The organism is Paraburkholderia diazotrophica (genome assembly GCF_900108945.1).
GTDB lineage: Bacteria > Pseudomonadota > Gammaproteobacteria > Burkholderiales > Burkholderiaceae > Paraburkholderia > Paraburkholderia diazotrophica.
In genome coordinates this window covers 1-115,343 of record NZ_FNYE01000019.1, presented here as the reverse complement: position 1 = coordinate 115,343, position 115,343 = coordinate 1, and the positions used below count along the sequence as shown (strand labels likewise).

Annotated in this window: 104 protein-coding genes and 2 pseudogenes; 59 read left to right on the top strand and 47 right to left on the bottom strand. The window is 61.2% G+C overall.

Annotated features, from left to right (window positions below):
- Positions 1-35: 35 nt before the first annotated feature.
- Positions 36-638 (bottom strand): phosphatase PAP2 family protein, encoded by a 603-nt coding sequence (locus BMW76_RS23135; protein WP_090869340.1) that lies wholly within the window; start codon positions 636-638, stop codon positions 36-38.
- Between the two features lie 280 nt (positions 639-918).
- On the opposite strand from BMW76_RS23135, the gene BMW76_RS23130 reads away from it, so the two are divergent.
- Complete coding sequence (locus BMW76_RS23130) at positions 919-1,926, top strand: AraC family transcriptional regulator (RefSeq protein ID WP_090869336.1); 1,008 nt, start codon at positions 919-921, stop codon at positions 1,924-1,926.
- Here BMW76_RS23130 and BMW76_RS23125 read toward each other — a convergent pair.
- Complete coding sequence (locus BMW76_RS23125) at positions 1,881-2,417, bottom strand: hypothetical protein (RefSeq protein ID WP_090869334.1); 537 nt, start codon at positions 2,415-2,417, stop codon at positions 1,881-1,883. The genes BMW76_RS23130 and BMW76_RS23125 overlap by 46 nt on opposite strands.
- A gap of 465 nt (positions 2,418-2,882) precedes the next feature.
- On the opposite strand from BMW76_RS23125, the gene BMW76_RS23120 reads away from it, so the two are divergent.
- Positions 2,883-3,584, top strand: coding sequence for an SDR family NAD(P)-dependent oxidoreductase (locus BMW76_RS23120; protein ID WP_090869401.1), 702 nt, complete (start codon positions 2,883-2,885; stop codon positions 3,582-3,584).
- Positions 3,585-3,609: 25 nt separating this feature from the next.
- On the opposite strand, the gene BMW76_RS40450 is transcribed toward BMW76_RS23120, so the two are convergent.
- Positions 3,610-4,128 (bottom strand): hypothetical protein, encoded by a 519-nt coding sequence (locus tag BMW76_RS40450; protein ID WP_143062300.1) that lies wholly within the window; start codon positions 4,126-4,128, stop codon positions 3,610-3,612.
- A gap of 241 nt (positions 4,129-4,369) precedes the next feature.
- On the opposite strand from BMW76_RS40450, the gene BMW76_RS23115 reads away from it, so the two are divergent.
- On the top strand, positions 4,370-5,080 hold the full coding sequence (locus BMW76_RS23115) for a lysophospholipid acyltransferase family protein (protein ID WP_090869332.1): 711 nt from the start codon (positions 4,370-4,372) through the stop codon (positions 5,078-5,080).
- A 71-nt stretch (positions 5,081-5,151) separates the two neighbouring features.
- Here BMW76_RS23115 and BMW76_RS23110 read toward each other — a convergent pair whose 3' ends face one another.
- From BMW76_RS23110 to treF, 3 genes are all read right to left on the bottom strand, one after another.
- Positions 5,152-5,637, bottom strand: coding sequence for a hypothetical protein (locus tag BMW76_RS23110; protein ID WP_090869330.1), 486 nt, complete (start codon positions 5,635-5,637; stop codon positions 5,152-5,154).
- A 201-nt stretch (positions 5,638-5,838) separates the two neighbouring features.
- Entirely contained in the window at positions 5,839-6,078 is a 240-nt protein-coding gene (locus BMW76_RS23105) for a hypothetical protein (RefSeq protein WP_090869328.1), read from the bottom strand.
- A gap of 221 nt (positions 6,079-6,299) precedes the next feature.
- Positions 6,300-8,135 carry an alpha,alpha-trehalase TreF gene (gene treF / locus BMW76_RS23100; RefSeq protein WP_245763334.1) on the bottom strand — a complete coding sequence of 612 codons (1,836 nt, stop codon included), beginning with the start codon at positions 8,133-8,135 and terminating at the stop codon, positions 6,300-6,302.
- 601 nt (positions 8,136-8,736) lie between these two features.
- Here treF and BMW76_RS23095 point away from each other — a divergent pair.
- Positions 8,737-8,931, top strand: a complete 195-nt coding sequence (locus tag BMW76_RS23095) for a hypothetical protein (protein ID WP_090869324.1) — start codon at positions 8,737-8,739, stop codon at positions 8,929-8,931.
- Positions 8,932-9,475: 544 nt separating this feature from the next.
- Entirely contained in the window at positions 9,476-9,904 is a 429-nt protein-coding gene (locus BMW76_RS41930; protein WP_090869322.1) for a rubredoxin, read from the top strand.
- A gap of 7 nt (positions 9,905-9,911) precedes the next feature.
- On the opposite strand, the gene BMW76_RS23085 is transcribed toward BMW76_RS41930, so the two are convergent.
- Positions 9,912-10,277 (bottom strand): hypothetical protein, encoded by a 366-nt coding sequence (locus tag BMW76_RS23085; protein ID WP_090869320.1) that lies wholly within the window; start codon positions 10,275-10,277, stop codon positions 9,912-9,914.
- Positions 10,278-10,424: 147 nt separating this feature from the next.
- On the opposite strand from BMW76_RS23085, the gene BMW76_RS23080 reads away from it, so the two are divergent.
- On the top strand, positions 10,425-10,853 hold the full coding sequence (locus BMW76_RS23080; protein WP_090869318.1) for a BspC domain-containing protein: 429 nt from the start codon (positions 10,425-10,427) through the stop codon (positions 10,851-10,853).
- Between the two features lie 11 nt (positions 10,854-10,864).
- Here BMW76_RS23080 and BMW76_RS23075 read toward each other — a convergent pair whose 3' ends face one another.
- Complete coding sequence (locus BMW76_RS23075) at positions 10,865-11,170, bottom strand: hypothetical protein (RefSeq protein ID WP_090869316.1); 306 nt, start codon at positions 11,168-11,170, stop codon at positions 10,865-10,867.
- A 131-nt stretch (positions 11,171-11,301) separates the two neighbouring features.
- On the opposite strand from BMW76_RS23075, the gene BMW76_RS23070 reads away from it, so the two are divergent.
- Positions 11,302-11,727 carry a MarR family winged helix-turn-helix transcriptional regulator gene (locus BMW76_RS23070; protein ID WP_090869313.1) on the top strand — a complete coding sequence of 142 codons (426 nt, stop codon included), beginning with the start codon at positions 11,302-11,304 and terminating at the stop codon, positions 11,725-11,727.
- A gap of 85 nt (positions 11,728-11,812) precedes the next feature.
- Here BMW76_RS23070 and BMW76_RS23065 read toward each other — a convergent pair whose 3' ends face one another.
- Both BMW76_RS23065 and BMW76_RS23060 read right to left on the bottom strand, forming a co-directional pair.
- The gene (locus BMW76_RS23065; RefSeq protein ID WP_090869311.1) at positions 11,813-12,730 is read right to left on the bottom strand and encodes a LysR family transcriptional regulator; all 918 of its coding nucleotides are present in this window, start codon (positions 12,728-12,730) and stop codon (positions 11,813-11,815) included.
- 4 nt (positions 12,731-12,734) lie between these two features.
- On the bottom strand, positions 12,735-13,649 hold the full coding sequence (locus BMW76_RS23060) for a LysR family transcriptional regulator (RefSeq protein ID WP_090869309.1): 915 nt from the start codon (positions 13,647-13,649) through the stop codon (positions 12,735-12,737).
- 392 nt (positions 13,650-14,041) lie between these two features.
- Here BMW76_RS23060 and BMW76_RS23055 point away from each other — a divergent pair, with 392 nt between their 5' ends.
- Both BMW76_RS23055 and BMW76_RS23050 read left to right on the top strand, forming a co-directional pair.
- A complete protein-coding gene (locus BMW76_RS23055) occupies positions 14,042-15,142 on the top strand; it encodes an NAD(P)H-dependent flavin oxidoreductase (RefSeq protein ID WP_090869307.1) in 1,101 nt (366 codons plus the stop codon).
- A 19-nt stretch (positions 15,143-15,161) separates the two neighbouring features.
- Positions 15,162-15,824, top strand: coding sequence for an MOSC domain-containing protein (locus BMW76_RS23050; protein WP_090869399.1), 663 nt, complete (start codon positions 15,162-15,164; stop codon positions 15,822-15,824).
- Between the two features lie 89 nt (positions 15,825-15,913).
- On the opposite strand, the gene BMW76_RS23045 is transcribed toward BMW76_RS23050, so the two are convergent.
- A complete protein-coding gene (locus BMW76_RS23045) occupies positions 15,914-16,150 on the bottom strand; it encodes a tautomerase family protein (protein WP_090869305.1) in 237 nt (78 codons plus the stop codon).
- Between the two features lie 58 nt (positions 16,151-16,208).
- The gene (locus BMW76_RS23040) at positions 16,209-16,919 is read right to left on the bottom strand and encodes an SDR family NAD(P)-dependent oxidoreductase (protein WP_090869303.1); all 711 of its coding nucleotides are present in this window, start codon (positions 16,917-16,919) and stop codon (positions 16,209-16,211) included.
- A gap of 501 nt (positions 16,920-17,420) precedes the next feature.
- On the opposite strand from BMW76_RS23040, the gene BMW76_RS23035 reads away from it, so the two are divergent.
- The 4 genes from BMW76_RS23035 (at position 17,421) to BMW76_RS23020 (ending at position 21,037) form a co-directional block, all read left to right on the top strand.
- Positions 17,421-17,735 carry a DUF485 domain-containing protein gene (locus BMW76_RS23035; RefSeq protein ID WP_090869301.1) on the top strand — a complete coding sequence of 105 codons (315 nt, stop codon included), beginning with the start codon at positions 17,421-17,423 and terminating at the stop codon, positions 17,733-17,735.
- Complete coding sequence (locus BMW76_RS23030) at positions 17,732-19,405, top strand: cation acetate symporter (RefSeq protein ID WP_090869299.1); 1,674 nt, start codon at positions 17,732-17,734, stop codon at positions 19,403-19,405. Before BMW76_RS23035 ends, BMW76_RS23030 begins: the two co-directional genes overlap by 4 nt.
- A gap of 94 nt (positions 19,406-19,499) precedes the next feature.
- Positions 19,500-20,036: a cytochrome b gene (locus BMW76_RS23025; protein ID WP_407669010.1), complete on the top strand. Its 537-nt coding sequence runs from the start codon at positions 19,500-19,502 to the stop codon at positions 20,034-20,036.
- Between the two features lie 5 nt (positions 20,037-20,041).
- A complete protein-coding gene (locus BMW76_RS23020; RefSeq protein ID WP_090869295.1) occupies positions 20,042-21,037 on the top strand; it encodes an NAD(P)H-dependent flavin oxidoreductase in 996 nt (331 codons plus the stop codon).
- A gap of 117 nt (positions 21,038-21,154) precedes the next feature.
- On the opposite strand, the gene BMW76_RS23015 is transcribed toward BMW76_RS23020, so the two are convergent.
- Positions 21,155-22,120 (bottom strand): LysR family transcriptional regulator, encoded by a 966-nt coding sequence (locus BMW76_RS23015; protein WP_090869293.1) that lies wholly within the window; start codon positions 22,118-22,120, stop codon positions 21,155-21,157.
- A 132-nt stretch (positions 22,121-22,252) separates the two neighbouring features.
- The gene (locus BMW76_RS23010) at positions 22,253-23,110 is read right to left on the bottom strand and encodes a helix-turn-helix domain-containing protein (RefSeq protein WP_090869291.1); all 858 of its coding nucleotides are present in this window, start codon (positions 23,108-23,110) and stop codon (positions 22,253-22,255) included.
- Positions 23,111-23,390: 280 nt separating this feature from the next.
- Between BMW76_RS23010 and BMW76_RS23005 the strand changes: the two genes are divergently transcribed.
- The 5 genes from BMW76_RS23005 (at position 23,391) to BMW76_RS22985 (ending at position 28,320) form a co-directional block, all read left to right on the top strand.
- On the top strand, positions 23,391-24,356 hold the full coding sequence (locus tag BMW76_RS23005; RefSeq protein WP_245763333.1) for a transporter: 966 nt from the start codon (positions 23,391-23,393) through the stop codon (positions 24,354-24,356).
- Positions 24,357-24,403: 47 nt separating this feature from the next.
- Positions 24,404-26,137 carry an FAD-dependent oxidoreductase gene (locus BMW76_RS23000; RefSeq protein ID WP_090869288.1) on the top strand — a complete coding sequence of 578 codons (1,734 nt, stop codon included), beginning with the start codon at positions 24,404-24,406 and terminating at the stop codon, positions 26,135-26,137.
- Between the two features lie 11 nt (positions 26,138-26,148).
- Positions 26,149-26,544, top strand: coding sequence for a c-type cytochrome (locus tag BMW76_RS22995; RefSeq protein WP_090869395.1), 396 nt, complete (start codon positions 26,149-26,151; stop codon positions 26,542-26,544).
- 19 nt (positions 26,545-26,563) lie between these two features.
- Entirely contained in the window at positions 26,564-26,995 is a 432-nt protein-coding gene (locus tag BMW76_RS22990) for a nuclear transport factor 2 family protein (protein ID WP_090869287.1), read from the top strand.
- 185 nt (positions 26,996-27,180) lie between these two features.
- Positions 27,181-28,320 carry an acyltransferase family protein gene (locus BMW76_RS22985; protein WP_245763332.1) on the top strand — a complete coding sequence of 380 codons (1,140 nt, stop codon included), beginning with the start codon at positions 27,181-27,183 and terminating at the stop codon, positions 28,318-28,320.
- Positions 28,321-28,331: 11 nt separating this feature from the next.
- Here BMW76_RS22985 and BMW76_RS22980 read toward each other — a convergent pair whose 3' ends face one another.
- The gene (locus BMW76_RS22980) at positions 28,332-30,248 is read right to left on the bottom strand and encodes an SMP-30/gluconolactonase/LRE family protein (protein ID WP_090869283.1); all 1,917 of its coding nucleotides are present in this window, start codon (positions 30,246-30,248) and stop codon (positions 28,332-28,334) included.
- 322 nt (positions 30,249-30,570) lie between these two features.
- Positions 30,571-31,730 (bottom strand): annotated as a pseudogene (locus tag BMW76_RS22975) (porin).
- 623 nt (positions 31,731-32,353) lie between these two features.
- Between BMW76_RS22975 and BMW76_RS22970 the strand changes: the two are divergent.
- Together BMW76_RS22970 and BMW76_RS22965 are read left to right on the top strand one after the other, a co-directional pair.
- Positions 32,354-33,046, top strand: coding sequence for a phosphatase PAP2 family protein (locus BMW76_RS22970; protein ID WP_090869281.1), 693 nt, complete (start codon positions 32,354-32,356; stop codon positions 33,044-33,046).
- Positions 33,047-34,395: 1,349 nt separating this feature from the next.
- Positions 34,396-35,958, top strand: coding sequence for a hypothetical protein (locus tag BMW76_RS22965; RefSeq protein ID WP_090869279.1), 1,563 nt, complete (start codon positions 34,396-34,398; stop codon positions 35,956-35,958).
- Positions 35,959-36,022: 64 nt separating this feature from the next.
- On the opposite strand, the gene BMW76_RS22960 is transcribed toward BMW76_RS22965, so the two are convergent.
- Positions 36,023-36,958, bottom strand: a complete 936-nt coding sequence (locus BMW76_RS22960; protein WP_245763338.1) for an ATP-grasp fold amidoligase family protein — start codon at positions 36,956-36,958, stop codon at positions 36,023-36,025.
- A 61-nt stretch (positions 36,959-37,019) separates the two neighbouring features.
- The gene (locus tag BMW76_RS22955) at positions 37,020-37,952 is read right to left on the bottom strand and encodes a helix-turn-helix domain-containing protein (protein WP_090869275.1); all 933 of its coding nucleotides are present in this window, start codon (positions 37,950-37,952) and stop codon (positions 37,020-37,022) included.
- Positions 37,953-39,023: 1,071 nt separating this feature from the next.
- Here BMW76_RS22955 and BMW76_RS22950 point away from each other — a divergent pair.
- From BMW76_RS22950 to BMW76_RS22925, 6 genes are all read left to right on the top strand, one after another.
- Positions 39,024-41,375 carry a polysaccharide biosynthesis tyrosine autokinase gene (locus tag BMW76_RS22950; protein WP_177200465.1) on the top strand — a complete coding sequence of 784 codons (2,352 nt, stop codon included), beginning with the start codon at positions 39,024-39,026 and terminating at the stop codon, positions 41,373-41,375.
- A gap of 66 nt (positions 41,376-41,441) precedes the next feature.
- Positions 41,442-42,557 (top strand): glycosyltransferase family 4 protein, encoded by a 1,116-nt coding sequence (locus BMW76_RS22945; RefSeq protein ID WP_090869273.1) that lies wholly within the window; start codon positions 41,442-41,444, stop codon positions 42,555-42,557.
- Between the two features lie 26 nt (positions 42,558-42,583).
- Entirely contained in the window at positions 42,584-44,026 is a 1,443-nt protein-coding gene (locus tag BMW76_RS22940) for a hypothetical protein (protein WP_090869271.1), read from the top strand.
- A gap of 93 nt (positions 44,027-44,119) precedes the next feature.
- Entirely contained in the window at positions 44,120-45,136 is a 1,017-nt protein-coding gene (locus tag BMW76_RS22935; RefSeq protein ID WP_090869269.1) for a glycosyltransferase family 2 protein, read from the top strand.
- 40 nt (positions 45,137-45,176) lie between these two features.
- The gene (locus tag BMW76_RS22930; RefSeq protein ID WP_090869266.1) at positions 45,177-46,493 is read left to right on the top strand and encodes a lipopolysaccharide biosynthesis protein; all 1,317 of its coding nucleotides are present in this window, start codon (positions 45,177-45,179) and stop codon (positions 46,491-46,493) included.
- A 118-nt stretch (positions 46,494-46,611) separates the two neighbouring features.
- Entirely contained in the window at positions 46,612-47,796 is a 1,185-nt protein-coding gene (locus BMW76_RS22925) for a glycosyltransferase family 4 protein (protein WP_090869264.1), read from the top strand.
- Positions 47,797-47,824: 28 nt separating this feature from the next.
- Here BMW76_RS22925 and BMW76_RS22920 read toward each other — a convergent pair whose 3' ends face one another.
- Together BMW76_RS22920 and BMW76_RS22915 are read right to left on the bottom strand one after the other, a co-directional pair.
- The gene (locus tag BMW76_RS22920) at positions 47,825-48,472 is read right to left on the bottom strand and encodes a phosphatase PAP2 family protein (RefSeq protein WP_090869262.1); all 648 of its coding nucleotides are present in this window, start codon (positions 48,470-48,472) and stop codon (positions 47,825-47,827) included.
- 10 nt (positions 48,473-48,482) lie between these two features.
- Positions 48,483-49,793, bottom strand: a complete 1,311-nt coding sequence (locus tag BMW76_RS22915) for an O-antigen ligase family protein (RefSeq protein WP_090869260.1) — start codon at positions 49,791-49,793, stop codon at positions 48,483-48,485.
- A 748-nt stretch (positions 49,794-50,541) separates the two neighbouring features.
- On the opposite strand from BMW76_RS22915, the gene BMW76_RS22910 reads away from it, so the two are divergent.
- The 5 genes from BMW76_RS22910 to BMW76_RS22890 all read left to right on the top strand — a co-directional run bounded on the left by BMW76_RS22910 (position 50,542) and on the right by BMW76_RS22890 (position 56,350).
- Positions 50,542-52,047 (top strand): mannose-1-phosphate guanylyltransferase/mannose-6-phosphate isomerase, encoded by a 1,506-nt coding sequence (locus tag BMW76_RS22910; protein WP_090869391.1) that lies wholly within the window; start codon positions 50,542-50,544, stop codon positions 52,045-52,047.
- 41 nt (positions 52,048-52,088) lie between these two features.
- Entirely contained in the window at positions 52,089-53,465 is a 1,377-nt protein-coding gene (locus tag BMW76_RS22905) for an undecaprenyl-phosphate glucose phosphotransferase (protein WP_090869258.1), read from the top strand.
- Between the two features lie 113 nt (positions 53,466-53,578).
- Positions 53,579-54,604, top strand: a complete 1,026-nt coding sequence (locus tag BMW76_RS22900; RefSeq protein ID WP_090869389.1) for a sugar-transfer associated ATP-grasp domain-containing protein — start codon at positions 53,579-53,581, stop codon at positions 54,602-54,604.
- Positions 54,605-54,630: 26 nt separating this feature from the next.
- The gene (locus BMW76_RS22895; protein WP_322789287.1) at positions 54,631-55,065 is read left to right on the top strand and encodes a hypothetical protein; all 435 of its coding nucleotides are present in this window, start codon (positions 54,631-54,633) and stop codon (positions 55,063-55,065) included.
- A gap of 121 nt (positions 55,066-55,186) precedes the next feature.
- Positions 55,187-56,350 carry a hypothetical protein gene (locus BMW76_RS22890; RefSeq protein ID WP_177200463.1) on the top strand — a complete coding sequence of 388 codons (1,164 nt, stop codon included), beginning with the start codon at positions 55,187-55,189 and terminating at the stop codon, positions 56,348-56,350.
- Positions 56,351-56,375: 25 nt separating this feature from the next.
- Here the strand turns inward: BMW76_RS22890 and BMW76_RS22885 are convergent, their stop codons facing one another.
- Positions 56,376-57,557, bottom strand: a complete 1,182-nt coding sequence (locus BMW76_RS22885) for a glycosyltransferase family 9 protein (protein ID WP_090869257.1) — start codon at positions 57,555-57,557, stop codon at positions 56,376-56,378.
- 572 nt (positions 57,558-58,129) lie between these two features.
- Between BMW76_RS22885 and hpnI the strand changes: the two genes are divergently transcribed.
- From hpnI to BMW76_RS22870, 3 genes are all read left to right on the top strand, one after another.
- A complete protein-coding gene (hpnI, locus tag BMW76_RS22880) occupies positions 58,130-59,320 on the top strand; it encodes a bacteriohopanetetrol glucosamine biosynthesis glycosyltransferase HpnI (RefSeq protein WP_090869255.1) in 1,191 nt (396 codons plus the stop codon).
- A gap of 32 nt (positions 59,321-59,352) precedes the next feature.
- A complete protein-coding gene (locus BMW76_RS22875) occupies positions 59,353-60,321 on the top strand; it encodes a lysylphosphatidylglycerol synthase domain-containing protein (protein ID WP_090869253.1) in 969 nt (322 codons plus the stop codon).
- Positions 60,322-60,534: 213 nt separating this feature from the next.
- Positions 60,535-63,153: a DNA-binding protein gene (locus tag BMW76_RS22870; protein WP_090869252.1), complete on the top strand. Its 2,619-nt coding sequence runs from the start codon at positions 60,535-60,537 to the stop codon at positions 63,151-63,153.
- Here BMW76_RS22870 and BMW76_RS22865 read toward each other — a convergent pair.
- Entirely contained in the window at positions 63,131-64,090 is a 960-nt protein-coding gene (locus BMW76_RS22865; protein ID WP_245763330.1) for a LysR family transcriptional regulator, read from the bottom strand. The genes BMW76_RS22870 and BMW76_RS22865 overlap by 23 nt on opposite strands.
- 304 nt (positions 64,091-64,394) lie before the next feature.
- On the opposite strand from BMW76_RS22865, the gene BMW76_RS22855 reads away from it, so the two are divergent.
- Together BMW76_RS22855 and BMW76_RS22850 are read left to right on the top strand one after the other, a co-directional pair.
- Positions 64,395-65,516 (top strand): NADH:flavin oxidoreductase/NADH oxidase, encoded by a 1,122-nt coding sequence (locus BMW76_RS22855; RefSeq protein WP_090869246.1) that lies wholly within the window; start codon positions 64,395-64,397, stop codon positions 65,514-65,516.
- A gap of 110 nt (positions 65,517-65,626) precedes the next feature.
- Entirely contained in the window at positions 65,627-67,003 is a 1,377-nt protein-coding gene (locus tag BMW76_RS22850) for an MFS transporter (protein ID WP_090869244.1), read from the top strand.
- A gap of 48 nt (positions 67,004-67,051) precedes the next feature.
- On the opposite strand, the pseudogene BMW76_RS22845 reads toward BMW76_RS22850, so the two are convergent.
- Positions 67,052-68,005, bottom strand: a pseudogene (locus tag BMW76_RS22845) (hypothetical protein); the annotation flags it as partial.
- A 704-nt stretch (positions 68,006-68,709) separates the two neighbouring features.
- On the opposite strand from BMW76_RS22845, the gene BMW76_RS22835 reads away from it, so the two are divergent.
- Positions 68,710-69,342 carry a hypothetical protein gene (locus BMW76_RS22835; protein ID WP_090869238.1) on the top strand — a complete coding sequence of 211 codons (633 nt, stop codon included), beginning with the start codon at positions 68,710-68,712 and terminating at the stop codon, positions 69,340-69,342.
- A gap of 211 nt (positions 69,343-69,553) precedes the next feature.
- Here the strand turns inward: BMW76_RS22835 and BMW76_RS22830 are convergent, their stop codons facing one another.
- Entirely contained in the window at positions 69,554-69,811 is a 258-nt protein-coding gene (locus BMW76_RS22830; protein ID WP_090869236.1) for a hypothetical protein, read from the bottom strand.
- A 331-nt stretch (positions 69,812-70,142) separates the two neighbouring features.
- Here BMW76_RS22830 and BMW76_RS22825 point away from each other — a divergent pair, with 331 nt between their 5' ends.
- The 8 genes from BMW76_RS22825 (at position 70,143) to BMW76_RS22790 (ending at position 78,213) form a co-directional block, all read left to right on the top strand.
- Positions 70,143-70,823 (top strand): MarC family protein, encoded by a 681-nt coding sequence (locus BMW76_RS22825; protein WP_090869234.1) that lies wholly within the window; start codon positions 70,143-70,145, stop codon positions 70,821-70,823.
- A gap of 120 nt (positions 70,824-70,943) precedes the next feature.
- Positions 70,944-71,297, top strand: a complete 354-nt coding sequence (locus tag BMW76_RS22820) for a hypothetical protein (protein ID WP_245763337.1) — start codon at positions 70,944-70,946, stop codon at positions 71,295-71,297.
- A 448-nt stretch (positions 71,298-71,745) separates the two neighbouring features.
- Positions 71,746-72,849, top strand: a complete 1,104-nt coding sequence (locus tag BMW76_RS22815; protein ID WP_090869232.1) for an AI-2E family transporter — start codon at positions 71,746-71,748, stop codon at positions 72,847-72,849.
- A gap of 25 nt (positions 72,850-72,874) precedes the next feature.
- Positions 72,875-74,446 carry an efflux transporter outer membrane subunit gene (locus BMW76_RS22810; protein WP_090869230.1) on the top strand — a complete coding sequence of 524 codons (1,572 nt, stop codon included), beginning with the start codon at positions 72,875-72,877 and terminating at the stop codon, positions 74,444-74,446.
- Positions 74,443-75,582 (top strand): HlyD family secretion protein, encoded by a 1,140-nt coding sequence (locus tag BMW76_RS22805; RefSeq protein ID WP_090869228.1) that lies wholly within the window; start codon positions 74,443-74,445, stop codon positions 75,580-75,582. Before BMW76_RS22810 ends, BMW76_RS22805 begins: the two co-directional genes overlap by 4 nt.
- Before the next feature lie 8 nt (positions 75,583-75,590).
- Positions 75,591-76,604 (top strand): DUF2955 domain-containing protein, encoded by a 1,014-nt coding sequence (locus BMW76_RS22800; RefSeq protein WP_090869226.1) that lies wholly within the window; start codon positions 75,591-75,593, stop codon positions 76,602-76,604.
- A gap of 104 nt (positions 76,605-76,708) precedes the next feature.
- The gene (locus tag BMW76_RS22795; RefSeq protein ID WP_090869224.1) at positions 76,709-77,089 is read left to right on the top strand and encodes a potassium channel family protein; all 381 of its coding nucleotides are present in this window, start codon (positions 76,709-76,711) and stop codon (positions 77,087-77,089) included.
- A gap of 179 nt (positions 77,090-77,268) precedes the next feature.
- Positions 77,269-78,213, top strand: a complete 945-nt coding sequence (locus BMW76_RS22790; protein WP_090869222.1) for a hypothetical protein — start codon at positions 77,269-77,271, stop codon at positions 78,211-78,213.
- 53 nt (positions 78,214-78,266) lie between these two features.
- Here the strand turns inward: BMW76_RS22790 and BMW76_RS22785 are convergent, their stop codons facing one another.
- A complete protein-coding gene (locus BMW76_RS22785) occupies positions 78,267-80,006 on the bottom strand; it encodes a SulP family inorganic anion transporter (RefSeq protein ID WP_090869220.1) in 1,740 nt (579 codons plus the stop codon).
- Positions 80,007-80,357: 351 nt separating this feature from the next.
- Between BMW76_RS22785 and BMW76_RS22780 the strand changes: the two genes are divergently transcribed.
- Both BMW76_RS22780 and BMW76_RS22775 read left to right on the top strand, forming a co-directional pair.
- A complete protein-coding gene (locus BMW76_RS22780) occupies positions 80,358-80,945 on the top strand; it encodes a hypothetical protein (protein ID WP_090869218.1) in 588 nt (195 codons plus the stop codon).
- A gap of 129 nt (positions 80,946-81,074) precedes the next feature.
- Entirely contained in the window at positions 81,075-81,452 is a 378-nt protein-coding gene (locus tag BMW76_RS22775) for a hypothetical protein (protein ID WP_177200462.1), read from the top strand.
- Between the two features lie 158 nt (positions 81,453-81,610).
- On the opposite strand, the gene pstS is transcribed toward BMW76_RS22775, so the two are convergent.
- The 5 genes from pstS to BMW76_RS22750 form a co-directional block, all read right to left on the bottom strand.
- Positions 81,611-82,648 carry a phosphate ABC transporter substrate-binding protein PstS gene (gene pstS, locus BMW76_RS22770; protein WP_090869216.1) on the bottom strand — a complete coding sequence of 346 codons (1,038 nt, stop codon included), beginning with the start codon at positions 82,646-82,648 and terminating at the stop codon, positions 81,611-81,613.
- Positions 82,649-82,710: 62 nt separating this feature from the next.
- Positions 82,711-83,403 carry a CBS domain-containing protein gene (locus BMW76_RS22765; RefSeq protein ID WP_090869215.1) on the bottom strand — a complete coding sequence of 231 codons (693 nt, stop codon included), beginning with the start codon at positions 83,401-83,403 and terminating at the stop codon, positions 82,711-82,713.
- A 352-nt stretch (positions 83,404-83,755) separates the two neighbouring features.
- Positions 83,756-84,019: a DUF4148 domain-containing protein gene (locus BMW76_RS22760; RefSeq protein ID WP_090869213.1), complete on the bottom strand. Its 264-nt coding sequence runs from the start codon at positions 84,017-84,019 to the stop codon at positions 83,756-83,758.
- 163 nt (positions 84,020-84,182) lie between these two features.
- Positions 84,183-84,848 carry a response regulator gene (locus BMW76_RS22755; RefSeq protein ID WP_090869211.1) on the bottom strand — a complete coding sequence of 222 codons (666 nt, stop codon included), beginning with the start codon at positions 84,846-84,848 and terminating at the stop codon, positions 84,183-84,185.
- On the bottom strand, positions 84,829-86,499 hold the full coding sequence (locus BMW76_RS22750; protein WP_090869209.1) for an MASE1 domain-containing protein: 1,671 nt from the start codon (positions 86,497-86,499) through the stop codon (positions 84,829-84,831). The genes BMW76_RS22755 and BMW76_RS22750 overlap by 20 nt, the downstream gene beginning before the upstream one ends.
- Before the next feature lie 513 nt (positions 86,500-87,012).
- Between BMW76_RS22750 and BMW76_RS22745 the strand changes: the two genes are divergently transcribed.
- The 5 genes from BMW76_RS22745 to BMW76_RS22725 all read left to right on the top strand — a co-directional run bounded on the left by BMW76_RS22745 (position 87,013) and on the right by BMW76_RS22725 (position 91,444).
- A complete protein-coding gene (locus tag BMW76_RS22745) occupies positions 87,013-88,248 on the top strand; it encodes a Crp/Fnr family transcriptional regulator (protein WP_090869207.1) in 1,236 nt (411 codons plus the stop codon).
- A gap of 77 nt (positions 88,249-88,325) precedes the next feature.
- Positions 88,326-89,090 (top strand): flagellar motor protein, encoded by a 765-nt coding sequence (locus BMW76_RS22740; RefSeq protein WP_090869205.1) that lies wholly within the window; start codon positions 88,326-88,328, stop codon positions 89,088-89,090.
- A 61-nt stretch (positions 89,091-89,151) separates the two neighbouring features.
- Complete coding sequence (locus BMW76_RS22735) at positions 89,152-89,856, top strand: OmpA/MotB family protein (protein ID WP_090869203.1); 705 nt, start codon at positions 89,152-89,154, stop codon at positions 89,854-89,856.
- Positions 89,857-89,935: 79 nt separating this feature from the next.
- A complete protein-coding gene (locus BMW76_RS41925; RefSeq protein WP_245763329.1) occupies positions 89,936-90,334 on the top strand; it encodes a hypothetical protein in 399 nt (132 codons plus the stop codon).
- A 441-nt stretch (positions 90,335-90,775) separates the two neighbouring features.
- The gene (locus BMW76_RS22725; RefSeq protein ID WP_090869201.1) at positions 90,776-91,444 is read left to right on the top strand and encodes a VOC family protein; all 669 of its coding nucleotides are present in this window, start codon (positions 90,776-90,778) and stop codon (positions 91,442-91,444) included.
- 106 nt (positions 91,445-91,550) lie between these two features.
- Here the strand turns inward: BMW76_RS22725 and BMW76_RS22720 are convergent, their stop codons facing one another.
- From BMW76_RS22720 to BMW76_RS22700, 5 genes are all read right to left on the bottom strand, one after another.
- A complete protein-coding gene (locus BMW76_RS22720) occupies positions 91,551-92,579 on the bottom strand; it encodes an alpha/beta hydrolase (RefSeq protein WP_090869199.1) in 1,029 nt (342 codons plus the stop codon).
- A 40-nt stretch (positions 92,580-92,619) separates the two neighbouring features.
- Complete coding sequence (locus BMW76_RS22715; protein ID WP_090869197.1) at positions 92,620-93,045, bottom strand: organic hydroperoxide resistance protein; 426 nt, start codon at positions 93,043-93,045, stop codon at positions 92,620-92,622.
- Between the two features lie 181 nt (positions 93,046-93,226).
- Positions 93,227-93,793, bottom strand: coding sequence for a TetR/AcrR family transcriptional regulator (locus BMW76_RS22710; RefSeq protein ID WP_090869195.1), 567 nt, complete (start codon positions 93,791-93,793; stop codon positions 93,227-93,229).
- Positions 93,794-93,825: 32 nt separating this feature from the next.
- Positions 93,826-94,476 (bottom strand): dihydrofolate reductase family protein, encoded by a 651-nt coding sequence (locus BMW76_RS22705; protein ID WP_090869193.1) that lies wholly within the window; start codon positions 94,474-94,476, stop codon positions 93,826-93,828.
- A gap of 104 nt (positions 94,477-94,580) precedes the next feature.
- Positions 94,581-94,889 (bottom strand): DUF4148 domain-containing protein, encoded by a 309-nt coding sequence (locus BMW76_RS22700; protein WP_090869191.1) that lies wholly within the window; start codon positions 94,887-94,889, stop codon positions 94,581-94,583.
- 436 nt (positions 94,890-95,325) lie between these two features.
- On the opposite strand from BMW76_RS22700, the gene BMW76_RS22695 reads away from it, so the two are divergent.
- The 5 genes from BMW76_RS22695 (at position 95,326) to BMW76_RS22680 (ending at position 99,851) form a co-directional block, all read left to right on the top strand.
- Positions 95,326-96,996 carry a trypsin-like peptidase domain-containing protein gene (locus tag BMW76_RS22695; RefSeq protein WP_090869189.1) on the top strand — a complete coding sequence of 557 codons (1,671 nt, stop codon included), beginning with the start codon at positions 95,326-95,328 and terminating at the stop codon, positions 96,994-96,996.
- An 8-nt stretch (positions 96,997-97,004) separates the two neighbouring features.
- Positions 97,005-97,148, top strand: a complete 144-nt coding sequence (locus tag BMW76_RS41245) for a hypothetical protein (RefSeq protein ID WP_177200461.1) — start codon at positions 97,005-97,007, stop codon at positions 97,146-97,148.
- A 15-nt stretch (positions 97,149-97,163) separates the two neighbouring features.
- A complete protein-coding gene (locus BMW76_RS22690) occupies positions 97,164-97,394 on the top strand; it encodes a hypothetical protein (protein WP_090869187.1) in 231 nt (76 codons plus the stop codon).
- A gap of 153 nt (positions 97,395-97,547) precedes the next feature.
- Entirely contained in the window at positions 97,548-97,961 is a 414-nt protein-coding gene (locus BMW76_RS22685; protein ID WP_090869378.1) for a hypothetical protein, read from the top strand.
- 237 nt (positions 97,962-98,198) lie between these two features.
- A complete protein-coding gene (locus BMW76_RS22680; protein ID WP_090869185.1) occupies positions 98,199-99,851 on the top strand; it encodes an FAD-dependent oxidoreductase in 1,653 nt (550 codons plus the stop codon).
- Positions 99,852-99,978: 127 nt separating this feature from the next.
- Here BMW76_RS22680 and BMW76_RS22675 read toward each other — a convergent pair whose 3' ends face one another.
- The 9 genes from BMW76_RS22675 to BMW76_RS22635 all read right to left on the bottom strand — a co-directional run bounded on the left by BMW76_RS22675 (position 99,979) and on the right by BMW76_RS22635 (position 108,124).
- Positions 99,979-100,449, bottom strand: a complete 471-nt coding sequence (locus BMW76_RS22675) for a ribonuclease (protein ID WP_090869183.1) — start codon at positions 100,447-100,449, stop codon at positions 99,979-99,981.
- A gap of 340 nt (positions 100,450-100,789) precedes the next feature.
- Positions 100,790-101,134: a DUF971 domain-containing protein gene (locus BMW76_RS22670; protein WP_090869181.1), complete on the bottom strand. Its 345-nt coding sequence runs from the start codon at positions 101,132-101,134 to the stop codon at positions 100,790-100,792.
- Entirely contained in the window at positions 101,131-102,126 is a 996-nt protein-coding gene (locus BMW76_RS22665) for a HEAT repeat domain-containing protein (protein ID WP_090869179.1), read from the bottom strand. The genes BMW76_RS22670 and BMW76_RS22665 overlap by 4 nt, the downstream gene beginning before the upstream one ends.
- Before the next feature lie 29 nt (positions 102,127-102,155).
- Positions 102,156-102,947 (bottom strand): ABC transporter ATP-binding protein, encoded by a 792-nt coding sequence (locus tag BMW76_RS22660; protein WP_090869177.1) that lies wholly within the window; start codon positions 102,945-102,947, stop codon positions 102,156-102,158.
- Positions 102,944-103,789 carry an ABC transporter permease gene (locus BMW76_RS22655; RefSeq protein WP_090869176.1) on the bottom strand — a complete coding sequence of 282 codons (846 nt, stop codon included), beginning with the start codon at positions 103,787-103,789 and terminating at the stop codon, positions 102,944-102,946. The genes BMW76_RS22660 and BMW76_RS22655 overlap by 4 nt, the downstream gene beginning before the upstream one ends.
- A gap of 36 nt (positions 103,790-103,825) precedes the next feature.
- Positions 103,826-105,253: an ABC transporter substrate-binding protein gene (locus tag BMW76_RS22650; RefSeq protein ID WP_090869174.1), complete on the bottom strand. Its 1,428-nt coding sequence runs from the start codon at positions 105,251-105,253 to the stop codon at positions 103,826-103,828.
- Between the two features lie 56 nt (positions 105,254-105,309).
- On the bottom strand, positions 105,310-105,555 hold the full coding sequence (locus BMW76_RS22645; protein WP_090869172.1) for a 4Fe-4S dicluster domain-containing protein: 246 nt from the start codon (positions 105,553-105,555) through the stop codon (positions 105,310-105,312).
- Positions 105,556-105,569: 14 nt separating this feature from the next.
- The gene (locus tag BMW76_RS22640; protein ID WP_090869170.1) at positions 105,570-107,336 is read right to left on the bottom strand and encodes a fumarate reductase/succinate dehydrogenase flavoprotein subunit; all 1,767 of its coding nucleotides are present in this window, start codon (positions 107,334-107,336) and stop codon (positions 105,570-105,572) included.
- The gene (locus BMW76_RS22635; RefSeq protein WP_090869168.1) at positions 107,336-108,124 is read right to left on the bottom strand and encodes a GntR family transcriptional regulator; all 789 of its coding nucleotides are present in this window, start codon (positions 108,122-108,124) and stop codon (positions 107,336-107,338) included. The genes BMW76_RS22640 and BMW76_RS22635 overlap by 1 nt, the downstream gene beginning before the upstream one ends.
- A gap of 271 nt (positions 108,125-108,395) precedes the next feature.
- On the opposite strand from BMW76_RS22635, the gene BMW76_RS22630 reads away from it, so the two are divergent.
- Positions 108,396-109,241: a fumarylacetoacetate hydrolase family protein gene (locus BMW76_RS22630; RefSeq protein WP_090869167.1), complete on the top strand. Its 846-nt coding sequence runs from the start codon at positions 108,396-108,398 to the stop codon at positions 109,239-109,241.
- Between the two features lie 13 nt (positions 109,242-109,254).
- Positions 109,255-110,163 (top strand): SDR family NAD(P)-dependent oxidoreductase, encoded by a 909-nt coding sequence (locus tag BMW76_RS22625; RefSeq protein WP_090869165.1) that lies wholly within the window; start codon positions 109,255-109,257, stop codon positions 110,161-110,163.
- A 99-nt stretch (positions 110,164-110,262) separates the two neighbouring features.
- Here the strand turns inward: BMW76_RS22625 and prpF are convergent, their stop codons facing one another.
- The 3 genes from prpF to prpC form a co-directional block, all read right to left on the bottom strand.
- Entirely contained in the window at positions 110,263-111,447 is a 1,185-nt protein-coding gene (gene prpF, locus BMW76_RS22620; protein ID WP_090869163.1) for a 2-methylaconitate cis-trans isomerase PrpF, read from the bottom strand.
- Between the two features lie 68 nt (positions 111,448-111,515).
- Positions 111,516-114,113, bottom strand: coding sequence for a Fe/S-dependent 2-methylisocitrate dehydratase AcnD (acnD, locus tag BMW76_RS22615; protein ID WP_090869161.1), 2,598 nt, complete (start codon positions 114,111-114,113; stop codon positions 111,516-111,518).
- Positions 114,114-114,316: 203 nt separating this feature from the next.
- Positions 114,317-115,343, bottom strand: a 1,027-nt coding sequence (gene prpC, locus BMW76_RS22610) for a bifunctional 2-methylcitrate synthase/citrate synthase (RefSeq protein ID WP_143062298.1), incomplete at its 5' end; no start/stop codon positions are given.

Below are 115,343 nucleotides of genomic sequence, written 5' to 3'. Positions count from 1 at the left end.
GGTTTTCTGGCACGCGCTCGGACTTACTTTAACGACTACCGCGAAATCCACCCACGCCCGATCGGCCATGCAAGCAGCTTGCGATAGAGCGCGATCAGCACGCCCATCACCGCTTCACCGGCTGACGACCAAAGCGGCGTCACAACGACGAACGCTGCGCATGCAATCACGACTGCGCCCGCCATATCGAATGGAAAGTGCACGCCGATGAACACGCGCGCGCACGCAACGGCGAGCCCGGCCACGAGCATCAGCGCGCCGTACCATCGAATACGAGCCAGCAGCAGAGTCAGTGCAACGCTGGCGAACACTGTGCCGTGATCGCTGGGAAACGACGAATCGGCGACATGTTCGACGGACGTATGGCCGAGCCCGATCATGAAGGGGCGTGGATGCATCCAGTAAAGCCCGATGATCTGATTGCACCCGAGCGCAAGCAGCGCGACGCAGCATGCGCGCACGGCCGCCGCGCGCTGGTGCTGTCCGCCGGACAGCCAAAGCACGCCGAGCGTGAGCGGAACGAGGTAGATAGCGTAATCGGCGATCGCAATCGCGATGTCGATTTGCCAGCGCGGCGTCGAGGCCGTCGCGTCGATCATCAGAAAGAGCGCCTGATTGAACGCTTCGAGTGTATTCATGCTGCAATCGTGTCGATGAACAGAGCTGCCCCACAAGGACCCAACAAGGAAGGCAGAAGAAAGGAAGGCAGAAGACCGGCCCGATCGTACTGGCCGAACCTTATGTCACGCTTAGCCGCTCGAATAGCGCTCCGACGTGCAGCCCACCAACCGCCCAACGCATTCATGGCGCCTCGCGCCACCTTCATCAGGCGAACGGAGTATTCTTTCGGTGCGCTTGCAAAAGACGGCGTTATCACCGTCTTTTTAGCTACATGCGGAAATCGAATGGCGGTGCTTCATGGATGCGGTCTCTGACGTGTTGCGCGTCGTGCGTCTGTCCGGCGCAGTCTATCTGCACGCTGAACTGACGGCGCCGTGGTGTCTGTTCGGCCACCCCGATCAGAAGTTGTGCACCGCCTGGTTGCCCAGAGCGGATCGCGTGGTCTCCTATCATCTGATCACGGAAGGGACTTGCTGGGCGCATCTTCCCGACTGCGCCGATCCCGCCATCTGCGTGAGCGCGGGCGAACTGCTCGTCGTGCCGCAAGGCGAGGCGCACATCATGGGGAGCGCGCCCGATCTCTCGCCCGTGCCGGCGGGACCGCTGCTCGAATCGCAGCTCGGTACCACGCCGGGCGAACTGCTGAATCTCTCGCATGGCGGCGGCGGCGCGCCGACGCGCCTCCTGTGCGGCTTTCTCGCTTGCGATGATGCGCTGAGCAATCCCGTGCTGGGCTCTCTGCCGCGCCTCTTCAAGGTCGACGTGCGCAACGATCCGCAGTCGTCGTGGCTCGAAGCATCGCTGCGCTTCGCCGCGTCCGAGGCTGCGCAATCGCGCGCGGGCAGCGCGATCGTTCTCGCGCGGCTGTCGGAGCTGCTATTCGTATGGGCCGTGCGACGCTGCATCGACGACTTGCCCGCGGAACGCAAGAACTGGCTCGCGGGCGTGAAGGACCGTTTCGTCGGCCGCGCGCTGTCGATGCTGCACGCGCAACCGTCATACGACTGGACCGTCGACGAGCTTGCGCGAAAAGTTGGTCTGTCGCGCTCCGCGTTTTCACATCGTTTCAGCGATCTGCTCGGACAGCCGCCGATGCAATATCTCGCACGTTGGCGCCTGATCGTCGCGGCGCAGGAGCTGTCGTACAGCAGCAAGGCGATTGCGGCGATCGCCGAGCAGGTCGGCTACGAATCGGAATCGGCATTCCATCGCGCGTTCAGGCGCGAGTTCGGCATGCCGCCCGCCGCGTGGCGAAAGCGTCATAGCCATGTCGACGGCGCTGAGGTCATCGCCGAAAGCCAGTAACGTTGCCAATCGATCGGCGTTCGTACAGTGCGCATTGGGCTCACGGTCGGCGCAACGCGCGAAGGCTCGCGCAACGTAAAACCGCGCGGATCGATGCGCGTGGCGCGGACGGCGACGGCGCGCCGCATCGCTCGCATCCGCATCGAAGGCGAGGGATGCAAACGGCTTCCGATGTCATGCATCAACCGGCGCATCGCGGCGTGCCATGCGAGCGGATCGAGTATCCGGCTGCCGCGCAGCGACTTCAATAGCGACAGCGCGGTGCCGAGTTCCCGCATATGTCTGCCGTGATCGTCGTTCAGCTGACGCAGCGCCGTATAGCAGGCATCCCAGCCGACGTGCGAATGCACATGCAGCAGCGCGAGCAGTAACACGGGCGGCAGCAGTGCGAGGCCGCCTTGCATCAACGCATCGCGTTGCAGTTGCTGCACGAGTTGCTCGTAGGGGTCTTCGCTGACGCAATGTCGGCGCGGGTCCGGCAGATGATGCATGACAGGGTCTCCTCTTTCGCAAGGGTCGCGGTTTTCGTGGCCGATGGCCGGCGACGCATCGCATCCGGTCACGGCGACGGAAAAGGCAGGACACCCTGATTTCAGAAGACCTTGCTGCCCGACGTTAAGAAACGCGCTTGCTGCAACAGATGATTCATGGTGCTCGATGCCGTCTTGTGAGTGACTATGAGGCAATATGTGGAATTGGCCATTGCCCTTGCGTCGCGCCTCTTTGTCCGATCGTCCTGTTTTCGTGAGCGCATCGCGCGGACATTGCGTGCCGTACTGCCGCGCTGTCGTGTGCCGCGCGCGATGACGCAATCGCCTTTAGTCATTCTTAACGTGCGCTTTCGTTTCGATTGCTCTAAAACTGGTCTGTGGACGCGGCGTCTGCATCGACTAAAAAAGAGTGGTCATATGAATGCTCAAGGCTGAGGCGGACCACGATTTGGGAGCGTGTACTTCATGAACAGTCTCGATGGAACCATCGTCGCCGTGACGGGCGCCTTCGGCAGCCTGGGTCTCGCCACGGCGCAATTGCTGGCGCAGCGCGGCGCGAAAGTCGCGCTCGTCGGACGCGGGGCGGCGCCCACGGACTTGCCCGCGCCGCTCGCGCAAGCCTGCATCGCGAGCGCTGTCGATCTCGCGGAACCAGAAGCCGCCCAACGTGCGATCGATTCGATCGCAAGCCGGCTCGGCGGCCTGAACGCGCTCGTCAACGTGGCAGGCGGCTTCAGTTGGGAGACGCTCACCGATGGCGGCGCGCAAACCTGGCAGCGAATGTTCGACGTGAACGTGAAGACGACGCTGAACGCATCGAAGGCGGCGCTCGCGCATCTGACTGCGGCGACGGGCGGACGCATCGTCAACATCGGCGCAATGGCCGCGTTGAAGGCGGGAATGGGGATGGGTGCCTACGCGGCGTCGAAGGCTGCCGTGATGCGTTTGACGGAAGCGCTTGCCGAAGAACTCAAGGACAAGGGCGCGACCGTCAACGCGATCTTGCCGAGCATCATCGATACGCCGCAGAACCGCGCCGACATGCCCGACGCCGATTTCACGCGTTGGGTGACGCCAGAGCAGATCGCGGCGGTGATCGCGTTCCTGCTGTCGAAAGAGGCGCAGTGCATCACAGGAGCGCTGATTCCTGTCGCCGGACGTGTTTGAACCAAAGGCACGGCTTTCAGGCGGTTCATCGATCCCTCTTCGGAGGGGCGTTTTTACCGCCGCATACTTTTGCGCAACGCTTGTACTGCTTGCGCAACTCGGCGATCTTCGCCACGACGCTCGCCAGAATGCCGAGCGCACCGATTGTTTCGACCAACGCGGAAAGCATGAACGTCTCCTTTGCACGGGCGATGGGTGCCGGCAACGTGAGACTGGAGCGTAAGGCCGCTGCGGGCCGCTCACAATCTGGAAGTTCCGGACCCAGACTTCGCCGCTGCCGAAGCATCGCATTCGCGCGAGGGGGCATGCGCAAAAGGATGCGTCGATGAAGAGGAGGACGATTCACGCGACGCATGATTTGAATGTCGACACGCGCGGCAGATTTCGTCTGAACGTTGGCTTGCCCACATTGCAGCGCGCATTCGTCGGCGATACTTTGCTCGCGCACGGGGGAAGTTTGCGCATCACGACAAGTCGAAAGAGGCAGAGCGTTGTGGCGTCTGCAAGCCACTAGCGCCACGCGGCGCGAACCTTTGCCGAACATCTGGCCTTCCGGCGCCGCCCGGCGACCGCGGCCTCAAAAAATAAAGACTGAACGCCGGCTCTCGCCGGCGTTTTCTTCGTCGCGTGCGGTGTGGCGCGGTAGCGGATCAAAGGACAACACAGCGGATCGCCCGACGTCGATCGCCTGCGCATTGCAGCATTGCTTCGTGCGGATAGCGCATCGCCGGTAGTATCTGGGTTTTGGCTTGCGCCTTCGCTCCTATCTATCGATGCCACATAACATGCGTGCTGTGCTCAACAAATGGCTTTTCATCGTCTACCTGCTGGGTAGCGGAACGATCTGGTCCACGGTGATGCTGCTGCTCTATCCGTTTGTCGGCCGCTCGGGCCGCTATGCGCTCGCGGCGTCGTGGTGCCGCGCGCTGGTGCGCGTGATGCGCGTGTTGCCGGGCATTCGCTGCTCGATAGAAGGCCTCGAGCATCTGCCGAAAGAACCATCGATCATCCTCTGCCGGCACGAGTCGACATGGGAGACGCTCGCGTTTCTCGGACTCTTTCCACGCCGGATCAGCTTCGTGTTCAAGCAGGATCTTTTGCGCATCCCTTTCTTCGGCTGGGTGCTGAAGGGACTCGACATGGTGAGTCTCGACCGCGGCTCGCCCCGGCAGGCGCACGTCGCCGTCACGCGTGAAGCTGCGGAGCGCCTTTCGAAAGGCGATATCGTCGTGATTTTTCCGGAAGGCACGCGCGTGCCGCATGATGCGCCCGTCAGGCTGACATCGGGCGGCGTGCGCCTCGCGTGCGCCACGGGCGCGATGATCGTGCCCGTAGTGCACAACGCGGGCAAGGTGTGGCCCGCGAAAGGCTGGCCGACGGGGGCGGGGCATATCCGCGTCGTCGTCGGTCCTACGCTGTCGCCTGCCGAGCGGTCGCCGCAGGAACTGATCCACGACGTCCACGACTGGATGCAGTCGGAGTTGAAGAAGCTCTAGCGCGGGCCGTTCGCATCGTGCGGCGCGATGGCCGGGTCGCTTGATCGCGCGCCGCGTGACGCGCTATGCGCTTATGCCGTCACGGTGGCAGCCAGGTTGCCGTGTGCGATTTGCTGCTCGATGCGCATCAGTCCTTCGATCATCCGCGCTTCGGCCTTCGCGATGTCATCCAGCGACGCATCGGCGAGTTGCCGCTCGAAGATACCGAGCGCGATGGTCAGCCACGCGTAGTTGTCACCCTCGATGATCCACTTGCCGTGCCTCTTCTCGATTGCGTCGATGTCCGTCATTGCGATCTGCGCTTCGGCGATATCGTCGAGCGCTTCAGGAAGATGACCGATGCGGCCGAGTTCTTCGGCGACGAGCAGTTGCCGTCCGAGCGTCGTGTACAGCTCGCGCGAGCCATGACCTCGGCGGAACGCGTCGAGACTCGCGTACGCCTGCAGCAGCATCGCGCGCGTGATGGGCTCGTGTGCGGCGCGGCTGAACGTCAGCGCGCGCAGCAGCGGCGACATGGCGGGACGGGTCTGTTTGCGGCTACGCGATTTGTGCGACATGGTGGTGTACCTCTTCTCTTCGATTCCGGCGAGTGCGGACAGCTCGTGAACGCGCGGAAAAAGATGCCGCCGATGCACTGGCGGCACGTACAGGGGAAAGAAATCAATGACTGTCTGTGTACGGATAATGAGCCGCGACAATTAAGACAGAATTAAATGGCGAGTGTCGTGCCGATCACCGCACGCGGCTTTCATCGAAAGTTACCGGTATTGCGCGTGCGGTGCCTGACGCTGCGCCGCCTGTTCTTCGGCATGCTTCTTCGCAATGTGATGCCCGACGACACAGCCGCCGACCGCGCCGATGACGGCGTGATGCCCCGCGTAGTGTCCCGCGACGCCACCGACCACGGCCCCTTTGATGCAACCCGCCGCGTGCGCCGTCCCGCTGACGGCGACAAGAAGTGTTGCGGCGGCAACCGCGGCCTTACCGAATGCTGTCATGCTATACCCCGTTTCAGTTGTTCGATCCGATGTTGCGCCGGCGCGGTTGAATTCAATAGCATTCACGAGTCGATTCGCGCCGATAGCGTCAGCGCAGTGTACGCGGCGGCCCAGGCCGAAGGTGCAACGCGGATGCGAGTTTCGTAACAAGCAGTTAGAGGGAATTGAAGGGCGTGGCGCGCTTCAATTCCAGCGTCGGCTGCCTCGTGACAGTGCACGGTTCACGGGGCCGGCGCCGCGCGCAGCCGGTGCGTGGTCTTCGGCGCAGCGGCCGCCGCCGATGCCGCTTCCGATACGCCGCGCGGACCCGAAGGCACATCGGCGGGACGCGTGGCGGGGCCCGCCGCGTTCGGATACATCGCCATCAGCGTGCGCAGCACGCCGTTCGTCCAGCCGAATCCGTCTTGCAACGGATACTCGCCGCCGCCTGCCGACGTCGTGCCCGCATTCGCATCGACGTCGTACTTTTCGACCAGCTTGCCTGTGTGCTGGTAGTACGCGACGTTGCTGCGTATCCAGCGCGTCGCGATCAGCTGCGCGAGGTCCGCGTGGCCATAGCGACGCAAGCCCGTCACCGCGAGATATTGCAAAGGCGCCCAGCCGTTCGGCTCGTCCCATTGCTGTCCCGACTGGACTGTCGTCGTTGCAATGCCACCGGGACGCAACAGGCGCGCGCGGACTGTCGCAGCCACCGACGCCGCTTGCGCTTTCGTCGCGATGCCGGAATACAGCGGATAGACTGTCGCCGCGCTGAGCCGGTGCGTCAGCTGATGCTTGACGAAGTCGTAGTCGCCAAATGCGTTCAGCTGCGAATCCCACGCGACGCGGCGAATCGCTTCGGCGCGCACGGCCGCGCGCTGCTCCATGTTTTCCGCGTGCGACGCGTCGCCCTGCACGCGATACGCCTTCGCCAGCGTGCGTTCGAGATCGACGAGCAGAGAGTTCAGATCGACGGGAATCAGCGACGTGACCTCGACTGTCGCGAGCGACTTGCCGTCGGCGAACCAGCGCGAGCTGAAATCCCAGCCTGTTTCGCCGCCCGCGCGCAAGTTGCGCCACAGGTCTTCTGCGTTGCGCTGAGGCGTCGCTTGCGCGGTGACGACGTCTTCCCGATACGATTCGTCGCGCGGCGTGCCGCGTTCGTCCCAATAGCGGTTGAGCAATGTGCCATCGGGCAGACGCACGAGATGACGATACGCGCTGCCGGGCGCGATCCGGTTCTGGCCGTCCATCCAGTAAGCGTATTCCTTGCGCAGCGCGGGCAGATAGTGCAGATAGACCCGATCGCCTTCGCGTTCGGCCGCGAGGCGCACCATCTGCGCGAAGAACGGCGGTTGTGAGCGGCTGAGGTAGTACGTGCGGTTGCCGTTTGGAATGTGGCCATAGCGGTCGATCAGCGTTGCGAAGTTGTCGAGTTCGTCTTTCAGCAGATCTTCGCGGCCGCTCTGCCGAAGACCGAGCATGATGAAGTACGAGTCCCAATAGTAGATTTCGTCGAAGCGGTCGCCGGGGACGATGTACGGATGCGGAAGCGGCAGCAACGACGACCACGCGCCCGCGTTCGAATCGGGGTCTCGCCGAAGCACGGACCACAGCGTGTCGATATGCGCGGTGACGCCCTGGTTCGGATCGGACACATAGTTTTTTGTTTCGCGCGCGGGCAGCGTGAAGCGCTCGTCGACGAAGTACTTGAGATCGAAATGCGCGTCTGGTTTCTGACCGGCATAATCCGCGACGATCTCGTTCGGCGGCACGTTGGGCACCATATCGGCGAATGTCTTGCTGTCCGGATAGAGATGCGCGAGTTCGACATCGCGGTACAGGTCGCCGTACAAATCCGAAGGCGGAACGGGCACGACGGGCGATGCGTTCTGGGTGCCCCGGTTCGATACCGACGCTGCAGACGATGCGCCCGCCGATGCGCTTGCGGGTAAGCCCTGCGCGTCGGCGGGTTGCGCGCCGAACGCGAGCACCGCGCCGGCGCACACGGCGATACAAACGGTGCGGGCGGCGTCGAAGGCTGTGGAAGGCATGCGGCGGGCTTGGGGTTGCGGCATCGGAAGGGGCGCTCCTGGTAGTGAAGACCGTTCGAAGAGAAAGGAGTCGCGCAAGCAAGGTATGTTCCCCGGCGACGGATGTCCGCGTATTCGCTAAAGAAAGCGCACGAAAGCCGGCGCATCAACCAAGCGTTTAGACGGAAACCCCCGATGACTGTTCAACTGCAAAGCTGGATCAAAAGACGGATGACCGCGCCCGAGACGCGCCGTTTCGCGCGCACGTTGACGGGCTGAACATGCAGGCGGCCATCATCCTGCATTCGCGCCGGGTGTCGAGCTTGTGATGAACCTGATCGTCAAGGATGTGGACGGACTCACGCAAGTGCTGATGCCGTCCGGCAAAGGCGGCTCGAAGTGATGAATCATGTGCGCGCCGTACATGCGCATGCGTGGTCTGGCGCACGTCCCGCTTCGCGAGAACTAACACCCCCGCGATCCAGCGACTATCCTTTTACGAGGCTCGCGAATTGCGTTCGTTATGTCGAGCTGACGTGTGTCGAACAGGGTTTCGACGTTAGCAAACGACTTTGCCGGGCCTGCGTGAGCTTGCGGGCTCGCGTCAATCGATTGAAGCTGCAACGAACGGACAAGGAGTTGAAAAATGAAGACCCTTGCGTTTGCTCTTGCACTTGCTGGTTTCGCTGGGCTGACTGCGCCCGTGGCCTCTTACGCCAGGATCGACCAGAATGCCGACTACTATCGCGCCGAAGATCGCGTGCGGAATACATCGGGCGATCCGAAAGACGCTGCGCGGCAGGCGGAGCATGGCCAGGCGTCGGGGACTTCGGGCCAGTAGAGTTTTCGCGGTGGTTTCTGTTTGCGGCAACTCGATCCCGATCCCGATCGCGCTTGCCGCAACGAGATTTCTGTTTCGCGAAGGCGTTCTTGCATGTTGATGGCTGATTCCATCAGTCTCCGCAGCATAGCCACACACGCCCACAACTCGCTGGCCGAAAGAATCTATTAACCATGAGGAAGGAATGTCGGTCCGGCGTGTAAGCGATAATCAGGCGTCTCTCACATCAGTCAAGCGTCACGCATGCCGTACCCCGACCAACGCAACTCGACGGGGAAAAGAATCCAGCCAGGATTCGATCGAACGAATGAGCGTTTACAATCCGGGCTCGCGTTTTCATCGAAAACGCAGTTCCAGATCTGCCCCTCAATCATTCGTTCAATCTCATGTCGACACCCAATCCCGCCAATAGCCGCCGTTCGCTGACTCTGCTCCAATTGCTCTCGCTCGTAGGCATCTCGGCCGTGCTGTGCAGCGCGCTGCTGCGTCACTTCTACTAGACGGCGGTTGGCAAGACCCGCCGTTCGCCTGTCGTTCACTTCGCATGTACAAGAAAGCCACTGCTGTAGAAATCCAGTTCTCGCCCGACCGGCTCAACGATGGCGCCGGCGATCCTTTCTGGATCGACCTGAACCTGAAGGAAGCGGCGGCCCTGCATCAGGCGCTGCAACGCTATCTCGATACGCCAGCCGCTGATCGGCCGACACCGCTCGTCGTATCGCTCGATCACGACAACAACGCGGCTGCGTCGGAATCGCTCGGATCGAACGACGCGGCTGCGACGCAAACGCCGTCATCCGAGGACGAATTCAAGCAGTGGGTATGCGTGATATGCGGATGGATCTACGACGAGGCCGCCGGCTTGCCTGAAGAAGGCATCGCGCCCGGCACGCGCTGGGCCGACGTGCCGGAAAGCTGGCGCTGCCCGCTCTGCGATGTCGGCAAACAAGACTTCGCGCTCGTGGAATTCTGAGCGGCGATCAGTGCTCCGCTGACACCAGCGTTCGCGTGCACTCCCTGACCATCGACCGATAGATCGGATCGGCGACGCGGCGCTGAAAATACTCGACGAGCGTATCGTTCGCGTGCGGCCTGAGCCGAACGCCGATCGCAATTCCACGAAACAGCGACTGCGCCTCGATGCTGACCGCGCCGTTCGCGCGCACCTCGCTCAGATGCCGCACGCTCGATTGCCAGCGACCGGCGATGCATTCCGCCACATCCGATACCGTCTGCACTGTTTGCGCCGAGTAGTTCGGCGCCAGTGAAAAGAGACTGTCCCTGCGCGAGCATGCGACGAGCGCGACGCACACGATCGCGGCGACAGCGAGATGAAAGAGGTTCAATTTTCGATCCGTCAGTGCAGTTGAAGCGCGTAGAAAGCTTGTGAAACGCGCGCGGCGATAAGAGCCAGGCAGAGCGAGTATACTTTCGCGCCTTGAACGTTTCGCGACGCATGTGCGTCGCATTGAATTTCGAGGCGCCACACGACAATGAAAAGCATCACCGCTCTATCTGGCATCTTGTGCCTCATCTGGTTCTGCTCGACCGCCTTTTCGCAGTCCCCGTCCCAGGCCGACGTGCCCGACGACTACGCGTACCTCACGCGTCTCCACGTGCGTCCCGCCGTCATCAACTGTATCGCCGAACTCGACCGCTGGATTCGCACTACGTCACGCTATGACATGTTTCTCGCGCCCGATCGCCGTGTGCTGAAAGCCAAGGTCGAAGGCGGCAGCGGCATTTTTTCCGGCAACAATGGCGCTCAACCCGTCGAGTCGACGGTGACGATGCGCGCGTTTGCCCGCGTGCGCAGCAAGCAGTCGTGGATTCCTGTCGTCGCGAAGTGCGGAATATGGCACGAGCATGTGGTGGGCGTATCGCTGCAGAAATACGAGGGCCATACGCCCGTCGTGCATTGAAGCGCGCGGGCTCAATCGCCTCGATCGTTCAGCTTGAATCCCGCCGACGGGCTATACGACAGCCTGTGCCTCGGCGCGAGCAGATCGTAGTCGCGCAACGCGGACAGGTAGGACGGACCGTGAATGATGGCGGGCGACGGCGTCGACGCGCGATGCCGCTCGGGCGGGGGCTGCGGCTGCAACAGCGCCGGGTCGAGACCGGAACTCGACGGCAGATTGGCGAGCACGATAGCCTGCGAGTCCGCGCCAGCCGAACGAACTCCGGCTGCGGCAAACGCTGCCATCCACGCTGCGAGCAGAACGACGTAAGATTTCATCTGCTACCGGAAATGCGCACAGTGATTCGTCGGCGCGTCTTGCGCAGGATGCGCCAATCGGCCGCTATGAATCGATATTAGTCACGCAGTGACATAATTTCAACCAGCACCCGACATCGATGGAGTCTCCCATGGCAGCAAGTCCCGCCGCTGCGGTCGAAGCCCCGACCAAGCAGGATCTGGAGGCGATGTCCGCGTTCCGCTACCAGTTGCGGCGCTTTCTGCGTTTTTCCGAGGAGGTGACGCATACGGCCGGCATCACGCCGTTGCAGTATCAGCTGATGCTGCATGTGCAGGGCATCGAAGGACGCGACTGGGCGACGGTCGGCGAGCTTGCCGAGCGTCTGCAGGCCGCGCCTCATGGCACGGTGGCGCTCGTGTCGCGCTGCGAGTCGGCGGGGCTCGTCGCGCGCAAGACGAGCCGCAGCGACCGCCGCCAGGTGGAGGTGCATCTGACGTCCAGGGGAGAACGCCTTTTGCTCCGGCTGGCGACCTTGCACAAGTCCGAGATGGACGCATTCGGCTGGGCATTCAAAGGCGGGTTAGAAGGCGCGTGAATGCGCGCCGGCGGCATTTTGCGCCGCGCCGTTGCGATGAATGGCACAGCGTGATGTATTAGGCGCCCGTTAGCGCGTGTGCCCGTTATCCGAGTTCGTCGATCATCAAGCGCGCGGCAGGCGATAACACGGAGCCGCGCCGCGTCACGATGCCGTACGGTTCGGTACGGGATTGCACTTCGATGGCAAGCGTCCGTGCAAGGCCATGATCCGACAGCATCGCGGCCATATCGCGCGGCATCAGCGAAACGAATGCCGGGTCGCGCTGCAGCATCAGCACTGTCGTCACCGTCGACGCGGTTTCGATCGTGTGAGGCGGCACGGGGAGTCCGGCTTCCTTGAACTCGCGTTCGAACAGCCCGCGCAGCGGCATCATGCTCGGATAGACGATCCAGCGGGAAGACGCGAGATCGGCGAGCTTCACGTGTTGCGCGTCCGCCAACGGATGCGCGAGGCTCGCGACGATCGCAGCCGGCTCGTCGCTCAGTTCCCGATAGTCGTAGTGATCGGGCTGCCGCGCGACGGTCTTGCGGCAGATGGCCAGATCGAGCCGGCCTTGGTCGAGCAGCGCGAGGAGCCGCGCGCTCGTGTCTTCGACGACTTCGACCGTCAACGTGGGCTGTCTTTGCCGCAGACGCGTCAACGCATCGACCAGCACGCCCGATATCGCACCCGTGATCGCGCCGACGGCGAGCCTTCCGCCCGAGCCTTGCAGAATGCCCTCCATCTCTTCGCGCAGATGCGCGACGTCCATGTGGATCAGCCGCGCGTAGCGGATCACGCAGCGCCCGAGTTCGTTCGGCTGAATGCCATGTGGCGAGCGCGTGAAAAGGGTCGCTCCGAACGTCGCCTCGATTTCGCGCAGCGCCTTGGTTGCGCCGGGCTGGGTCAACGCCATTTCGTCGGCGGCCCGATGCAGCGAGCCGTGCTCGTCGAGCGCGATCAGAAGACGCAGTTGCTTGAGCCGCAGACGCGCGGCAATCGAATCGACATTCGGCAGCATGGGCTTATTGTGATCTGAGCTTTTCCATCAGGAAGTCCACGAAGCAGCGCACGCGCGACGACAGATGCCGCGCATGCGGATACAGCAAAACGAACGGCCGCGTGCGGCCGCCATACGGCGTGAGCACTTCGCACAGCGCTCCATCCTCGAGATCGCGATCCGCGACGAAACGATAGGTCTGGAACAGGCCCGCTCCGTGGCGCGCGAGCGTGACGCCCGCCAGCACGTCGCCGGACGTGCTGTATCCGCCGCGCGTCATCATCTCCAGTTCTTCGCCTTCTCGCGTGAAGAGCCACGGCAGATTGCGTCCCGTGCTCGGCAACGCAAACTGAATGCACTCGTGGTTGATCAGATCGTCGGGTGTTTCCAGCTTGCCGGCCGATTTCAGATAGGCGGGCGATGCCACGACGACAAGCTCGGCATCTTCGAGCTTGCGCGCGATCAGTCCGGAGTCGTCGGGCGCGCGGCCTCGTATGGCGAGATCGAAGCTTTCGTCGGCGAAGTCGATATTGCGGTTGCTCAGATGTGCCTCGACGGTCACGCCGGGATAGCGCGCGCGGAATTCGGCCAGCAACGGCAACACGCGATAGTGGCTATACGGCGTCGGCATGCTGATGCGCAAGACGCCTGTGGGCGTGCTCTGCTGTCCCGTCACTTCGCGCTCGGCGTCCGCAAGCTGGTTGAGCGCCAGACGACATTGCTCGAAGTAACGGCGCCCGGCATCCGTGAGCCTGATCTGTCTCGTCGTGCGCACGAAGAGCCGCACGCCGAGACGCGACTCCAGGCGCGCGACGGACCGGCTCACGGCAGCAGGCGTCACGCTCGCGGCCGTCGCGGCGACCGTGAAGCTCTCCAGCTCGGCTGCGAGGCAGAACAGTTCGATGCTGCCTAGAAGAACGTCTTCGAATTGACGCTGCATGGCCTTTCCATGATGTGCCGGATGCGCTGCTCGTTTTGCCTGACGCAAAGGCACGGCGCGGTGCAGCGGGATGGTTGACGGCGGGTTCGCAGAGGATAGCAGGTCTTGCGGCATAAGCCGGATAGCAGCGCGAGCGCGTGTCTGTCAGGGCTCGCAATACAACTTGCGATTGCTGCCGCAACGATACGCGAGCTGTCCGATCTGTTCCCGCCGCTCAACAGTGTCTTGACTGGCAACCGGTTGACCGGTCTTTACCCGATAACCGATCATCGCATGTAAAGAGGCTATGCTTGCAGGAGCATTTGCAGCCGAAAGCACGGACCTTCGACTAGCCGCTTTGGCGTACAGATCGCGGGCGGCATGGTCTCCAACTCACGCGATGAGGTCATCAGATGAGCAATCGTTTCGAAGACAAGCCGCTTCTCAAGCTGCTTGGTATCAGCAAGCCGATCATCCAGGCGCCCATGGCGGGCACCAGCACGCCTGCGCTCGCCGCGGCCGTTTCGAATACGGGCGGCCTCGGATCGCTCGGTGTGGGCGCGATGAATGCCGAAGCCGCGCGTAAGGCAATCCGCGACACGCGCGCTTTGACCAACGCGCCTTTCAACATCAACGTCTTCTGCCATGAACCCGCAACCGCCAATGCGAAAGTCGAAAGGGAATGGCTGAACTGGCTTGCGCCGCACTTCGAGAAGTACGGCGCGAGCGCGCCTGAAAAGCTCAGCGAGATCTATACGAGCTTCGTCGAGGATCAGGCGATGCTCGACGTGTTTCTGGCGGAAAAGCCGGCTGTCGTCAGCTTTCATTTCGGCTTGCCTTCGAAAGAGATCATCAAGGCGCTGAAGGACGCGGGCATCAGGCTCCTGGCGTCGGCGACGAATCTGGACGAGGCGGCCGCCGTCGCCGATGCGGATGTCGATGCCATCGTTGCGCAAGGTGTCGAAGCGGGTGGCCATCGCGGCGTGTTCGATACGCAAGCCTTTGACGAAGGCCTGGGCACGTTCGCGCTCACGCGCCTCTTTGTGCAGAAAATCGATTTGCCCGTGATTGCGGCGGGCGGGATCATGGACGGCGCGGGCATCGCGGCGGCGCTCGCGCTCGGCGCACAGGCCGCGCAACTCGGAACGGCATTCGTACCGTGCCCGGAGACGTCGATCGACGAAGGCTACCGCCGCGCCATTCTCGGCGACCCGGCGTACCACACGGTTTTGACGTCGGCGATTTCGGGGCGGCTGGCGCGCAGCATGGTCAACAGGTTCACTCAACTCGGCCGCTCGGCGGATCGTCCTGAGACGCCGTCTTATCCGATCACCTACGACGCCGGCAAGGCGCTGCATGCGGCCGCGAAAGCAAAGGGCGAGTTCGGTTATGGCGCGCAGTGGGGCGGCCAGGCAGCCGCGCTCGCCCGCTCGCTGCCCGCCGCTGAGCTGGTCGCTCAGCTGGAGACGGAACTGGTCGAGGCCATCCGGCGTTTGCAGCCGTTCACGTCCTGAAGGAATGGATCGGCGCGAGATGGGAGACCAGACTACCGTTGCACACAACGGCGAGAACGTGCGCGACATCGGCGCTACGGTGTTGTCGATCAATGTCGGTGCGATCGAGCCTCTCGACGTCGGGCTGTCTTCGGAAGGGCTGCAAGTCGAGTCGGCAATACGCAAGCGCTCGATTAGCAGCGCGAGCGAAGGCGCGATCGCCGAAGTGAAGAAGGTGGGCTTCGTCGGCGACGAGCAGGCGGACCTCAGCGTTCACGGCGGGCTCGACAAGGCTGTCTACCTGTATCCGGTCGAGCACTATGCATGGTGGCGCGAACGGCGCATCGAAGCGGGTGTCGCGCATGCCGACAGACCGCTCGGATTCGGCGCGCTGGGCGAGAACCTGACGACTCAGGGCGTGCTCGAAACAGACCTGTGGATTGGCGACGTGCTCGTCATCGACGAAGTCAGGTTACGTGTCGAAGCGCCACGTAGCCCCTGTTTCAAACTGAACGCGGTGATGGGCTACAGGCGCGCAGTAAAGCACATGTATCAGAGCGGATTTGCGGGCGTCTATCTGAGCGTCGTGCAAACGGGATCGGTGCGAGCGGGTTCGCCTATCGGCCTCGTCCCGGGGCGTCGCGAGGAATCGATCAGCGGCATGCTCGACTTGCGCCGCAGCCGCGCGCGTAGAGAACCATGAACGAAAATCGCGGGCCGCATTGCGCGAAGAACCTCTAAGCTACTTCGCGCAATGGCCCGCAACTGAATGCTTCAATTTTCTGCCGGCGCTCAGCCCGGCTTCTTCGCTTTCTGCCGACGATATTCGTCGACGGGCAGCCCGCCCCATCCCCAGTTCTCCGTCTCGACTTCCTGAATGACGACGAATGTCGCTTCGAGCGGTTTGTTGAGCACGTTGAGCAGCAACTCGCTGGCTCCCTTGATCAGTTGCGCCTTCTCTTCCGGCGTCACCGCGTTCGTGCCGGGCTTGTTTCCTTCGCGAGTAACCTGAATGGTCACGATAGGCATGACAATCTCCGTGATGTTAGGCGGATGAGGCATCGTGGCCGATGCCTCGCCGTTACGCTCAGTGGCCTGCGCTCTGGCCGCCGTCGACGTGCAGGATCTCGCCCGTGACGAATGGCGCGGAATCGAGGTACACGACAGCGTCGACGATGTCGCTCATTTCACCCATATGGCCGATGGGATGCAGCGCGCCGAGTGCTTCGTGCGTTTCCGGCGCGTGCATCGGCGACTTGATGATGCCGGGCGACACAGCGTTCGCGCGAATACCCGTCTTCGCGTATTCGATTGCAAGCGACTTCGTGGCTGCATTGAGGCCGCCCTTCGTCAGCGATGCGAGCACCGAAGGCACGCCGGAAACTGCATGATCGACGAGACTCGTCGTGATCTGCAACACATGGCCGCTTTTGTTCTTCTCCATCTCGGCGATTGCAAGCTGGGTGATATGGAAGAAGCCGTTCACGTTGACGTTCAGCACGGCGGCATAGTCTTCAGCCGTATATTGCGTGAACGGCTTCGCGATGAAGATGCCCGCGTTGTTGATCAGCGTATCGACGCGGCCGAAGCGTTCGACGGCTTCGGAGACGGCACGCCTTGCGACTTCGCGATCGCCGATGTCGCCAGCGACTGTCACGATGTTCGGATCGTCGGACGGTTTGATCGAACGCGCGATTGCGACGACGCGATAGTCGCGCTCGCGGAAGGCTTTGACGAGTTCTGCGCCGATACCTTGCGATGCGCCAGTGACGATAACGACCTTTTGCGAGTTGCTCATGATTGACCTCAAGACGTTGGTGGCATTTGCCGTCGGGAATCGACAGCGCCGTTAGGTCGTCAATCTAGGCTTCCTCGATCCGCTTGCGTACACCCGCAGTGGACAAACAGTTTTGACGCGTGGGAACAAATGCGGATGCCTTGCGCGAGCACGTCAGTAGCCGACGGGCGGCGCGTGCGCGCAGACGACGCGAATAGGGCGGCGCCAAACGGTGTATCAGTGGGGCGATTATTGACGTCGCGTCATAACGGTCCGGACGCCAAGCCTCGTTCCAGCGCGAGGCCGGGCCGATGCAATGCGCGATCTGTACACCTTCTGGAATTCACTGGTGCGGAATTCCGCTACTCATTGAATGAAGCGGGCGAAGCGGCATTTCACTCGCGGTGATGGCACGCATCATCAAACATCATTTTACTTGATCGACTCGCGCTCCTATCGTTGAGCAAAAGAGGAAGAGCGCAGCGCAATGCGCCTAACCCGTAACGAACTACAGGAGACATCGTGGTCGATTCCACTGCGCATGACGACGTCCGGCGGTCGCCGGCATTCGAACGACTCGTCGCCCGACGACGCAGGCTCGTAGCATGGCTTACGTTAGGCACCTTGCTGCCGTACTACGCTTTTGTGTTCATCGCGGGCTTCTCGCCGCAAGTGCTTGCCACGCGGCTTTATCCAGGAAGTGCGATTACGATCGGCTGGCCTGTCGGCGCGATGTTGATCCTCGGGACGTGGGTTTTGACGGGCATCTACATTCGGCGCGCAAACGGAGAGTTCGACCAGTTGACCGCTCGCATTCTCGCGGGAGGCGCTCAATGAAGCCGCCGATCAGAATGGCAGTCGCTGTGGTCGCCGCTTTCGTTGCACAAGCGGCGATGGCCACGCCTGAAGCGTTGGAGAAAGTTCAGAAGCAGCCGCTCAATATCACTGCAATCGCGATGTTCGTCGTGTTCGTGATCGCGACGCTGGGCATCACGTACTGGTCCGCGTCGAAGACGAAGTCGATGAAGGACTTCTACAACGCGGGCGGCGGCATTACCGGGTTCCAGAACGGTCTCGCGCTCGCGGGCGATTACATGTCGGCGGCAGCTTTGCTCGGGCTCACGAGCATGATCTTCTTCAACGGCTACGACGGCATGCTTTACGCGGTGAGCTTCTTTGTCGCGTGGCCGCTGTTGATGTTTCTCTTTGCCGAACGCATCAGAAACCTGGGCCAGGTCACCATCGCCGATATCGCGTCGTTCAGGCTGGACCAACAGAGAATACGGACACTGATGGCGTTCGGTTCGTTGACGGTCGTCTGCTTCTATCTGGTCGTGCAGATGGTGGGCGCAGGGCAGCTCATTCAGCTTCTATTCGGGCTTCAGTACAACTACGCCGTCGTGGTGGTCGGCATTCTGATGGCCGTGTACGTGACGTTCGGCGGAATGGTCGCGACGACGTGGGTGCAAATCATCAAGGCCGTGCTGATGCTGTTCGGCGCAAGCCTGCTGGCGATATTGTCGTTGAGCCATTTCGGCTTTTCGATCGACAACATGTTCGAACAGGCTATTGCCGCACACAAGAGCGGAAGCGGCATCATGCTGCCGAGCAAACTCGTGGCCGATCCATTCGAGATGCTTTCGCTGTCGGTGGGGCTGGTATTCGGCACGTCGGGGTTGCCTCACATCCTGATGCGCTTCTTTACCGTGCCCGATGCAAAGGAAGCACGCAAGTCCGTGTTCGTCGCGACGGGGTTCATCGGATATTTCTTTCTCGTCGTCACCGTGCTTGGTACTGCCGCGATTGTGATCGTCGGACGCAATCCCGCCTTCTATGAGCACGGCGTACTCGGCGGCAAACTGATCGGCGGCGGCAATATGCCGGTGATGCATCTGGCCAAGGCCCTGGGCGGCGATTTCGTACTCGGCTTTCTGTCGGCCGTCGCATTTGCAACCATTCTGGCTGTCGTAGCGGGGCTCACGATGGCGGGAACCTCCGCGATCTCGCACGACCTCTACGCGATGGTGATCAAGCGAAACAACGCCGATGCCGCGCGGGAAAAACGCGTGTCGAGAATCGCGTCGATCGCCATCGCGGGCGTCGCCATTCTTCTTGGCATTATTTTCAAGGATCAGAACGTCGCGTTTCTGGTGGCGCTCACGTTCAGTGTCGCGGCATCCGTCAACTTTCCGATTCTGACTCTGGCGATCTACTGGAAAGGCCTGACGACGCGCGGTGCGCTGATGGGCGGCATCGCTGGCCTCGTAAGCGCAGTGAGCCTCGTCGTGCTTTCGCCCGCTGTGTGGGTGAAAGTACTCGGGCACGCGACGGCGATCTTTCCATACGACTACCCTGCCATCGTTTCGATGACGATCGCGTTCTTCTTCACGTGGATCGGCTCGCTGACCGATCAGGGCGCGCGAGCATCGGTAGAGCGTGAGAAGTTCGACGATCAGTTCGTTCGCGCTCAAACAGGCATTGGCTCTTCGGGTGCGGTCAGTCACTAGCTATTGATTGGAGTGGGAAATGTCGAAGCTGCAAACCTCATACGTGTCGGAATCCCGTTCGGACGACGGCGAGCGCGTGAAGTCCAGGTTTCAGATGCGCGATAACGGCTTGCGCTTTTCGCCGATTACCATCGTGCTTCATTGGGTGGTGGCCGCGCTCGTGCTGGCTATCATCGCGATCGAAATCGCACTTTCTGTTTCGCCGAACAGCGAACTCACGAAAGTGTTGAACCTGCTTGGCGCAATCTTGTTCCCTGTATCGGTCTACCGGTTTTGGGCGCGCATTACGTCTTATCACCCGTTGCCCGTGGGCACGCCGAATCCCGTCGAAGTGATCGTCAGCCGGTCGGTGGCGACGGCACTCGCGCTTGCGATGGCGCTGCTGCCGATCGCGGCGTGGCTATCGAAGTCGGCGGCTGGTCTGCCGATCGAATTGCCCGGAGGGTTGTTCATTCCTGAGCCGATATTGCCGGATCATCAGGCGGCGCGAATCTTCGACACGCTCTTCAAGATCGGCGCCACGCCGTTTGTGATCGGGTTGGCGCTGCATATCTACGGTGCGTGCAAGAACCATTTCGTGCTGAAAAACGACGCCTTGAAACGGATGCTTGGAAAACGTGTGGAGCTTTAAACACCATGAGCACAACCAGTTATGAATTCGGCGGCAATGCTGTCACGGCGCTTTGCGGAGTCGAATATCCGATCTTCCTCGCCGGCATGGCCGCCATTTCCGGTCCGAAGCTCGTCGCCGCCGTCGCGAACGCGGGCGGAATGGGCACGATAGGCGGATTGCGCTTGCCACCGCTCGCATTGCGCAAGTGGCTGAGGGAAACGAAGAGTCTGACCGACAAGCCGTTCGGCGTGAATCTCGTGCCGTCGTTTGGCGGCCCGGAAGTATTCGAAGCGCAGTTTCAGATCGTGCTTGAGGAAAAGCCTCGCATGTTGTCGCTGTTCTATGCGGAGAACTACCCGGATATGATCAAGCGCGCAAAAGACGCGGGAATGATCGTGATGGTTCAGGTGGGCTCCGCCGAGCTTGCGCGACAGGCAATTGCGCATGGTGCCGATATCATCACGGCCCAGGGCAGCGAGAGCGGCGGCCATTTGAATCGCGGCACCATTGGGCTGCTTTCGCTGTTGCCTGCGCTTATCGATGTTTCAGAAGGACGGCCCGTGCTGGCTGCGGGCGGCATTACGAATCGCGATGACGTTCGAACCGTGATGGAAATGGGCGCGGGCGGCGTGCTCGTGGGTACCGCATTTGTCGCGTGTGAAGAATCGAATGCGCATCCGCTTTATAAGCAGAAGATCGTGGAAGCGACCGTCGACGACACCGAGTATCGAACGGGTTACTCGTTCGGATGGAAATACGGCACGCCGCATCGCGTGATCCCGAATCGCGACAAGTGGAACCTGTTGCGCTTTATCGGCGGCGGCGCGCGTGCGATCGACAAGCCGAAGATGGCGCAAAAGCTGTCGCTCTATGCGGGCCAGGGCGTGGGAAAAATCGACTGTGTCATGTCGGCGGCCGAGCGCGTGGCGGAACTGGCCCAAGGTTTGAGCAATAGCCGCGAACGTATTCAGGCAGGCTCAAGCGAACCATTCAAGGAAGTGCATTTGCGCTACGCCTGACCGTGCATGAAAGCGAAAGTGACGGCGTGTCGCGAAGCGAAATCATCGGTTCACGGCGCGTCGTCTCTTTTACAGCATCCGTTTGCACGACGATATCTTCTGGAAGCATCGAGCAAATCAATGAACGCTCGCGCTCGATTCCGCGGCGTCGATACGTTCCAGCCCGGTCGTCAGGATATTTTCACTGACAGGTTCCTGAGCGCTGCCATCCACGGCAATCTGCTGATGCGCGAGTTCGATCATCGCCGTCAGCGCCGGCGTGACGAGTGCGTCCTTGTTGCGGATGAACATGGTCTTGACGTTCGAAAATTCCCGCGGCAGTTCATGACAGTGCACGGAATGCCGCGCGCCGTGGCTCGCCACGACCGATCGCGGCAGCAACGTGATGCCCATGCCGGCAGCGACGCACGACATGATCCCGTCCAGCGTGCCCAGTTCCATGATGTGGCCGGGAATGATGCCCGCCTGATAGAACCAGTGTTCGAGCGTTGAACGATAGAAACAGCCCGTCCTGAAGACGAGGATAGTCTGACGCGAGATCTCGCTCGTGAGAGCGGACAGCGAGTCGAATTCGTTGCTGCTCACGAGGACCAGTTCTTCATGAAAGACTTCTTCCTGGTACAGCGACGAAGTCTGATGAAAGCCTCCAACAAAAGCGCCATCCAGCCGATGAGATTCGACGGCCTTGATCAACTCAGTTGTCGTGCCCGTCATCAGCGATAGCTGAACTTGCGGATACTGCTGGTGGTACTTGGCGAGGATTTTCGGCAAACGGATCGCGGCTGTCGTTTCCATCGATCCGAGCCGCAATAGACCTCGCGGCGATGCGTTGTCGAGCAACGCATTGCGGCTCTCATCCGTCAGTTGAAGAATACGCTGCGCGTAGCCCAGGAAGATTTGCCCTGCCGACGTGAGCACTACGCCATTCTTCTGTCGAATGAATAGCTGCTGGTTCAATTCCGCTTCCAGCTCTTTGATGCGCATCGTCACATTCGACTGCACGTTGTGGATTTTTTCAGCCGCCGCCGTGAAGCTGCCGTGCTCCGCGACCGCACAAAATATTCTCAGATGCCGCAGTTCCATTTTGTGCCTCGCCAGATCACGTCGGATGGTGGACGCTCAGGCTAGCACATTCACGCAATGATGAACGCGCCTGGCGGGATATGATCGCGCGCATCGTTGAGCATGGGGAAACCACAAAGGTTCTGCGCGGCCTCATGCGCCATGCTTTCTGTAGCGCGACGGCGTCGTACCCATGCGCTCGGAAAAAAGCGCCGTCATGTGCTGCTGCGAAGAAAAGCCACAGGCGGCGGCCACATCGCAAAGCGGCGTGTCCGTCACGCGCAGCATGCGTGCGGCTGCATTCAGGCGCTTTTCGACCACGAAGCGATACAGTGAATGGCCCGTTCGCGCTTTGACGCCATCGGAGACGACCCGCACGGGAAGATCGAGCGTTGCGGCGATTTGCGTGCAGCTCAATGTGCAGTCAAGGTTCTCATCGACATACTGTTCGAGGCGATCGAATTCGACGCTCGACAGTGCCGACGGGTGAAGATCTTTAGCCGATTGCAGTTGCCGCGTCGTTTCGATCCACGCGAGCGTTGCGAGACACTGGATTTCCCACGAATCGACGGGCAACGCAGCATTCGATGCCGTCTTGATCCGTGCATAGCGCACCAGATGGCGGATCGCATCAGCACCGAGATTGTCGCGATTGACGGTGCTTCTCGATGCATCCGCATGCGCATCGTTCATCCCGCGCTTGAACTCGTCGGAATAACGAAACGCAACGAAGCCGAGGCGGACCTGCTGCGCGTCGATATGCATTCTTCCGCCGCGCGGATGAAATGCCGCTGTCTCCGCGCGGAACGTGAGCGGAAGGGCTGGGCCGTCGTCGTAACGCGTATTCGAAACGATCGTGCCGAGCAGCAGACAGACGGTATCCGACGTGTTGTGCACGTCGAACGTATACGGCTGTGCACCCGAAATGCAGTACTCGAGCCCACGTGCGCCGGGCACGGCGGCGAATGCATCGATAGTTCGGCCAGCCGGTCGCTGGGTCAATGCGGTCATGTTCGTCTCCGTTTCCGTCGATGACGCACTGACGCACGCTTGCGGCTCGACGTTCGTATTTCTGCATTCACTCCAGTATAGAAGAGTGCATCGACGCGGACGTGTTCCCATGGTTCGCCATTCGCGAACGCCGCGTCCGCGATTTTCATCCTGGTAGCGACCCTGATAGCGCACTTTGGACCGGAATCTGTAAAGCGCGAAACCTGAAAGACCCGCTGATTACGTCGACGTACGGTGCACTCCATGCCTCGCGGCACACGACACCAAAACGGAGACGACGATGAGAGCACCATTGGCGCGCAAGCGCATTCGGCATTGGCGGCACAGCGCGCGGCGGCGCGGCAGGACGCTGGTCGCGCTGCTCGGCATGACGGGCACGCTGCCGCTTGCCGATGCCGCCTACGCTTCAGGCATACCGTTCGCAACCGACCGGCCGCAGACGTGGCAATTCAGCTCGGACTTCGAGGGCACTTACGATTCGTTCGGCGAAAACATCTGGTGGAACCACGACAGCCGCGCGTTCGATTCGCACGGCAATCAGATAAACGGCCCCGACACGAATACCTTTGTCGGACTGTCGACGTTCATCCACTACTGGAAGCTGCCGTCGTTGCCGCATGTGGGGTTCAACGCGAGCATCACGTTGCCCGCAATCCGCACACAGGGCTCGCAATTCGCCGCAAGCGGGATCGGCGATCCGCTGATCGGCGGACTCGTCTGGTACAACCCGGCGCCCGCGACGACGCTCGGTTTTCAGGCCTACGTGCAGGTGCCCATCGGACAAAACAGCGTATCGACCAACACCTGGTCGTTCTGGCCTTCCGTCTTCTACGACGACTGGTATGGCCATGTGAACGTGGATCTTCTCGTCGGCGGCATTCTGCGCGGACGGACGCTGCAATCGGGTCATGACGATCTCAGCTCCGGCGACACGTTTCATCTGAACCTGCGCATCGGCTACAGCATTTCTCCGCCCGACAATCCTTTCGCCATTCCTTTTTTCGCGCTCGATCACCAGACAAGCGGCGGCACCTTTAACCAGACGTTGGGTATCCCCGTGGGGAACAGCGCGAACCGCGAAACGACGGTCGGCGCGGGCGTGCTGTTCCAGTTCAAGCCGAACAGCCTGCCATTCGTGCACCAGAAGATGTACGACCAGCTTTCCATTCAGTACCAGCACTCGGTATCGGGCCGCAACACGACGATGACCAATGCCGTCCTCGTGCAGGCGTGGCACTACTGGTAAGCGATGCCCATGTTCACCGATCGAAAGCAATGACCCCGGAGACAACCATGAGTGACGAGATTCAGATGCCCGCCACGTCGCGGCGCAATTTCATCAAGGCGGCGGGCGCGGGCACGGCGGCCGCCGCATTCGGTGCGGTGACGCTTTCAGCCAAAGCCGCCGACCAACTGAAATTCGACGCGGAATACGACATCGTCGTGTGCGGCGGCGGAGGCGGCGGCTTGCCCTGTGCGCTCTTTTCGCGCTGGCTCGGCAACCGCGTCGCGATTCTCGAGAAGGCGGGCAGCGTCGGCGGTACGGCGGCGAAAGCGGCGTTCTGGTACTGGGTGCCCAATAACGAGCCGATGCGTCGCGCGGGTATCGCCGATCCGAAGGACGATTATCTGCGCTACGTCGCGCGTCTTTCGCGGCCCGAGCAATATGATCCTTCGCTGCCGAAGTGCGGCCTCTCCGACTGGGAGTACGAGATGTGCGAAGCGATCTATGACAGTGCGTCGCCGGCTGCGGAATTGCTCGCATCGAAAGGCGCGTTGCCATACCGGCACGAAGCGGCTGTGCCGGACTACTGGGCCGAGCTGCCCGAAAACAAGGCGCCGCGTGGGCGCGTGCTGTTTCCGAAGGACGGCTTGCCGAGCATGTCCGATGGCGGCCGCGTCGCAATCCGTACGATGAGCGCGGCAGCGCGGCGCGACGGCGTCGATATCCGCACGGGTTATCGCGTGCAAAAAGTACTGGTCGATGCAAATGGCGCGGTGACGGGCGTCGAGGCGCTGACGGAAGAAGGCACGATCTTTCGCGCGCGTGCGAAGAAAGCCGTCGTGTTCGCGACGGGCGGCTTTACGCACGATCCGGAGTTGCGCAGGAATTTCCTGCACGGCGCCGTGTATGGCGGATGCGCGGCCGTCACCAACGAAGGCGACTTCGTTCGCATTTCGAGCGCATTCGACGTGCAGTTGCGCAACATGAACTACTCGTGGATGGCGCCGATCTCGCTCGACAAGGCGATCGCAAAAGACGGCTCGCTCTCCGGCATCTTTACACCGACGGGCGATTCGATGCTGTACGTGAACCGGTATGGCAAGCGCGTCGTCAACGAGAAGCTCGCTTACAACGAAGTGTGCGCGACGTTCTCGCAATGGGACGGCTCGAAAGGCGAGTATCCGAATCTCGCGCTGATTTCGATCTGGGATCAACAGGCGCAGGACCATTGTGCAAGCGACGACTACGGCAGCCTGATCGTGCCGCACGGCTCGAACGATAGACACGTGTTGCGTGGCAATACATTGCAGGAACTGGCAAGCGCGATTCGCGAGCGGCTTGCGAAGCATGCGAACGCGCTCGGCGGCATGCAGCTGAGCGACGACTTCGTGCCGAACCTCGACGCGACCATCAAGCGTTTCAACGACTTCGCGAAGGCGGGCAAGGATGCGGATTTTCATCGCGGCGAACGTATCGTCGAAAAGCTGTTCAATGGTCCCGTCCAGAAGAAGGCCGATCAGAAAAACGAAACGATGTATCCGCTCAGCGTGAAAGGGCCGTACTACGCGGCGCTGATCGTCGCGGGCAATCTCGATACGAAGGGCGGCCCGAAAACGAATTCGCATGGCCAGGTGCTCGACGTGCGCGAGGTGCCCATCAAGGGCCTGTATGGCGTCGGCAATTGCGTCGCGTCGGCGTCGGCGCGCGCGTATTGGGCGGGTGGCGGCACGCTCGGACCCATCATCGCGTTTGCGTATCGCGCAGCGAACGCGGCGCATGCCGAGAACACTTCGCGCGCATGACGGGAGGCAAGATGAAACGCATCAGCACAATATCGATTGCGATCGGCATCTCGTTCGCGCTCGTGAGCGCAGCGGGATACGCTCAGGACTCGGCCGATCTTGCTGCATTGGGCAAGAAGCTCGCGATCAACAACTGCGCCGTATGTCACACGTTCGGCAAGGGCGAGCCGAATGGACAGGGGCCGAACCTCTTTGGCATCGTCGGCAGGCCGATGGCCGCGCAGTCCGGATTCAAGTACTCGGCGGGCATGCAGGCGGCTGCGTCGGGCAAGGTATGGGACGAAAAACTACTCGACGCGTGGCTCTCCGATACGCAGACCGTCGCACCGGGCAACGCAATGACCTACTTTGAAGGCGATGACGCGCGTCGGCGGAAGATCATCGCGTATTTGAGCACGCTTCACTGACATCAAAAGGAGACTGAGCATGGAAATCAACACGATGACGGATGAACAACGCAAGGCCATTGCAATCGAGTATTTGCGCAGGCTGGACCGCGGCGTGTCCGTATTCGATCTCTTCGACGACCACGCGGAAGTGTATTTTCCGAAATGGGGCATTGCGTCGGGCCGCGCGTCATTCGAGAAGCTTTTCACGGACCTCGGTTCGATCGTGTCGAAGTTCAAACATGATCTTGCCTATTTGAACGTGATTCAGCAGGGCGACAGGGTGGTCGTCGAGGGCACGAGCTACGGGACGAGCAAGGGCGGCGTCGACTGGCGCGTGGGCGTGTCGCATGCGGGGCGCTGGTGCGATGTGTTCGAGATCCGCGACTTCAAGATTCAACGGTGCTTTATTTACCTCGACCCGGATTATGAAGGTGCGGATACGGAACGATATCCGTGGTTGGCGCGGTAGGCGCTACTCGTGACAGAAGGGCAGCGTCGCTGTCCTTCGCTGCGCATCGCCATCGACGCTTGCGCCGTTCGTCATCGCATGACACTCGCATAATTTTCGCCATTTATTTTCGATTTTTGTCGTCGACTGTGGCGCTAAGATCATCGCGGCCGAAAATAGAAAAGAGGCGAAAAGAAATGGCGAGCATGTTGAATCTGTCTGCGTCTGCGGGCACGAGCAAGTCGTTGAAGATAGACGCCATTCGATTTCTCGCGGCCTTCTGGGTGCTGATGTACCACTTTCGGCCGCCGGTTTTCAAGGAACTGCTGCCGCATCGGCTTGGCTCTCTGAGCGGTGCATTATGGTCAGGTTCGACGGCGCTGTTTGCCGGGCCCGCCGCCGTCATCGTGTTCTTCGTGATTTCCGGTTATTGCATTCATAGCGCGTATCACCGGGATGTGACGCTCAAGCCCATCAACTACTACGCATCGCGCTTCATCCGCATCGGATTGCCGCTGGTGATCCTGTTGTGCGTGGTTCAGCCGCTGCCGACAGGGCAAAAATATCTGGAATCCGTGCTGTGGTCGCTCTACTGCGAGATGGTGTATTACGCGGTGTACCCGGTCTTGCGGCCACGGTTTCGCTATATCGGCGAAATGATCGTCGGCACTGCGATGGCGGCGGCTGTGATGGTGACATCGGTGCGCCTTTTCGGGCATCCCGCTTGTCACGGCTGCGTCTACGAGACGTATGGCGTTTCCGGTACCGCGCTGCTGTACGCGGCCGGATGGATTTTCGGCTGCATGATCGCGGAGACGCGGCGCAATGCCGCGCGGTTCCGCGTTCGCGGCGCCTATTCGCCGCTTACGATGACGATCGAGCGCGGCCTTGCGCGAAGCACTCGCTGCTTCGCGCATCATCTCATCGCGCTGAGAGCGGCAGTCGTCATGTCGGGTGCGGCCATCATGATCCTGCTATCGGGATCGAGCCTCAAGCCCGCGATGCTGCCGCTGATCACACCCGACATCACACTGCCGATGTTCCAGTTTCTCGCGGCAGTCTGGATCGCGGCGGAGACGGCCACGCCTTCGCAATCGGGCATCTGGTCCCGACTGGCCGCGTTGGGTGCGTGGTCCTATAGCCTTTATCTTTGCCACAAGACCGCGCTTGCGTTGCTTGAAGTAGCGGGATTCGACGGCACGTCACGGTTCGCGTGGTTCGTCGAAGTATCGTTGGCGTTCTTCATCAGTTACGCGTTTTATCGGGCGATCGAACGGCCTTCGCATCTGCTTTCACAGCGTTTGCGCAAATACACGCCTGACGCGCCGGCCGCACCCGTTGCGTGAAAGCACGTGCGTCACGGCGTCCAGCGATAGACGATGATGCTAGAGCCGTTGTAGTTGTCCTTCGTGATCACGTATTCGCCTGTTGACCGGAGGTAGGCTCTCAGCCCATACATCGAGTCGACGTCGTTGCCCACGTCCACCGTGGCTGGACTCGTGTTGGTCAGCGTGGCATCGAGATGACCCGTCGTGAGATTGAATGCGTCGATATTGGGCACGGTATGCACGTATCCGACGAATAGATAGTTGCCCGTTGCCGTAATCGACTTCGGGTTGGCGCTCGTCAGATTGATCACCGGGTCGGGCCTGGTTGTGTTGCCTGCGCTCCAGCCGTGATACACCTCGATTCGCGCATGTATCGCAGTCCAGTCCGGGCTCCCGGCGATGCCCTGCGCGAGGATCATCGTGTCGGTATCCGCGAGATAGACGATGCGCGTCAACGGACGGATGCTCTGCGGTATAGGCAGCGTGATGCCAGCGCCCCACATGGGCTTGCCATTGCCGTCGAAGCCCGTCAGCGGATAGTGATAGATGTGGTTCGTTCTGTCGAGACCGGCCCACACGTCGCCTTTGCTGTCGATGCAAAAGCCTCCCGTGATCGGCCGCGTCGTATTGAATGTGGGCCCCGGAATCGATCCATCGGGTGTGGCGATGTAGCCTTTGGCCGGATCGAAATGAAAGAAGTAAAAGATCGCGGGGTTCTGCCCTGACGCAACGAGAATCCGATTGCCGCCGACACTGACGAGCTGGCCGAAGTGCTCGTTGCGTTGCGTGTCATTCACGTTGAGCCGAGGGTCATCCGGATAGCTGAACGGATCGACGGTATTCGCGACGAAAGTGCCGCCCGCCGTGCCCGTATAGACGTTGGTGCCGCTGTAGAAATAGGCGCCATCCGTCGCAGGGTCGGGCGCAGCGACGGCCTCGAAGTTGAGGGACTGGAGTTTCCATTGCAGGTTGCCGGCGCTGTCATATGCGTGAATGTCGATGCCGCCGTTGCGACCGAGATCCCATCCGCCACCCCACGGGTTATTGAGTACATAGAGATTGCCGGTTGAGTCCTTGCCGATACCGGCAATGCGCGTGAAGCGCTTGTCGCCCACCTGGCCTTTGATGCCCGATGTGGTGTCGAGATAGCCGCCCTGAACGCCGAACGTGCCGACTAGCGTCGGCGGGCCCGAAACGTCATAGAGCTTGATGTTCATATCGGGGCCTTCGTCGCCGACCATCAGCCTATTGGACGATGCATCGAAATACAACGCGGAAGGACGCGACGTCGCAGGCATCTGGATCGTATTGAGCGGCGCGCCCGCCGGACTGAATTCGGCGATTACGCCCGCGCTCTGACGGGCGACCCAGACGTTACCCGAGCTATCCAGCGCGAGTGCGCCGGGACTCATCACGCCGATGTCCTGCTGCCAGGCGCCGTCCGTCGTGAAGACGCGGACGCGGTTGCCGAAAAAGTCGCTCGCATACAGCAGCGAGCCGGCCGTTGCGAGGCCGGTGATTGCGTCGGCACGGCTTACCTTGTTCCACGTGCTGACGTTGATGACGAGATCGCGTTGACGCGTCGCCCGGTTGTATCGTCCGACGGCCCCGCCGCCGTAAGCGCTGCCGGACTGCATCGCCGCGAAGATCGAGGTGGCGTTGCCCGTAATCGCACCGCCCTGAAGCTCGTTGTGGATGCCGATGGAGCCGAGACTTTGCCCATTCTGATAGACCGCGATGCCGCCTTCGTTTTCGTCCCAGAAGGAAGCCGTATAGATGACGCCTTCGGGCGCGACCCACATCGAGCGCGCGGCATTGCCTACGTGCGATGCCAGCGTTCCGAACGTGTTCGCGAGCCAGTCAGTGGTGTACTGCGCATGACAAACCGTGGCGATCAGGGCGATCACTGCGCCAAAGAATGCATGCTGGATTCGCTTCGTGCTCATCTGCGTTGTTCTCCCGACAGCAGTTCTTTGGAAAGAGTGATCTCTGACTACGCGTAACTAATCGCTCGCAATGAAAGGCATTTTAGTTTGCCAATGTGTCGATATGAGCGCGATACCGCAACTAATGCTGCGTGCATCGTTGCAGGTGCAACGTGTGTAATTGCTTGTGGGGAGATGGGGACGGTGGCTTCAGCGTGGCCGGCGCTTATGATGCCGCTTGTCGCTTGTATGGAGCGGCGCGCGATCCAGCGCGTCGAGCAAGGCGTATGTTCTCCAATGATGTTGGGCATACGTCCTTGCTCGTGAGGGAATGTCGATGCGATCAGAACGTGTGACGCATGCCTACCGTGACGGCGACTTGCGTGTTGGTCGCCGATGGCGACAACGTGTTGATCATCGCATGCGAGAGCACTGAATCTGCTGGCGCGCCGTGTACATTCTGATAAACGCCTTCAAGATAGAAGTCGGTGCGCTTGCTCACCGCATAGTCGGTTTGAAGCATCGCCGTGTTTCATCCGGGTGTCGAGCCGTTGTACGCGCCATGCGTATACGTGTAAGCGCCGGATACGCTCAATGCTGGCGTGAGCGCGTATTTGGCGTTCACCTCATAGTTGTCCAGGCGCAGCGAACCGGCAAGAGAGCCCACGCTCGTATCGCTGGCGCCGAGGTAAGAACCCGTCCCGAACGAGAACACGTCCGATACGTTGTCGATCTGCGTATGGCTCCATACGAGTCCGACAGTAGCCGGTCCGTAGGTGTAGTTGCCGCCGAGCGACCAGATGCGCTGGCGTTGCGCGATGAAGTTGGCGCTGGTGTCGCCCGACGTGACCGCGCCGCTTCCGTTGCCGGCATTGTTCAGTTGCAGATAGCCCGCCGCGACATTGACGGGCCCTTGCGAATACGACAGGCCGAAACCGTATGAGCGGTTGTTCGCAAAGTCACCGGCCTTTTGCTGAATGCGTACATCGTTTCAAACGTGATGCCGCGATAGGTCGGGCTCGTGTACTTGACCGTGTTGTTGACCACGACGGAATTCGCGGCGAGGTTGTCGTTCTCGAACGGATGAGCCGCCATGCTGCCGCCCCGGGTGTTGAACTCCGCCGTGAGCGGGCCAACCAGGTCGTTCATCACGTCAAACTGGCGGCCGAATGTCAGCGTGCCGTATGGATCGCTTTGCAACCCAACCCATGCTTGAGAGCCGAAACCATCGCCGGTGAAAGCTTGTGCACCATTGTTGAGAATGAAGCCTTGTTCGAGTTTGAATAGCGCGTGCAAGCCACCGCCGAGATCTTCCGAGCCCTTGAGGCCAAACACGGTGTTTTGCGTCGAACTGCTGTTGAGTTGCCAGTTGCTATGGCCTAGCTGGTTGTTCGTGTAGACGAGGCCCGTATCGAGCAGACCGTAAAGCGTGACGCTGCTTTGCGCGTGCGCCGGGACGGATATGGCTCCGAGCAGTGCGAGGGCGAGCGAGGATTTTTTCATGTGTGGGCTTCTTGAAGGGCCGGCAATTAAAGGAATCATCTGGTTCAGATGTTGTCACTGTCGGCGCGCATGCAATACCGGTTCTAGCCCTGCGGCTTTGAATCGGTTCCATTGCGGTTATGCGGTAGATTGCTTCGCGATTATTGCGTGTCGTATATCCATGTAGTCGGCGCGACGCAATTTTGATCCTTCATACAAATAGATCACGTAGAAGCGATGCCCTTTCAATTCTCCGACGGCACAGCGAATGACAGAAATATGGGCTTACACTTTGGCTCTATTTGTTGAATGATTGGTCTGCTTTGCCCTTCATTGCGTCACGCAATTGCCATTACGATGGTCGGTCTCAACACCGCGTGAGCCGGAAGCGGGCTTTTCAGGCGCGCGCGATACCGGACAGACATCGACGACGAAATGGAGGAGTTGTACACAAAGAGCTCGCCCGACCGGCCGTTCAGGAACAAAAATGGCTAACGCGAAAGTACGGCAGCGGACGGGTTTGCGCTTAGCAGGCTAAGGTCGAGATTCAGTCGCAGTGCGCATCGGCGACGCGCATGAGCACCGGGATTTCCACTTTCTGCCTGTCTTTTTGCTATTGCTACGAATCCGGTGGTACTACAACAATGATTACCTTCGATACAACCATCGAGACATATCTCGCGCACCTGAATCTCGGCCCGCTGCCGAGCCTTGCGATGAGAGCCCTCACTGATATGTACACGTTCAGGGGGCTCGTACTCATCCCAATCTTATGGTGGATCTGGTTCAAGCCCGGTGAAAGACAGGAATGGCGGCGCGAAGTGGTCATCGCAACCGTTGTGAGCGGCTTACTGGCGCTCGCTGCTGGACGACTGCTCGCCGATTTTTTGCCGTTTCGTGTACGCCCTGTCTACGCTACCGAATTGCATTTGCAATTCGCGAAAGGTTCTTTACGTGACGCCATGCTCTCGAACTGGAGTTCGTTTCCGAGCGACCACGCGATGCTATGGATGGCGGTTGCGACAGGCGTTTTTATCGTCTCGCGCATCACCGGAGTACTCGTGTTTCTGTACACGGCCATTTTTATCTGCCTTCCACGCGCTTACCTCGGCTTTCACTATCCGACTGATCTGCTCGCAGGTGCGGCAATTGGAATTGCTATCACTTATCTGATGACGTGGGCACCCATCCGGACGCGTTTTGCCAGGCCATCGTTGCGATGGATGGAGCGGTATCCGGGGCCTTCCTCGATGTTGGCGTTCATTCTGTGCTTCGAACTCGTCACGCAGTTCGACGAACTCCGCAGAATTGCGAGCGTGGCTTCAAAGGCGCTCTGAGTGAGGCGAGCGCTGCACGCGAACAAGTCCGATTGGTAGCAAGGCGATTGCAGTCGTCGTGCAAGATAAAGAAAGAATTTGCACTCTCTACACGGCATTTTTTCAATTCGCCGTTCAATGACCGGTTCAAGCCTCGACGGCTGATCTGCGTTCGCTGCCGAGATTGACGGTCGTGACAAACGTCGCTGACCCGACGAGCAATCTGGACGGTCGCAATCGCCAGATACTGCTCAATCTGAATCCACGTGTCATCGTCGCATCGCGTTTGGCGCAGCCAATGCCGGTGATCTGCCTGGAGATCTACCGCGAGTGCCGTTCGCATCGTCAGGTCATGATCGCCTTCTCAATCGATGACGCGCGCCTCGACTTGGCGGAATGGGACCGTTGGTTCCCGCAATCTACGTCCAGGCGAGGTTGTGAGAGCAGTAAGAGATGCACTCGCACGACCGGTAGGCAGTACTATTTTCACGCTATAGCGCGTATTGCTGTTATTACGACAGTACCTTTTTACTCATCTCTGAAGGCGTAATTGCTGCGCTATTGCAGCGTCGCATTCCGTAATTCGATAAAAAAGAGCTCTCCATAACGTAATAGGTAGAGATTGCCGGCACCCGTTGGGCGACTTCCAGGGTCGATACCGAAAAAATATTCTCGACGCGGTGAAAATTGCATCACCGCTTAGTGCTATCGAGCAGGCTCTCGCACACCTCACAAAGCAAGGAAAACAGGCGTGCCATGGGCTGCGCGGCGTCAACCGAGCCAGTAGCTCCTCTGCGCCAGACAAAATCAAATACTCGAGCGAAGACATCTTCCGGTACGTATGCGCAAGAGTATCTCGCACGCGGTGAAAAAGGGCGGAATTCCTTTTCGACCGCAAACAATCGGAAGAATCGTGCTATTTTTCCATTCATTTCCGATTCGTATGTAAATGCCAGTCGTATCCGGGTATTATTTGCACCGATTCAAAAGGAATGCGCGCACAAATTGCCGGGCGATTTTTCCGCATCAGCGCGGCAAACGTTTGCGCATTGCAACAAAGACGGACGGTACCCCGTGGCAACGCATCGGGGAATCGTAGGAGTTCGCTAGTCAAGATCTTCTAAGGCTGAACAAATCTGCGTTCGGTTTTCGATTTTGAGCTCTAGCGTCACCGCTCGAGAGGTATTCGGAGCGGGCAGTTCAATCATTTTTCAATGTCACTCACCGAGAGCGCGAGTAGTTGTCCCTGTATTTAAGGATTACTGATTAAGTCGCGCGTAGCCGGGGCCGGACATCGCGTTCGAAGTTCGAGCATTCACCCACTTGGGACTTTTTATTCGAGAAATTTCTCGACAGGGGAAGTATTTGTCATGAATAAACGACGTCAATTTCTTGGTCAGCTAACGGCTCTCGGTGGCAGCTATCTTCTCGCTGCTTGTGGCGGTGGTTCGGGCGATGGCGCCGGCAGCGCTTCCGGCGCGGCTGTCGCGAACGTTGCGGCTCGCGCAAGCACGGCATCGGCAAACGGCACAACCATTCCCTCGGCAAGCTCGATCACGGACACGTCCGGTGCCGTATGGACGTTGTCGCAAGGTTCTGTCTATCGGAATGGCGTGAAGGCCGGCAATACGTACAACGTGACGCTGCTGATGATCTATGGCGCCGTTATTTATCACCAGGGCACAGGCGGGCAGTTCTACGCGTGGAACGGGTCCACGTGGACGGCGTGCAACGATCCGCGCCTGGGCGGAACGTCGCCTGACGGTACGACGATTCCTTCCGCTTCGTACATCATCGACAAGGCGGGCGCGATGTGGACGGTCGTCAACGGTGTCATCTATCGGAATGGCGGGACCGTTGGCAACACGTATAACGTGTCGCTGCTGCTGTGGTACGGCGGAAAGATCTGGCACATCGGCACGGGTGGACAGTTCTATGTTCTCACGGACCTCGATCGCTGGTTGCCGTGTAACGACCCTCGCAACGCTGCTGCGATCGCAGCCTCGACGGGCATGTTCTACGGTGTCAATGGGCACTTTGACTATACGTACACGCCGTCTCAGCTCGTGTCGATTCTGAGGAACATGGGTTGCACGAGCTACCGTGTAGGCTGTACCGACGATCCGAAGCAGCTGAATGCCGTCAGCAAGCTGGCTGCGGCCTTCCAGGCGGCCGGACTCCAATTGCTCGTGCTGATCAATCAGGGCGTTTACGATTCCAATGGCAATGTGTTCAGCAGCGAGTCGGCGGCCTATTCGCGTGGCCAACAGGTTGCAATGGCCGTCGCCAATGCACTCAAGCAGTATGGCGTGACCCTCTACGAGTGCGGTAATGAGCTGACGCGCCAGAACGCGACGATCCTGGACTTCACCAACGCTGGTACAAAAGCGGTCGATTTCAACAACAGGAATTGGCCGGCCATGCGTGGCGTGATGCGCGGGATGATCGACGGCGTGAAGTCGGTTCAATCCAATGCAAAATGCGGCATCAACTTCTGCGTCGCGGACATTGGTGCAGCCGACGCCTTGTGGGACGGCATGCAGCCGGATGGCACGGGCGGCTACCCGAAGGTGCGCTGGGATATCACGACGTGGCACAACTACGAAGTGTATGGCGACATCTTCAACATCGGCATCGACGGTTCCGGCCCGGGCTTCGATCTGCCGACGTACTGCAAGGCCCGCTACGGTGTGCCGTTCATCATCACGGAATGGAACACGGGTCCTGAGAAGGCACAGGATTATCGCGCCAGTTACATCTCGAACACGTTGAGCAAGTACTATCAGGCACGGAAGTCCCACAACATTCAGGCTGTGATGTACTACGTGCTCGATAGCGGAAACAACACCTATGGTGTTATGACCAACGGTACGACGCTCAATCCGCCGTACAGCGCGCTCACCAGCTTCATGACAGGCAATCCTGCAAACTGATTCTGCACGGGCCGTTATGAATCGCCTCTCCCTCGCTCGCTCGTCGAGCGGCCGAGAGGCGGTTTCACAGACCGCGTCGTCTGTTCAAAAGCTTTCCCCATTCATAGTCGATGTGGTCCGGCGTGAAAGGCAATACGCCCGCGCCGGGTGTGAAGGTCAATTCACCGAAATACACTTCGTCATCGGGTGCATAGAGATCGACACGCACATAGTCGAAGTCTTCGCATAGTCGCGTCGCCGCTTGCAATACCGCGTCGAAATGTTTAGGCCGCGGAGGAGGCACGGGGCTGCGAGTGTACGGTCCGATCATCACATCCATGACGTTCCAGTTTTCGTCGAACACATCGCCGTGCGTGTCGTTCCCGAAGCGGTCCGAGATCAGCAAGGTGTACATGATCGGGCGTCCCGTTCGTCCACCGAAGCAATGCAGCTTGAAATCGGCTGGAATCTGCCCCTGCTTGTCGAGCAGCAGCTTTTCAAAAAAGATGCGCGGCTCGATGCTCTGATAGTGTCGCTCGCGAGCAACGCGATAGAACGACGTCGACAACCAGCGATCGGCCAATTCTTTTAGCTTCTCGAACGAAGTCGTCGATTTATCCCTGACTATCTCGACAAAGGTACTGCCGTGATTCGCTTTCATGACGAAAGAAGACGGCAGTCTGTCGAAGACCTCGCGCGTGAATATCTCGGGTGCCGCGATCAGCGGAACGAGATGTTCCCGTCCGAGCTTCTTTTCGACGTACTCGCGAACCGCAATCTTGTCGGTCAGAGGCACATAGCGCGGGTCTGGATGGAGGTTGCGTTGGAGAATCTGCTCATTGAACGTGGTAGGGTGAATGAGCTTCGGATATCGGCCGATACACTTCTTGTGCAGCAGACTCAAAAAGAGCGCGTCAGGTAACACCTGTTTGGCGGCCTCTTTCATTCTTCTGAACGTGGATGGAAGCTCATTCGATCCACCGTGAGCCCCTTCCTGCTTCGTGTCTTGCGACGCACTCATTGCGTCGCTCGACCGCACACCTTCAATTGTTGGCATTCTTTGCGCTCCCCGTTGCGTCCGGTCAGTAGATCAGCTTTGCCGTCGGCGCAACTGCTGCGGCATGCGTGACCACGCTGGCCGTCGATGCTGCTGCTGGCGCTTGCGCACGTTCCTCGGCGGGAAGATGGCGCAGCGCCCGGAAATGGGTTGGCGATACTCCGTACCGCAGCTTGAATATTCTTCCCAGCCGATTGCCGTCGCCCATTCCACAACGCCGGGCGATCTTGTCAATGGGAAGGTCAGTTTCGATCAACATCGAACAAACGACTTCAAAGCGCGTGCGCAGCAAATATTCCAGTGGAGTCATGCCGAACTCGCTCTTGAACCGGCGCTGATAGTTCCGCTTGCTCATCGCGGCGGACTCGGCCGCAAGGCCCACGGAAATAGGCTTGCTGTAGTTTTCGCGAATCCAGCGTGCCGACTCCCGGATCTTTTCCGTTGTCGTCGCAATGTTCAGATCGTCAGCGTCAGGCCGTACCCGCTCGGGCACGTTTGTCTGCAACGCGCGAGCGACCCTGCGGGCGATCTCCGCGTTCAGGTCCCGTTCAATCTGCAAGAGCGCCATCTCCGACGGCGTCGGGCCGGCGGGACGCGTTTCGGACATGCCATCGTCCAGGACGAATACGGGCACGGATGACTGAGCCGGGGGCGTAAACGCTTCAAGCTTCGGCTGCATGCCGGTCGGCACGTTTGAGCCTTGACGCGACAGCCACGAAACGAGTGCCTCGTTATTTAATGCCGCGACATCAGAACCGCGAGCGACAAAGAGTGCGTGAAAGTCCGCAAGCCGGTATTGATCGAGCTTCTGCGTCCAGATCGAGAAGCAGGACCCGCCCGTAACAAAGCCGCCGGACTCCGACAGCACGGTGAACCGATAAGGAAGATGTTCGCCGTTACCGCGGTCGAACTCGTTGGCGAGGCGAAAAGCGTCTCCAATGGCGCCTACGGCTGCCATTGAGCAGTGGTGCGAGATGAGCACGCCAATGTGCCTCTCAAGCCTTGAATCAACCTGTCGTTCGTCAGTGTGCCACGGATGCGATCGAGCAAACCCATTCACGTTTAGCTCTCCAAATTAATGCGAAATACTTCGATGCGGCCCAGAATACCGTAGTGAATAGATCGATTGAATAGCTGTCCGATTTGTGCGAACGATGTGGCGAAATTGTCCGAAAATGGAAATTATTACCGCTTATCGGCTTTATGTTTATCGTCCATTTTTCCGGGCGAGGAAATTATTTCGCGTAAAAATTATCTGACATTTATGAAAGAAAAGCGGGTTCAATTGCCCGTGAGCCTTGCTGGACAAGCGTCAGAAAGACATATCCGGTTTCATTCCCCAAATATCGATTTGAGGTCCTGTCACTAAACTTCTGTTACCCGATTTCGGCCTGATCGTATCAATCTGTTACACCAATTTCAGATCGGCACAACTCTTTCTTTCCCTGGTAAACCCCGTTACACGCTCCACGTTATCGGCCATTTGTACCCGAATTTGAGCCGAAGTCGTTCAAATCCGGATTCTGCCCGTCTATGCTTCGCTGCAACTGCCTGAAGAGGCCATTGCCCGTTCCGCGATTTATTGGAATGTTGCTTGCAGGTCTTCATCAGGAAATCGCTTACGCCGAAAGCGCGCAAATGCAGTGACCCCGCGTGCTGATGTTTCCTTCGGTCGTGGGATAAAAGTACGCAATCACCGTATTGGACAGTACATCTCTATTGGCGCACTGACGTCATAGAGATGCGTCTACATATTTGGCAACCGCTTTGCTCCAGAGGAGGAAACGCATGAATGGAATGCACGCATGTTGATCTTCTCGTCCGGAGATTCCGGCACGGCACTAGCTAGTCAGAGAGACTGAGTGCCGACGCCGAAAGGGCGTTCGCATGTCCTGCCGGCTTCGCCCGGCTGAGTGGCATTCCGACGCGCCGAATCCGCGTCAACTAGCGGCAACAGCAGCTTCAGTTCGCGATCCGGTGCTGCACTTCTGCGTATCGCAGAGTGCTCCAGGGAAACGTACATGAAAGGATGATTCAGGTGGATTACTACCCCTACAACTCGCTTCCTGCTCCCCCCGCTCCCGTCAATAACGAGCGCACGCAGCTCAGTGGGCGCGAGATGCTCAACCTCATGCGCGATCATATCTGGGAGATTCTGGCAACCACGGCGGCCGTGTTCCTGCTTGCGCTTACCTATCAATTGGTCGCGAGTCCCGTCTATTCGGCGGACGTGCTCGTGCGTGTCGACCCGCCAGAGCCAAACGCACTCGGTATCGCGCTGCAGAATCAGGACTCGATGCTTCCGCCGCCCGCGCCGTCGCCCAGCACTGAAATGGGTGTGATGCAAAGCCGTTCGGTGCTCGATCCTGTGATCGAACGATATCGCTTCGACGTCACGGTCAAGCCGCGCACGATCCCCGTTCTGGGCGACATCGCCGATAAGTTCGCAACGCCCGGCGAGCCTAACGGTGCATGGCTCGGCTTGAAGTCGTTTGCGTGGGGCGGAGAGGTCGTGAAGGTCGGCTATCTGAACGTGCCGCAGAATCTCGAGGAAGAGAAGCTCAGGCTCGTTGCGCTCGACGGCGGTACATATGAATTGCTGGGTCCGTCGGGCGAGTTTCTGCTCAAGGGCGAAGTCGGCAAGCCTGCGACGGCCAACGGCGTCTCGGTCCTGATCAATCAACTGGCCGCGCGGCCCGGAACGCACTTCGAAGTGATCCGGTGGAATGGCGTCGATGCCGTCAAGCGTTTCATGGATGTCGTGAAGATCACCGACAAGGTGAAGGACTCCGGCCTCATCCAGATCGAGTATGCAAACAAGAGCGCGTCGATGGCTGCCGAGGTCGCCAATGCGCTTGGCCAGCAGTATCTGACTACGGCTGCTGCGAGCCGTCAATTGAACGACACGCAGACGCTCAACTTCATCAAGGGTGAACTGCCGCGTCTGCTTGCGGATTTGCGCAAGACGGAGCAGGCACTCAAGGACTTCCGCGCGAAATCCAATTCGATGCAGCCGACGGCCGAATCGCAGACTTACTTGCAGGGAGGCCTGGACCTCGATCGTCAGATCGCGAGCCTGCAATTGCAGCGTACCCAGCTGCTGGACAAGTACGCGCCGGGAAGCCGCTGGATTCAGAGCATCGACTCCCAGCTTGCCCAGTTGAACAAGACGAAGTCTGAGTTCGATAACCGCTTCCAGGGCATGCCTGCGTCGGAGCGCGAGAGCGTCGATCTGATTCGTGCGCAGAAGGTTGCCGAGACGATCTATATGGGCATGGTGCAGAAAGCGGAGCAATTGACCGTTCGTCGCGCGAGCACGACGGGCGGCGCGCACATCGTCGATGCGGCGATCCGGCCGCATCGCCCCGTGAAGCCGAATCCGCTGATCGTGCTGCCTGGCGGCGTCGTGCTCGGCCTCGTTTCGGGCATCTTCCTCGTCTTCATGCGTCGTCACGTGCTCGTGGGCGTGACCGATCCGCGATACGTCGAGCGTCGCCTGAGCGTGCCTGTTGTCGGCGAAGTGCTGTTCAGCCATCAGCAAACGATGCTTGACCGGAGTCTGCCCGCCGCAGCGCGAAAACCGCTGCCTGGCGTGAGCGCGAAGAACGGACCGCCGCAACGCAATGGCGGCGAACCGGGTGCCGGCGCAAACGACAGGATCGATCCTTCGTTTAGCGATTCGGGCACCAAGGTACTCGCAGCGCGTTTCCCGCATGACCCGTCTGTCGAGGCGCTGCGCGCGGTTCGCACGACGATGTCCCGCGATCTCGCGAATGCCCGCAACAACATCGTGATGGTGACGGGGCCGACGACGTCGGCGGGCAAGAGCTTCGTGGCCGCAAACCTCGCGACGCTGCACGCCGAAGCGGGCTCGCGTGTGGTGCTGATCGACGGCGACATGCGCCGCGGCCACCTCGCTGCGTTCTTTAGCCAGAGCAACCGCGGCGGCCTGTCGGAAGTTCTGTCCGACCGCATTCCGCTGCGTGATGCGCTGCGCGAAGTCGGCATCGACGGCGTCACGTTCATGTCGTGCGGCGCGCGTCCGGAGAATCCGGCCGCACTGCTGACTCGCCCACGCTTCAGGCAATTGCTCGAACGGCTCGGCAATCACTTCGACCTGGTGATCATCGATACGCCGCCGTTCCTCGCCGTCACCGACGCATCGATTATCGCGAACGAAGCGGGTGGCTCGTTGCTCGTGCTGCGCTCGGAAATGCAGTCGGAGGAAGAGATCGCCGACACGGTCAAGAAGATTGAGCGCGCAGGCGGCCGTATCGCTGGATGCGTCTTCAACGGCATACCCGTGCGCCGCAGCACGCGCAGCTACGGCTACGCGACGAACTACGCGAGCGATGTCGGGGATGTCGAGACGGCCAGTTGATGTCGGGCTATCCCACGCTTACGCGACAACAGCAAACGGTACAACTTCGTGAGGCGGAGAAACCCCATGGCATTCGCGATCAACGGAAAATTCACCTCGCAACCCATCACGGGTGTGCAAAGGGTCGCTTATGAGCTCACCAGGGCGATGCAGATGCGCGAAAACCCGGGTAGTGAACTCGAGGTCTTCGTGCCGCAAAACGCGATGGAGCCGGGTGCGTCCCTTAAGCGGCAGCGCCGGTTTCCGTGGTTGCGGGGCACGCTGTGGGAACAGATTACGTTGCCGATTGCCGCGCGTCGCATGACGCTCGTCAATCTGTGCAACACCAATCCTATTCTCAAGCGCCGGCAGGTCGTGATGGTTCACGACATGGCCGTCTACGACGTGCCGGACGGCTTCTCGAAGAAGTTCCGGCTTTGGTATCGGCTCTGTTTTTCGATGCTGCCGAAGCTGGACCCATTCGTGCTGACGGTGTCCTCTTTTTCGAAGCGCCGGATTAGCCACCATCTGAATATCGACGAGTCGCGCATTGCCGTGATCCCGCCCGGCGCAGACCATCTGGACCGCGTCGTGTCGGACCCGGGCGTCATCGGCCGTCTGCAACTTGCGGAGGACGCGTACTGCGTGATCGTCGGCAGTCTCGATCCGCGCAAGAACCTGCAACGCGTTCTCGATGCCATCGCGAAACTGGAGCATTTGCGTGACGTGAAATTCGTCATCGTCGGGGGCAGGAATCAACGGGTATTCAGCGGCGAAGGCGTGAGCGACAGGCCCGAGTCGAAGCAGGTGATCTGGGCGGGCTTCGTAACGGATGGTGAATTGAAGGCGCTTTACGAGCACGCGGGTTGCCTCGTGTTTCCATCGCTATACGAAGGATTCGGACTGCCGCCTCTCGAAGCAATGTACTGCGGATGCCCGGTGATCGCTTCGTCGCGCACGTCGATACCCGAAGCATGCGGAGATGCCGCGATGTATTGCGACGCGATGTCGGCAGATGACATCGCCGAAAAGATCTCGCTGATGATGAGTCACGGTGAGTTGCGCCAACGCTATCGGAGCAAGGGCATGGCGCATGCGCGCGAGTACCGTTGGGACCGGTCGGCGAAGAGGCTGCTGGAGCTCTTGTATGGGAAAGAAAGCGAGCCTATGTCGGAGCTGTTTCCGCGGGCGACGGTGGGTTGATCAGCGGCACTCGCCGGGACGGACCAATGTATCGGAACAGAAGCCGACAGGGTAGACGACGCGCGCTCAAGACGCTTGCTGCACTCGCGTGCGTGGGCCTGCCGGGCATGCGCACGACGCCGGTTGCATTCGCGGCGGACGCAGCGGGCAAGCAACGTGAGGCTCGCAGGATGACCGACATGATCGGAACGAACGGTTGGCCGGGATCGGACGCCGACATCAGCATGTGGCGCGCGATGGGCATCAGTTGGGGCCGCGGTTCAGTGGGCCCCGGACAGCCCGATTCCGCAAAACAGGCAATGCGGGTCAACGGCACGGGCAACGCGTACGACAGCGATTTGCCGTCGGCCATCTTGCGCAACAACGCGAATGGAATCAGGTCGCTGCTGTTTCTCGGCTATACGCCGAAGTGGAATGCAAGCGTACCTGGCGATTCGAAGTCGGCGCCCGTCAATGTCGACGCGTGGCAACGATATGTGGAAGCCGTCGTCAGCAAGTACTCGAAGGCGCCTTATAACGTGCGCCATTTCCAGATCTGGAACGAGGCTGCCGGTCGCTTGTCGGGCGGGCTGCCTCAGGCGACGTTCTGGCATGGACCCAAATTCGATCGCGACGAAAAGCGCTCGGGGCCATACGAACGCGCGATGCAGGACTACGTCGACAAGATTCACTTGCCGGCGGCACGCATTGTCCGCAAGTACGGCGCGTACATCGTCTACGGCGGATGGCCCGATCAGGGTGGAGTGGATACGTACGTCAAATGGCTCGAATACAAGAGCGCGCGCTCGAATGAACGGATGATCGATTGGGTCGACTATCTCGACACTCATTATTTGTCCGTCGGCGATCTCGACGGTCTGTATCAGCGCTATGTGAAGCAGGGTCCGGCTCGCGGGCTGTGGCAAACCGAAATCGGCGACAGGTACATGGAAGATCCGCATTACCTGCCGCGTTATTTCTTCCAGTTTGCGGTGTGGGCGCTGGATCGCAACTGGGACGACCCTGACAAGTACGTGACGATGATCTACCACTGGGACGGCTTCGAGCCGTACCGGCTGACGCATCGCGGGCCGCCCCGCACGTACAACCCTTCAGGGCGCAGCCTGGTTGTTCTGAACAAGACGGTTCCCGGCTTGCTTGCGCCGTTTTCAAAGCCGCTTCGTTTCGGGCCCGAAGCCAAAGGTTCGGCTTTGCTTTCGGACAGCGACATTGTCATTCAGGTGAGCGCCGCACCGGGCTGGCGCACCGTCGAAGCGGCAGGCGTCGAGCAGTCGTCACTGGACGGCGCAGAGGTGCTTTTCATCGATGCCGTGACGGGCGCCGTTGCACCGCATGAAGACGCCACGCTGACATCGGATAACGGGACGTTGAGCATCCGTTTTCGCGTGCCCGCAGCAGTCAATGGCGCCGATAGGAAGCCGCCCGTACATCTCGCCTATCTCGTCGTTCGACGACAGAAGACGACATGAGACGCGCAGTTTTTTATCGGTGAGGCAATAGTGCCGATTACCGAGAGAGAAGATTTGAGCATCGACGGATTCAACCTATCGCCGCGAGATCCCATGAAACAGATGGCCATCGTTATTTGCAACTATAACTACGAGCGCTTTATTGCCGAGGCGATCGACTCGTCGTTGAACCAGGACTATCCGGGCACGCGAGTGATCGTCATCGACGATGGCTCGACGGATGGTTCGCGCGCGATCATCGAGAGTTACGGCTCGCGCATATCCGCTGTCTTCAAGGAGAACGGCGGCCAGGTGTCCGCCTATAACCTCGGACTCGAACTCGCCGACACGGAGTATGTACTCTTCCTCGACTCGGACGATGTGCTCTACCCGGGCGCCGTGTCGGAAGTGATGCGCATGTTCGAGAGCAGCGACGTGGCGAAGGTGCAATTCCGCCTCGATGTGATCGACCTGGAGGGCAAGCAGACGGGCGCCTACGTTCCGCACTCCGTGCCGCCGACCGATTGCGGCACCTTGCTGATGGGCGGCTGGCTGTATCCGTCGCCGCCTGCATCGGGCAATGCCTACTGCGTGCGCGCGCTAAAAAAGCTGTTTCCGGTTCCCGAAACGGCCGTCAACCGCTATGGCGCCGACTTCTACGCGATCTATGGCGTCGCCCTGGTGGGACCCGTTGCGATGGTGCCCCGTTCGCTCGGCGCGTATCGCGTTCATCAACGTGCCAATGAATCGAGTGTGTCGTTTGCGAACTCTGAGCAATTGACGAAGGCGCCGAAGGCATTCAAGGCGCGGTGGGCGACATTGCGTGAGCTCGCCCGTGCGCGGCTTAATCGGGAACTGCCGATGTCATTTCACGATTTCGCACATGAGAAGGCCTATTTCTGCTCGAACCTCTATCAGGCGCCATTGACGACACGCTGGCGCTGGGCGATCAACGAGTCCTATGACTATCGGTACTCGATCGTCGCCAATCCTTTCTGGAGCCTGAAAAAGAAGGCGGGAACGCTTTTTCTGTCGAGCCTCTGCCTGTTGCCGTATTCACCGCTCTCCAACTACGTGGTCCGGTACATCACCAATCCGCTTGCGCGTCGTAGCGCCGCGGTCGAGCGTTAGGAGACCGCCATGCGGCATCGACGAAATCAAAGAGGTCGGTATGGACGGTAAGAAGAGCGCTAACGTCATCGCCTTTGTCTACGGCGGATACTTGATGAGATACGTGTATCTCATCATTGTCGTGCCGTTCTACGGCCGCGTGCTGGGTGTCGCGGAATATGGCCGCGTGCTCGCTGCCATGTCGCTGATGAACGTGATCTGGATGCTCGTCAGCTACGGGTTCACGTTCGTCGGCATGCGCGAAGTTTCCAAGGCGCAAGACACGAACGAATGCAACGCCATCTACTCGCTGCATGTCAGCGCGCGCCTCGCGTTGGGCGTGTTGGGTGGGGCCGTGGGGCTCATCGCGACGATGTGCTCGCCAGCGTTGGCGGAGCGGCCTTTGATCGGCGTGCTGGCGACGCTCCTCGGCATCGTGTCCGCATTGAATCTCGGCTGGCTCTACCAGGGCCGTCAGCACTTCAGAACGCCGATCATGATCGAGGTGTTCGGCTTCGCGCTGAGTCTCGCGCTCGTGCTGAGCCTCGTCAAAGGGCCTGCGGACTCGATATGGGTTGTCGCGAGCCTGTTCGTCGCGGGCATCGCGTCGGCCGCGATCTCCTATGGCCTCGCGACGTTTCAACTGGGCCGGCCGCACCTGTCGCTGTCGGGCATCGTTCCGCTGATCAAGAACTCGACGATGCTCTTCTGCTATTCATCGGGTTCTGTCGTGCTGACGGCGTCATCGACTTATCTGCTGACGCTGTTGTCGACTCCGGCACAGGTCGGCTATTTCGGCGCCGCTGAACGTTTCGCGACGATCGCACTGGCGCTGATGGGACCTGCGGGACAGGTGTTCATCCCCACGATCTCCCGCCAGCTTGCGCAGGGCGACAAGGCGGGTGCGCACGCCACCACGCGACGCGGTGCAATGTTGCTGCTCGGTTACGGGTTGCTGGTTTTCTGCGGCGCGCTGGCATTGTCGCCGTTGGTGCTGCCACTGATCCTTGGACAAGCGTTCACGCCTAGCGCACGGGTATTGCAGTGCTTTGCATGGATGTTCCCGTTTGCAGCGTTCAACGAATTCGCGGCCTTCTATGTATTTGTTCCACGAAGGAAAGATCGAGTGCTTGCAATCGCGGGTGCTGCGGCGGGCATCGCAAATCTTGGCTCGGCGCTGTGGCTCGCGCCGCGATTTGGGGCAGAAGGCATGGCGTTTGCCCGTGTAATTGGTGAACTATCGCTTTCGGTGATGCTGCTGACGATCATGGTGCGTCTGCAACTCGTCACGCTGCTGCCGGGAGCGGGCCGCGCGATGGAAATAATGGCACGGATGGCATGGGCCAAGCCGCATGCTGGAACGGGCAAAGACGAATGATATTGACGCGTCAGATGTTTTGCCGCGTCGGGGGTGAATTATCAATGGTGTTGCAACATGCGTCGGTGCTTATGAAGAGCGTAAGAACAGGCGGACCGAACGAGCACAGGAGGTCGAAGTGAAAGTTGCGATTGTTCACGATTGGTTGGTGGTATCGGGCGGTGCCGAAAAAGTATTGGAGAACATCATCGAGTGCTTTCCGAACGCGGACCTGTTTTCCATCGTCGATTTTCTGGAAGACCGCAAGTGCGTCAAAGGAAAATCCGTCGCGACGTCGTTCATTCAGCGAATGCCGTTTGCACGGAAGCGCTATCGCGCGTACTTGCCGTTGATGCCGATTGCGATCGAACAACTCGATCTCTCGGGCTACGATCTCGTCATCTCCAGCTCGCATGCCGTTGCTAAAGGCGTGTTGACGGGTCCGAACCAGCTGCACGTCAGCTACGTTCATTCGCCGATACGCTATGCGTGGGATCTTCAACATCAGTACTTGCGTGAGTCGCATCTGACGGCAGGCTTGAAGTCGGTTCTGGCTCGCATGCTGTTGCACTACATACGCGGCTGGGATTCGCGTTCGGCGAACGGCGTCGACTATCTGCTCGCGAATTCGCAGTTCATTGCGCGGCGAATCAGAAAAGCCTATCAACGCGATGCGACGGTGATCTATCCTCCCGTCGATCTGAGCAACATGCGGCTGCGCGAGCACAAGGACGATTTCTACGTGACGGCGTCCCGGATGGTGCCGTACAAGCGTATCGATCTGATCGTCAAGGCGTTTTCACAGACGCCCGAACGCCGCCTGGTCGTGATCGGCGATGGACCGGAGATGAAGAAGATCAAGGCGGCCGCGGGCGACAACGTGACGATCATGGGTCATCAGCCGTTCGATGTGCTGGTCGATCATCTGCAGCGTGCGCGTGCATTCGTGTTTGCGGCGGAAGAGGATTTCGGCATCTCCGTCGTAGAGGCGCAGGCTTGCGGCACGCCCGTCATTGCATATGGCAGAGGGGGCGCGCTCGAATCCGTGATGGGACTGCCGCTTGAGCGGCCCACGGGTGTCTTTTTCGGCGAGCAGACAGAGGAATCGCTACTCGAGGCCGTGACCCGTTTTGAAGAGAATGCGCACCTCTTTGACGCGCGCGTATGCCGGAAGAACGCCGAACGCTTCTCGTCAGAGAAGTTCAAGAGAGCGTTGATGTCGTTCGTCGACGCACGCCTGCCCGATGAATTCGTCGATCGCACAGCGCCGTATGCGATGAAGGAACACGCGCGCGACGACGAACACCATCACCAGTTGGCTTGATCCGCAAAGCTTGATCCGCAAAGCTGGCTTAATCGGAACGTAGGCGGGAGGATAGCCGTCCTCCCAGTGTGGACAGAGGACGCATACTGGACAGCGCGCATTTGACCGTGGGCGCATGTCCGCGAATCACCTCCGACTTCGCATCGATGATGTCCTGAAGCGGCGCCTTGTGCCCGTAGGCCACGGTTGACACGGCGAGCAGACTCAATGTCGCCCAGATCGGCCGAAACTTCTTGAACTCCACGTGCAACGCGGTTCGCAAGAACCACGCGGCAGCGATCACACCGACCACCCAGCCGACGATCACTTCCATCACCGAGTGCGAGTGATCGAATACGCGCGAGTAGCCCGTCAGGGCTCCGATCAGCAGACCCATCACAATGCCCGCCGAAGGCGGTTGGCGCCACCATTTCGCCAGCAAGGCGATGGTCACGATCCACACGGCAGTGGAGAGCATCGTGTGCCCGCTGATCACGCGGAAGTGGCCAAGCGGCAGCGCTATCCCCCACGTCGAATAGAGAACTTTGGTCGCGCCGACCAGCGCCATTCCGCAGGTCAGCGCGAGAATCCATCGGCATGCGAGCACCACGTCGACCCTCGCAAGCCATGCTGCGCACAGCATGGCTACGGGTACGGTTAGCGCTGCATCGCCGATATTGGTAAAGATCATCCACATATCGGTGCGATCAAATCCGCTCAGGTTGATTCCGTGTTCGAGCAACATGTCCTGGAATAGCCCGGGAGGGTGGAGTCGGCACGACGGGCCTCGGATTCAGCACCGGGCGATTTTGCTGAACCGGGGCGCGCTCGGAGCGCGCGGCAAGAAGAAGTGAAACGACGAGGGAGAGGATCAGAACGTTCGACGGCGTGACAAGCCGGTGTTCGGTGGCCGCCATCACGAGCAGGCATACCGAGGAAACTTCGACGAAGCGGAACCCCGCGAAGTTCCGCCCCGCATCCCTCAATGCGCTATAGGCGGCGCCATCCTGGCTCCACTTGATGAGCTTCCAGTAGAACGCCAGCAGCAGGAACAGCCCGACCAGGCCAAGTTCCGCGAGGAAGTTCAGATACGAGTTGTGCGCGTGCGAGTCGCTGTGCTCGACCACGATATCCGAAGGCACGCCCAGCAGGCCGAAATACGATACGACATTGCGGACCTGATCGTCGAACGAACCGAAGCCCATGCCCACGATCGGGCTCTGACGGAAGTACGTCAGCGCGCGTGGCCAGAGCCATTCGTACCGGATGTCGAGATTCGCGACCTTCGCATCCGAATTCTGGATGCTGAATGTGTAGCCCATGTAATTGACGTTCGGTCTTATGTGATACATCGCCATGGCAACCGACGCGATGACGAGGGCGCTCATCAACGTCGCGAGCATCCAGCGCTTGCGTCCGAAATACAGGTACGGCAAGACGGCCATCGCGCCGAGCAGCGAACCCCGGCTGTAAGTCGAGAACAGCATCAGGAAATTGAGGAGGAGCATCGACAGGAGCAGCTTGCTGCGTTCCTGAAGGTAGCAGGCGATGCCTAGGCAGAACAGCATCGCGAGAAAGCCGCCTGCCGCATTACGCGCGATGAAGAAACTGCCGAAGCTGTCGTCGGGATGCTTGAAGATGGCCAACAGTCCGTTTTGCGCGAGATAAACGAGGTACGGCGGAATATTGGCGACCACCGCGCAGATGAAGAACGAACGGAAGATCTTGTTCAGGTCGAAGCGGTGCGCGTACACGCAACCGGCAAAAAATGGCGCATAGGAGATGAAAAAGTTACCGTCGCGTCGATAGAACTCGAACTCGGTCAGCGAGTGCGGGTTATAGAGCAGCGTCGAGATGAGCGCGAACAGCGTAAGTGCCGTCAGCGGTGCGAAGAACGAGGGATAACTGCGTCCAAAGAAACGCCACGCGCAAAGAATGATCGGGACAAAGCCCACTGCGCTAATCGGTACCAGGTTAGTCACCGTCATAAATAGCGCAAGTAACGATATGTAAGCCATGTCGACTCTCGCGATTAAAAATGCACTTCCATTGACGACTGCCCGACCGTCATCAATCAACTTGTAAGAGGATGAAACTGCGAAGCGGCAGGTGATCGCATTACGATCGGCTTGCCGCAGAAGAATTGCGTACAGACTTGACGTGCAGTATTGATGCCAGCGTTCGGAGCACGTCTGCTGTGGCAGGATTTGCGCAGATATGTGAGGCGGCACAAGCTGTCATGCTCGCTTCACGGAGAAGACAATAGCGCCGCGCTCGCTGAAAAGTACCACGAACAGAGGTCGATTTCCACGCCGGACACAATTAGTAAAAAAGATAACTCGGGGAGCGGGTGGCCGATATTCGAAGCTTCAGCGGGCGGGGCCATAAGTTCAACTGTTCGCGCCAGCGGTGCTGATGCGCAGCGCAACCTGTCTATCATCGATACAGGTCGAATTGAATGTCGTGACCTCGGGTCGCTATCAAAACGTCCGCGGGATGGTGTTTTCGTTATCGGTCGAGAACATTTTCCGTTCACATTGCAAGATCGTGAAAGCAGGGCACCGTAACGAACGATCGTCCGTCGATCATTCGTACAACTCTGCTTGATGCGATCTTCGCCCATCAAGCTGTGGCGTCGCTGCCTGAATCAGGCACACGCCCACGATGTGTAGTTAAAGCGACGCTTGTCCGGTCCTGCGACGTTCTTTCGTGCGAACGATGAGAATGGACTTCAATGCCAGGGAGATTGAAGTGAACAAACAAACGATGAATGTAGAACAACACGCCGTTGCAACAGCTGTCGCTGAACCCGCTGCGGATTGCCGGCGGCTGGTGCAGGTCATTCTCGCGGGTGGATCGGGTACACGTTTGTGGCCTGTGTCACGCGAGCAGTATCCGAAGCAACTGATCGGTGTCGTCGGCGATCAGTCACTGCTGCAAGCGACGATGAAGCGAATGGATGGCTTCGCGAAAGCATGGGACGTGGCGGCCGAGCCCGTGATCGTGTGCGGCGCAGAGCATTCGTTTGCGACTCGCGAGCAGGCTCAGCAATGCGAAGTGAAGCCGCGCATCGTCGTCGAGCCCGCGCGTCGCGACACCGCGCCTGCATTGACGCTCGCTGCGTTGGCAGCCAGCACCGACGGCGACGACCCCATCCTCGTGGCGATGCCCGCAGACCATGCGATCGCCGACATAGCGGCTTTGCAGGCGGCGATCGAACAGGCTGCGCAGCTTGCGCAGGCAGAGGGCGTGATCGCAACCCTGGGCGTGCCGCCGACGCGTGCCGATACCGGCTTCGGCTATATCCGCCTTGGCGCGCCGCTCAAGAACGGCGCGCATCAAATCGACCGCTTTGTCGAAAAGCCCGCAGCAGAACTCGCCGCTGAATATGTTGCGTCGGGCAGTTACTGGTGGAACAGCGGCATGTTCGTCGTGCGCGCTTCCGTGTGGCTTGACGCGCTCAAGCGCTTTCAGCCCGAGATGCATGCGGCGTGTGTCGAGGCCCATGCGAACGCGAAGCGCGACGACGTGTACATCACGCCTGGTGTGGACGAGTTCGAGCGTTGCCCGTCTGATTCGATCGACTATGCGGTGATGGAGCAACTCGGCAAAGAGGGCTCGCCGTTCACGGGTGTCGTGGTGCCGCTCGAAGCAGGCTGGTCCGATCTCGGCTCGTGGGACGCAGTGTGGGAGGCCATGGACAAGGACGAGTTCGGCAACGTCGCGAACGGCCGCGTGATGATGGAAGGCGCGACGGCCACTTATGCGCGTTCCGAAGGCGGCCGGCTGGTGGCATGTGTCGGCACCAACGGTCTCGTCGTCGTCGAGACGGACGATGCCGTCCTCGTGGCGGATCGCTCCCACGTGCAGAACATCAAAGGACTTGTATCGCGTATCCGGCAGACGAAATCGCCGGAAGCGGAAAACCATAGAAAAGTACGCCGCCCCTGGGGCTTTTACGATTCGATCGATAACGGGGATCGCTTTCAGGTCAAGCGGATCGTCGTGAGTCCGGGCGCGCGTCTGTCGCTGCAAATGCATCATCACCGGGCAGAGCACTGGATCGTCGTGAGCGGAACCGCACTGGTCACGCGCGGCGAAGAACAGTTCTTGCTCACTGAAAATCAGTCAACCTTCATTCCCCTTGGCGTGCGGCATCGTCTGGAGAATCCCGGACATGTACCTCTTCAGATCATCGAGGTCCAGTCGGGCGCCTATCTCGGCGAAGACGACATCGTCAGGTTCGACGACCAGTACGGCCGTTGCAACTAATCGACGGGTGTTGCACATGGGTGATGAATAAGGGGGTAGTGATGCGTGCAATGACAGGTCTACTGGCGAGGGTGTTCGACGTCGCCTTGATCGTGGCAGGTGCGCTCGTGGCGTCGCAGATCCGGTTCGACGATGTCTCGCAGCGTGGGTTTTATCTCGCGTTTGTCGCTTTTGCAGCGGCATTTTCGCTCGCGATTTTTCCGGCGCTCGGTGTCTATGAGTCGTGGCGGGGGCGCTCGAAGCGCGTGCTCGCGGGCCAGGTGGCGTTGGGCTGGCTGATCGTGCAGGCGTGCGCGTTGGCGCTGATGTTCTCGCTCCACCGCATCGACTTCGTGTCGCGTCTGTGGTTTGCATACTGGACGGGTATTTCCGGCGGCTCGATGATCGTCTTCCGTCTCCTGATGCACAGGTTGCTTGGCCGTGCCCGCAATGCCGGTCTGGATTTGCAGCCGGTTGCGGTGGCCGCTTGCGGAGAGCACTGCAACGAGATCATTCACCGGATGGAGAGCGAGACGACATCGGGCTTCCGGCCGCGGGCAATCTACAATCTGCGCCCCGAGGCCGAGACGTTGCCGCACGTACCCGCATTCGACGATCACAAGTCATTTGCCAGCTACGTGCGCGAGCAGCAGATCAGCGAAGTATGGCTCGCGTTGCCGCTCGCCGAAGAGCGCACGATCCTGAAACTCGTGAACGAGTTTCGCAACGATCTGATCAACATCCGCTTCATGCCGGACGTGCGCACGCTCGCATTGTTCGAAGGCGGCGTGATGAGCCTGGTCGGTCTGCCGACGATCAATCTCGCAGCATCGCCGTTGCCGCCGAACGCAATGGTGAAGAAGGACATCTTCGATCGGCTGTTTGCATTCTGCGCACTCGTGGCGATCTCCCCGATTCTGCTTGGCTGCGCAATTGCAGTGAAGCTGAGTTCGCCGGGGCCCGTGTTCTTCAAGCAGCGTCGCAAGGGCGCGGATGGCCGGGTCTTCACGATCTACAAGTTCCGCACGATGCGTCTGCACAAGCAGAAGGCGGGCGTGCTCGAACAGGCCAAACGCGGCGATCCGCGCATCACGGCCGTCGGCGGCTTCCTGCGTCGCACGAGCCTCGATGAGTTGCCGCAATTCCTGAACGTGCTGCGCGGCGAGATGTCGGTCGTTGGCCCGCGTCCGCACGCACTCGAACATGACGACCTGTATCAGAACGTCGTGTCCGGCTACATCCATCGTTACCGCATCAAACCCGGCATCACGGGCTGGGCACAGGTGAATGGATATCGCGGCGAAACGGATCGCCTCGAAAAGATGGAAGGACGCGTCGAGCACGATCTCTACTATCTGCGCAACTGGTCTTTCGGACTGGACGTGCGCATCATCCTCGCGACGATTTTCAAAGGCATTGTTCATCCCAACGCGTACTGATCATAAGGCCAACAATAATGAACGTTCGACAGGGAGCGGATAGCGGGCTTACGTGGTTGAAGCGCGAAACCAGTACGATCGCGAGCGATCTCGAGAGCGCCGTGAGAAAGTCGCTGAAGACGATTGGGCGCCGCAAGTTCCATTGGGAGCACGCGCTGCAGGCGAAGAAAATTCTGGGGGTGCTCGAAAAGACATACGGCAGGGCGGACCCGATGAACCTCAGGCTCGCCGACACGTATGCACGCGACGTGTTCGGCGATGCCGTCTACGCCCCGTGGCTTCGCGCCTATACGGCATTCAATCGCAAGTTCAAGGAAGGCTGGATTCCCGACAACTTCTACGGAACCGTCGTCGTCCCGAGTATGAAAGGATGGCACGGGAAGATCTCGAACCTGAAGACGGTCTCGCGGCTGATCTTCGGGAGCGAGACGTTTCCCGACATCGCGTACTTTGCGAATGGCCTGTTCTTTTCGGCTCACAAGGTGGCGATTCCGCAGGCGCACGTCGAGGGATTCGTATTTCAGAACGCGGATCGGATCGTCTACAAGCTTGACGGGTCCGCGCGCGGTTCGGGCGTCTACATCTTCGACCGGAAGACATTCGATCCCGAAGCGATCCGGTCGTATGGCAATGGCGTAATCCAGAAGTACATCGAACAGCATCGGGTGTTCAGCGAATTCACGTCGAATTCGGTTGCGACATTGCGCTTTACCACTGTGGTCGATGACGTCGGCGACATTTCCGTTCGTTCATGCTTCCTGCGCTTAGGCAGAGCGGAGCACACGCACGTCACGGCGGAAGACGAGGTGTGTGTTCCCGTCGATCTTCTCAAGGGCGAATTGCGTCGCGAAGGTTATCTCGACAACTGGCTGGCCGTCGACGCGCATCCCGATTCCGGGTGCTCTTTCGAAGGCGTCAAGATTCCGGCCTTCTGGAAATGCATCGCGACCGTGCTCGAACTGCACGGCAAGATTCCTTTCGCGCGATGCGTCGGATGGGATCTGACCGTCGACGTCGATGAAAACGTCAAGGTGATGGAGTGGAACGCCGAGCATAACGACGTCAAGTTCAGCGAGGCTACCCAGGGTCCATGTTTCTCGGATCTGAAATGGGAACGCCTCACGGCATCGTTTGCGTAGGTGAGCCGATGCCTCGAGCAATCACATTGGAAAAATCCGCGCTCGGCGCGCAATACGACGAGCAGATAAGCGAGCAAACAGGCAAGCGGATCAGCGGACAGAAGAGTGGCGGGCAGCGAGTCGGCCTTGAGAAGGAGCGCGACTTGAGCGAACAGCTTTGGTGTGTGCACATCGAAGGGATCAACGATTACGTTGCGGCCATGTCGCGTGAGGCAGCCGAGCGGGAGGCATCGGCGATCAATGCATATATCGAGCACGCGGGCGACAAGGCGCCCGCGTCGATCGTGCGAGCCACCGCGATCGAATGGCCTTTTACCGCGGCCGGCCATGCACGGTCGCTTGAAGTCGACTGGGACGATTTGCAGCACATGCCGCACAGGCTCGCGGACGCCGACAGCGCCGAGGAGGCGCTGCTGCCTTCGATATGGCGGCGGCTCAAGGCGTTGATGCGCGGAGCGTGAAGCAAACGGGCATGCGGACACGTGGAGACACGATGACGCACGATAGGGTTTCTTCCGCTGAGCTTGCATGACTCAGCGCACGAGCCGACAAGATTGTTCATTGACTAAAGCGGAGTCCGACATGTGGTATGGCATCGGTGCAAGGGTGATGGTCGTTGGCGCTTTTCTTGCGCTAGCGGGTTGCGGCGGAGGTGGCGGAGGCGGATCGAATTCCGCGTCTTCGGGCAGCACGAGTTCGCCGCAACTCGCTGCCGCGACGAAGGTCGACGACGGTACAACGCTCGGTGATCCGAACTGGGCTGCGGGCTCGACAGCAACGGGTGGAACGGGACAACCCGTCAGCGGGCTGAACTGCGGCCCGCGCGGCAATGCGTACACGTACTCGCACCTGTCGATCTATCTGAACGGCAGGCTGCTGGCATTGCCTGAAAACATCGGTACCGTCGGGCCGACGATGGCCGTGCAGACGGGTTGCGCATATCCGCTGCACACCGACGATCAAACAGGCAAGATCCGCATGGACTCGAGTTCCGGCGCGTCCTATACGCTGGGCCAGTTCTTCGCGGTCTGGGGACAGCCGCTGTCGACGTCGAATGTCGCCGGATTGACGGGGCAGCCCGTCACGGTCTATGTGAACGATGGCGGCACGCTGACGAAATACACGGGCGATCTCGCGAGCCTTCCATTGCCCGTGCATGGTGAAGTGACGATCATGGTCGGCACGCCGCTCGCGCAGATTCCCACTTACACGTGGAACGATCCGCCGCCGTTCAATCAGCAGCAGCCGATCACCCTCGCCTTTGGCGGCACGATCGGCGCCCCTAACTGGCCGAGTGGCAGCACGCCGACGGGCGGCACCGGTGCGCCTGTCGACGGAATCGTCTGCGGCGTGGGCATGAGCGAGGCCTATCACGTGCATGCGCATGTGGCGATCGTCAGAGATGGTCAAGGGCTTGCGCTGCCTGCGCAAATTGGCATTCCGTCAGCGTGCAACTATGAGATGCATACGCACGATTCGACGGGGATCATTCACATCGAAACGCCCAATGCGAAGAGCTTTACGCTCGGCCAGTTCTTCGACATCTGGGGCGAGCCGCTGACGACCACCAACGTGGCGGGTGTGATGGGCAACGTGATCGTGTACATCAACGACAACGGTGACGTTCGGCGCTATCAAGGCGATCCGCGCAATATCGAGCTGATCTCGCACCGCGACATCACGTTGCAGATCGGGCAGCCCATCAGCACGCTGCCGACCTATACGTGGACGGATGAGCCGCAGTAAGTAGCAGGAGGAAGGGGCGGCGCCGTCAGGCCGCCGCTCCGACGCGCGTGCGCGCCTCGTCGTCTGTCGGGACGGACTGCAGCACGGCTTGCACGACGCGCTCCACGTCTGGCCAGTTCTTCGCGTGTTCTCCGGGCACATACTGCTGCGGAGACACGCTCACGTAAGGCGGCGGATAACCCCATATCGCGTCGTGCACGTCGGGCCGTGTCACGCTTCCGCCAATCACTGCGACGGTCGGGCGGCGGAACGCGGCCGCGACGTGCATCAGCATCGAAGAGTTCGTCAGTACGACATCGGCCTTTTCGGTCAGCGCAAACACGATCCGCATCGACACTTCGCCTGCCAGCGAGCGAACGGGCACGCCCGCTCTCGCTGCGGCTATTGCCTCGGCGGCGCGTGTACGGTCCGCCTCGCTTCCCACGATCACAATGTCGCAAGCGCTGCCGGCCTGTTCGAGTGCTTGAGCGATTTGCGCGAGCGCAGTGCCGACCTCTTGCGCGGGCCATGCCTTGGTCGGCACGCCGGCTCCGACGCCGACGATCATGCGCACAGTTCTGCGGCCGGGCACGTCGCAGGCGTTCCAATACTGTGCGGCCTGCACGCGCTCGTCACCCGTCAGGAAGAGTTGCGGGCGCACTTCGGGCAGCACCGTTGCGCCGAGCAGTTCGCCTTGCGCGAGCGCAGCGCGCCCGCATTGCCGTCTCGCGTATTCGACATAGGCCTGGCACGCGCTCCATCCGCCGCGATAACCGCTCACGCCGATCCGATAGCGCGCGCCCAGGCGCATCATGAGCAACGCGCCCATATAGCTGCCTAGCACGTCGATCGCCACATCGAAGCCGCCTCGCGCACGTAGCGCGGCAACCTGCGGCGACTTCCACAAAAAGCGCAACACGTTGCGATGCGAGCGGTCATCGACGAGCTTGTTGTTCCAGGGCGCGTCGAGGTCGACAATCTCGTCGATGAACGGATTGTTCTCGAGTATCGGCCGTCCCCAGCTGCCAATGCCGGCGATCAGGCGCGTCGTCGGAAAGCGCTTGCGCAGTGCTTCGAAGAGCGGCGTGGTAGTGAGCAGTTCGCCGAAATCGTTCGGGCGCAGCACGAGAATTTCACGCGGCGTGTCGCGCTGCGGGTCAAAACGCGGCGGGCAGAACCGGCCGGTCAGCCAGACCGGCGTTTCGATCAGCAGACTTCTCCAACCCATCGCTTCTCCATGCTGGCACGTGGTTGTCGCCGTCGGTGCGCATGATGAGTGCGCGTGCGCGGCTGGCTATGTGCGCATCGCGTCGATACGCGCGGAACCGGCCGGACATGGCTCTGATTGTGCATGCGCACGACCGCATCGAACCGCCGAGGTCGCTCTCTTTTCCGCCATCGTGTGTGGGTTGGAACACAAGCCGTCGCGTCGATTGCGGGCGTTTTTAAATCTTTCAGATTAACGCGATCTGTATTGCGGGAATATTTCAATTCGCTCAATGCGAGGCGTCGCATTGAGTGAATCCCGCTGTAATCAATCGAAATATAAAGACCGTAGAGCTTTAATGTTTTCTTCAGGTTGCATCACTACGATCGCCCTGCGTGTCCAATCGCGATCGTCGTTGTGCTGATCGGCCTCTTCCCTCTTCGCGAAGCGGTCATCGGAACGGCGGACGTCCCCAGCGTTTCCGCTTCGTGTCAGTTCCGCACTTCCGGGTTCTTCATGCGCGGCTATGCGGCCCATCGACTCTGGCGTCAGTAGAACGCCTGATCCACAGAACCTTCACATTGGGCACTCCAATGGCGATTAATGCGCTGGTTTCGAATGTCGGACTCGTACGCGAATTTCTGGCTTGCGTGTGTGGAGCGTGTGCGGCATTCGGCATTCTGTACACCGTCGCGGCCGCCGCGCTGGTCGGCGGGTTCTTCGGGCGAAGGTCGCCTCAACCCAAAAGCTTTCCGCCTGTCACGGTAATCAAGCCGCTGCGCGGAATGGAAACCGCGCTTCTGTCGAATCTGCGAACCTTCTGCGAACAGGATTACGAGGGGGAAGTACAGTACCTGTTCGGTGTCCACGATCCGAACGATCCCGCGCTCGATGTCGTGAAAGAGCTTCAGCGTCTCTATCCCGACGCGCACATCACCGTGGTCGCGAACAGCGAATTGCACGGCTGCAACCGGAAGGTCAGCAATCTTCTCAACATGCTTCCTTCGGCCGTCCACGAGCACTACGTGTTTGCGGATAGCGACGTCGCGGTCGGCCGCGATTATCTCAGCAGGGTGATGGGCGAACTTCAGGCGGAAGGCGTCGGCCTCGTCACGTGCGCGTACGTGGGCGCGCCCGACCCCGGATTCTGGCCGAAGCTCTCAGCAAGAGCCGTCGACTATCAGTTCCTTCCCGGCGTGCTGATCGCGCTTGCATTGGGCCTTGCACAACCCTGCTTTGGCCAGACGATTGCGATGCGTCGCGAAACGCTCGATAAAATCGGCGGGCTGCGCCAGTTTGCGGATCGGCTCGCCGAAGATCATGCGATCGGTATGGCGGTAAGAGCGGCAGGGCAGCGCGTGGTGGTCCCCGGCTTCGTGATCGGCCACGCATGCCCCGAGTCCACGCCCGCGCGGCTTGTCGAGCATGAGTTGCGGTGGAGCAGAACCATCCGGCGAATCGATCCGTATGGCCATCTTGGCTCGGCCGTGAGTTACCCGGTACCATGGGCGCTACTCGCGCTGCTGTTCGCAAGTGCGCCGCTGTGGACGTTATATCTGCTCGCAGCCGCCTTGTGCGCGAGGCTCGTGCTTCAGTGCCGCATGGATCTTGCGCTGAAGCGCTCCGTTCGTGAACCCTGGCTTCTGCCGTTGTGGGACGTGACGGCATTTGCCATTCTTTTCGCAAGCCTGCTTTCTTCGCGCGTTGTCTGGAGAGGCGTGAGTTTCGACGTAGACGACGATGGCCTGCTCAAAGTCGCGCCCGCCAGTTCGTCCACCGACTGAGCAACGGTAGCTTCCCACCTCATTCCAATTCGATGATCAGGCACGTCAGCAGATTCGCGGCTTTGGCAGGTCTCGTGATTGCGCTTTTCGTCGTATGGCGCAGTCATCCCGCAGAGGTACTGGGTCTCCTGCGCGATGCGGGCGCAGGGCTGCTCGTCGCCGGGCTTGCGCATGTCCTGCCGATGCTGGCGAACGCCCGCGACTGGCAAACGCTGATACGCGGCGCCAATCGGCCCACTCTGCTTTCGATGCTGAAGCTCGTGTGGATTCGCGAGTCGGTGAACTGCATGTTGCCCGTTGCGCGCGTCGGCGGCGAACTGGTCTCTTTCCAGCTGTTGCGGCGTTGGCGTGTGCGCGCATCGACGGCGGCGGCGAGTCTCGTCGTCGACATGCAATTGACGATCATCAGCCAGTTCGTCTTCACGATGGCAGGGATCGGATTTCTCGCGGCTCGCGGCGATTCCGCAACGGGACACGTGGTCGGCGGCCTCGCATGGAGCACGGCGCTGCTGGTGCCCGTACCCATCCTCTTCGCGCTCGTGCAACACGCGAATCCGTTCGCGCTGGTATCGCGAGGACTCGACCGGATGACGAGCGGCAAGCTCACCGCGCTGGTCGGCCACTCGGTGAAAACCGACCAGTCGATCAAGGTGATCTGGCGCCGTCGCGCCGTCGTCCTTCGCTATCTATTCTTCTGGCAGCCGCTGCAATGTCTGGCGACGGCGCTCGAAATCTGGCTCGCGCTCTATTTTCTCGGCGCAAACGTGAGCTTTCTCGCGGCGCTGACCATCGAAGTGCTGATCCAGGCCGTGAGCAGCGCGGCCTTCGTCGTGCCGGGCGCGTTGGGGATTCAGGAAGGCGCCTTCGTGCTGATCGGCGGATGGCTCGGCATCGAGCCTGCAACCAGTCTTGCGCTGGCTGGCGCCAGGCGCATCCGGGATCTGTTGATCTTCATTCCCGGCCTTTTTGCGTGGCAGTTTTCGCTGCGCAACGCGCGGTGACGGCGTATTCGGCGTCTTCGGCGTCGCGGTCAATTGGCCGGTTTTGCGAGGTCTGCACGGCATCATCTACATGCCCTTCGCCGATCGACTCCCTCTACGAAGTGCCCTCTGAATGCCTATGGGGCATGCTTCTTTCATAGCGTATCGCGCAGAACGTAGTAATGTATCGCGGGAGCCAGTTTTCGCCCGGCCCCTTTGATTCTTGAGGCGCTTATGTCCCTAGACGCAGACACCACTATCGACGAACAGGTTGCTGCAATCGCAGACCGCATGACCCAGGAAGGCCGTGATGTTTCCCCAGTGACGATCTGGTCGGAGGTCCACAGCCGATCGATCGTCGCCGTTGCCGTCGCCTTGCAACGCTGGCGCGACGCGCGACAGCCCCAGACGCCGCCCGCTCAGGTCCGGGCCGATGTGCCCGACGATCTCGCCGAGGCCCTGATGAACATCGCCCGCCGGCTCTGGACGGCATCGCACGAGGCCACGTCGAGGGTGCTCGGCGACCGTCTGGGCGCGGTGGATCAACAGCTCGCCGTCGCGCTGAAGGAGCGCGACGAGGCGCTGACCGAATACCAGAAGACGGAAAAGGAAGTCGAAACCGGCCGCGACCGGCTCGACGGACTGGCCGGCGAACTGCAGGCGCTGGACGATGCGGCGACACGCGCCCGCGCGGAGCTTGCCGAGGCGACCGCTCGCGCCGGGACGGCCGAGGCGAAGGCGGGAGAGCTCGCGCAGCACGCATCGGCGGAGCAGGCCAGGCGGGAGGCGGCGGAGGCGTCGCTGGTCGAGCAGCACAAGGCGAATGAATGGCTAGCCGCGACGGTTTCGGGCAAGAACAACGAAATAGCGCGCCTCACGCAGGAGCGCGACGACGCCCGGCACGAAATCGCGACGTTGAACGACGCGTGCCAGGCGAAGGCCGCCGACGTGGAGCGATGGACGCAGGAGGCGAGCGCCGCCGTGTCGCGTGCCGATGCCGCCATCGCGCAGGCAAGCGAGGGCCTCGCGCGGATCGCCGCGCTGGAGGCCGAGCTGGAGGCGCATCGCAGCCAATTGCAGGCGTCAGAGGAGACCGCGACGCGCGTTCAGGCCGAACTGGCCTCTGTGACCGCCCGCGCCGAAACGGCGGAGACCAAGGTCGAAGAGCTCACGCAACGGGCATCGACGGCGGAGACGACGCTCGAAGCCGTGCAGGCATCGCTCGACGAGCAGCGCAACGCGAATGAAGGGCTGGCCGCAACGGTGTCGAGCCAGAACGACGAGATCGCGCGGCTCACACAGGAGCGAGACGACGCGCGGCGCGAAGTGTCGACGTTGAACGACACGTGCCGGACGAAGACGGAAGAGGTGGCGCGATGGTCGCAGGAGGCGGGCGCGGCGACATCGCGTGCCGAAGCCGCCGAGGCGCAGGCGAGCGAGCGCCAGGCGCGGCTCGCGGCGCTGCAGGCCGAACTCGACGAAACGCGCAGCGCACTCGCAGCCGAGCGGCAGACGAGTGCGGCACGGGCGGATGAAGCGGCGGCGCGGCTCGAAGAACATCAGCGCGTCACGCGGGAACTGACGGAAGCCAAAGCGCAGATCGACGCGATGAGCGAGGCCAGGGCCGGCGCGGACGCCGAGCGCGAGCGCATCTCGCAGGAAGCATCCGCTGCGAAGGAACGCGCCGAAGCAGCCGAACAGCGCGCAACGCAGTTGGAGCAGAACCTCGCAGCGGAGCAGCAGGCAAACGCGGCACGAGCCGAAGTAGCAGCGTCAGAACATCAGCGCATCACACGGGAACTCGAAGAGGCCAAAGCGCAGATCGACGCGATGAGCGAGGCCAGGACCGCCGCAGACGCCGAGCGCGAGCGCATCTCGCAGGAAGCATGCGCTGCGAAGGAACGCGCCGAAGCAGCCGAACAGCGCGCGACTCAGTTGGAGCAAAGCCTCTCAGCGGAGCAGCAGGCAAACGCGGCACGAGCCGAAGAAGCAGCGGCGCGGCTCGAAGAGCTTCAGCGGGTCACGCGGAAACTCGAAGAAGAGGCCAAAGCGCAGATCGACGCGATGACCGAGGCCAGGACCGCCGCAGACGCCGAGCGCGAGCGCATCTCGCAGGAAGCATCCGCCGCAAAGCAACGCGCCGACGCAGCCGAACAGCGCGCGACGCAACTGGAGCAAAGTCTCGCAACAGAGCAGCACGCAAACGCAGTACGAGCCGAAGAAGCGGCGTCACAGCGTGAAGAGCATCAGCGCATCACGCGCGAACTTACGGAAGCCAAAGCGCAGATCGACGCGATGACCGAGGCCAGGACCGCCGCAGACACCGAGCGCGAGCGCATCTCGCAGGAAGCATCCGCCGCAAAGCAACGCGCCGATGCAGCCGAACAGCATGCCGCGCAACTGGAGCAGCGCCTCGCCGAACAGGAACGCGAAGCAACAGCCGCGAGAGACGCGCAACGCGAGCACCAGGCCGGCATCGAGGCGGGAGCAGCCACGACCGCGGACGAAATCGCCGCATTGCAACGTGAGATCGCGGCTCAGTCGAAAGCACACACGAAGGCCTATAACGAGTTGCGCGCCAATGCCGAGCAGTGGGTTACGTACGCGAAGGAAATCAAGCAGCGGCTCGAACAGGCGAACGAGAAGATCCTGTTCATCGACGCGCGCAGCACGGGCGAAGTAGCGCTGTTGCGCCGACTCTCGTTCGAGCTGGAGCGGCTCAAGCCCGATCACGAACTGGTCTTCCGCGAGGCGCAAAAGAAGCTGATCGGCACGACGATGGCGCAGCAGCTGGCCCAGAAAGGCTATCGGTACGACCCGGCCACGGCCGTCATGTCGAAGGCGGAGAGCTGATGCCCATCGCTCCGGCAGACGCTGCTCCGTGCTTGCTCAGATGATCGACCAGCATGCGCGCGGGCAGCGGCAGCGTATCGAAGTTGCGCGCGACGATCAACATCGGGCGCAACGACCACGGCTCGGCGAGTTCGATCACCCGATAGCTCGCCGCCTGCGCGTAGGGCATCACGCTGCCCTCGGGCAGCACGCCGATGCCGAGCCCCGCGCCGACCATATTGCGCACGCCTTCGAAGCTCGTCACTTCGATGCGCACGCGCAAGCGCCGGCCCTCGCGCTCCGCCGCCGCGCGGCACAGCTTCGAAATGGACGTGGCGTAGGGCATGATGATGAAGTCTTCATCGAGCGCATCGGCGAATTTAACTGCCGCGCGCTGCGCCAGCCGATGACCATCCGGCACGATCAGCACCAGCTTGTCGACGCTATAGGTGCGCCATTGCAGGTCTTGCAGCGAATCGCGAGGCGCGGAGCAGATGCCGAGGTCCGCCATGCCGCTCGCAATGCCCTGCACCACTTCGTCGCTGCTCTTCTCGACCATGTCGACGCGCACCTCGGGGTTCGCGCGCAAGAACGTATGCAACGCGCCCGGCAGATACTGGACCATCGCCGTGAAGTTCACGTAGATGCGCGCGTGTCCGCGCAGACCTTGTGAATACTCCGACAATTCATCCGATATCTGCTGCACGTGTTCGATTAGCCGCTTCGCGTGGTGATAGAGCGCTTCGCCCGCAGGCGTTGCCTGCACGCCCCGGCTATGGCGATAGAGCAGCGGCGTGCCCGCGTCGGTCTCCAGATCGGACACGCGCTTGCTGACAGCCGATGCGACGAGGTGCGTGCGCCCCGATGCCGCCGCAATGCTGCCCTCTTCCACGACGGCCACGAAGATACGCAGCGACTCCATATCGAAGCGCATTGGCCGGTCCGGTACAGCACGCATTGGCACTCCTTTCTCGGGTTTTCCCTGATCTGCTTGATCCGCCTGATCTGCGAGGCGGTTGGACATCGCGTTTCGCGATGGCTCCGTTGAAGATTGAGAAGTTTTCAAACAGGCCGGAAACGCCCATCCTGTCGGCGATACAAGGCATGTCACGCCACCCGCCGCGTCTCGATCGGCATACGCAAGCATCGCGATTCGTCATTCTAAGGCGCTCCGCCGATGCCGTCGTCGAGGCTGTTCGCGACGCGTCTGCGCGTGCGTGTGCTTGCCGATCATTCGCATCACTCGTTCAGGAATCGGATCAATGAGCGCTTCAGCTTCACTCTTTTCTCCTCTCGAACTCGGCTCGCTCAAGCTGCGAAACCGCATCGTCATCAGCCCGATGTGCCAGTACAGCGCCATCGACGGCTCGGCGAGCGCGTGGCATCGCACGCATATCGGCAACCTGTCGTTGTCGGGCGCGAGCCTGATGCTGCTGGAAGCGACGGCCGTCGAAGCCACGGGCCGCATCACGCCGTATTGCCTCGGCCTCTATTCCGATGCGAACGAGGAAGCGCTCGGCCGCGTGCTCGACGAAGTGAGGCAGTTCAGCGACATGCCGATCGGCATCCAGTTGTCGCACGCGGGACGCAAGGCATCGAGCGAACCGCCGTGGCGCGGCGGCGTGCAGATCGCGCCGCAGGACGGCGGCTGGCAGGCGACCGGTCCTTCCGCGATTGCGCAGGGCGACGGCGAGGTCTCGCCCGTCCCGCTCGATCACGCGGGGCTCGCGCGCATTCGCGATGCGTTCGCTGATAGTGCGAAGCGCGCGGCGCGGCTCGGCCTCGCTGCGATCGAACTGCACTTCGCGCATGGCTATCTGCTGCATCAGTTCCTGTCGCCGCTCGCGAATCAGCGTGACGACGAGTACGGCGGCTCGCTCGAAAACCGCATGCGCTTTCCGCTCGAAGTCTACGAAGCAGTGCGCGCCGTATGGCCCGAAGGCAAGCCGCTCGGCGTGCGCGTGTCGGCGACGGATTGGGTCGAAGGCGGCTGGGACCTCGAGCAGACTATCGAGCTTGCTAAGCGCTTGCGCGAACGGGGTTGTGACTGGATCGACGTGTCGACGGGCGGCCTGTCGCCGTTGCAGAAGATTCCCGTCGGGCCGCATTACCAGGTTCCGTTTGCGCGCGCGGTGCGCGAAGCGACGGGCATGCCGACCATCGGCGTCGGCCTCATCACCGATGCCATCGAAGCCGACCGCGTGATCCGCGAAGGCGAGGCCGATCTGATCGCGCTCGCGCGTGCAGTGCTGTGGGACCCGCGCTGGCCGTGGCACGCGGCTGCGCAACTCGGCTCGACGATCAAGGCGCCGCCGCAATACTGGCGATGCGAGCCGCGCGGCGCGGGACGCGTGTTCGAGGGCGCGTCGTTCGGCCAGCGCTAGCCGTCGCCCCCGCATTGAATGATGTCGAATGAGGTCGAATCACGTTGATCCATGAGCCGGCGCGCGAACGGCATGGGACATTCCAGAACGAATGCATGAAGGAGACACAGATGGAACACGGACAACTTGCCGTCGGCGTGCGTACCCGCTGGTACGACGGACTGACGTCGATGCACTGGAAGGTGCTCAAGGCGAGCTTTCTCGGCTGGATCTTCGACGGCTACGAGGCGCTCGCGCTCGTCGTCGTGCTCGGGCCGATGCTGCATTCGGTGCTCACGGCAGAACAGGCGGCGTCGCAGACGGTGTATGCGGGCCTCGTGATCGGCATCACGCTGCTCGGCTGGGGCATCGGCGGACTGGTCGGCGGCATTCTTGCCGACTATGTCGGCCGCAAGCGGATGATGCTCTGGTCCGTGTTTCTCTATGCGCTGTTCTCGGGCATCACCGCGTTTTCGCAGACGGTCTGGACGCTGTGCGCGTTGCGCTTCCTGACGGGCCTCGCGATGGGCAGCGAATGGAGCACGGGCATCGCGCTGTTGTCGGAGACATGGCCTGAGCAGGCACGCGCGAAAGGCGCGGGCTTCCTGCAGTCAGGCTTCGGCTGGGGCACGCTGGCAGCGGCCGTGATCTGGTATGCGCTTGCGTCGACGCATCCGCTCGGCGCCGAATCGTGGCGGCTGATGTTCGTGCTAGGTGCGGTGCCTGCGTTCTTCGTGCTGTATATCCGGCGTGGCGTGAGCGAATCGGAGAAGTGGCAGCGCGCCGTCCGCGAAAAGCGATGGGCGGCCACGAGCACGGCTGGCACCAATGCATCCGCCACCCGGGACGCGGCCAGCGATGCGCCGCAAGCCGGCAAGCGTCCGTTCACGCTCGCGCAACTGTTCGCTGAGCGCGTGGCGCTGCGCCGCACGCTGATCCTGCTCGCGCTGTCGATCATCACGACGGTCGGCTGGTGGGCGATCTCCAGCTGGCTGCCGACCTATACGGTGGCCATCGCCAAGGCCCAGGGCATCCAGGACGCCGTGTCGTGGGGCTCGAAAGTGTCGATCGTCTATACCGTCGGCGCGATTGTCGCGTATATGCTCGCGGGCTTCATCGTCGATGCGATCGGGCGGCGCACGTTCCTGTCGCTGACGTTCGTGGGCTCGCTCGTGACCACGTTCATCACATACAAGCTGACGTCGAGCGTCGAAGCGATGATGGTGATCGCGCCCATCAACGGTTTCTTCACGCTGGGCTGCGCGTACGTATGGATGGCCATCTATCCTTGCGAGCTCTTCACGAGCTCGGTCCGTTCGACGGCGATCAGCTTCGTGTTCAACGCGGCGCGGCTGATCGCGTGGGTGTTCCCGATTATCGCGGGCAGCATGATCAAGTCGTTCGGCGGCGTGTCGCATGCGGCGCTCGCGCTCGGTTCCGTGTACGTGCTCGGTATCGTGCTGCCGTGGTTCCTGCCCGAGACGCGCGGCGTGGGGATGCCGGACTGACTGTGCGCTGCGAATCAGCGCGTACGCATAGCTCGCGGAGCGGCGCCATCAGCTGTCAGGGTGCCCCGCGATGAAGCTGGTGAATGCGTCATACGTCTGACTCAATATGGCACCGTCGATCATCAGGCCGAAGGTCGAGTCTCCGCTATCGAGTTCGTAGTACATCACCGACTGGATGTTTTCCGTCTTTCTGGCCGTGAAGTAGTTGGCAAACTGAGCACTGATATAGCTGGCCCGGTATGCCTCTGTCTTCTCGGGCCCCGTGTTCCACTCGGTAAGCAGGAACGGCACACCGTAGCGCGATTTGCAGTACGCCGGCAGATTGAAGCCCGGACCTGATCCATCGGAACCGATATTGAAGATGTTGCCGTTGACCTCGAAGTTGTGCCATGTGGTCATGTCCCATCGCACCGTCGGATGACCGCCTGTTCCATCCGGCTGCATGCCGTCCCACAAAGCGTCCGATGCGCCGATGTCGGCCACGCAGAAATTGATGCCGCAACTCGCGCCGGGTTGCACCGACTTCACGCCCTGGATCATTCCCCGCATCACACCGCGCATGATCGGCCAGTTGGTGTTGTTGAAATCCACGGCCTTCGTGCCGGCGTTGGTGGCATCGAGAATGATGTCGCCTGCCCGTGTCAGCTCATTGCCGCACTCGTACATCGTCACGCCATAAGGCGCAAGCGCGCCGGCGACCGTTGCTGCGCACGACTGCCCACGGTCGTACGCGATCGACTCGCTCGCGAACATTTTGCGGTTGCTGTCGTAAATGCTGAGATCGATGAGCACGAACAAGGTCAGTCCCGCCGACTGGAATGCCTGAGCGAGTTTCGCCACGGCGTTCAGTTGCGTCGGATCGTCTGTGCAGCCGAGCCGATACGTCGAGCAGCCGATGCTCCTGATGATCGATACGATCTGGGCAGGCGTGTAGCGGTAGTCGTAGTGTCCGTTGATACCGTAAAACGTGCCCGCAGTCGCAGCATTGACGACCCGTGGATTGTTCGTGACAGCGCTTGGGCCGGAACCGCTGCCCCCGCATCCGCCAAGAACATAGCTGCCGCCGAGCGCCGTCAGGCAGCCGAGAATCTGGCGTCTTTTGAGCATATAAGTTTTCCGCAGCCGGAGTGCCGGAAGCAACCGCGGAGATTCCTGACGGCCAACGACACGAGCCGCGCTTGCCGGTAAGTCTCACGATCAGTAATTAGTGCAATCGCCGCATTTGTCGGTCATTTTTTCGGCAAGAATATGACGGAATCGAGGGAGCGTTATAGGGAAAACGAAATAGGAGTACGGGTGGGGAATCTGCTTGAACACATGTGACAGGTAATCGCGACCGAATACGGTGAGTGCAATGGGCGGAGGCGGATAAAAACGCTCGGACCTTGTTAAGCGAAGTGGTTGTTCCGGCGTGAGTCCTCCTCGCCAACTGGTTGCCCCTGTGCATGGTATTGGACCAAGGTCCAATATCCGCTGCCGCACGACCGGCTTATTCTTGACCTCGCGTATGTTTGTTCGGAGATTCGCATGACGACGTCAAGGAATCTGCTGATAGCCATCGTCCGTGCGGCGGTCGGTTGGCCGTACGTTTCGGCCATGACCCGATTTCGGGCGATGTTGCAGGCAGAATGTTCCGTTCAGGGCCCGTTCCACACAGCGCGTATGCCGGGCAGGCGAAACACGGGCCGCGCACGGCGAAGCCGGCCATGAAACGGATGCCCGACTGGGACATCCTCCAGACTCGCGAAACGATCAGGCAGGCTGCCTATGATCTCGCTCGCAGCGGAGTTTGCGATGGATGGCAGGACGTATGGCGTGCGCTCCGCGCGCGCTTCACCGTCGATCAACTGACGACGATCTTCGAGAACCCTCTTTGCCGGCTCGATGTCGATCGGCGTTGCTATTGCGCGCGCAATCCCGGGAGGCACGACAGCGAACTGACAGACCGTTCGCCGGTGATCAGGCGAGACATGTGTGAAAAAAACGGGACGTTGATTCCTCGGGCTGTGGATCGTCAGCCTCAAAGGACGGGACGGCTGGCTGGGCAAATCAAGGCGCTGCTGGCGGATGGCAACGAGCGCACCGCCATGCAGATCGCGCAGCAACTGGGCTCGAGCCGCAACGAGGTGCTTGTCGCCGTCCGCGCGATGTTGGCCGATGGGGCGTTGCAGGTAACACGCCACGTTTCCGCGAGTCATCGTGGGCGAGGGGCACGCGTGTTTGCGTGCGCCGGTAAGGTCGCGAGGAAAAAGCATGAAGAACGCGGGTTGTACGCGCCATGGCCGCAGGCGGACCCGGTGGTGACGACAGCTATCGACGCTATTGCGCGCCACAGATGACGATGCTTGCTGTCGCCTGCTAACGGGGGACCAGAAAGAGGAGACCAGAAAGAGGGGACCAGAAAAAGCGGGATCAAAAAGGCGAGGGCGGTGCCTTGACGAGGATTGCCCGACTGGCTCGTCGTCGGGCCGCCTTGGTGCAGGCAAGCTGCCTGGGACACGTTCAGAATGGCGCGCGCCGTGATTTGCCCGCGTTGTCGCGGCTCGCTACTCAGTACTTGATATCGCGGGCAGCCTGGCGGCCATGCTGCTTGGTCTGTCGCTTGTCCTGTCGACATTGCGCATTGTTCTTCTGATCGGCGGCGCGGCAGTCCTGCTTCGTATGGCGGGCCCCCTGGCGAGTTTCCTGCCGGACGTCCCGGCCAGCACGACGTTGTTGCGCCTGCTCTGTAGCAGAGGAATGACCAGAAGACATCGCCAGGACTATCGCAGCGATCGCAACGGTGAACCCACGATTCCAGGTGAACATGATGCTCCCTCCGATATCCCGATGGCTTGCAGCGATAAAAGAGTACGGCTGGAGTATGGCTCCGACAGACGACGAGTCAAGTAAAACGGCGGCATTGCCGCACTCGCATGCTGTGTGCGGAAGGACGCCGGTGAAGTTGCTGGAGCATAGGTCACGCGCGGTCGGTTCGCCACAGCGGGCAGGTCGTCATGGAAGTCTGCCGATGCCTTGTCCGTGCGCGTTGCTGTCGAACGCGACGATCACGACCTTGACCGTCGTCACGCAGCGGGGAACGCGCAACAGGGCCACGTAGGCGTCGGGATCGCATACTTCGCGCAGGCCTGGAGGCAGAATGCTGAATCAGTTTGCCGAGACCTTTCTTCTCGTCGTCGCGGGTCTCTTTCCCGTCATCAATCCTCCGGCGGCGGGATTCATCGTGCTTAGCCTGGTCCCTCAAGCGACGCCGGCTGAGCGAGCCTATCTTGCCAAAAGCATCTCGATCAACAGTCTGGTCATCCTGTTTCTGTCGCTTTCGATTGGCGCGTACGTGTTGTCCTTCTTTGGCATATCGCTGCCGGCGTTGCGGGTGGCCGGCGGAATGGTGATTGCGTTTGCCGGATGGAAGCTGCTGCACGCGCCTACGGATGCGGATCGCGAGCCGGAACAGAAGACGGCGTCGGACGCGACTCGCGAGGCCTCGCTGCGCGCGAGGGCCTTTTATCCGCTGACGCTTCCGATCACCGTCGGCCCAGGATCGATTGCCGTCGCGATTGCACTGGGCACAGGCAGGCCACGCGGCGGCATCGCGTTGATTCACCTCGCCGGCGTGCTTATGGCCTTGGCCGTTCTATGGTGCAGCATCTACTTGTGCATCCGGTTCACAGCGAACATCGAGAAGCTGCTCGGACCCGTCGGCACTGAAGTCGCCGAGCGGCTCTTCGCGTTCGTACTCTTTTGCATCGGAATTCAGATCTTGTGGTTCGGCATCGATGATCTGCTCGAATCGGTGCCCCTGTGGGTGCGCCTCAAATGACATATGCGCTTCACGCGTCGCGGCGATCCCATGCAAGGCAATGAGCGGCGGCAGAAGGAGGAGATTTTTATGTCGTTACGGAAACTCGGGCTGCTGCTGTCGACGCATTGCTTGCACGTGATGTTCGCGGCGCTGCTGTTGTGTAGCATGGCGTCTGCAGAGGCGAGCAACCTAAATTTCCTCAAGGACACGCCGATGTCATACATTAAAAAGCGCGACATGGACTCAATCAAAAGTGCGCTGGTCGAAGTGCTCAACACAAAGAATGACGGCGAGACGACTCGATGGATAAACGAAGGCACGGGGAATAGCGTAAAGATCGATGCGGCGATGACACCAGAGAGCACGAGCCACGAAGGCGAAAAGACCTGCCGTCGTGTTTCCGTCGTTCTATCCGCGAAAGGGCAGTCGATGATTCTCCGCCCTAACTTTTGCGGCACAGGCAAAACGGATTGGTCATTGCAGCAGCGTTGAATTTTCGGGTCCGTTAAATAACATGAGTAAGCGTGAGCAAATGATCTGGTAATCCCGCACGCTGCCGGGTCGATTGCCTTGTCTGCTCCAGGCGGGATCGAGATCATTGCAGGCTTTGCAGATATTTGCGTTCGTGTTTCGCCAGGATGAAGTTTCCCGTTTCGCCAGGGTTCCGCCAGCAGGTACGGATTTGCAGATGCCGGCCAGCCTGGCGGCGCGGTTGACTTCCCTCGTTCCTGAATCGACAGGGACGAAACTGATTCGTTAAAACGGCGGCTGCGCGGCAAGTATGTTGAGCGCATGCCAGTAGACGGCACGTCGGGACGGCTTCGTCCGTTTTGACGAACTTCTGCCAGCGGGTCGCGCGCACGATAGCGTCCTGTCCAGGCAGGCCCTGGCTCGCCAGGGCAGCGACAACTGTTTGCGGCAGCCTGTGAGGAGACACGTGATGATGCTCACGCCGATTACCCAACGGACGATATCGAGAGAATTGCTCGATGTCCTGATTCGCGCCGGACTGATCGCTGTTCTGGCCGTGTTCTGTTTCAGGATCTTCGTCCCGTTTCTCGACCTGATGGTTTGGGCGCTGATCCTCGCGATCACACTGTATCCGCTTCAGGTGAAGCTTCGCAGTCCGCTGGCCGGCAAGGACGGCCTGATTGCCACGCTGATCATTCTCGTCGCGTTTGCGGTCATTCTGGTGCCGACCTATCTGCTGGGCGTCGCGGTGGCCAGTTCGATCGAGCGCTCGATGGCCGTTTTCAGGAGCGGCAATCTTCAGATTCCGCCGCCTGCCGAATCCGTCGCTGCGTGGCCGATAGTGGGCCAGCGGGTGTACGACTTCTGGGCGCAGGCCTCGACCGACATGACCGGTCTTGCACAAAAGTTTGCGCCGCAACTGAAGGAAGCTGGCCTCGCGCTACTGGGCACGGTCACGGGTCTTGGCGCAGGGCTGCTCGTCTTCTTCTTCGCGCTGATCGTCGCGGGCATTTTCATGGCTCACGGCGAGAAGGGCTATCAAAGTGCAGTGCAGATCGCGTCGCGCATCTCGGGACCCGAGAACGGCCGGCAGATCGCCGATCTGTGCACAGCCACCATCCGGGCCGTAGCCCAGGGCGTGGTCGGGATCGCGTTTATCCAGATGCTGCTGATCGGCATCGCGTTCATCGTCATGGGCATTCCGGGCGCGGGTCTGCTCGCGCTCGCCGTGCTGCTGATCGGCATCATGCAGTTGCCCGCGACATTGATCACGATTCCCGTCATCGTCTTCGTGATCGTGACGGAAGGCGTAAGCACCGCGACGATCATTTTCTCCGTCTATGTTTTCGTCGCGGGTCTCGCCGACAACGTGCTGAAGCCATTGCTGCTCGGGCGTGGTGTCGCGGTGCCGATGCCCGTCGTGCTGATCGGCGCGCTCGGCGGCATGGTGACGGGCGGGGTGATCGGGCTCTTCATCGGTCCCGTAATGCTGGCAGTGGCCTACCAGTTGTTCTGGCGTTGGGTGAGAGAGCAGCCGGAACGCGAGCCGTGGCAAAAGCAGAAACAGCCCTGAAAGATGCTGCGGAGATGGCGTCATCATGTTGCCCTCGATTCGTCGATACGGGACGGTACCGCTGCTCCGTCCAGGCGGCTTCATCGTATGCCTCGCCGGGTTGCTGACGGGCTGCATGCGCGTGGGACCCGACTTTCATCCGCAACATGAGGCATGGAGCGAGCACTGGAGCAGCGCGTCGATAGAACAGGTCACGCAGCAGGCGGCGCAGCCCGACGTGCGGCAGTGGTGGCAGGTATTCGGTGACGCGAATCTCGAACATCTGATTGCCGAAGCCGATGCCGGCAATGGCGATCTGAAGATCGCGGGCCTGCGCGTACTCGAAGCACGCGCCCAGCTCGGCATCGCGCTCGCAGGGCGCTACCCTCAGGTGCAACAGGCGAGTGCCGACGTCCTTGCCTCGGCGCGCAAGCGCTCGGATGGATTCAATACCCGCTCGGGCGTCTATTTGCAGTACGGCGCGGGCTTTACCCTCGGATGGGAGCTCGATTTCTGGGGGCGTTTCGCCCGCGCCATCGAGTCGGCCGACGCCGCGTTCTTCGCCGCGCAGGCCAACCGCGATGCGGCGCTGGTGCTATTGCACGCGCAGGTCGCCGATACCTATTTCGTGCTGCGCACGGCTGAGGCGCGTCTGCGCATCGCGCGGGAAAACGCGCAGTTGCAAAAGCGCAGCTACGACATCACGCAGAAGCTCTTCAAGGCCGGCGAGACGGACGAACTCGATCTCCAGCAGGCGAGAACTCAGTACTTGGGCACGCTGAGCAGCATCCCCGATCTCGAAAGCCAGATCGTGCTCGCGCGCCACGCGCTGTCCGTGCTGATGGGCCGGCCACCGGGCCCGCTCCCCGAGCTGAACGTGCAATCCGGAAAAGAAGGCGTGGTGCCGCTCGTGGATCGCGCCATACTGCAGGGTGTTCCCGCCGATCTGCTATTGCGCCGTCCGGACGTGCGCGCCGCCGAGTATCAAATGGCAGCGCAGTCGGCACTCATCGGCGTCGCCAAGGCCGATCTCTATCCGTCCGTTTCGTTGCTGGGCTCGCTCGTCTGGAGCGCGAGTTCGCTGACCGGCTCGCCGAACACGCTGGCCTTTGCCGCCGGCCCGAGCGTGACATGGAACGTGTTCGATCATGGAAGGATCACGAACAACGTGCGCGTGCAGGATGCCCGGTTGCAGCAGCTGATCGTCGCTTACCAGAACACCGTGCGCGAGGCGGCGCGCGAGGCCGACGATGCCGCCACCGCGCTGGGCGCCGCGTTGCAGCGGGACTCGATCCTGAACGACGCACAAGCGGCCGCGCGGCGCTCGCTCACGCTCGCCAACACGGTCTACCGCGAAGGGTATTCGGACTTCCAGCGCGTGCTCGATGCGCAGCGCGCGCTCTTCGCACAACAGGACGCGTACATCGTCAACCGCAGCAATGCGGTAGGCAGTCTGGTCGCGCTATACAAGGCGCTCGGCGGCGGCTGGACCAGCCAGCAGCCGCTCGTCGATGCCGCGACGCGCGAGCAGATGCAGCAACGCACCGACTGGGGCGACATGCTGAACGAAACGGCCGCGCCAGCGGCGACGGCTCCATCCGAAGGTATGTCGCCATGAGCGAAACGACCGAGACCTCCCGATCCACGACGGCGCCGTCGCCGGGCCCGCCGCCAGCGCCTCCCGCCGATCCGTCGCGCAAGGCGGTGAAGTGGATCGTCGGGCTGATCGTGGTGAGCCTGATCTGGTATCTGCTCGCCGACCGTTTTACGCCCTACACGCAGCAGGCGCGCGTGCAGGCCTTCGTCGTCCCTGTCGCCGCGGAAGTATCGGGACGGGTGACGCGCGTGTTCGTGCACGACAACCAGGAGGTCAACGCGGGCGACGTGCTCTTCGAAATCGATGGCGATCAATACCGCATCGCAGCCGATCGCGCGCGGGCCGACCTCGAAACGACACGACGCCAGGTCGGGGCGAGCACGGCCGGCATCGATTCGGCGCTCGCGTCGCTTCGCGCAGCGATCGCGAACGAGGTGAAGGCCCGGCAGGACAGCGAGCGGCTCGAAAGGCTGTATCGCGAGGACGAGGGAACAGTTTCGCTGCGGCGGCTCGAAGTGGCGCGAGCGACGCATGAGCAGGCACAGAGCCAGGTTGCGGCGGCGCGCGCCGAAGTCGAGCGCGCACGCGAGCAGCAGGGTGGCGAGGAGGCCGCAAACGCGCAGTTGCGCAGCGCGGCCGCCGCGCTGGAGAAAAGCGAACTCGATCTGGCCAATACGCGCATCAAGGCGCGCACGGGAGGCGTTATCACCGATCTCAGCACCGAGGTCGGCCAGTTCGCGTCGGCAGGCAAGCCGGTGATGACGCTGATCGCGATTCGCGATGTGTGGGTCAGCGCTGAGATGACCGAGAACAACCTGGGTCATCTGAAGCCGGGCACACCCGTCGCGATTGCGCTGGACGCATTGCCGGGCGAAGTCTTCGAAGGCCGCGTCCGCAGTATCGGCTATGGCGTGAGCGTGGGCCAGGATACGCCGCCCGGCAGTCTGCCCACCGTGCAGAATAGCCGTGACTGGTTGCGTCCCGCTCAGCGCTTCCCCGTGATCGTCGAGTTCGATCGCGACGAGCGCGCGCGTCTGCACGACATTCGCGTCGGCGGACAGGCCGAGGTCATGGCGTTTCCCAGTCAGGGCAATCCGCTCAATCCGCTAGGCCGCGTGTTTCTGCGTGTGATGAGCTGGGTCTCCTATCTCTACTGATGGCGGCTATGGAAAACACGCTCCTGCTTCCCGGTCGACGCGCGCTCCGCCTGGCTATCGGGACGGCGCTATGTCTCGCGCTCAGTTTCGCGCTGGACCTGTCGATTCCCGTCGTCGCCCCTGTGTTTGCCGTCTATCTGCTTGCGACGCGAAACCGGCCACTGCCGTTGAAGGCCGGCGTGGTTCTCGCGCTTGTCGTTGCATTGACGACGGGCAGCGGCCTTCTCCTCGTTCCGTTGCTTCGTTACTACGCGTTCGCTGGCGTGGCGCTCATTGGCCTCATGCTCTTCCTCGCCTTTCGCTACGGACTGCGCGGCGGCAACAATCTCGTCGCGACATTTCTGGTGGCCGGACTGACGATGATCTCCGCAGCCGGCACGGCAGACTTCGAACTGGCGATGACGGTCGTCGGCGCATTGGTGAAGGGGCTGCTGCTCGCCGTGCTGGTGTCCGCCCTGATGCACGGGCTCGTTCCCGAACCCGTGAGCGCGCGGGCACAGCCTGCCCCGCGTGCCATGTCCGACGATCAGACCGCGTACATTGCGCTTCGTGCCGCGCTCGTGGTGATGCCGGCATATCTGCTCGCCATGACCGATCCGGCGGGCTACATGCCGATCATCATGAAGTCCGTCAGCCTCGGAAGACAAAGCTGCACGACGACGGCCCGCAGTGCGGCGCGCGATCTGATCGGCTCCACGCTGCTCGGCGGCCTGCTCGCCATTGCGTTCTGGTTTTCACTCAGGCTCTTTGTAGATCTATGGATGTTCTTTCTGTGGATGCTGCTTTTCGGCCTGCTGGTGGGACGCAAGCTTCACGGCCTTAGCCAGACGCGCTACTCGCCGGGTTTCTGGCTGAACAGCCTTGTCACGATGATCATTTTGTTGGGGCAGTCGGTGCAGGACAGCGTTGCGGGGAAGGACGTGTACACCGCTTTCGCGGTGCGCATGGGGCTCTTTCTGGCTGTAACGGTCTACGCGTGTTTCATGCTTCTGCTTTTCGAGCAGCGCCGCGGGGTGGGATGAGTTGTGTTCAGTCCAGTCGTTTGCCGGCCAGCCAAATCCGGTTGGGCGCTTTCCCCAAGATGACTGGCCGGCATCGGCCCATCGTGTACTGAGAGGAGCCTGCAATGGAAAATGCGACAAGGGATACCGTCGTCCGCCTGCGTGCTCGTGAGATTCTGCGAGAAATGGGCAGGACCCTCTGGTACCTTCGCGCGATTCTGGCTGGCCTACTGGTCCTGTTCGTTTTGCTGACGCTCGGCATGTACCACTGGGGCGGCCCTGTAGAGACGTTGAACCGCACGCCCTCGCCGATGGATGAAACCGTGTACTTCTGCGCGATTACAGCGCTGACAATCGGGTACGGTGATGTCGTGCCCACTTCGATGTTTGGCCGGATCGATGCCGTATTGCTCGGGCTGATCGGCGTAGTGTTCACGGGGCTGATCGTTGCGGCGGCCGTCCGCGGGGTGCAGGAAGCCGCGCGCCTGTCGGGCGCGGAGCATTAGCCTGATAGAAAGCGGGAACAGTCGACGTGAAAATGCATGGAAGCAATCAGACGCAGCAAATCGACGGAGCACATATGCAGGCGCACACCAACAGATGGGCGTGCGGTCGACTCGACGGTCCGCAAGCTCGCATGAAAACGGGCGCTGTCCGGTGGAAATGGCCACGTTGCGCGCGATGGATGATCGGCGCGTATCTGCTCATCGCGCTGTTTTCCTCGCAGTCACATGCCCAGGGGACACCGAATCAACTGTCGAGCAGCACTGTGATAGGCGGTAACGTGAAGCAGCACGCCGACGCCGTGCTCGCCGTCATGACGTACACGACGGTGCCCGATGTCACGACCAGTTCGCTGTCGATCAATAGCGGCACCACGGGTAATCCCGGCTTTGGCCAGTCGCAACTCGGAGGCGGATTCACGCTCAGCCGATCTTTTCCGTTATATATGGAAGGAACAATCGCCTACAGCCGCTACGACCCGACGTTCGTCGCCACGGACGGCGCGGAGCAGCGCGCGGTGCCGACAAAATGGAATACCTTCAGCGGCACGGTGGGCCTCGGCTGGGATTTCCGGATCACCGATGAACTCGTGTTCCGTCCTATCCTGAACGGTACGCTTGGACGCGTGTCGAGCGATCTGAGGGTCGGACAGTCGATCTTCAACCGCGTCACCGACTCCAACCTTCAGTTTCTCAAGAACGGATACCTGGACGCATACGGCTATGGCGGCTCGCTGATGCTCGATTACGAGCACTACCGCGAGAACTACGAAATCGATGCCGAACTGCGGGCTACCGATATCTATCTGCGCAGCTTTGGCGGCTCCGACGCCGTTCAGGGTTCGGCGATGGCGCAGCAACTGAGCTTGTGGACGCGCTGGCGCGCGCCGACCGGCTGGCATGCGCTGGACCGGCCCGTCCGCTACGTGCTGGAGCTTGCGTACTCGCATTACTTCGGCGATAGCGCGGGTGTGCTGGGCTTTAACGATCTGACGTCGCTGGGCGTCGGACTGGAACTCGACAGCAGCAAGTATCCGATCGTGATCACTCGCACGCGCGCGCTCGTCAGATATGTGTTCGGACACAATGTGCACGGCGTGTCGTTCGGGCTGGCGGTGAGCTTCTGATTCCCCGGAACCGTCGGCGGTTCGTCACACGGAAGCAGCCGGTCGACCAATGATCATGGCCGCTGTCCATCGGTTCCAACGTAGTCATCCACTGCGCTGCCTAAGGTAGGATGGAATCGTTCATCGCCGAGAACGTCGAGCAGTTCGAAACGTTTGAGCTTGTCGCGCACGGGGTCTTTCATTTCGGCGAAGTGCAATGCGATTCCGCGCTCGCCCAGAATTTGCGTCAGCGCACGCAACATGTCGGCAGAGGTCACGTCGACACTGGTCACGGGTTCGGCGGCCACCACGACCCTGCGCACGGGCGTCGGCGATTCGTCTACCGCTTCGATCAGGCGTTCCTGAAAGAGCTCTGCATTCGCGAAGAACAACGGTGCATCCCAGCGGAACAGCAGCAGTCCCGGAAGCTGCGTAGCATGCGGATAGCGCTTGATGTCATGGTAGCCGCGCAAATCCTCGACGCGGCCGAGAACGGCGAAATGAGGCCGCCACCCGTCCCATAGAAATTCGATGACCGCGATCACCACCGCGATGCAAATGCCGGGAATCGCGCCGAAAACCGCGACTCCGGCAAAGCAGACGACGGAAAGCCAGAACTCCCATTGCTGAATGCGATAGATGCGCTTGAGGTCCGCAAATTCGAAGAGTCCGAGTGCTGCGGCAATGACGACGGCGGCCAGCGCGCTATTGGGCAGATAGCGCATCAGATTCGGCGCCACCATCAGAAGGAACGCTACGGCCACCGCGCCGACAACGCCCGTCAATTGCGTCCGAGCACCCGCCGCCTCTGCCACGGGCGTTCGCGACGAGCTGCTGCTGATCGGGAAACCCTGAAAGAAGCCGGCCGCCAGATTGGCCGCCCCGAGCCCCACCATTTCCTGGTTCGGATCGACGCGAGTGTGAAACCGCGCCGCGAAGGTGCGTGACAGCACGCTTGTATCCGCAAACGAAATCAGCGCGACCGCACAGCCGCCAAGCGCTATCCTGACGAGATCGGCATTGCTCGCCCACGGCAACGCGAATGACGGCAGGCCTTGCGGAATCTTGCCGAGTACTTTCACGCCGGCGCTGTCGAGGTCGAATACGGTGACGCTCAGCGTCGCCAGAACGACCGCGATCAGAATGCCCGGAACCTTCTCGAAGCGCTTTAGCGCGAGGATCAGCACAAGGCTTCCCGCGCCCACGGCGAAGCTGTACCAGTTGGCTTTGCCCGCGGCGATCGCGTTGCCGAGCGTCAGAAGATCGCGCAGCGGACCTTGATCGTCGAAGGAAATGGCAAAGAGCTTCGGCAACTGGCTGATCAGCACGGTCAACGCAATGCCGTTCATATAGCCGTATCGAATCGGCTTGGACAACAGTTCGGTGATGAAGCCGAGCCGCAACAGCCCCATCACGATACAGAACAGGCCGGAGACGACGGCCATCATGCTGGCCACCGCGATCGCGCGCGACGGATCGCTGCCCGCGACCGATATGACGACGGCAAGAATCGGTGCGGCCAGTGCGGAGTCCGGACCCAGGACGAGGATTCTGCTGGGCCCCCAAATGGCGTACGCAAGCAACGGAACGATCGTCGCGTAGAGGCCGTAGACGCCTGGCACGCCGGACGCCTCGGCATAAGCAATGCCGACGGGCACCAGCATGGTGGTCAATACGAGCCCGGCTGTCACATCGCTGGCCAGCCAGCTCGCCTGATACTCTTTCAGCGTCGTCAGGCCTGGCAGCCAGCGCAACCATCCTGGCGCTCTGGCCGCAACTTGCCCGGCTTCGGGAATGGGATGATCGGATTGCATGTGTCGATGCTCGTGATTGAAAGAGCCACTAACCGGATAGCGGACGCAATGCCGTTTCAAAAGAAGAATAGTCCAGTCACGCCAACGGCAATAGGTGAGCCGGGCTGCCCATCCAGGAAGAATGCGCGTTCCGGATGTCCGCAGTCCATAAGACCAAAGTCCAATACCGTCGATCAGACGTAGCGCCTAGACTGAATGCGCGCACACTGGCCACGCAGCGTCGAGCGGGTGTGCGCACATGAGCCATGCTGGATTCCTCAATTCAATCGCCATTGACCGTGGTCCGCACGTCTTCGCCCGTAGAACTTGTTCAGCGAATCGGACTACTGGCTAATTGCCGGGAGCGCAGAAATGAAAGCGAGTCACGTTTTTCTTGCGATGGCTGTCGTAATGACGGCGTGCCCGGCACTTGCCCAACCGCAAACCTCAGTGGACGTCACGAAAGGGGCGGGAAGCGCGACGGTTGTCGGAACGTCGAAGGTGACGGCCACGGTCGTCGCAATCGAGCCGGCTACGCGGACGGTCACGCTCAAGGACAAGAAAGGCAAGGTGATCCAGCTGGAGGTGGGAGAAGAGGCGCGCAATTTCGATCAACTGAAGGTCGGAGATATCGTCACGACCGAATACAGGGAAGCGATGTCGCTGAGCCTCTCGAAAACCAACGGTCCGCGTTCAGCGACGCAACGCCTGATTGAAGAGCGCGCGGCTCCCGGAGCCAAGCCAGGCGGCACGATCGGCCGGGAGGTCACCGTGATGGCGGATGTCGTCTCCGTCGATACAAAGGCGAAGACGGTCACGTTGAAGGGGCCGCAAGGCAATCTGGTCGACGTGCACGTGGAGGACCCGGAGCAGATGAAGAACGTCCACAAGGGCGATCAGGTGGAGATCGTCTACACGGAAGCCGTCGCGATCACGGTCACGCCCGGTGCCACGCAGTAAAAGCTGAACATCACGTATAGAGTGCGAGCGCTGGCAGCCGATGGTGCTCGGGGATGTCGTGTTCGATCCAGGTGAACAGCGATGATTCTTCGCGAAACAAGCCGGCTTCACGCAGGCATGGAGAAGGTTATGCGCGGCAAGCCCGGACCCGGCGGCGTCATCTTCAGGTGTCTGTTGCTGACGGGTGTTGTCGGCTCGCTGCTGGCACTGACGGGATGTCCCTATTATGCTGTGCCGCCGCCCGGCACCGTCATCACAACGCCGGCGAGCTTTGACCGCTCGTTCGCTGCGGCATCGGGCGCAATGCACGACGAGGGTTTGTCGATTACTGTGCAGGACCCCGCGAGCGGCACGATCGTCGGTGGACTCGACGGTGCTACTGTGACCTCGAGCGTACGACAGCAAGCCGATGGAAGCGTCGTCGTGCAGTTCAATTCGAAGGACGCGCGCGACCCTTCACTGCTCGATCGCATCTCGCGCAGCTATGACAGACGGATGGGACGGTGAGTGCATCGTCGGGCGGATATTGCCCCGAACCGTCCCATGCAATCGGACACTGCACACGTCACGGATTCGTATGATGCAAGCAACGCCCGATATCGCTTCATGTCCTCCTCATCTTAAGGACGCCCGATGGGTGGCGAGTACATTTCCGCGGTTTCGAATCATTGGCCCGCGAGCCGCTTGCCCGCCACGTTTTCGCCCGCGGTTGCGGGCCATTGCGCACGGATTTTCGCGAGGACCAACTCCGGAAGCTGTATGTAGTCCAGGGTATCGACCGTCTGTCCCCCGTGGTTGAATGCCCAATCGAAGAACTTCAACGTTGCTCCGTCGTGGCCCGGCTTGTCGGGCGTTTGATGCAGCAGCACGTAGGTGGCTCCCATCACCGGCCATGCATCCTTGCCCGGCTGGTTCGTCAGTAACTGATAGAGCGAACCGGACCAGTCGGCGCTGGCCACCGCTGCCTTGAACGTCGCGACGCCGGGCTGAACGACGTTGCCCGCAGCGTTGGTCATGGCCGTGTACGTCAAGTGATTCTGTTTCGTGAAGTCCCACGCGACATAGCCTATCGCGCCGGGCAAATACCCGACATAGGTGGCAACGCCTTCGTTTCCATTGCCGCCGATGCCGAGCGGCCAGCGCACGCTAGTGCCTTCTCCGACCCTGCGCTTCCATTCGGCGCTGACTTGCGCAAGATAGTGCGTCCAGATGAGCGTCGTGCCTGAGCCGTCCTGGCGGCGCACGACGGCAATCGGGTAGTTGGGCATCTTGATCTTCGGGTTCAGCCGCACGATCGCGGGGTCATCCCAATACAGGATCTTGCCGAGAAAGATATCGGCGAGTACCTGCCCCGTCAGGATGACCTCGCCCGCTTTAAGACCCGGCAGGTTCACGACGGGCACCACGCCGCCGATCGCCGTTGGAAATTGCCGCAACCCGTTCTTGGCCAATTGATCGTCGGTCAGCGGTGCGTCCGATCCGGCAAAGTCGACTTCGTGGGCGATGACCTGCTTGAGTCCATTCGACGAGCCCGTGCCGCGATAGATCACCTTGCTTCCGCCTGACTTCTGATAATCGGTGGCCCACCTGGTATAGAGAGGTGCGGCGAACGTACTGCCGGCTCCCGTAATGTCGGCGGAATAGGCCGCGGCTGCAAAAAGGCCGCAAAGCAGACCGGCCATCAAGGTGCGCAATGTTCTCATGAATGGGCTCCGGGTTGATCTTGTCGCGGGACTTGCTCCAGGCGATGTCGTTTGCGTGCGCACTACAGCGTTGGAATCACGCTCGGAAACTCCAGGTGGTACTCGACGCGCTTGACGCCGGGCACGCACTCGGCCGCAATGTGGATCGCGCGCTTTTCCTCTTCGGATTCGATGACGCCCCACAGGTGTGCAACACCGTCCTTGACGAGCACGCCCTGTTTCGGCAGCCTCCAGCGCTGCCCGCGCATCGCCCGAACGATCGCCTCGCGCAGGCTCGCATCGTCGTATGAAATAGCGTCAGCGGCCGGCACGACGCTCGCCAGTGCGCGGATCAGATTCGAGCGGCTCACGATTCCGACCAGCTTGCCGTCTTTGAGAACAGGCACGCGTTTGAGGTGCCGACGCTCCATCAGGTCCGCAATCTCTGCGAGCGGCATGTCATCCGAAATCGAAATCACCTGATTGCACATCACGTCGCCGACGACGTGACCGTGCTCCTTCACGTACCTTGCGGCCTGCTCGCGCGGCGATGACAACAGGAATTCGAGCCACCACCGACGCCTTCCGTGGCCCGTGCCGTTCTCTACACGATGCAACAGGTCCCCCTGGCTGACGATGCCGACGACCTTTCCATTCTCGTCGACGACAGGCATGCCGCTGATGTGGTTGTCGACGAACAGTCTTGCAGCATCGTGGATCGTCATGTCTGGTGTGGCGGTAACGACGGATGTAGTCATGATGTCGAGTGCGCGCATGATCGTTCCTTCAGCGTGTCGCGTCGGGTCCCCATTTGCTGCACCCGTCGCATGATTCCGGCAGACGCACCGGCAGAGAATCGCCCGGTGCTGAGGCGCCTTGGTTCAATGAGCTAATGTGATATCGGGCCGGGACTGCCTGTTGTGAAAGCCGCTGTGAGCCGAAATCTTCGTACCGTTAGTCGGATGCGATCGCGAAACGTCGAGTGTCATCGCGCCATTGGAGAACGATCAACACGGATATCGATTTCAGTCCGGCTTTGGTTGCGCATTCAGGATGGCCAGACATGTCGAGCCGCGCCCGGAAGTCGCCGGCTTCAAACGGGCGCCGCGCGGTTCTTGCAATCAGGCGTCAGTTTCCACCGTATGACTCGTTTATCCGATTTAGCGTCCCATCCTTCTCGGCGCGGATCAGTTCCTGATAGACCTGGGCGCGCGTCTTGCCGACACTCGCTCCGCTGGTGGTCGCGCCTGCCGTCATTCCGCCGACGGAGTCGGTGGTCATCGCGGTATTGCTTTCGGAAACAGTACTCGAAGTACTCGCGTCACTGGCGGCATAGACCTGCATCGCAGACAGTGACAATGCTGCGACGGGAATCAAAATCATGGCTTTCATCGCATTCTCCAGCATGGTGCATTGACATTGCCGACGCAGCACGCCGGCATCGTCGACTGTATGCGCTGGTCGCACGCACATGAATAAGGCCCCGGTCCTAAACGAGGATCGGGGATTGCCCTATTCGGCGGGCTGGCTTCGTTCGATTGGCTTCGATTAGCGTCTATTGGCTCTCGATCCACTGAATCGCGAACCGCATCAGTTCCTTGCCATTACGGATATTCAGCTTTTCCTTGATATTGGCCTGGTGCGCCTCGATGGTCTTCACGCTCCGGTTCAGCTTCTCTGCAATTTCGCGGGTGCTGAAGCCGAGGCCGATCAGGTGCAGTACCTCGAATTCCCGTTCCGAAAGGCTCGCAATTCGGCCCTCCGGTTTTTTATGGGGAGCCGTAAGGGCTCTCGCCAGCTTCTCGTGCATGGCGGCGCTCAAGTAGACATTGCCCGCCAGCACTTCGCGAATCGCGCTCATGACGTGCTCTGTGGCCTCGAGTTTCATCAGATACCCGTTTGCACCGGATCGCAGCGCGCGTTCTGCAAAGAGGCTTTCGTCATGCATGCTGAGGACGAGAATGATCAGATCGGGATAGCGATGACGAAGCGTCTTGACGAGTTCCAGGCCAGAGTCCGATTGCAGGCTGATGTCGACAATCGCCATGTCGGGCCGGCAGTCCATCGCCGCGAGAGCCTGTTCAGCGCTGCCGGCTGCACAGCAGACGTGCAGATCCTCTTGCAGATTCAGCAGATGTGTCATCCCTTCGCGGATGATGGGGTGGTCATCCACGATCAGGATCTGGGTCGTATGGCCAGGGCTAGCGGATTTCTCGTGCATGGCCAGCACCCTCCGGCAGCGGATAGCTGATGGCGACCGTGGTGCCGCCCAAATCATTGCGAGTCACAGTGCAAGAGCCGCCCAGCAGGCTTGCCCGGTGACGCAGATTGTGCAGTCCCAGTCCTGACGCGCGCTCCATTTCTTCCTGGCCGATGCCTACGCCGTCGTCGCTGATCGAAAGCGTCTGCAGACCGCCCGCCCGCTCCAGGTCGATCCAGATGCGGTGGCCGTGGCAATACTTCAGCGCGTTGTTCACTGCTTCCTGTGCTGCACGGTAGAGGTTGATCTGCATGAGCGGATCGAGCAAGTCCACGTCTGGCGCGATCCGCAGCGTGCAGTCCACGCCGTTGAGCGTGTGAGTCGTGTCCGCCAGCCCATGCAGTGCGGCCGCAAGGCCACCATATTCCATCGCGACCGGGTCCAGGCCATGAGCGATCCTGCGGGTCGTCAAGGACGCCTGCTTGACCAGGCCGACGACGGTAGCGGCATCGGCGGCGGCGGGGTGGTCTTGTGTCTGCAGCTTCTGATTCAGTGCGGTGCAGTACAGCCCCAGACTGGTTAGCTGTTGCCCGAGTCCGTCGTGCAGTTCACGGCCGATGAGCCTCTGCTGCTGATCGCCGATCTGGATCAGCTCTCCTTCCAGCAGACGGCGTCGCGCCATCTCCTCCTTTAGCTCATTGTTTGCTTTCTCCAGGTCTTCCGTTCGCTCCTGGACGCGTCGTTCCAGTTCGATATGCGCTGTCTGCAGCAGGCGATAGACGCGCTGCTCCTGGGCACGCGCCGCCACCAGCAGCAGTCCCGTTACCGCCACGACGTTCGCGAAGGTGCACCACCTCACGAGACTATCCACCGGAGATTCGGCGGCGAAGGGGCCCGTGCCGTGGGTGGTGCCCCAGATGGCCACGATTGAGACGATCAGCGTCGCGATGCTGGTGCCGAGGTGCTGAAAGCGCAGAGCCGCCCAGATGATGAACGGGAAGATCGCGAGAGCCGCAGGATAGTAGCCGTGCCCGGCAAGTTGCGGGGCGCCGAAGACGAGGTAGCTGACCCAGAACGTTGCAATGATCAGTCCGCACGCTTCTATAGCTTGCTCCGCAGAGCGGACAGGGTTCGAGTACGTGAGGAAGCTGAACAGCGGCGGTGCCACGACCAGAACGCCCATCATGTCACCGAGCCACCATTTCACAAATGCTGCGACGTACTGGGTGACGGGCACGAGGCCGCCTCCGAGCAGGGCAGTCGTGCCGACCAGCGCACTGACTGCCGTGCTCATCACGGCAGCGACGCCGATGAAGGCCAACACGTCGTTGATGCGGTCGAGGGTGATCTGGAATCGGGTAGCGCGGCTCAACACGATTGCGGCCGTCAAGGCGCCAACCATTGATCCCGTGCCGATCGCCGCGGCCACTGCAACTGGCACGCCCCCCGACACGTTGGCGAGGAATGAGCCAATGGCAATTCCCGGCGCAACTCTAAAGCCCAGAGCGAGCAGCGCAACAAGCGCGATACCGCTGGAAGGCCACACCAGGGAGATAGCACCGCCTACGACGGCGTAGGCAAGACCTATCTTTGCACCCGTGTAATACGCCAATGCAACGATCCCGGTGTGCAGGAAAAGGCCGAACCTGGAATTGCCCCGGATGGTACCCATTGTTCGCTTCTTCCTGAAGCCGAAGTGCTAGTACGCGCCGGCGCGCAGTTCAACGCAATGCGACGCTGCAACGACGAGAAGGATGTGCCTTTCGACTGATGTTTGAGATGTGTGCACTTCGCAGGCATTGACGGTGCGAAAGTCGCGCGCCGGTTAGTGAGTCACCCCGACGCTTCTTCCGCCTGAAGTCATGATTGTGGTAGTACCTACCGCGTTAATCAAATGCTACAGAGTGCTCTTTCGCGGAGGTCATCGTTGCGTTCGCCTCCACGATTCACACGACGCATCTGTCCATCATTGTGCGCACGGCGACAATAGTCGCAGTGGCGCAAACGATTGCGCGAAAGCATTTCTACAACACCGACGATCAACACAACAACAACCCCGAACGCACTGAGTTTCGAGCTAAAGATAGGCGGTGTGCCTGTCGATAACTAGTCACCATTTTGCGCAGCCGGAGATCTTCATTGCGGCTATCGGCGCGCATCATCAAGCGCTTTTCAGGGGGCGGAATTGCAACAGCAGAAATCGAGTTGGTCGCGAACGGCAGCACCGGGAGAAGTGATCTATTCAGAGGGATATGGTGGAGAAGCTGTCATTTACGTGATTGCCGACGGAAAGGTCGAGATCTCCACCCAGTGCGAGGATAAGAAAGTCATCGTCGCAACGCTCGGAAAAGGCGAATTCTTTGGAGAGACGGCGCTGCTTCCGTCCGAGCCGCGAGGGAATACGGCGAGAGCCTTGACATTCTGCCAACTGACGGTGATCAATGCGCGTGTGGTCGAAGAGGAACTCGAACGTGTGTCGCCACTGCTCAGACACATCGTCCGCACCATGGTGCGCCGTGTGAAAAAGAAAGACGATCTGCTCGCGACCTACACCCATGCCGACTTCATGCCGGGCGTGATCTCCTACGCCCATGTCCTTTCGCTGATGGCCGGCGCCGAAGCACCGGCCGAGCGCGGCTGGCGAAGCCAGACGGAAGAAGTGTCGGTGCCTTTGCGCGAGGTGATCAAGAAGTGCCGCGCCATCGCAGGGCACTCGCGTCTTCATGTGATGGTGATGCTCAGGCGCATGGAGAAACTCAACCTGATCTCGATGGAAGCCGGCCGCTCGGAATTCATCGGGGCTTCGGCAACAAGGCACACTGCATCGGAAGGCGCATCCGACCGCCAACTCGTCACTTTCGATCCGCAGCGGATCACCGAGCGTGCGCACAACGTCGCGGACCAGGATCTGGAAGTCTCGGTGGCGAGCGAACTCGAGCTGATCGAACTGACCGACCTCGAGGCACTGATTGGCGTCGAGAAGGAGATGATCCTCAACAAGCTTTCCCGGGCCGAAATTGCCGAAGACGTTTTTGCTTTCCGCAAGACAAAAGTACTGAACTACGTCGAAGAAAAAGGGATCACGTATTTTTCCCGGCCGGCGCGCCGCGCGCCGGGAGAGGTCGCTGCTCTCGAAGATCTCGAATTCGTCGACCAGCGCTCGCTGTTCGACGCGGTGAGCGCGTTTGACACCTACGATCTGGCCAAGATGCTCGTCGCGATGCCGGATCAGTCCATTGCAGACCGCCTGCTGGGCGTGATGACCGAGGCGCGAAAGAAAGAAGTGTCCTGGGTCATGCGGCGCGACATCAAGATCGACCCGGTGGAAGTCGGCGATATCGAACAGCGGTTCCTGGAGACCGTCCGGACGATCCGATCGTCTGCTTCGGGCGCGGGGCCAGTCCCGGGTCTGGGCGTCTGAGCGTACTGGCAAAAAGGGGCGACGAACGTGCGCCCCTGCCGGATGCGGCCACGGCTTCACAATTCATCAAGGATCTCATGGACCTTCTCACACTATTCGGCGCTCTGCTGGGGCTCGCCGCGATCGTCGTCGGCTTTTCGCTCGAAGGCGGGCACTTCGCTGCGCTATTGCAGCCACAGGCGCTCGTCATCGTTTTGGGCGGCACGCTGGCTGCGGTGATGATCCAGAACACGTGGGCGCGATTCTTCGACGGCGTGGGCCAGATTCGTCTTGCGTTCCTCAAGGCACGCCAGGTCGACAGGGAAAACCTGGCGCTGTTGCTCGAATGGGGCGATCAGGCCAAGCTCAACGGCATGCTCGCGCTCGAATCGATCGATACGGGCGGACTGAATCCGTTCGCGCAAAAAGGCCTGGAGCTTCTGGCCAATGGCGTGCCTACCGCCGTTCTCGAAGACGCGCTTCAGCGTGAACTGGATGCGTACGAACGCAACCACATGGCCGCAGCGCGCATCTGGCAGCAAGCGGGCGGCTACGCACCGACGTTCGGCATCCTCGGCGCGGTACTGGGCCTTATCCAGGTGACGGGGCACATACTCGAACCGGCCGGGCTTGGGCAGGGCATTGCTGTCGCCTTCGTGGCGACGCTGTATGGACTCGCCGCCGCGAATCTCGTCTTTCTGCCGCTGCACGGCAAGATCAAGGCGCAGATCGATAGCGAGTTGCGCTTCCGCCGCCTGTACCTCGATGGACTGCTGGCCATCTCGCGCAAGGAATCGCCGCACATGATCGAGACGCGGCTGGCAGGGGATGTTCGCAGACGGGCTGCGGAATTGCTCGCCTGACAGGTCGAACGACGCGACTATCGCATTCGGGCGATGCACTTCGAAGAAAGGTACCCAGTCAATGGACACCCAATACAGCTACCGGCGTCAAGCCGGCAAGACTTCCGGCCAGCACGAGGATGCCGACGCCGACGCAGGTTCCGATCGTTGGCTGCTCTCATACGCGGATCTGATCACGACGCTAATGGTGTTCTTCCTTGCGCTTTACGTGCTGCAGCTTGCGAAAACCAGAGAAGTCGAAATCAAGTCTTTGGAGGCGCACGCCGGTCACGAAGGGTACGCATCAGCGAAGCGTAGCGTCGGTGACGTAGTCGCGACCGGACGGGAGGCTGCGAGGAAGGACCTGCTGTTGCAGCTTGAAACAATCAAGGACAGGAGACAGATCACAGTCAAGAACGACGTGCAGGGAGTCGAGATCGCCATCGATGCACGCGTCCTGTTCAATTCCGGCGACGCGCGCCTGCTGCCTCAGTCATCCGGTGTGCTCGACGAGATAGCGACGGTCCTGCGCAAACAGACAGAGAACAACATACTCGTCGAAGGGCACACGGATAGCCTGCCCATTTCAAATGCGCAATACGCATCGAACTGGGAGTTATCGTCGGCGAGGGCGGGAGCCGTCGTGCGTTTTCTTGTCGACAAGGGTGTCGAACCGCGTCGCCTTGCCGCTGTCGGCCGGGCCGACAACTTTCCGCTGGTAGTGGGGGACGATCCCGTCGCGCGATCGATGAATCGTCGTGTGACGATCCTCGTGCAGTACTACTAGTACAAGGCAATGCCGCACCCGTTACTGCGAGCCGATGCATTCAATGAAACGCTCCCGGAAAATTTATCTGGCGGTGTAGATGTTGGCTCCACGCATTGCGGACGCGCCGCCGTGTTGGGTCGAATCCAACACGGCGGCGATCGTTCGCCAATCGCTTGCTGCACGCAACCCACGCAGAGCGGCGAAACACCACGATGCCGCGAAAGCGGGGCACACACTATCTCCATTGGCGCGGTTATTGCAAACCATCGCTGCGTCAAAACAGGAGATGGTCATGCTCATCTTGCGGAATGTTGTCGCATCCTTCGCAACCCGTCGTTCGCTCGTCATCGTTGCCGTTTTCTCTGTTGCGGTAATGTGCGCGACAGGTATTGCGGCGTTTGCCGGGCTTCTACCGGCATCGGATCACGTAGCCGCATCGATGACCGCGACACCGTTTGTCGACATGCAAGTTGAAGCTGCGACTTCGACACAATGATGCCGAACGCGAAGTCTCTTCCCGTCGCGACAGCTTGAGCCCGCTTCTTCGCACCGAACCTGGCCTTGATCTCCAGCAGATGGGACTCGATCTCGAGTTCCAATACGAAGCACTTTCGACGACGAGCTTGTTGTGGTGTCCGACATGATGGCACGCACAACCCGTCGGGTTCGCACGACATCAGCGCTTCGCACGACGGCGTTCGCTTGCTCGCCGAAGCCTCTTGCAAAACGGTAGCCTCGGGTGCGGTGCACACGCAGCAGATTTCCTTGACGAGAGTAAAGGTCTTACAGAGACTTTACGTGAGAAACGGCAATCTGCTAAAGCAGCGCTGAGCCCGCACCCAACCGGTTTCAACGAGCAATCGAGTCGATTGCCTGTTTCTGCCGTTGTTTGCTTGCATTTGACATCCGTGGGTCTTGCAATCGAAAGGAGCTTGTCATGAGCAATGGACAGACGCGCAGCGAGGCTGCTGCCGCGGCGACGGGAAGCGCGGGCACGGTCGACATGAAACTGGAGGTCGTCGTCATCCCCGTATCGGACGTCGACCGCGCGAAGCAGTTCTACGCTGGCTTGGGATGGAGATTCGACGTCGATATTGCGAAGGACGATCAGTTTCGGGTTGTACACTTCACGCCCCCGGGCTCGCAATGCTCGCTCCTGTTCGGCAAGGGCGTCACGACAGCAGAGCCCGGCTCAGTGCAGGGACTCCACCTGATTGTGTCCGACGTAGCCGCGGCGCGCGCAGCGCTTGTCGATCGCGGCGTCAACGTGAGCGAGATCTTCCACGACGTCGGCGGCGTATTCCACCATGCCGGTGAAGAAGGGCGCGTCAGCGGCCCTCATCCGGAACGGAAGAGCTACGGTTCATTCGCTTCGTTCAGCGATCCCGATGGAAATGGCTGGGTCTTTCAGGAGGTGACCACACGGCTCCCCGGAAGAGTGGAGACGCACGAAACGGCATTCGCTTCGTCGATGGAGCTCGCGGGCGCGCTGCGCCGTGCTGCCGCTGCGCACGGCGAGCACGAGAAACTAACCGGCCAGCACGACGAGAACTGGCCGGACTGGTATGCCGAATTCATCGTCCGTGAGCAGGCTGCCCCGAAGTGAGTCTTGCATCCGGGCCACCTTGGTGCGCAACCTCGACGCTCTCGCCGAAATCCGGAGCCCGGCGTGATGGCTTGTGCGCCGTTTCGCCGGGACGGGAATCAAACGACTACTGCAACCGGGTCTTGATTTCGTTCGCAAGTTGTTTCGTCGCAGCGTGCGTCGGCGCATCGGACGCGAGCGCGTTGAGCAGACCGAAATCGTGGATAGTGCCGTTGTAGCGCGTCGTCGTGACTTCGTTGCCCGCTGCACCGAGCTTGCGTCCGTATGCTTCGCCCTCGTCGCGCAGCACGTCGAATTGCGCAACCTGAATCAATGCGGGCGGCAGTCCCTGCAGTTCATCCTCGGAGGCACGCAGCGGAGATGCGTAGACCTGCGCCCGTTGCGCGGGGTTCGTGGTGTACGCGTCCCAGAACCACTGCATCATCGCTCGCGTCAGGAAATGGTTCTTCTGGTAGGCGAGGTACGAGCCGTCGTTGAAGTTTGCGTCCGTGACGGGCCACATCAGACCCTGGAAGCGGATTTGCGGACCGTGCCTGTCTTTCGCCATCAGGCTCACGACGGCCGCCATATTGCCGCCCACGCTGTTGCCGACCACGGCGAGACGACTGCCGTCCACACCGATCTCATTGCCGTGTTCCGCGACCCATCTGGTTGCGGCATAGGCCTGATTGATCGCGACAGGATAGCGAGCCTCGGGCGAGGGCGTGTAATTCACGAACACGGCAACCGCGCCGGATTGAACGACGAGGTCGCGCACGAGCCGTTCGTGGGTCTCGAAGTCGCCGAGTATCCAGCCGCCGCCGTGGAAGAACATGAACACGGGCAGCGTGCCCGTCGCACCTTGCGGACGGACGATGGTCAGCGGCACGCTGATGCCGTCCTGTTCGATCGTGCGGTTCGACACTTCGACGCCCGACAGATCGACCTTCACGCTGTTTTGCGCATCGATCAGCACCTGGCGCGCCTTGGCGGGCGGCAGGGTATTGATGGCGGGACCCGTGCCGCTGTTGAGCTGCGCCAGGAATGCTGTCGTGACGCGGTCCGGCGTTGCCTGCGCGGTGGGCGTTGCCGCCGTAGCAAGCACAGTGTTCGCGGCGAGAACGGCGGCGAGGATGAGGGGCTTCAGGGTCTTCATTTTGGGCTCCAGGGGGATTCGGTCAATGAGGCGAAGTCGATCAAACCAGCGTCAACGTGACATCGATGTTGCCGCGCGTTGCATTCGAGTACGGGCATACGATGTGGGCCCTGTCGATCAGCGACTGAGCGGCGTCGCGGGGCATGCCGGGCAGCGAGATCTTCAGTTCGACTTCGATGCCGAAGCCGTTCGGGATCGCGCCAATGCCGACGCTGCCGTCGATGGAGACGTCCGCGGGAATCGGCGTCTTGTCGCGCGCCGCGACGAACTTCATCGCGCCAAGAAAACATGCACTGTAGCCGGCGGCGAACAACTGCTCCGGATTGGCGCCTTCACCGCCCGCACCACCCAGTTCGCGCGGCGTGACCAGCCTGAAGTCGAGCTTGCCTTCGGGGACGACGGCGCGGCCGTCGCGGCCTCCCGTGGCATGAGCGTGGGCGCGGTACAGAACTTTTTCGATCGACATGATGTAACTCCTGACAAACAATGGTTGAAATGCGGAGAGATTCGCCGGAGGGTATCTATGTGTAGATAGATAACTGAGCAAACCTTGACCCCTTCTTCGACACAACGCAACAAGACATAAATCTACTAGAAGATAGATAACTTGGCCCAACAAAAGGCGGTGCCCGACCGCCTCGATACTTCTACTTCGAAAGCTTCCACGAAGTCTCGACTTCTTCAAGCCGTGCCTTCGTCCTGAACAGCCGGCTTGCAAGCACGCTGCCCTGATAGGCCGCGTACAGCGTTCGTGCGACATGCTCGGGCTTGCCGTTGACGTTCAACGTGCCCTCCTTTGCACCTTGCGCAAGCATCTTGGCGAGCCAGCTTTCGTTGGCCTTGAAAAACGCCTGCACCGCCGCACGCACGTTATCGGGCAACGCCTCGATATCGGCGGCGAGCATGCCGCACAGACAGATCTGATCGCCCTCGCCAAGGGTTCTGCCAAACAGCTTTGTGTATTTGCTGAGCTTCTGATCCGCCCGAAGCGAAGCGTCGATAGAACCGAGCGCGGCGAGAATGCCGCTGCTGTACTGGTTGACGGCTTCGAGCACCAGGTCATCTTTCGACGGGAAGTAATAGTGGATGCTCGAAGTTTTCACGCCAACCAGACCGGACAGGTCGCGATAGCTAAACCCGTTGTAGCCGCGCAGCATCATCAACGTGATGGCGTGGTCGAGAATCTGATCGCGAACTGTCGTTGTCGGTTCCATGGGGCGTACTTTATCTACTGCTAGATAGAGTGTCAAGCTACTTTGCTGCGTGAACGTCGACTGTCCTGTTCTAACGCTCCTGTGCGCACTTCGCCGTCGCGCTGGTAGCGCGCAATCAGCACACCGCCGGGCGTGCGGGTCGAGTGCGCCAGAGTGAATGCAGACGTCAGTGCGTTATCGCCGAACAAGCGCTTGCCGCGCCCAAGTACGACGGGGTAAGTCACAAGCCGGAGTTCGTCCACGAGACCGGCTGCGAGCAGTTGGCGCACCATGTCGCCGCTGCCAAATGTCAACAGATCGGCGCCGTCCTGACGTTGAAGCGCGCGCATAGCGTCTGGAAGATCGCCCTCCAGGGCATGACTGTTCTGCCAGTCGAGAGAACCGGGTCGATGCGTGGCCACATGCTTGGGCACGCTGTTGAAGAGATCAGCGATGGCACGGCTGCCTGAATCGGCGGGCACGCGCGGCCAATATGCCGCGAATATGTCGTAGGTGCTCCGGCCCAGCAGCAAGTCGAACGGCTGCGAGAGCAGGTCCTGCAAGTTCTGGGCGATGGCTTCGTCGGCATACGGAACGATCCAGCCGCCAAAGCGGAAATCGCCGCTGGGATCTTCTCCAGGCCCGCCAGGCGCTTGAATCACGCCGTCCAGGCTGATGAAAACGGAAACGATGAGCTTGCGCATTGATGTTCTCCATGTCTATGGACCCGACCGGTCCATAGATACGACGAACAATTCGCATGTGAATCGACAAGCAGTTCAGCGCTTTCACGTGCTGTGTGCATGCCTCAATCAGGCCGCACCTGCTGGCAATCCTGCTGGTACCAACGATCCACCTGACGTTGCGCCGCCTGCAGATCATCCGGATAGTACGGATCGAACCATCTTGACGGGTCGTACCCAGCTGCCTTGAGCGCGGCGAGTTCACTCCTGTTGCGCTGGGACGTGAGGGGCGCGTTGTGTCTGAGAGCGGTGAGGTCGCGGCATTGCGCTGCGCTCAGATGCGCCGCACCTTCCGGCGTGCCGTCTGTGGCGCAGCCGGCGAGCGAGAAGGCCAGTGTGAGAAGCACTGGCCAGACCATCGGCGAGTTCTTCATGCAACTTCTTCCTTCAGTGATCAGCGGTGAACGCGAGGGCTGAAATCAGTGACGTCGCGGCGGCTCGACGAAAACCCGTTGCGCGGTCCCGTTTGGAACATTTTACGTTTGCGGGCATCGCGTCACGATAGATCGTGCGAAGGAAAAATCGCAGCGGCCATTGAAAGATTGGCGTGTCGTGAATGTCCGCGATCGGTCGATGTGGGCAGTTCCGTATCCGCTAGAGGGCCAACGAAATGAGCTGCCTTGGTAAAGGAAGAGCCCGTTTGCCGGCAACGAGCGCACGCCTGGCAGAAGCATGGCGCCGGGCATTCCGTATGCTTGGTTGAATCGAACGCGCGAGATGCGTGCCGGTTCTTCTCGCCATCCTTAGCAGCAGTTGCGTTGCCGCCAGAAGGCGTTCGGTCGAACCGACGAGTAGAACCAGGAGTAGTCCGTGTTGCTCCAGAAGCGCGTTCGCAGCTCTGTGCGGACTATCGCGTTTGCCGTCGTCGTCGGTACTTTCTGCTCGCTGCGAGCGGCGTTCGCTGCCGATGTCATTCAACCTCCGCCGGGAAAAACCGACGCTGTGCCAGTCGGGTCGGGCGAAAGCGAGCCGGGCGGTTTTCCGTCTATCGTCGGCCGATACGGTCCCGCCGTGGTCAGCGTCATGGCGCAGTCCAAGCAGAAGCCACCCGCCGTAGAAGCCGTCGATCCCGCCGATCCACTCGTTGCCTTTTTCAATACTTCGGCGCCAAAGATGCGGCCGACCACGGGCCGTTTTCCGGGTGTGATGACGGGCGCTGGTTCGGGTTTCATCGCCAGTGCCGATGGCCTCATCGTGACGACGGCGCATGTCATCGATCATGCGCGCGATGTGACGGTTACTATGACCGACCGTCGCGCATACAAGGCGAAGGTGCTTTCGGTCGATACGGCAAGCGACGTAGCGATTCTCAAGATCGAGGCAACGAATCTCCCCGTCGTCAGGCTAGGTGACGCCTCGCACGTGCGCGTCGGCGAACCGGTACTCGCGATGGGAACGACGGCTGCGGGCGACAACGTGGTGACAGCGGGCATCGTGAGCGCTGCGCCGACCAACCTTGTCGATGGCAAGCGGTTTGCGTTCTTCCAGACCGAAGTGGCGACGAATCCGGACAATTCCGGCGGTCCGCTGTTTAACCGGGCCGGCCAGGTCATCGGCATTGGCGTGCAGTTGCACCCTGATGTCAGTCGGTATACGGGAATGACATTCGCCATTCCCGTCGACGCCGCAAGCGCGCTGTTGAAGACGTTGCAAAGCCAGCAGGAACATCCGATGGGACGGGCACCCGATGGTCTGGGTCTGGACGTGCAGGATGTCAGTACGGGCGTTGCCGCTGCGCTCGGCTTGCCTCAGCCGTCAGGGGTGCTGGTCAATGCAGTCAAGCCGGAATCACCGTTCGCAGCGGCTGGCATCGTGCCGGGGGACGTGATCGTCCGGATCGGCGACGGGGCGATTGGCAACGCGGCCGCATTCTCAGACGCTGCGGCAAACCTGCGCCCCGGGGTGACTACTGCAGTGCAACTGGTTCGTGCCCGTCAACCGATGAGCGTCGCCGTTACGATCTTCGACGCAGGCAATGTCGGAAGCCGGCAGGCGAATGCAAATGGCGGCGGTGATCGTTTGGGGCAGCTGATGCATCCACTCGATAGCGCCGAGAAAAACAGGGCTGAAAAACGCGCGCGCGACATGCATCCCGACCTGACTGCGAACGAGATGCAAGCGCCCGCCGCCCAGCTCGACCAGTACCAGGTCGCCGTCGCGCAACGCATTGAAAAGAGCAACCCGTCGGATGTGCTGCACGGCAATCCCCAGGCGATGCTGCGCTCGGTTGTGGTCCTGTCGTTCGTCGTCGACCGCGACGGACACGTGATCGAATCCTCGGTGTATCGGACGAACGGCGACGGTGACGCCGAGAGCATTGCGCTCGCCTCTCTTCGCCGCTCTTCGCCGTTGCCACAGCCGCCGGCGCAACTGCTCGATGGACGCGGGCAACTGGAACTGTTCGAGGACTGGCTGTTCAACGACAACCGCAAGTTCCATTTGCGCGAACTCACGCCGCCGCAAGCGCAGACACTAAACTGATTTGCGAAATGGACGGCCGATATCCAACCCAATTTGCCGCATCGATGCCGAAGTCCGCGATCGATAGTCCGATGATCAACGCGACTGCGTGGCTCGCGTATCCGCGCATCGATATGTCGATAGTGGCCGGCACACACGCGATCGCGACGTGAAGACAGCGTTCGTCCGTGGAATCCGAATTACGCGCCCACGGCACCAACGTGCAGACCGCGAACAGGTCTGGAATCGCTTTCTCTCTGGTTCTCGTCATTGAATTAGTTCGCATCACTATCGATATGAGCGAAAGCGGTTCATACGCTGTTGTCGAGCCGATCGGGCGCGCTCACGCGCCACAGCACTTCGACGGGACTGCACCCGAACGCAAGCGATTCCGCGCTTTGAACCGCGAAGCGGAGTGAACGGCGATCGCGCGTCGACTACGGGACAAATCCCGCCTGCCACAATCTGCGCGATCGCGGTGTAGCATTCCACGGTGTGCGCGTTACTTTCCGGAATCCACAGACAGGCAGACAAGTCGGGGTGCGGAATCCGGACGGACAGAAGGAAGCATGATGTCAATCGAGTGGAAGCGCCGTGTCCGGCTGTTCATCCAGCGTCTCTGGCAGCCGACCAGCGCGTGCATGACCTGCATGCCGGGTAGCTGGGGCAATATCTTGAGTCTTGCCCACTGGACGATTGCGTTGCAAACAGGTCTGCTCACCGGAATCCTCGCCGTACTTCTGACTTTCACGCCGTTGGCGAGGCTCTATACGCAGCGTTACGGCAATGCGCTGGTAGTCGGCCTACTGACGATGTTAGGCGACGCGTACTCGCACCCGAATCATTACGGTCTTCCTTTTGCCGAGGCAGTTATAACGGGCGTGATGTCGGGCCTGTTGACGCTGGCTGCTTCATATGTTTTTGAAGACCGCGCCCGGCGCCTTCGCGCGGCGTGCGCCTGGATTTCCCGATTGCTGGTTCACTGACTGAATGCGCGAGTTATGGACGCAACAATAAGAGTCATATACTGGCTCGGTGCGTTTGGGCTATGAGTCGGCATCGACGCTCATCGAACGCGCCTGGACACTCCGCGACCCGAAAACAAACGACACCGTATCGCTCAGACGTTTGCCCACGCATGCCCTTTCGTCGGATGTGACGACCGCGAGGCGTGGTGGTCCGGGCTTTACGGCACCTGCCAGAGCGACGAAGAGGACGAAGCCATGCTGACCATCGATGACATCCGGGCAGTTCCGCTTTTCTCGTCACTTCCCGACAATGAACTGGAGAGCCTCGCGCACACGTCCGCGGACCTGCATCTGTGCGCGGGCGAATTCGCCGTCCATGAAGGCGGCGAACTCGCGCTCTATGCGGTGCTGTCAGGCAAGATGGAAGTCATCAAGACGTTCGACGGCATCGAGCGCACTTTGGGCTGGCGTCTGCCGGGCACCATCTTCGGCGAAGTGCCGCTTGCGCTGAGTTCGCCGTTTCCCGGCGCGTATCGGGCCGCTGAGCCCTCGCGCGTGATGCGCGTGGATGCGCAGCGCTACTACGCGCTCGCTGCCGCGTCGCCGGAGGTTGCGCTCAAGATGGGGGCCCTCGCGCGCGAGCGCATCGGGGGTCTGCAGAACCTCTCGGCCGAACCGCCGAAGGCGCGCGTGACCATCGTCGGCAGCCGCTGGGACGATGCCTGTACCGCGCTGCGCCAGTTCCTCGCGCGCAATCAGATCAGCCATGACTGGCTGACGCCCGACGCGCCCGAACTGCCGGCGCGCTGGCCCGGCATCGTTCCGTCCGACGCGGAGTGCCCCGCGCTGCGGCTCGTCGACGGACCGGTGCTGAGCCGGCCCGCTACGCGCGAGCTTGCACGCTTGCTGGGTTTGCAGACCCAGCCTCGCTTCGCCGAATACGACACGGCGATCATCGGCGGCGGGCCGGCGGGCCTGGCCGCAGCGGTGTACGGCGCATCGGAGGGCCTGCGCACGCTGGTGCTGGAGCGCGAGGCGCCGGGCGGGCAGGCCGGCACGTCGTCGCGCATCGAGAACTATCTTGGCTTCCCGAACGGCGTTTCCGGTGACGAACTCGCAAGCCGCGCGCTACAGCAGGCGAGGCGGCTCGGCGCCGAAATTCTGGTCACGCGGTCGGTGGCGCGAATCGATGTCGAACGCCGCGAGATTCACCTCGACGGCGGCGATGTCGTCCGCTCGCAGACGATTATTCTCGCGACGGGGGTGACATGGCGGCGCCTCGCCATCGATGGCTTCGACCGGTTTATCGGCAAAGGAATCTACTACGGCGCGTCGCGCAGCGAAGCGGGCGCGACGCATGGACTGGATGTTCATCTGATTGGCGGTGGAAATTCGGCTGGACAGGCCGCGCTCTTTTTTGCCAATCACGCGCGCAGGGTGACGCTCGTCGTGCGAGGCGATTCGCTCGAGAAGGGCATGTCGCGCTATCTGATCGAGCAGCTCGCCGGCAAGGAGAATGTCACGGTGCAGTTGCGATCGGAAGTCGTCGGGGCACATGGCGATACGTGTCTGAGCGCGATCGACGTGCTCGATGGAACGAGCGCAGAGCTGCGCCGCTACGACTGTGGCGGCTTGTTTGTATTCATCGGCGCTGATGCTGAAACCGATTGGCTGCCGGCGGAAATCGCGCGCGACGCACGCGGCTATGTTCTGACAGGTGACGATGTCGTCAAGGCCGGCCGCTGGTCCCATAGGCGGGACCCGTACCTGCTCGAATCCAGCGTACCCGGCGTCTTCGCCTGCGGGGATGTGAGATTGAGTCCCGTCAAACGCGTGGCTTCGGCAGTCGGTGAGGGCAGCATGGCAATCGCTTTCGCGCACAAGTATCTGCAGTTTGATGCACGGTAGCGTTGGGGGCGGCGTTGCGGCCGCATCCCTAGCCTATCGGAGGCTCTCCAAAGCCGATAGCGCCGACAACGGCTGGGTCCGGGCCAGCTTTCCGCCGGGCCGATACATGGTGCAGTCAATCCCGTCTTTATTCTGCAATGCGCTTGAAACTGGCGTAGTAATCGTCGGTGTAGTAGCAGTCGCCTGTCTGCTTGCGCGGTCCACCACATACGATCCGGCGCTGCCCGCGATCCGTCGAGCCGGGCGTGCGAACCGTGTATGTGTGGTAGTAGCCGCGCGGATGCTTCGGCAGCAAGAGCGCACTGTTACGGAACAAGACGCCGTCCTCGCCGAAAGGGAAAGGGCCGCCCGCTTTAATCAGCCGCAGTGTTTCGGCGGCTTCGCCCGGTAACTGTGCTTTGGTGACGGTGCCCAGTGCGCCCGTCTCTTGCGCGCCTGATGCGGCGTGTGTATCGCTGGCGCCCTGCGCTGGCTGACCCGGCGCCTGGCTCGCGGAAGCGCCCGATGCCTCAGTGGCGTTTTGCGATCCCTCTTTGTTGCATCCACCGAGGATCGCGCTCAAGGCGACGATGCAGGAGAAAGCCCACGCTCTATTCACGAAACGGTTCTCCCTCGTTGAACAGAATTCGACGACCAGGATAAATGTAAAGGTATCGCTAATGGTGGAGCGAATCAATGTTCGACGGGAGATGGGCACTTTTTACACGGCAACGAGGCCGATATACCTTTTTACGCGCCCGGGACTGCATGCACCGAGGCTTGTCGAACACGTACTGTTTAACTGACTGCGCGATGGCAAAGTCAGCGCTCGTCTGCAACACGTACGAGCGATTGCTTCTCCGGTCCGGAGCGCGAATGACGTCGCCGGTAACGGCATGCGGTTCATTCGAGAACACGCTTGAGGACTCGCCGCCAACCTGTCTTTCGCATACATCGCATTACACCGACTTTGACACCGTACGGAAAGGGCCGTGCGGCGCTGCGGAGTGGGGCAATGGCGCGGGCAACTGCGCGGACAACTGCTCGACATAGGCCCATGGAAAAATGCCGCGCTCGTGTTTGTCGCTGAATACCAGTTGCATGCCGTAACCGGCCGGGCGAATTTCCAGAATGGCGATATCGGGCGGCACGACGGGTGCATTCCCATCGAGGCGAAGCCACCTGCATTCGGCGCAAGGGCACCGCATTCGCAGCACGCGCGATGCGATCCGTTGTGCCGGACCGTCGTCCCAATGCAGTGTCAATGCCCGCGCATTGAATTCGATCTGCCGTGGACTTTTCATCGCGTGGCTTGCTCGATCTGTTGCAGCGCAATCCTGGCGGCCTTGCGCACGTCGGGATCGGCATCGCCGGATGCTTCGCGCAGTGCGTCTGCCGTCGAGGGGTCGCGCAGTTCGCCGAGTGCAAGCGCCGCTTCCTTGCGCAGATTGCTGATCGCGTGTGACAGCAGCGAGACGAGCGGCCGTGCCGCGACACGGTCGCCCAATTGCCCCAACGCACGCGCTGCACGCAAACGCACCTGCCAGTAAGCGTCGTCGAGCGTGGCGATCAACGCATCGCGTGCGGATGCGGCGCGCAGCTTGCCGAGCGTGGTCGCGGCCTCTTCACGCACTTGCCAGACAGGATCATGCAGCGCTTGCAGCAACGCAACGGGCGTTGTCGAATCGTCTACGTGCGCGAAACCCAACGCGCCGATAGCAGCGCGGCGAATCTCGGCGCTGCTATCGCGCGCGGCGATATCGGCAAGCGGCGCGAGCGCGCGCGCATCCTTGAGCCACCCGAGCACGCCGACGGCTTCGATACGCACGCGGGCATCGTCGTGCGCGAGCGCACGCAAGGCGGGCGCGAATGCATCGGCGACGCGCAGTTCGCGCAACGCGCGCAGCACGGCGGCCTTCACGAACGGTTCGGGACGATCGACCCACGCGCAAAGCACCGCGCCCGATGCCGCATCCTTCAATGCCGACAAACTCGACGCAGCGGCTTCGCGCACTTCGCTATCCGCGTCGATCAACGCATGACAGAGCGCTTCGACGATTGCCGGTTCCTCCCATGCGCCTAACACGCGCGCCGCTTCGCCGCGCACGTCGGCGGAGTCGTCGTGTTTCAGCGCCGCGATGATGAGTTGCAGCGCGTCGGGGTCTTCGAGATCGGCGAGTTCGATCAGCGCGATGCGTCGGACAACGGCATCCGCATCCGACAGACGCGGCAACAATGCAGCGGCTTCCGGTGCGAGCGTTTGCGGATCGTAGGTCAGGAAGTTCGGGGCGGTCATGAACGGTCGAGGAGTGGAGTCGCGCGGCGTCACGCTGCGTCGCGCAGCAGCGAAAGACATTGACGCTTGATGTCGATGAAGGTGGGATCGAGCGTCGTGTCGTCGGAACGCGGGCGCGGCAGCGGCACGGCAATATCCGCGACCACGCGTGCAGGCCGCTTCGACAGCATCAGGATGCGATCCGCGAGAAACAGCGCTTCTTCGATATCGTGCGTGACGAACACCACTGTCGTGCGCACCTTCGCCCAGATATCGAGCAGCAGCGTCTGCATCATGCGACGCGTTTGTGCATCGAGCGCGCCGAACGGTTCGTCCATCAGCAGCACGCGCGGCCGGTTGATCAGCACACGCGCGATTTCGACGCGCTGCTGCATGCCGCCCGACAGTTGCGCGGGGTAATGCGCGTCGAACCCGCCGAGTCCGACGAGTTCGAGCAGCTCCGCTGCTTGCCTGCGCCGCTCGTGCGCGCCGATGCCCTTCATCTTGAGGCCGAAGGCGACGTTGTCGATCACGCGCTTCCATGGAAACAGCGTGTGTTGCTGAAAGACGAGGCCGCGCTCGGGATGCGGACAGTCGACGGTTTCGTCATCGACGGCGATCGTGCCTTGCGTCGTCGCGATGTGTCCGGCGATCGCGCCGAGCAAGGTGGACTTGCCACAGCCCGAAGGGCCCAGCACGCAGACGAACTGGCCGGGCTCGATATCGACGTCGAGACCGTCGAGCGTCGCGATGCGCGCATGCGGCGGCCCGACCTCGACGGAAAGCGCGCGCACGTTGATGCGTGCTGGCGCGTACGCGGTTTCGATGGCGACGCTGCTCATCGGCGTGGCTCCTGCAATCTGTACCAGGGCGTGAGCGCGACGCCCAGACGCTTGACGAGCACGCTGCTGCCCATGCCGAGCGCACCGATCAGCGCCATGCCGACGACGATATCCGGGTAGTTCTGCAACGTGTACGACTGCCACGTGAAATAGCCGATGCCATACTGGCCCGCGATCATCTCGGCCGTCACCAGACAGAACCACGCGGTCCCCATGCCGATCGCGAGGCCCGTGAAGATGGCGGGCGCGGCGCCCGGCAGCACGACTTCCTTGTACAGCGCGAGCGGTTTCGTGCCGAGACTGCGGGCGGTCGCGACAAGCCTTGGATCGACGCCTTCCACGCCGTGCACGGTGTTGAGCAGAATCGGAAACAGCGCGCCGATGAACGTGATGAACATCATGCTCAATTCCGACGAAGGAAACATCAGGATCGCGAGCGGTATCCACGCGACGGCGGGAATAGGGCGCAGCACTTCGAGCGCGGGCAGCGCCGTATCTTCGACCGCGCGATAGCGGCCGATCGCAAGTCCCAGACCGGTACCCACGACAGCCGCCGCGCAAAAACCCGCGAGCACGCGCCATATGCTCGCGGCCAGATGCATCGGCAGTTTCGGCGAATGCAGCAGCGACCACAGCGCGGGCAGTGCATCGGAAGGCGCAGGCACGTTTGCGAACGTGATGAAGCCCACCGACAGCCGGAAGTGCACGGCGAGCTGCCACAGCGCGACACATACCGCGAGCGATGCCGCGCGCCACGCACGGCGCGTGGTCGTTGATGCAAAGAGAGGGGCACGCCGGCGCGTCGATGCGTGGCTGTCGCGGAGTTCGAAGGTGGCGGCCATAGGCGTGTTCCCTATATGCGTGACGATGAAATGCGCTTAGCGCGACGCGACGGCTTGCGCGGCGCCCGTTTTCGCGGCCGCGTAATCGACGACCGATCCCGACACCTGTTGCGCGTAACGGTCGGCGCCCGTCTTCAGCAGGAAGGCCGTGATCGCGCCGTGCGAATCGTTCACGTACCACGCCTGGTTCGCGAACAGCTTCAGGCCGCTCGCATGGTCGTGAACGAATACGGCACGCGGTTTCCCGCCCGACTGCTCGATCTTGCCGAGCGCCGCGAATGCTTCAGCCGGCGACGCGTAATTGCGGACCTTCGCCTCGTTGTCGAGCCACACCTGCGTCACGTCGTTGAAGTCGCGAATCGGCTTGCCCGTGAGGGCATCGTTGGCGATGAGCGGCTGCTTCGCGTAGTTCTTCAACGCGGCTTCGTAATCGAGGCCGGATTCCTTGAATGCTTCGCGGATATAGCGGTCGTCGATAAACGTATTCACGTCCAGATCGACATCCGTTTTCTTCAGCAGCTTGAGCGTTTCGATCGCGGTCGCCGTGGCCTTGCGATATTCGGGCTTCCACGTGAGATCGCGTGTCTGGATGCCGAGCGGGCCGTGATACAGATAGTCGACGGGCGCTTCGATGCCCGTCGTCTTCTGGATCAGCAGGCTGTATTTCTCGGGGTCTTGCGCGATGAGGCTGTTTGCTTCGATGGCCGCGCGCAGATAAGCGACGACGACTTCGGGGTACTTCTGCGCATAGGCTGCATCGACGAGCGCGCCGTGATAGGTCGGCGCGTGGCTTTGCGCGCCGTCGTATATCTTGCGCGCGATGCCGCGATAGGGGAACAGGTCCGCGAACGGCACGAAGTCCGCGTGCGCGTCGATCTTGTTCGCCTTCAACGCGCTGCCTGCAACCTCCGGCGCCTGCGTGATGATGTTCACGTCGGTGTCGGGATTCCAGCCTTGCGCCTTGATCGCGCGCAGCAGCATGCCGTGCGACGTCGAGGCGAACGGCACGGAGATCGTCTTGCCTTTCAGGTCAGCGATCGAATGCAACGGCGAGCCTTCGGGCACGACGATGCCGTTGCCGCTGCCATCCACGCTGCCTGACAGCACGGTGATGAAGATGCTCTTGCGGCCCGCCTTCTGGAACGCCGCACCATTCAGCGAGCCGGGAAAGTCAGCCATCGCGCCGAAATCCAGCTTGCCCGCGACCATCTCGTTGGTCATCGGCGCACCGGATGTGAAGTCTTTCCATTGCACGTCGTATGTCGCGTCCTTGTACTTGCCCGTGTGCGGCAGATACTTGTCGAGCAGATGCAGTTCGCGGATCAGCAGGCCGCCTGTCGCACAGTTGATGGTGGTGTCCTGCGTGCCGATGGCGACACGGATCGTTTCCGCGTCGGCGGTACTTGTGACAAGCGCAAGCGCGGCGATGGCAATGAAGCGGGGCACGGCGTAGCGAATGGTCATGATGTCGGCTCTTCGTTGGTATCGGTGCAGGGGCGCTAACGACGCGCAATGAATCGCTAGCGCAGCAGATAGGGAATATCGACTTTCACTGCGCCAGTCGGGCAATCCTGCTCGCACGGCATGCAGTACCAGCATTCGTCGAACTGCATATAAGCCTTGCCTTTGCTGACGTCGATTGCGAGCAGATCGAGCGGGCACACGTCGACGCAGACCGTGCAGCCCTTGTCGGCGATGCATTTGCTTTCGTCGATCGTGACGGGCGCCGAGCTTCGATGAAGGATGTTGTGCGGGGTATAAGACATTGGCTTTTCTCCGTTCAGACTGTGGCGTCGGCGAGCGTGCCCGTAGGTGTCCGTTGGCGGGATTCATCCACGTGAATGCGAAGGTTGCTGTACGAGCCGAGTTCCCGATCGTCGAGCGGCACGATGTACGGCTCGACAGCGCGCTTCTCGCTCACCATGCGGCCCGCTGCGTCCTTGCGCAGATGCGTATGGCAGAACCAGTCGGCGTCGTTGCGCTGCGGGTAGTCGACCCGATGGTGATACAGACCCCAGCGGCTTTCCGTGCGAAACAGCGACGCTCGCGCGGCCATTTCGGCGCAATCGCGTATCGCACGAACTTCGGCGGCGCGCATTAGTTCATGCGGATGCGTGGCCTTGATCGACGCGATGTCTTCGGCGATTTCTTCGAAGCGTTGCAGGCCGATTTCCATCTTGCGCGTGACCTTGGGCGGCTGCAGATAATCGTTGACCATGCGGCGCAGCTTGTACTCGACTTGCGCAGGCGCGAGCCCGTGTTCGCATTCAAGAGGCGCATAGACGCGTGCGCGTTCCGCATCGATCTGTTCCTGATCGAGCGGTGCATGCTCGCGGCCCGCGACAAACGCCGCCGCGTTCTGCCCGGCGAACCAGCCATACGTGAACGCGCCGAGCATGTAGTTGTGCGGCACGGCGGCCATATCGCCAGCAGCGTAAAGCCCGCCAACCGTGGTTTCCGCGCGCTCGTTCACATACACGCCCGAGGCGCTGTGTCCGCTGCAAAAGCCGATCTCGGAGATATGCATCTCCACCATCTGATGCCGGTAGTCGGTGCCGCGTCCCTTATGAAAGCGTCCACGGCTCGGGCGTTCGTTGGTATGAAGGATCTGCTCGATGGTCTGGATCGTTTCCTCGGCGAGGTGATCGAGCTTGAGAAACACAGGGCCGTTGCCGCTTTGAAGTTCCTGATAGAACTCCCACATCATCTGCCCGCTCCAGTAATCGCATTCGATGAAGCGTTCGCCCTTGCCGTTCGCCGTGAAGCCGCCGAGCGGTCCCGTCACGTACGCGCAAGCGGGGCCGTTATAGTCCTTGATCAGCGGATTGATCTGGAAGCATTCGAGGTTCGCGAGCGCGGCGCCCGCGTGAAAGGCCATTGCGTAGCCATCGCCCGCGTTGGTCGGGTTCTCGTACGTGCCCATCAGGTAGCCGGATGCGGGCAGGCCGAGTCTTCCCGCTGCGCCGCACGACAGGATCACGGCCTTGGCGCGAACGACATAGAAGTCGGCCGTGCGGCAATCGAAGCCCAATACGCCGCTGACGTTACCGTGCGCATCCGTCAAAAGACGTGTGGCGACGATACGGTTCGTGATCGCGATGCGCGCGCGTTTCAACTGCCGGTACAGCACTTTCTTGATGTCATGGCCTTCCGGCATCGGCAGCACGTATGAGCCCATGTGATGCACTTTCTTCACTGCGTAGTCGCCCGTGCCGTCCTTTTCGAACTTCACGCCCCAACGGTCGAGTTCTTCGATCGTCTTGAAGCTGTGCTTTGCGTACGCATAGACGGCCGACTGGTCAACGATGCCGTCGTTCGCGATTGTGATCTCGCGCGTGTATTGCTCGGGTGTCGCGTGGCCCGGGATGACGGCGTTGTTCAGTCCGTCCATGCCCATCGAAATCGCACCGCTGCGCTTGACGTTGGCCTTTTCGAGCAGGAGCACCTTGAGGCCCGGATCGCTTTCCTTTGCCTTGATGGCCGCCATCGGGCCCGCCGTTCCGCCGCCGACCACGACGATGTCGTATTCGAGTACATGCGTATTCATCATGCTTTCCTTGTGGCCTTGCTTTTTGCGCGTTTGCCCGCTTTTTCGCGGTCGATCCGGAAGCGGTACTGGAACGCATCGCCGCGAAAGTACAGATGCTCGTAGTCGATCGGCGTACCGCTCGCGTCGTGCGTGAGACGATCGATGCGCAGCACAGGACTGCCTTCCTCGATATGCAGCGCATCGACGATTTCATCGTCGGCGAGAATCGCGTCGATCGCGATGTCGGCGTGGCCGAGCGGCACGCCGCAGTCGTTTTCGAGAATCAGGAAGATGTCGCGCGTGACGAGGTCGGCGTTGGCGAGACGTTGGCCGAGCGCTTCGGGGAGCCATGTCAGTTCGAGCGAAACCGGCTCGCGATTGAGCAGACGCACGCGGTGGATTTCGGTGACGGGCGCGCCTTCATCGATGTGAAGCCGCTCAGCGACTTGCCGATTGGCTTTCACCGTGCGGAAGCTGCGCAACTGGTTGACGATTTCATAGCCCATCGACGACATCGCTTCCGCGAAGCCCTGCAACGAACTGACGTTCTGAAACGCCTTCGGCTTCGATACGAACGTGCCTTTGCCATGCAGCTTGAAGAGCAGGCCTTCTTTCTGCAGATCGCCCAAAGCCTGGCGCACGGTGATGCGGCTTACGCCGAACATCGCGCAGAGTTCATGCTCGGAAGGCATCTGCGAATGCGATGCGTAAGTGCCGTCGAGGATGCGCGCGCGCAAGGTGTCCTTGATCTGCGCGTAGAGCGGCACCGACGTGACGGGGACGAGATTGCGGGCGGGCTTCGACATGACTCGACTTGTTATGACAAGATGAGTCGCAGTCTAGTGACCGTCCATGCGTGATCCAACCAACAAATTCTGCTTTGCATTTTCCGCTGCGACCGGGCATCGGGCGGATGGCAATGTCCCGCACGCAGCACTAACCAGCCGACCAGGGACAACACGAAGATAACGAGAAGTTATCGGCCTCGCAGCAGCTTTCATTATTCAACGGTCTCCCGTTTCCCTACATTGTGCGGCAGATGCGATATGGCTCTGTGAACGGGAACGAGGACACACAATGAAACTGCTGCGATATGGCGCCGCTGGCCGCGAAAGGCCCGGCATTCTTGACCGCAATCACGCGATACGCGATCTGTCCGGTGTGATCGACGATATCTCCGGCTCGACGCTGCTGCCCGAATCGCTGGAACGGCTGCGCCAGATCGACATCGAGTCGTTGCCCGTCGTTTCCGCCGATGAACGGATCGGCGCGTGCGTGGGCCGCATCGGCAAGTTCGTCTGCATCGGGCTCAACTATGCAGACCATGCCGCCGAATCGAATCTGCCCGTCCCCAGCGAGCCCGTCGTGTTCAACAAGTGGACTTCGGCTGTCGTGGGCCCGAACGACGACGTGCGCCTTCCGCGCGGTTCGCGGAAGACCGACTGGGAAGTGGAACTGGGCATCGTGATCGGCAAGGGCGGCACGTACATCGAAGAGGCCGACGCGCTCAGCCACGTCGCCGGCTATTGCGTCGTCAACGATGTATCCGAGCGCGAATATCAGATCGAACGCGGCGGTACCTGGGACAAGGGCAAAGGCTGCGATACGTTCGGCCCGATCGGCCCGTGGCTCGTCACCGCCGACGAAGTGCCCGACCCGCAGCGCCTGGGTCTCTGGCTCGAAGTCGATGGCAAGCGCTATCAAAACGGCAACACGAGCACGATGATCTTCAACGTCGCGCACATCGTTTCGTACCTGAGCCGCTTCATGAGCCTGCAACCGGGCGATGTGATCGCGACGGGCACGCCGCCCGGCGTCGGCATGGGCCTGAAGCCCGAGCCGATCTATCTGCGCGCCGGGCAGACGATGCGGCTCGGCATCGAAGGGCTCGGCGAGCAGCAGCAACGCACTGTCGCCGCATAAGGAGCGCGCGCTCATGAACCATTACGACTTCACGCAGCGCGCGGCCGTCGTCACGGGCGGCGCGCAGGGCATCGGGTATGCGGTCGCCGAGCGGCTGTTGCAGGGCAACGCGCGCGTCGCGCTATGGGACCGCGACGAAGCCGCACTCGCCGATGCGAAAGCGAGTCTCTCGCACCACGGCGATGTCGAGACCGTCGTCGTCGATCTCACGCAGCGCGACGCCGTGCAGGCCGCGACCGACCACACCGTCGCGCGACTGGGCGCCATCGACATTCTCGTTCACAGCGCGGGCATCGCGGGCGCGAATGCGCCGCTGGCGGACTACGCGCCGGACGAATGGGCGCGCGTGATCGACGTCGATCTGAACGCGGCCTTTCATGTCAACCAGTCTGTCGTGAAGACGATGATCGCGCGCGGCTATGGGCGCATCGTCAATATCGCGTCGATCGCGGGCAAGGAAGGCAATCCGAACGCGAGCGCCTACAGCGTGGCAAAAGCAGGTGTCATTGCGTTGACGAAGAGCCTCGGCAAGGAAACGGCAACCATCATCATCGTGTGCTCGTCGCTGGGCGCGGCGGCTTGCGCAATTGCGCTGCCGTTCACGCAATCGATCACGACGACGCTCGTGCTGATGACGGTCGGTCTCGTGTTCATCGCAGCGACGATCGGCAATGCGTGGGCGCTTGCTGCGGATATCGCGCCTTCGTCGATGGTCGCCTCTGTCAGCGCGATCCAGAACTTCGGCGGTTATTTTGGCGGCGCGTTTTCGCCTGTTGTCGCAGGTTTCATCGTCGATCGCACGGGGTCTTACTCGCTTGCGTTCGTGATCGGCGGGGCGATTGCCGGATGTGCCGCGCTGTTCTACTGGTTCATGGCGCGGCGGACCGTGGCGGATGGGGTGATGGAGCGAAGCGCTGGTTGATTTTATGGTTCGAACGACGAGTGCTCTTTAGTATTCGGCCTCACTCGTCGTTCGGTCTGCCGCATGCGTGACGGCAGACGATGCACAACGTCCGCGACATCACTCGGACGGCACCCGCACCCAACCCTCCATCAACACGCGCGCGCTGCGGCTCATCACGGCCTTCTTCACCGTCCACTCGCCATTGGCCTGAGTTGCCTGGGCGCCGACCCGCAGCGTCCCCGACGGATGACCGAAACGCACGGCGTTGCGCTCACCGCCGCCCGCCGCGAGATTCACGAGCGTTCCGGGAATCGCCGCTGCCGTGGCGATCGCGACGGCAGCCGTGCCCATCATCGCGTGATGCAGCTTGCCCATCGACATCGCGCGCACGAGCAGATCGACGTCGCCCGCTTCCACGCGCTTGCCGCTCGACGCCGTATAACCCGCGGGCTGCGCAACGAAGGCGACTTTCGGCGTGTGCTGGCGCTTCGCGATTTCATCGAGGTTCTTGATGAGGCCCATGCGCAGCGCGCCATGCGCGCGAATGGTCTCGAACTTCTTGAGCGCTGCATCGTCGCTGTTGATCGCGTCCTGTAGTTCCGTGCCCGTGTAGCCGATCGCGTCCGCGTTCACGAAGATCGTCGGAATGCCCGCGTTGATCATCGTTGCTTTGAGCGTGCCGACGCCGGGCACGTCCAGATCGTCGACGACATTGCCCGTCGGGAACATCGCGCCTTCCGCGCCTTCTTCCTCGGCGGCGGGGTCCATGAATTCGAGCTGCACTTCGGCGGCGGGGAACGTCACGCCGTCGAGCTCGAAGTCGCCTGTTTCCTGCACGGAGCCATGGGTCACCGGCACGTGCGCGATGATCGTCTTGCCGATGTTCGCCTGCCAGATGCGCACGATCGCGACGCCGTTGTCCGGCACGCGGTCCGGATCGATGAGGCCGCCGCTGATCGCAAACGGTCCCACAGCCGCCGACAGGTTGCCGCAATTGCCGCTCCAGTCGACGAACGCCTTGTCGATCGACACCTGGCCGAAGAGATAGTCGATGTCGTGATCCGGCCTGCTGCTCTTCGCGACGATCACCGTCTTGCTCGTGCTCGACGTCGCGCCGCCCATGCCGTCGATCTGCTTGCCATACGGATCGGGGCTGCCGATCACGCGCATCAGCAATGCGTCCCGCGCCGCGCCGGGCGCCTGTGCTGCTTCGGGCAAGTCCTTCAGGCGAAAGAACACGCCTTTGCTGGTGCCGCCGCGCATATACGTTGCAGGAATCCTGATCTGGGGTGCGTGTGCCATGTGTTGTGATCCTGATGAGACGAGGGCGGTGCAACGCGCACCGCCCATGCATGAATGAACAATGCGTGTCAGGCCGCTGCCTTCGACGATTCCAGGAAGTCTTGCGCGAAGCGTTGCAGCACGCCGCCCGCTTCGTAGATCGACACTTCTTCCGCCGTGTCGAGACGGCAGGTGACGGGCACTTCGACGCGCTCGCCGTTCGCGCGATGAATCACGAGCGTGAGGTCCGCGCGCGGCTTGCGTTCGCCGATCACGTCATACGTTTCCGTACCGTCGATGCCCAGCGCGAGACGGTTGACGCCCGGCTTGAATTCGAGCGGCAGCACGCCCATGCCGATCAGGTTCGTCCGGTGAATGCGCTCGAAGCCTTCCGCGACGATCGCTTCGACGCCCGCGAGCCGCACGCCCTTCGCGGCCCAGTCGCGCGACGAGCCCTGGCCATAGTCCGCGCCCGCGACGATGATCAGCGGCTGCTTGCGGTCCATGTAGGTTTCGATCGCTTCCCACATGCGCGTGACCTTGCCTTCGGGCTCGATGCGCGCGAGCGATCCCTTCTTCACCTGACCATCGACGACGGCCATTTCGTTGATCAGCGTCGGGTTCGCGAAGGTCGCGCGCTGCGCCGTCAAGTGATCGCCGCGATGCGTCGCGTACGAGTTGAAGTCCTCTTCGGGCAGGCCCATCTTCGCGAGGTATTCGCCTGCTGCGCTGTTCGCGAGAATCGCATTAGACGGCGACAGGTGATCGGTCGTGATGTTGTCGCCGAGCACGGCGAGCGGGCGCATGCCCTTCAACGTGCGCTCGCCAGCGAGCGCGCCTTCCCAGTACGGCGGACGGCGAATGTACGTGCTTTGCGCGCGCCAGTCGTACAGTGGGCTGATCGGCTCGCCGCTCGCGGCCGTCACCGCGAACATCGGCTCATAGACCTTGCGGAACTGCTCGGGCTTGACGCTCTCTTTGACGATCGCGTCGATCTCTTCGTCGCTCGGCCAGATGTCCCTGAGATAAACGGGCTTGCCGTCCTTATCGGTGCCCAGCGAATCGCGTTCGATGTCGAAGCGGATCGTGCCCGCAATCGCATACGCGACGACGAGCGGCGGCGACGCGAGAAACGCCTGCTTCGCATACGGATGAATGCGGCCATCGAAGTTGCGGTTGCCCGATAGCACGGCCGTTGCGTACAGATCGCGGTCGACGATCTCCTGCTGGATCTTCGGATCGAGCGCGCCCGACATGCCGTTGCAGGTCGTGCACGCAAACGCGACGATGCCGAAGCCGAGTTTCTCCAGATCGGGCAGCAGATCGGCTTCCTGCAAATACAGCTCGACGGCCTTCGATCCCGGTGCAAGAGACGACTTGACCCACGGCTTGCGCGTGAGGCCGCGCGCATTCGCATTGCGCGCGAGGAGGGCCGCTGCGATCACGTTGCGCGGATTGCTCGTGTTCGTGCAGCTCGTGATCGCGGCGATGATGACGGCGCCATCGGGCATCTGGCCCGGCACGTCTTCCCACTTGCCCGCGATGCCGCGTTCGGCGAGATCCGAAGTGGGCAGGCGCTTGTGCGGATTCGACGGGCCCGCCATGTTGCGCACGACCGTCGACAGATCGAATCTGAGCACACGCTCATATTCGGCGTCTTTCAGCGAATCGGCCCACAGGCCCGCCGTTTTCGCATACGTTTCGACCAGCTTCACTTGCGCGTCGTCGCGGCCCGTCAGGCGCAGATAGTCGATCGTCTGCTCGTCGATGAAGAACATCGCGGCCGTCGCGCCATATTCGGGTGCCATGTTGGAGATCGTCGCGCGGTCGCCGAGCGTGAGGCTCGACGCGCCAGCGCCACGAAACTCCAGATACGCGCCGACCACTTTTTCCTTGCGCAGGAATTCCGTCAGCGCAAGCACGATGTCGGTCGCGGTGATGCCCGGCTGACGCTTGCCCGACAGTTCGACGCCGACGATATCGGGCAGACGCATCCACGAGGCGCGGCCCAGCATCACGTTCTCCGCCTCCAGCCCGCCTACGCCGACGGCGATCACGCCGAGCGCATCGACATGCGGCGTGTGGCTGTCGGTGCCTACGAGCGTGTCGGGATACGCGACGCCATCGACGGCATGAATCACGGGTGACATCCGCTCCAGGTTGATCTGGTGCATGATGCCGTTGCCCGGCGGAATCACGTCGACGTTCTTGAACGCCTTCTTGGTCCAGTTGATGAAATCGAAGCGGTCTTCATTGCGCCGGTCTTCGATCGCGCGGTTCTTTGCGAACGCTTCGGGGTCGAAGCCGCCGCATTCGACGGCCAGCGAGTGATCGACGATCAGCTGAACGGGGACGACAGGGTTCACTTTCGCGGGGTCGCCGCCCTGATCGGCGATGGCATCGCGCAGGCCCGCGAGATCGACGAGCGCCGTCTGCCCCAGAATGTCATGGCATACGACGCGCGCCGGAAACCACGGAAAATCGAGTTCGCGCTTGCGTTCGACGATCTGCTTGAGCGAAGCGGTGAGCGTTGCCGGATCGCAGCGTCGCACGAGATTTTCGGCGTGCACACGCGACGTGTACGGCAGCTTGTCGTAGGCGCCCGGCTGGATCGCGTCGATGGCGTCGCGCGTGTCGAAGTAATCCAGCGAGGTGCCGGGCAGCGGTTTGCGGTATTGGGTATTCATGACGTAGGGACAATGCGGTAGTAATCGGAAGCGTCTGGCGCTCAACGCTCCTTTGAGGTCTTCTCGCGCAGTTTAGCGCGTCAGTGGACGGCTCGCGCACTAAAGCACGCTGCGTAAAAAGCAGCCTTGGCTCACGGGTATGACGAGCCAAGGCCAAAGTGCATCGCAGCTCTCGCGCAGCGATACAGAAGTCAGCTCATCTATCAGGCGCGCTTCGCGAGCGGCACGAACGCGAGATCATCCGGACCCGTGTAGTTCGCGCTCGGCCGAATGATCTTGTTGTCGATGCGCTGCTCGATGATGTGCGCGGCCCAGCCGGACGTGCGCGAAATCACGAACAGCGGCGTGAACATCGCGGTCGGCACGCCCATCATGTGATACGACACCGCGCTGAACCAGTCGAGGTTCGGGAACATCTTCTTGACGTCCCACATCACCGTCTCGAGCCGCTCGGCGATGTCGAACATCTTCATGTTCGACGCTTCCTTCGACAGCTTCTTCGCCACGTCCTTGATCACCTTGTTGCGCGGATCGGAGATCGTGTACACGGGGTGCCCGAAGCCGATCACCACTTCCCTGTTCTCGACGCGGCGGCGAATGTCCGCTTCCGCTTCATCCGGCGTCTGGTAGCGCGACTGGATCTCGAACGCGGCCTCATTGGCGCCGCCGTGCTTCGGCCCGCGCAGCGCGCCGATCGCGCCCGTGATGGCCGAATAGATGTCCGAGCCCGTGCCCGCGATCACGCGGCCCGTGAACGTCGACGCGTTGAATTCGTGCTCCGCGTACAGGTTCAGCGACACGTGCATCGCGTCGACCCACGACTTCGACGGCTCCACGCCGTGCAGCAGATGCAGGAAGTGGCCGCCGATCGAATCGTCGTCGGTTTCGACTTCGATCCGCTTGCCGTTGTGCGAATAGTGATACCAGTACAGCAGCATCGAGCCGAGCGAGGCCATCAGCCGGTCGGCGATGTCGCGCGCGCCCGCGAGGTTGTGATCGTCCTTCTCCGGCAGCACCGTGCCCAGTGCCGAGACGCCCGTGCGCATCACGTCCATCGGGTGCGCGGCGGCGGGAATCCATTCGAGCACCGCTTTCACGTTCGCGGGCAGGCCGCGCAACGCCTTGAGCTTCGTCTTGTATGCAGCGAGTTCGGCGACGTTCGGCAGCTTGCCGTGCACGAGCAGATACGCAACCTCTTCGAATTCGCAGGCGCCCGCGATGTCGAGGATA

Coding starts and splice junctions, on each gene's coding strand:
- BMW76_RS23135 (WP_090869340.1), bottom strand. CDS start 638: ATGAATACACTCGAAGCGTTCAATCAGGCGCTCTTTCTGATGATCGAC.
- BMW76_RS23130 (WP_090869336.1), top strand. CDS start 919: ATGGATGCGGTCTCTGACGTGTTGCGCGTCGTGCGTCTGTCCGGCGCA.
- BMW76_RS23125 (WP_090869334.1), bottom strand. CDS start 2,417: ATGCATCATCTGCCGGACCCGCGCCGACATTGCGTCAGCGAAGACCCC.
- BMW76_RS23120 (WP_090869401.1), top strand. CDS start 2,883: ATGAACAGTCTCGATGGAACCATCGTCGCCGTGACGGGCGCCTTCGGC.
- BMW76_RS40450 (WP_143062300.1), bottom strand. CDS start 4,128: ATGTTCGGCAAAGGTTCGCGCCGCGTGGCGCTAGTGGCTTGCAGACGC.
- BMW76_RS23115 (WP_090869332.1), top strand. CDS start 4,370: ATGCGTGCTGTGCTCAACAAATGGCTTTTCATCGTCTACCTGCTGGGT.
- BMW76_RS23110 (WP_090869330.1), bottom strand. CDS start 5,637: ATGTCGCACAAATCGCGTAGCCGCAAACAGACCCGTCCCGCCATGTCG.
- BMW76_RS23105 (WP_090869328.1), bottom strand. CDS start 6,078: ATGACAGCATTCGGTAAGGCCGCGGTTGCCGCCGCAACACTTCTTGTC.
- treF (WP_245763334.1), bottom strand. CDS start 8,135: ATGCCGCAACCCCAAGCCCGCCGCATGCCTTCCACAGCCTTCGACGCC.
- BMW76_RS23095 (WP_090869324.1), top strand. CDS start 8,737: ATGAAGACCCTTGCGTTTGCTCTTGCACTTGCTGGTTTCGCTGGGCTG.
- BMW76_RS41930 (WP_090869322.1), top strand. CDS start 9,476: ATGTACAAGAAAGCCACTGCTGTAGAAATCCAGTTCTCGCCCGACCGG.
- BMW76_RS23080 (WP_090869318.1), top strand. CDS start 10,425: ATGAAAAGCATCACCGCTCTATCTGGCATCTTGTGCCTCATCTGGTTC.
- BMW76_RS23075 (WP_090869316.1), bottom strand. CDS start 11,170: ATGAAATCTTACGTCGTTCTGCTCGCAGCGTGGATGGCAGCGTTTGCC.
- BMW76_RS23070 (WP_090869313.1), top strand. CDS start 11,302: ATGGCAGCAAGTCCCGCCGCTGCGGTCGAAGCCCCGACCAAGCAGGAT.
- BMW76_RS23065 (WP_090869311.1), bottom strand. CDS start 12,730: ATGCTGCCGAATGTCGATTCGATTGCCGCGCGTCTGCGGCTCAAGCAA.
- BMW76_RS23060 (WP_090869309.1), bottom strand. CDS start 13,649: ATGCAGCGTCAATTCGAAGACGTTCTTCTAGGCAGCATCGAACTGTTC.
- BMW76_RS23055 (WP_090869307.1), top strand. CDS start 14,042: ATGAGCAATCGTTTCGAAGACAAGCCGCTTCTCAAGCTGCTTGGTATC.
- BMW76_RS23050 (WP_090869399.1), top strand. CDS start 15,162: ATGGGAGACCAGACTACCGTTGCACACAACGGCGAGAACGTGCGCGAC.
- BMW76_RS23045 (WP_090869305.1), bottom strand. CDS start 16,150: ATGCCTATCGTGACCATTCAGGTTACTCGCGAAGGAAACAAGCCCGGC.
- BMW76_RS23040 (WP_090869303.1), bottom strand. CDS start 16,919: ATGAGCAACTCGCAAAAGGTCGTTATCGTCACTGGCGCATCGCAAGGT.
- BMW76_RS23030 (WP_090869299.1), top strand. CDS start 17,732: ATGAAGCCGCCGATCAGAATGGCAGTCGCTGTGGTCGCCGCTTTCGTT.
- BMW76_RS23025 (WP_407669010.1), top strand. CDS start 19,500: ATGCGCGATAACGGCTTGCGCTTTTCGCCGATTACCATCGTGCTTCAT.
- BMW76_RS23020 (WP_090869295.1), top strand. CDS start 20,042: ATGAGCACAACCAGTTATGAATTCGGCGGCAATGCTGTCACGGCGCTT.
- BMW76_RS23015 (WP_090869293.1), bottom strand. CDS start 22,120: ATGGAACTGCGGCATCTGAGAATATTTTGTGCGGTCGCGGAGCACGGC.
- BMW76_RS23010 (WP_090869291.1), bottom strand. CDS start 23,110: ATGACCGCATTGACCCAGCGACCGGCTGGCCGAACTATCGATGCATTC.
- BMW76_RS23005 (WP_245763333.1), top strand. CDS start 23,391: ATGAGAGCACCATTGGCGCGCAAGCGCATTCGGCATTGGCGGCACAGC.
- BMW76_RS23000 (WP_090869288.1), top strand. CDS start 24,404: ATGAGTGACGAGATTCAGATGCCCGCCACGTCGCGGCGCAATTTCATC.
- BMW76_RS22995 (WP_090869395.1), top strand. CDS start 26,149: ATGAAACGCATCAGCACAATATCGATTGCGATCGGCATCTCGTTCGCG.
- BMW76_RS22990 (WP_090869287.1), top strand. CDS start 26,564: ATGGAAATCAACACGATGACGGATGAACAACGCAAGGCCATTGCAATC.
- BMW76_RS22985 (WP_245763332.1), top strand. CDS start 27,181: ATGTTGAATCTGTCTGCGTCTGCGGGCACGAGCAAGTCGTTGAAGATA.
- BMW76_RS22980 (WP_090869283.1), bottom strand. CDS start 30,248: ATGAGCACGAAGCGAATCCAGCATGCATTCTTTGGCGCAGTGATCGCC.
- BMW76_RS22970 (WP_090869281.1), top strand. CDS start 32,354: ATGATTACCTTCGATACAACCATCGAGACATATCTCGCGCACCTGAAT.
- BMW76_RS22965 (WP_090869279.1), top strand. CDS start 34,396: ATGAATAAACGACGTCAATTTCTTGGTCAGCTAACGGCTCTCGGTGGC.
- BMW76_RS22960 (WP_245763338.1), bottom strand. CDS start 36,958: ATGAGTGCGTCGCAAGACACGAAGCAGGAAGGGGCTCACGGTGGATCG.
- BMW76_RS22955 (WP_090869275.1), bottom strand. CDS start 37,952: ATGGCAGCCGTAGGCGCCATTGGAGACGCTTTTCGCCTCGCCAACGAG.
- BMW76_RS22950 (WP_177200465.1), top strand. CDS start 39,024: ATGATTCAGGTGGATTACTACCCCTACAACTCGCTTCCTGCTCCCCCC.
- BMW76_RS22945 (WP_090869273.1), top strand. CDS start 41,442: ATGGCATTCGCGATCAACGGAAAATTCACCTCGCAACCCATCACGGGT.
- BMW76_RS22940 (WP_090869271.1), top strand. CDS start 42,584: ATGTATCGGAACAGAAGCCGACAGGGTAGACGACGCGCGCTCAAGACG.
- BMW76_RS22935 (WP_090869269.1), top strand. CDS start 44,120: ATGAAACAGATGGCCATCGTTATTTGCAACTATAACTACGAGCGCTTT.
- BMW76_RS22930 (WP_090869266.1), top strand. CDS start 45,177: ATGGACGGTAAGAAGAGCGCTAACGTCATCGCCTTTGTCTACGGCGGA.
- BMW76_RS22920 (WP_090869262.1), bottom strand. CDS start 48,472: ATGTGGATGATCTTTACCAATATCGGCGATGCAGCGCTAACCGTACCC.
- BMW76_RS22915 (WP_090869260.1), bottom strand. CDS start 49,793: ATGGCTTACATATCGTTACTTGCGCTATTTATGACGGTGACTAACCTG.
- BMW76_RS22910 (WP_090869391.1), top strand. CDS start 50,542: ATGAATGTAGAACAACACGCCGTTGCAACAGCTGTCGCTGAACCCGCT.
- BMW76_RS22905 (WP_090869258.1), top strand. CDS start 52,089: ATGCGTGCAATGACAGGTCTACTGGCGAGGGTGTTCGACGTCGCCTTG.
- BMW76_RS22890 (WP_177200463.1), top strand. CDS start 55,187: ATGTGGTATGGCATCGGTGCAAGGGTGATGGTCGTTGGCGCTTTTCTT.
- BMW76_RS22885 (WP_090869257.1), bottom strand. CDS start 57,557: ATGGGTTGGAGAAGTCTGCTGATCGAAACGCCGGTCTGGCTGACCGGC.
- hpnI (WP_090869255.1), top strand. CDS start 58,130: ATGGCGATTAATGCGCTGGTTTCGAATGTCGGACTCGTACGCGAATTT.
- BMW76_RS22875 (WP_090869253.1), top strand. CDS start 59,353: ATGATCAGGCACGTCAGCAGATTCGCGGCTTTGGCAGGTCTCGTGATT.
- BMW76_RS22870 (WP_090869252.1), top strand. CDS start 60,535: ATGTCCCTAGACGCAGACACCACTATCGACGAACAGGTTGCTGCAATC.
- BMW76_RS22865 (WP_245763330.1), bottom strand. CDS start 64,090: ATGCGTGCTGTACCGGACCGGCCAATGCGCTTCGATATGGAGTCGCTG.
- BMW76_RS22855 (WP_090869246.1), top strand. CDS start 64,395: ATGAGCGCTTCAGCTTCACTCTTTTCTCCTCTCGAACTCGGCTCGCTC.
- BMW76_RS22850 (WP_090869244.1), top strand. CDS start 65,627: ATGGAACACGGACAACTTGCCGTCGGCGTGCGTACCCGCTGGTACGAC.
- BMW76_RS22835 (WP_090869238.1), top strand. CDS start 68,710: ATGAAACGGATGCCCGACTGGGACATCCTCCAGACTCGCGAAACGATC.
- BMW76_RS22830 (WP_090869236.1), bottom strand. CDS start 69,811: ATGTTCACCTGGAATCGTGGGTTCACCGTTGCGATCGCTGCGATAGTC.
- BMW76_RS22825 (WP_090869234.1), top strand. CDS start 70,143: ATGCTGAATCAGTTTGCCGAGACCTTTCTTCTCGTCGTCGCGGGTCTC.
- BMW76_RS22820 (WP_245763337.1), top strand. CDS start 70,944: ATGTTCGCGGCGCTGCTGTTGTGTAGCATGGCGTCTGCAGAGGCGAGC.
- BMW76_RS22815 (WP_090869232.1), top strand. CDS start 71,746: ATGATGCTCACGCCGATTACCCAACGGACGATATCGAGAGAATTGCTC.
- BMW76_RS22810 (WP_090869230.1), top strand. CDS start 72,875: ATGTTGCCCTCGATTCGTCGATACGGGACGGTACCGCTGCTCCGTCCA.
- BMW76_RS22805 (WP_090869228.1), top strand. CDS start 74,443: ATGAGCGAAACGACCGAGACCTCCCGATCCACGACGGCGCCGTCGCCG.
- BMW76_RS22800 (WP_090869226.1), top strand. CDS start 75,591: ATGGAAAACACGCTCCTGCTTCCCGGTCGACGCGCGCTCCGCCTGGCT.
- BMW76_RS22795 (WP_090869224.1), top strand. CDS start 76,709: ATGGAAAATGCGACAAGGGATACCGTCGTCCGCCTGCGTGCTCGTGAG.
- BMW76_RS22790 (WP_090869222.1), top strand. CDS start 77,269: ATGATCGGCGCGTATCTGCTCATCGCGCTGTTTTCCTCGCAGTCACAT.
- BMW76_RS22785 (WP_090869220.1), bottom strand. CDS start 80,006: ATGCAATCCGATCATCCCATTCCCGAAGCCGGGCAAGTTGCGGCCAGA.
- BMW76_RS22780 (WP_090869218.1), top strand. CDS start 80,358: ATGAAAGCGAGTCACGTTTTTCTTGCGATGGCTGTCGTAATGACGGCG.
- BMW76_RS22775 (WP_177200462.1), top strand. CDS start 81,075: ATGCGCGGCAAGCCCGGACCCGGCGGCGTCATCTTCAGGTGTCTGTTG.
- pstS (WP_090869216.1), bottom strand. CDS start 82,648: ATGAGAACATTGCGCACCTTGATGGCCGGTCTGCTTTGCGGCCTTTTT.
- BMW76_RS22765 (WP_090869215.1), bottom strand. CDS start 83,403: ATGCGCGCACTCGACATCATGACTACATCCGTCGTTACCGCCACACCA.
- BMW76_RS22760 (WP_090869213.1), bottom strand. CDS start 84,019: ATGAAAGCCATGATTTTGATTCCCGTCGCAGCATTGTCACTGTCTGCG.
- BMW76_RS22755 (WP_090869211.1), bottom strand. CDS start 84,848: ATGCACGAGAAATCCGCTAGCCCTGGCCATACGACCCAGATCCTGATC.
- BMW76_RS22750 (WP_090869209.1), bottom strand. CDS start 86,499: ATGGGTACCATCCGGGGCAATTCCAGGTTCGGCCTTTTCCTGCACACC.
- BMW76_RS22740 (WP_090869205.1), top strand. CDS start 88,326: ATGGACCTTCTCACACTATTCGGCGCTCTGCTGGGGCTCGCCGCGATC.
- BMW76_RS22735 (WP_090869203.1), top strand. CDS start 89,152: ATGGACACCCAATACAGCTACCGGCGTCAAGCCGGCAAGACTTCCGGC.
- BMW76_RS41925 (WP_245763329.1), top strand. CDS start 89,936: ATGTTGGCTCCACGCATTGCGGACGCGCCGCCGTGTTGGGTCGAATCC.
- BMW76_RS22725 (WP_090869201.1), top strand. CDS start 90,776: ATGAGCAATGGACAGACGCGCAGCGAGGCTGCTGCCGCGGCGACGGGA.
- BMW76_RS22720 (WP_090869199.1), bottom strand. CDS start 92,579: ATGAAGACCCTGAAGCCCCTCATCCTCGCCGCCGTTCTCGCCGCGAAC.
- BMW76_RS22715 (WP_090869197.1), bottom strand. CDS start 93,045: ATGTCGATCGAAAAAGTTCTGTACCGCGCCCACGCTCATGCCACGGGA.
- BMW76_RS22710 (WP_090869195.1), bottom strand. CDS start 93,793: ATGGAACCGACAACGACAGTTCGCGATCAGATTCTCGACCACGCCATC.
- BMW76_RS22705 (WP_090869193.1), bottom strand. CDS start 94,476: ATGCGCAAGCTCATCGTTTCCGTTTTCATCAGCCTGGACGGCGTGATT.
- BMW76_RS22700 (WP_090869191.1), bottom strand. CDS start 94,889: ATGAAGAACTCGCCGATGGTCTGGCCAGTGCTTCTCACACTGGCCTTC.
- BMW76_RS41245 (WP_177200461.1), top strand. CDS start 97,005: ATGGACGGCCGATATCCAACCCAATTTGCCGCATCGATGCCGAAGTCC.
- BMW76_RS22685 (WP_090869378.1), top strand. CDS start 97,548: ATGTCAATCGAGTGGAAGCGCCGTGTCCGGCTGTTCATCCAGCGTCTC.
- BMW76_RS22680 (WP_090869185.1), top strand. CDS start 98,199: ATGCTGACCATCGATGACATCCGGGCAGTTCCGCTTTTCTCGTCACTT.
- BMW76_RS22670 (WP_090869181.1), bottom strand. CDS start 101,134: ATGAAAAGTCCACGGCAGATCGAATTCAATGCGCGGGCATTGACACTG.
- BMW76_RS22665 (WP_090869179.1), bottom strand. CDS start 102,126: ATGACCGCCCCGAACTTCCTGACCTACGATCCGCAAACGCTCGCACCG.
- BMW76_RS22660 (WP_090869177.1), bottom strand. CDS start 102,947: ATGAGCAGCGTCGCCATCGAAACCGCGTACGCGCCAGCACGCATCAAC.
- BMW76_RS22655 (WP_090869176.1), bottom strand. CDS start 103,789: ATGGCCGCCACCTTCGAACTCCGCGACAGCCACGCATCGACGCGCCGG.
- BMW76_RS22650 (WP_090869174.1), bottom strand. CDS start 105,253: ATGACCATTCGCTACGCCGTGCCCCGCTTCATTGCCATCGCCGCGCTT.
- BMW76_RS22645 (WP_090869172.1), bottom strand. CDS start 105,555: ATGTCTTATACCCCGCACAACATCCTTCATCGAAGCTCGGCGCCCGTC.
- BMW76_RS22640 (WP_090869170.1), bottom strand. CDS start 107,336: ATGAATACGCATGTACTCGAATACGACATCGTCGTGGTCGGCGGCGGA.
- BMW76_RS22635 (WP_090869168.1), bottom strand. CDS start 108,124: ATGTCGAAGCCCGCCCGCAATCTCGTCCCCGTCACGTCGGTGCCGCTC.
- BMW76_RS22630 (WP_090869167.1), top strand. CDS start 108,396: ATGAAACTGCTGCGATATGGCGCCGCTGGCCGCGAAAGGCCCGGCATT.
- BMW76_RS22625 (WP_090869165.1), top strand. CDS start 109,255: ATGAACCATTACGACTTCACGCAGCGCGCGGCCGTCGTCACGGGCGGC.
- prpF (WP_090869163.1), bottom strand. CDS start 111,447: ATGGCACACGCACCCCAGATCAGGATTCCTGCAACGTATATGCGCGGC.
- acnD (WP_090869161.1), bottom strand. CDS start 114,113: ATGAATACCCAATACCGCAAACCGCTGCCCGGCACCTCGCTGGATTAC.